This window comes from Chryseobacterium sp. GVT01B, from assembly GCF_019970045.1.
Lineage (GTDB): Bacteria > Bacteroidota > Bacteroidia > Flavobacteriales > Weeksellaceae > Chryseobacterium.
The window spans coordinates 1-115,343 of record NZ_JAHXYI010000003.1 but is presented as its reverse complement, the minus strand read 5'-3'; the positions used below and the strand labels follow the sequence as shown (position 1 = coordinate 115,343).

The window sequence follows — 115,343 nt, the reverse complement described above, 5'->3', positions numbered from 1 at the left end:
GAAGTGATTATTATAGATATGAACATCTCCGAAACTATGAACATAATCTCCCACTTCCAGATCACAAACCTGTGCTACCATCATCAACAGCAATGCATAGCTTGCAATATTGAAGGGTACTCCAAGGAAAACATCAGCACTTCTCTGGTAAAGCTGCAGGGAAAGTTTACCATCTGCTACATAAAACTGAAACAGGGCATGACAAGGTGCCAAAGCCATATTGGGGATTTCTGCAACATTCCACGCGGAGACAATCAGTCTTCTGGAATCCGGGTTCTTTTTAATCTGGTCAATTACTTCTGTAATCTGATCCACAACTTTTCCGTCTGCACCGCTCCAGCTTCTCCACTGCGCTCCGTAAACCGGCCCCAAATCTCCATTTTCATTAGCCCATTCATCCCAGATGCTTACTCCGTTATCTTTAAGGTATTTAATATTGGTATCTCCTTTCAGAAACCAAAGAAGCTCGTAGATAATTGATTTCAAATGCACTTTTTTTGTCGTTACCAAAGGAAATCCTTTAGACAGATCATATCTAAGCTGATATCCGAAAACACTTCTTGTTCCAGTGCCTGTTCTGTCGGTTTTATCAGTTCCGTTGTCTAAAATATGCTGTAAAAGGTCCAGGTAGTTTTGCATTTTGAATGAGATTTTAAGTTCCAAATTTAGTAAAAACCATCAAAAAAAGCACTCCTTTTCATGAATGCTTTTTATAGGTCTGATGTCTATTTTCTATTAAACAACTGTATATCTGTCATCTAACCTATATTAATTTTACCATATATTTTCAATGGTCTGATGAATGGTGTTTACGGTGAATGACTCTCCTGCTTTTTTACCATACATCACTTTTACCAAGGGAGATTCTGCAGAAACCGTCATGATTTTCTGCTTCTCTGAAACAATTTCGCCCATGGAAACAGCAATATAAAACAATCCTTTATTGGTTTTCACCAAAGCTCCGTTCTGAACTTTTTCTGAAGGGTCTGAAGTTATTTTCTGTAAAACAGCCTGCTGATTCAACACTTCGTTAAGCTGTCTCTGCAGGTTATTAATTTCCTGCTGAAGCATTTCTCTTCCGGTTTCGTATTTGTCACCCATTGAACTTTTCGTATCGTTATTGGAAGCCCGTGTTTCAGCGATAAGGTTTTCAAAGTAGTGGATTTTATCGGATGCTTTTGATTTAATTATATTGATTATTTCCTGTTTGTTCATTGTAATGATGGATTTTATTGTTGGGCAGATAAAACCACCCCGTCAAAATCATAGATTTTGACACCCCTCCAGCGGAGGGGAATTGGGTACTGCTTGGTCGCTATTGATTAAGAGATAAAATATAAGCCGAAGATTTAAATATTATTTTTCAAATACGGCATAATCCGAAACGTTGAAGTTAAAATCTTTTCCATGACTGAAATCTCTTTTGGTTTTATCAAAAACATTTCTGAATGTTCCGGATACATGTTCGTCTTCAATTGAAAAGTTAACAGCTTCTTTTGACATATTCAAAACAACCAATACTTCGTCGTTTCCATTTTTTCTTACATAAGCCAGAATCTTATCATTGGCTGTAGTGTTGAGAAGATAAGTCGTTACGTTAGAATCTCCTCCTCTCAAGGCCGGATTAGAAGCTTTTAGATCTAATAATGTTTTATAGAAATCAGCAGTCTGGTAAGTATTCGTCCATTTGATAACATCCTTTTCGAAAAACTCAAGTCTTTTCATATTCGGAAGTTCCTGCCCTGAGTAAAGTAGTGGAACACCATTCCATGTTGCAGAGAATACTGCCATAGGTTTTGTGATGACTCCATATTTTTCATATTCGGTTCCGTTCCATGAATTTTCATCGTGGTTTGTGGTGAACCATGCTCTCATTGAAGCATCTCCGATATTGGAATATTGTCTCAGAAGATCTTTTAATTCCTGAAGAGGTTCATTCTTTTTATAGTAATCGGCAGATTTGTGCATCCATTTCCAGGAATAGCTGGCATCGAAAACTTTACCGTATTCAGGGCTTTCCAGCTCATCAAATTCTCCCAGCCAGAAAAGAGGTTTTATTTTTTCCACTTCGGGGCGCGCCTGTTCCCAGAAATCTACTTCTACCCATGAAGCGAGATCACATCTGAAACCATCAATACCAGTTTCCTGCACCCAGAATTTCATGGCATCTATCATAGCCTGACGCATTTCCTGGTTTTTATAATCCAGCTCAATAATATCATCCATTCCGGAAGCAATATGGAATTTTCCATCCGGATCTTTCAGATAAAATTCGGGATGAGCTTTCGTCCATACATGATCCCATCCTGTATGATTGGCTACCCAATCTATAATTACTTTAAATCCCAGTCTATGTGCCTCATTCACCATATCTTTAAAATCCTGCAGCGTCCCGAATTCAGGATTGATAGAAGTATAATCTGAAGCGGCGTAAGGACTTCCCAGACTTCCTTTTTTATTCTGCTGGGCAATGGGTGTAATGGGCATAAACCAAAGGGTTTTTATTCCCATAGATTTCAGGCGGGGCATTTCTTTTGCAAATGCTTTGAAAGTTCCTTCCTGAGTATATTGTCTTATGTTTACTTCGTAGATATTCGTATTATGTTTCCAATCTTTTGGCAGTTCTGTCATTTTCCTGGTATTTTTTCGAGTGGTACAGGAAACAATTCCCAGACCAATTACAGCTAACAAAATTAATTTTTTCATTAAACTATTTTTAACAAAAGTAAGGATTGTTTTTTGGGAAAAGGCAAAATTTACGGACAGATGAACAGACTTTTTGATGGTATCAGTTGGATTTTCATAAAACTCAAACATTATGGGTAAAAACAGCATTCCGTCTTTTAATATAAGTCTTCTTTTACGGTATGAGAATATTTTTTCAAGGTTATAAACTCATCCGAATCTATTGATAACCCTTCTTTTGTGGTCCTCAACCGGAAATCTGGCATCCCAAACCCGTAAGCCGAACCCTAAGACCTTAAAATATACTTTCAAAACCTCAAATGAGGCTGTTTTTAAATAAATCTCTTAGCACTTTTGCAAAAAAAGCCCCGGATTAAAATCCAGGGCCAGTATATTGTGTTGACTATCTTTCGTCATCATTGTCATCTTCATCATCAAAGACATCGTCATTGTAGTCTTCTTCTTCCTCGTCATCGAAGCTGTCGTCTTCATCTGAAAAATTTCCTCCTGAACCAAAGTCTTCATCGAAACCAAATTCATCATCTGCCAAAGGCATTGCTGATTTCTTTTTAGATCCTCCGGCACTTCCGTTTTTGCTAGGGGCCTTTAACGGAACGTTTCCGAATCTGTATACTGTGATAGGATAATTAACCCCTTTCGTTTCTTCAATTACTTCTACAAGTTCACAGAAGAACTCCCAAAGGTCAAGAAGTCCATATTGGAACTGTGCTTTGTCGCCTACACTTTCAAAAGCTTCATCAATGTAAACATCTGACATAATCTCACCATCACCATCATCACTCATATCTTCCAATGGGACACTTTTTACGATTGTTCCGTCATTTTCTAACAGATTAAAAGTAGAAAGCTCATCTCCCTGCAGACTGAATGCACTTTTAATTCCTAAGTGTAAGTTCCATAATGTTTGTTTTCCCTTAACTTCTACATCACGGAAAATATCTTCTTTCGCATCTAATATTACGCGGATTTTGTAAACCATATCAGTTTCTTAAATTACTTTTTTGCCTTTATAATTATGATAAATCTCTGGTGCAAATATATAATAAATGACATGTGACAAAAAAATATTTCAGGATTTTTTAAATTATTTTTTTTCCTTACATTTTGCCGGAATTATTTACTTTTTTCCAGCATAAAACTAAACTTCGTCCCTTCAAGGTATACGCTTTCTACAGTAATATTTTCGTTATGTGCCTCAAGTATATGTTTTACAATGGCTAATCCCAGTCCGGAACCTCCTTCTCTTCTGCTTCTGCTGGTTTCCACACGGTAAAATCTTTCAAATATCCTTGGAAGAATCTCAGACTTGATTCCCATTCCGTTATCTATTACTTCAATCAGCACCTTATTTTTGAGGACACTAGTCTTTACAATCACTTTGGCTTCCTGTCTGTTGGCATAATGGATCGCATTGGAAATAAGATTAATAAAAACCTGAGAAATTTTCTGTTTATCAGCTTCCACAAAAATCTGTGGATGAAGGGTCTGGATCTGTAATGTAGTATTTCGTTTTTCAGCTTCAAGATCAAGCAGATCGAAAATCTCTTTAATGAGAAGGTTGACATCAAATTTTGAAACGGTAAGATTAATTTCGCCTGCTTCCAGTCTGTTGATCATATCCAGATCTTTTACAATGGCAATCAATCTTTCTACAGATATGTCTATTCTTTCCAGATACTTATCTCTTATAGTAAGATTATCTACGCCGCCGTCTCTTAAGGTTTCTACATATCCCTGAATAGAAAACAAAGGCGTTTTCAGTTCGTGAGACACATTACCGATGTATTCTTTACGGTAGCTTTCCATCTCTTTCATCATATCAATTTCTGATACCTGCTGCTGATTGAGATCTGAAAACCTTTCCCCTAATTCTTTGATGGTAATATTTTCATCCTGATTCTGAACAATTTCCTGAGGTAAAAATCCGGATAGACCTTTTACCTGTTTTCTGCTGTAGTAATTGAAAAGAAGTTCCAATACCACACAATTGATCATAAAGATCAGGATAATACAGATGAAAAGACCCGTTTTAAACAAAGGGGTCTTATAATAGATATCTTTCAGTGAATCAAAGACGACCACCAAAAGAAGCATCACCAGTGTCAGCAGACAAGAGGCAACGAGAGTAAGTCTGTAAAATTTCAATTTTACAACGTTTTAATGATTGAACGTAAAGTTAAGATTCTAAAATAATTAAACGATCAGTTTGTAGCCAATCCCTTTTAATGTCTGAATCGTATTGATTCCTAATTTTTCTCTCAACCTTCTGATATGTACATCGATCGTTCTTTCACCAACAATCACATCATTCCCCCAAACCTTTTCAAGAATTTCTTCTCTTTTGAAAACCTTTTCAGTATTGGAAGCCAAAAGGTAAAGCAAGTCAAACTCTTTTTTAGGAAGAAGAAATTGCTGTCCGCTTTTGGAAACTCTGAAATTATCTTTGTCGATAACAAGGTCTCCGATTTCGATTAGTTTTGCATTGTCAGAAACCTGCGAGGTCAGCTGTAATAATGCGTTTACCTTAGAGATAAGGATTTTTGGTTTGATCAGTTTTACGATGTAGTCATTGGCACCCGCCTGAAAACCTGCTAGCTGAGAAAATTCTTCGCTTCTTGCAGAAAGAAACACAATAAGTGTTTTTTGAAGTTCTTTCACTTTACGAAGTTCCTGACAGGTTTCTATACCATCTTTTTCAGGCATCATGACATCTAATAAGATAAGGTCCGGAACAATCTCCTTTGCTTTTTCTATACCTTCATTACCATTAGTAGCCGTATAGATATCATACCCTTCCTTTTCCAAATTGTAAGACAGAATCTCTAAAATGTCCAGTTCATCGTCTATTAAAAGAATTTTTTTGCTCATCTTCTAGTTTAAGAATTCCCACAAAATTAATTATTTCCATTGATTTCATCTATCTGCCAAATGTTAACTAATTATTAAAAAAATACATTTTAACATCAAATTACAAAATCAATAAAAAAATTAAATAATAAATACACATAAATCAAATATACGAAACAAAAATTAAAATTAAAACAAAAAATACAATTATATAAATTAAACATCAATAACTATAAATTTCATTCATGTGTTAATACAAACTTCACAATTAATTAAGATTCTCCTAAAGTTTTCTTAAAAACTTAGCCTTTATTTTGCCCTTGAAAAAGAAGTAAAAGAAGTAAAATGAAAAAACAACTCCACAAGAGCATCATGCTACTTGCCTTGTTTTCTGCTGGCTATGCTTTTGCACAAAGTCAGATTTTGGAAGGTAGGGTATTGGACGAGAAAGATAACACTCCTATAGAAGGAGTAAAGGTAAAAGTAAATGGACAGGAGGCAACGACTGACATTTCCGGATACTACTCTATCAACCTGTCCCCCGGCACCAATTACATTGTAACGGTAAGCTCCAATGGGTATAACAGAAAAGAGATCAGTGAGGTTATTATCAAAAATGAAGGTAATACTCATCTTGATATCGTAATGGACAAGCCCTCTACCAAGGAAAAAGAAATTGAGGGAGTTGTCATAAAATCAAACGCAAGAAAAGAAACCATAGCCTCTACCATCGGACTACAGAAAAATGCCGGTGTAGTTTCTCAGGTTATCGGAGTTGAAGCTATTAAAAGAAGTCCGGACAGAAACACTGGGGAAGTTCTGAAAAGAGTTTCCGGGGTGAGTTTATCTGAAGGAAAATATATTGTAGTAAGAGGTTTATCAGACCGTTATAACCAGGCGATGTTGAATGGTATTCAGTTATCCAGTACGGAGCCTGACAGAAAGACGTTCTCTTTTGACCTTTTCCCGGCTAACGTTATCGAAACCCTTGTTATCAACAAAACTTTCATTCCGGAATATACAGGTGAATGGGGAGGAGCATTGATTCAGGTAAATACAAAGGATATTCCTAATAAAAACTTCTTCAACGTACAGGTAGGTGTAGGAGGAAATACTGCTACTATGGGGCAGGAATTCCATATGCAGAAAGGTGGAAAATGGGACTTTTTAGGAATTGATGACGGTTACAGAAAGCTGCCAACCAATATGCCTGCAAAAAATGCATTCAGTATTTTGGATGAAGGTCAGAAAACCAATATTGGTAAAGGGTTTACAAAGAATTTAGGATACAACAGTATCGGTTATCCTGAAAACTTAAGTTTACAGCTTGACGGAGGTTTCAACACGAAATTATTCGGAAAAGATTTAGGGGTAATTGCTGTTTTAAACTACAGTAACAACAAAAGAAGAACTGAGTCTACCAACCGTTTCTTTACCATCAACGATCAACTTGCTGATACCAACTTCGATTATTTTACAGAAAAATACAGCAATGATATTATCTTAGGGGGAATGTTGAACCTTTCTTTAAAGCTCAACAGCAACAACAAAATCTCCTTAAAGAATATCATCACCAATAATACGGTGAACCATATGTCCTTCAGAACAGGAAAGGATTTTGAATTTGACCCGATTAACGGGACAAACATTATGGCAAGGGAAATAGGTTTTAAAGAAACTACTTTCTACAACTCTACCCTTACCGGTACTCATAAAATAGATGCTCTGGGTGGATTTACCGTAAACTGGTACGGAAGCTTCGGGATCCTGGATCAATATATTCCTTTGCTACAGCGTTTGCAGTATAACCAATACACAAACATAGAAGGAAGCCCTTATTTAGCATTAATTTCTAATGGTCTTTCGCAAAAGTCAGGAAGTGTATTCTATTCTACGCTAAACGATTATTTATATAACGCAGGAGGTGATATCTCTAAAACATTTACATTATTTGGACAAAAACAAACGATCAAAGGAGGTTATTTGTTCCAGGTAAAAGACAGAATCTACAACTCAAGACCTTTCTCTGTAAGACTTGAGAAATTCAACCAGGGATTACTTTCTCAGCCTTTCGAAACGATCTTCAATCCTGAAAACTTCGGAGGTAACGGTGGATTTACATTTGACGAGATTGCAGGAAACCAGTACAGATATATTGCCAATACAATCCTTAACGCTGGGTATTTACAGTTTGACAACAACTTTACACCATGGTTAAGAGCAGTTTGGGGATTAAGAGTTGAAAACTTTGATCAATTGGTAGGAAGCACGAAAAAAAGTGATGACCGTTTTGTTAACACCCGTGTTACAGATTTCTTACCTGCAGTGAACTTAACATTCAAGGTGAATCCTAAAATGAACATCCGTGTTGCAGGTTCACAAACTGTTGTTAGACCTGAATTTAGAGAGGTTTCTCCTTTAGCATATTATGATTTTGATCTTGGAGCTACTGTAATTGGTAACAAATCAATTGAAAGAACTAAAATCACGAGTGCCGATGTTCGTTGGGAATATTATCCAAGAAACGGAGAGATCTTCTCTGTGGCAGCTTTCTATAAAAACTTCAAAAAGCCAATCGAATTATACTTCAACCAATCTGGGGTAGGAACGAGTAATACCTTCAACTACCTTAACGTAGATAAAGCTGATGCTTATGGGGTGGAATTTGAAGTAAGAAAAAAACTTGATTTTGTAAGTGCTCTTAAAAACTTTACACTGGGTGGAAACGTAGCTTTAATTAAAAACAAAGTAACAGACGAAGCTACTAAGATTGACAGACCAATGCAGGGTCAGTCTCCATATACAGTAAACGTAAGTCTTCAGTATGATACTGAAAAATCAGGATGGTCTTCTACAGTATTATTCAATATGATCGGAAGAAGAATCCTTTATGTAGGAAACGATCAGGTACCACCAATCTGGGAAGCGCCAAGACCTCTTTTGGATTTCCAGCTTGCTAAAAAAATCTGGAGCAACAAAGGAGAAATCAAGCTGAATGTTTCAGATATTCTGAACCGTCGTGCTAAATTCTACCATGACCTGAACGACAACGGTAAGTATGACAGCAAAGATGCTCTTGCTATTGAAAGACTTTCGGGAACCAATATCAGTTTAACACTGGGATACAATTTTTAATTCACTCAACAAATAATCTAATAAATAATTTAATTCTTTATAACATGAAAAAGTTCGTTTTATATTCTTTAATGCTTGGCGCTATAGTATCAACTACCGCTTGTAGAAATATAGAAGAAGATGGACCTACCATTATTCAAAATGGAGGCAACGGAAACGGAGAAACTGAAAACCTTATTCTTTCAGGAAAGATCACTTCCAGCATGACGCTTAAAGCTAACAAAATTTATAAGCTAAGAGGACTAGTATATGTAACTAACGGAGCTACTTTAACTATCGAGCCAGGTACAAAGATCGTAGGTGAAGCTGATAAAAACGGAGCTTTGATCATTACAAAAGGAAGTAAAATCATGGCAGAAGGAACTGCTGCCAACCCTATTATCTTCACTTCTGAAAAACCAAGTCCTAAAAGAGGAGACTGGGCAGGTGTAGTAATTTTAGGAAATGCTCCTACTAATGCTTCTTTCGGTGGAGCAAACGGAGTTGGAGAGATTGAAGGAGGAATCAACAACTCTGAAGGTCTTGGACTTTATGGTGGAAACAATGCTGCTGATAACAGTGGTGTATTAAAATATGTAAGAATAGAATATGCAGGATATGCATTCTTACCGGATAAAGAGATCAACGGACTTACGTTCGGTGGTGTAGGTAGCGGAACTACAGTAGATTACGTAGAGGTTGCTTATGCTAATGATGATAGTTTTGAATGGTTCGGAGGAACGGTAAACTGTTCTCACCTTATTTCTTACAAAGGTCTTGATGATGATTTCGATACGGATAACGGTTTCTCAGGAAAGGTACAGTTTGGTATCGCGGTAAGAGATTCTCAGATAGCAGACGTTTCAGGTTCTAACGCATTTGAATCTGATAATGATGCCAACGGTTCTACTTTGACGCCTCAGACATCAGCTACATTCTCTAACATGACGATTATCGGGCCAATCAACTCTGTGGCTCCAGGATCAATCAACGCATTATTCCAGAATGCATTACAGATTAGAAGAAACTCTTCTATCTCTGTATTCAACTCTGTATTTACAGGATTCCCTGTTGGTTTATTCATCGATGCTACAAAAGGTGCTCCAACGGATAACAATATCGTAGGTAACAAATTATTCTTTGAAAACAACGTTTTAGCAGGAATGCAAACTCCTTTAAAATTCGGACCATCTACTTCTACTCCGACAACGTATACATTGAACGATCTTACGACTTGGTTTAATGCTAAAGGAAACACAATCCTTGCTTCTACTGCTGATGTAAAACTTGCCGGTGCATGGGCTCCTGCAGGAACTACACCAAACTTCACTCCTACTGCAGGTTCTCCATTATTAACTGGAGGTGCATTTACTAACCCTAAATTAGCTACTTGGTTTACACAGGTAACTTACAAAGGTGCGGTAAAAGATGCTACAGATACCTGGTATGCTGGATGGACAAACTTCAACTTATAACATTATATAAGTACTTAGATTTAATTTCAAATAGAAGGCCTTCGGAATATTTCCGAGGGCTTTTTTTATTGTTATGTTCAGATAGTATGACTGTCTGTCTAAATCAATATTAAGAGGTGTTCATATTGTATAAACAGAAAAAGCAATATGAACAGTTATTTTTTAAATTGATTATGGGGTTTATTGGTAGGTTTAGGCTAAAGCCGGACGAATGTATTCACATATTAATAAACGGACTAAAGCCCGTTCCTATTGATAAAGCAAAGAAGATATTCTACGACAGATAACAATAATTTGAACAGTTTTTTTCTTATTTACCACGGGTTTATTCTTAGGTTTTGGCTAAAGCCGAACGAATGTATTTATATATTAATAAACGGGCTAAAGCCCGTTCCTATTGATAAAGAAGAACCCCGAAACCCGGATCCCGAAACTCATAACTCATAACTCATAACTCATAACTCATAACTCATAACTCACAATTCATAATTAAAAAAACGCCACCAGGAAAACTCCCGATGGCATTCACAAAAAACAAGTGTATAAAAAATATATATACTTCAATTAATTTCTCCAGAATAAATTCCCATCATTCATCAGGGCTTTTATTTCAGACATTCTGGAAACTGCTTCTGCGGAACATGAAGCGTCTGTAAGAACAATGGCAGCTTCATCACCAGCTTTAGGCCATTGCTGTTTTCCTTTTTCATCCAGGGGAAGAATACTTTGAGTCGCAAACTGCAAAGCTCTTGACAAGGCATATTCTGTAGCATAACCATATAACTCGGCAATCAGATTGGCTTTCTGCAGCATACTTCCTGATCCGAAAGTACTCCAATAGTCCTGTACATTATCATTTCCTATCAACACATTCACCCCATATTTTTTCAAAGTTGGAATAGGCATTACCGTTCCTTTAAAAGGTACAGAAGAAGCAATTCCTACTTTTCCGGCAGCCAGTCTTTCTGAAATCTGTTCTACTTCTTTTGGAGAGAGATGAGCTAATGCAAATGCGTGACTTACAAATGTTTTTCCTTGAAGTGCTGGATTTTCGATCGCTTTATCAATCAGATAATTGATTGTTTTCATTCCGGATTCTCCTGTTTCATGCAGGTGAATATCAATTCCTTTATTATGATCTAAAGCCAGCTGAACAGTAAAATCCATCACTTTTTCAATGCTTCCGTCAATACTTAATGGATCCAATCCACCGATAAATCCTACGCTTTTAAGCTGTGCTGCTTCTTTCATCAATGGAGCTGTTTCTGTATAGTAAACTCCATGTTGCGGGAAAGCAACCAATTCTGCTTTAAAAGAGTCTTTTTTATTTTCAAGAGCCTGCTCAAGATGTTCCAGAGATTTCAGTCCCGAGGTAGGATCAATATTGAAATGCGTTCTTACGAAATGAGTTCCATAATGCTGCTGCAGGCTGATCAGCTGTTCTGCCCTGCTTACGGAAGTTTTCAACAGTTCAGGAATGATTTCCTGCTCATACGCAATCATATCTTTCACTGTTCTTCTTTTTGGAGAAAGAGCCTGCCATGGAAGACCATATAATGTTTTATCCAGATGAATGTGCATATCTCTGAATGCAGGAAGCATCAGATATCCTTTAGCATCAATCGCTTTGGAAGCAGGATCATTAGCTTTTACTGCTTTTATTTTTCCGTCTTCAATTTCAATACTGAAAAGGTCAGTTGTTGTTCCGGTTACCTCTTCATTTTCGTATTCAAAACCTGTTTCCAGGCGGACATTTTTAAGGGAATATTTTCCTTTTGCAGTTAATTGATAGGGAAATTGCATGATTTAAAATTTTAACAATACAAAATTAAGCCGGCTTAAGGGGAAAACCGGTGTATCAATTATGTCTTGTTTTGTACAGATTATTCTTTGAATTGGGAAGGTGTCATTCCCGTCTGTGATTTAAAGAATTTGGAAAAACTTGCATGATCGTAGAAACCAAGATCATAAACAATATCTTTTACTGACATTTCAGAAACTTTTAAAAGCCTTTTAGCTTCCAATAAAATACGGTTCTGAATAAGAGATGAAGCCGAAGCATTGAGATTTTTCTTGCACACAATATTCAGATAGTTGGCAGAAATATTGAGTTTATCTGCATAAAAAGAAACCGATCTTTCTGTTTTGAAATGTTCATCAATAAGATGGAGAAACTTTGAGATAATTGGGTTCGAGTTATAGACTTCAAAATCTTTAAAAGCTCCTTCCACAGATTTGCTTACCAGCAGACCAATCAATTCACTTCTTTTTTGAATGAGTTCCCAGAATATCTTTTCGGCATTCAGCTCTTTCTGGATTTCCTGGAATTCATAAAGAAATGTGGCAAAAACTTCCGGGGAAAGATTGATAACCGGATGATTCTGATAATAAGAGGCAGAGAACCTTAATGACGGCAGAAAACTTTCAAACCAGTCTCTGCTTATCATCAACTGATAACCTATAGTTTCTTTTTCAATCACCCATTGATGCACCTGATCCGGAAAAACAAGATGAATCTGATAGTCTTTTACCTGATATTCTGTAAAATCTATGGTATGTGAGCCAACTCCGTGCTCAAAAAGATTGATGATAAAAAAATCATGCTTATGGGGATCATCAATGGAGCGTGCCCCGTAAAGTTCATTAAACAGCAGATTACAGCCGTTCAGCTGATTCTCACTAAATTCCTGAATTCCTAAAATTGGAAAATGATCCGTATGATAGCCCACTCTACCTGATTTTCTCCTAAAATTACTAAAATTTGTGAGAAAAAACTAAAATAACCACAAACGGGACAAAACCTTTACCTACACCACTTCTACTTCAGTTTCTCTCTGCATTCAGTGGCTGTTTCTGAAAAATTTCAATAAATTTCCAGGCTTTACTGTAAAACGTTTATACCCTTTGTGGTTAAAAAAACACAACTAAATTATATATATAAATTTGTAAACAATTATATCGCTGGGTCTAAAAGACAACATTTCCATCATACACCAATGATTCCACTTCTGAAATTCTTGATACGGCTTCTGCTGAACAGCTTGCATTGATGAGTACAAAGTCTGCCTTATCTCCGGATTTCGGCCATTGCTGAGTTCCTTTATCATCCAGCGGAAGAATATTTCCTGTTGCCAGTTTTAAGCTTCTTGATAATAAAAATTCTGTTGAATATCCGTACAATTGAGCCATTAAATTGGCTTTCTGAAGTACACTTCCTGTCCCAAAAGTATTCCAGTGATCTATGATGCTGTCATTTCCTGTAAGAACGGTTACATTGTGTTTGTACAGCGTTGGTATTGGCATGATCAGCCTTCCGAAAGGGATTGTAGAGACAATTCCGATTTGGGCTTCTGCTAATTTTTCGGCGATTTCTTCCTGTTTTACGGCTTCCAGTTTAGCCAGAATAAAACAGTGGCTTAAGTATGTTTTTCCTTTCAGAGAAGGGTTTTCATTTACTTTTTTAATAAGATATTCAACGGTCTTTAATCCTGAATCTCCGGTTTCATGCAGGTGAATATCTATTCCTTTTTTATTGTCCAAAGCCAGCTGAACAGTGAAATCTACCACTTTTTCAATATCTCCGTCTATGTTAAACGGGTCTACTCCTCCGATGAAATCAATATCCATCTTCGCTGCTTCTTTCAGATAAGGTACGGAATCTGTATAGAAAACGCCATGCTGCGGGAATGCTACCAGCTCGGCTCCGAAACTTTTCTTTTTATTTTCTAAAGCTTTCTGCAGATTTTTTAATGACTGAAGTTTTGAAGTGGGTTCAATATTCACATGACTTCTTGCATACGAAGTTCCTTTTGACTGTAACAGTTCGATCAGTTTCTCCGCCTTGAAGGTTGAATTCTTCAGCATATCAGGAAGCATTTTCTGCTCCAACTCTATCATTCCTTTAATTCCTCCGGTTCTTTTTCTAACGGCTTGCCATTGATCTCCATAAAAAGTTTTATCCAGGTGAATGTGCATATCCTTGAATGCAGGAAGCATCAATAATCCTTTTGCATCTACCGCTTTAGCATTAGGCTGATTCGGAGCAATCTTTGTAATTTTTCCGTTTTCAACCTCCACATAGAACAGATCTGTCTTGGTAGAAGCCACTTCACCATCATGATATTCAAACCCTGTTTCCAGACGAACATTTTTAAGACTCATTTTTCCTTTTGTCAAGCTATTATTTTCATCCATAAAAGGTGATGCAGTCATGATATTAGGTATTAAAGTTAATCCCGCTACAGCCAAAGCTGAATTTCGGATAAAATCTTTGCGGGACATATTATTGTCTGAGGTCTTCATTTCCAATCTATTTATGACAAAATTAAAAAGAAGTGTTCTGATCAAAGTGTATGGTTTATTACAAAATCTGTATGATTTATGCTTTGTGTTGATAAGGTATTAAATTCCCAACTTTTCTTTACTACAATAAGAAAGATATCAACCACAATTATCATTCCGTTGGAATCTAATTATGTTGCTGATTCTGTTGAGACTCCTACGGAGTGACAAACTTTGCGGATATTTTTAGACGTAAAAAACACTTACGATTTATACAAAATGTTTACAGTATCCTTGTCCATTCCGTAGGAATCTAATTATGCTGCTTACTCTGTTGAGACTCCTACGGAGTGACAAACTTTGCGGATAACTTTGATTGCGTAGAGTTTTTTATTGATCTGCAGACTTTCCAATTCAAATCATTCTGCATAAAAAAACCGGATCTAAAAATCCGGTCTCATTATTATTTATTGGAATATTCAAATTTTCTTACTGCTTCCAGTGTCATATCAATTTCTTTATCCTTGATGGCATCACTGATGAAGTACGTTTCGTATCCACTTGGTGGTAAATACACCCCATTCTGCAGCATCTGGTGGAAGAAGTTATTAAACAATGAATGGTTAGCTTCCTGAGCCTCATCAAAGTTTGAAACCCTGTTGATATGGAAGAAAACAGACATCATAGAACCTTTTCTGTTGATTTTATGAGCAATTCCTTTTTCGTTTAAAATTTTTCCGATTTCAAAATCCAATGTTTCTGTTGTTTTATGCAATCTGTTGAAAAATTCAGGATCATTTTTAATAAGCTGAAGAGTTTTTAATCCGGCTCTCATTGCTAAAGGATTTCCACTTAATGTTCCTGCCTGATATACTCCTCCTTTTGGAGCCAGGTGATCCATAATTTCATTTCTTCCTGCAAAAGCTCCTACCGGAAGCCCCCCACCAATTACTTTTCCGTAAGTTACTAAGTCTGCCTTTACATTGAAAAGCTCCTGAGCACCACCAAAAGCCAATCTGAAACCGGTCATTACCTCATCGAAAATTAATAATGCTCCGTTTTCATCACAGATCTTTCTCAGGTTTTGTAAGAAGTTGTTTTCCGGCAGTACACATCCCATATTTCCTGCAACCGGCTCTATAATCACCGCTGCAATTTCGCCCTGATTGTGACGGAAAAGATCTTCTACCTGTTCAAAATCGTTATAGCGTGCTAATAATGTATCTTTCGCAGTACCAGCTGTTACTCCCGGAGAATTTGGATTTCCGAATGTAGCAGCACCACTTCCGGCTTTAATAAGGAATGAATCTGAATGTCCATGATAGCAACCTTCAAATTTTACGATCTTATCTCTTCCTGTGTATCCTCTGGCTAGTCTTACTGCACTCATACATGCTTCTGTTCCTGAAGAAACCATTCTGATCTGGTCAATATTCGGGACGTTATCAATAATGAATTTTGCAATTTCCGTTTCCAGTTCTGTAGGAGCTCCGAAAGAGAATCCTTTCTCTGCCTGGATCTTCAGCTCTTCCAGTACTTCAGGATGTGTATGTCCTAAAATGGCCGGGCCCCATGAATTGATATAATCGATGTAAATATTGTCATCTGCATCGGTAAGGTAAGCACCTTTTGCGGATTTCATAAAAACAGGAACACCTCCTACGGATTTGAATGCTCTCACCGGAGAGTTTACTCCTCCCGGAATGTATTTGTAGGCTTCATCAAACAAAGCCGAACTTCTCTGATACTTCATATATACTTAGTTGTTGTTGACAGTTGCTGGTTGGCATGTAACTGTCAACGGTAAACTCTCAACAAAAAAATTAAATTAGTTTCGTGGTTTTTTGTCTATTAAATAAATCAGCTGTCCTGCAGAGGGCTGTTGTCCTTCATCCATTCTGTTTTTAGCGTAAAGTTTATTTAATTTGATTCCGAATTTCTGAGCAATATCATGCATATCTTCTCCGGATTCGGCTTTATAAGTAGCTGTATTTCCTGTAGAATTTTTTGATTCAAGGAAAACAATATCATTTTTCTTTAAGGTTTCACCTTCCAGTTCATTCCACTTTATCAGTCTGCTTTCGCTGACTTTGAATTTATTGGCAATGAATTTCACATCAGTATCTTCAGGAATTACGATATATTTCAGACCGTCATTCGGGTGGCTTTTGATAAGAATGGAATTAAGAATTTCAGCTTTCGTTTTAATTCTTTCCACTCTTTTTTGCTGTTGTGCGTAAGAAGTCTGTTTGTAAGGAACTTCTACAGTAACCGGGTCTTTAGCTTTTTTAAATCCTTTTGAAGGCTCCAGTTGTGCCATGAAAGTTCTGTCATCTTTCAGATCCGGATACATTTTAAGTACGGCATACAGTACCTCATTTGAACTGGTATTGTCAAATTCATAGAGCCTGTACTTTTCAATTTTGGTAATAAGAATTGAAGCATAACGTGGGTTGGTAGCATAGCCTGCTTTTTTTAAACCTGTAGCCCATGCTCTGTAATCCCTCATGTCCAGCTTGAAAAGGTTTGCGTAATATTTTCTTGTGGATAAAAATATAGAATGGTCTTCATAAGACTGTCTTGGATCATCATACACACGGAAGCATTCGTTAGGTGCATCATCGGTATGTTTCATCGTTCTACCGGTCCAGTCTTCTTTACATTTTATACCGAAGTGGTTTTTACCTTCCTGTGCTAATCTGCTTTGCCCTCCTCCGGTTTCTAACAACCCTTGTGCAAGCGTAATAGAAGCCGGAATCTTATATTTTTCCATTTCTTCTACGGCATATTTAGCAAACTTCTGAATATACTGATCTTCGGTTGCCCAGGTCTGGGCAGAAAATTTTGATAAAACTAAAAGGCTTATGGATAGGAAAAGTCTTTTCATCTTATATTTTTTATTGTTTTAAAATGAAAGATGGAACACTAAGTGTTTCATGTTTTTCAATTTTACTTATATAATTAAATTTCTATTCTGTTTTTCTAAAAGCAGATTAGCGCCCTCAATTCCCTGTAATCCACCAGTATGAAAGCATAAAATGCTGCTGTTTTCAGGAAAATAATCATCTTCAATCAGTTCAAAAACTTTCTCCATCATTTTTCCTGTATATATCGGTTCTAAAGGAATACCATATTTTTCTTTGAAATCATTGATAAAACGAATGTTTTCATCATTTATTTTACCGTAACCTCCAAAACATGAATCTATTAGATTAAAATTATGTCTTAAAGTTAATTCAAAAATTTTATTTTCCAGTGAAGTATCATTAACCACGTTAAATCCTATAACTTTCTGATTGTCTTCACTAAATTTTGAAATTCCTGCAATGGTTCCTCCGGTTCCAACTGCGGTGCAAAGATAGTCAAAATCTTTTGTTTGTTCATTGAGCATCATTTTCACCCCTTCCACAGCCTCTTCATTGGTCCCTCCTTCAGGTACTATTAAAGCCTCGGGAAACTCCTGATGAAGGAATTCTGTCAGTTTTTCTTTATGACGGTATTCTTCACGAGTGACAAATTTCAGGTTCATGCCATTTCTTTTGGCGAAAAGTAAAGTAGGATTATCCCTCCACTTATGCTGCAGTTCTTCTCCTCTGATGATTCCCAATGTTGGAATACCAGCCAGATTTCCTACTGCTGAGACCGCAGCGATATGGTTGGAAAAGGCTCCGCCAAAAGTAATAATATAGGATTTCTCCGGATTTTTTTCCAGATAGTGGTTCACATTGTAAAACAGTTTCCAGTATTTATTGCCTGAAATCTGTGGATGAATCTGATCTTCCCTTTTAATGAAAAGTTTTACATTTTTATGAATGGGAATTTCCTGAATGGAAACAGGTTCTGTGGGAAGTTGTAATAGCATTTCAGTTTTTAGCAGCTCAAGGTTTATTCTTTACAAAAATAGGAAAAGATTTAGTGTTGTGAGGGTTTTCTTTGCTCCCAAAGATAACGCAGATTTTCACAGATGTCTTTTTTTGATTTTATATATGAACTGTTTAATTGTAAGTTTTGGCTAAAGCCGAATGAATTTGGAGTTATTTGATAAACGGACTAAAGCCCGTTCCTATTGAATATTAAATGTTGAATATAGAGAATATTGAAGTTAGAATCTAAAAATATAAAATTCCAAAACCAAGCTTCCAAAACCCGAATCCCGAATCCCGAAACTCATCATTCATCATTTCAAAGGTATTTCCTGAAGTTCCAGAATTTTCTTTTTTGCAGATAGTTCAGGTTATTTTCATTCGCGTATGCTTCTCTTTCAAAGGAGATTCTTCTATAAGCCAGATAACCGTTTTTCAGTTTGAAGACCCAGTAATAATATTCAATAACATAAAAAATATAGAAGAAAATGATAAGCATTTCCAGCTGTTGGCGTAAATGGATTTTTTCGTGATTGATCAATACATTATTTTCCTTATCTTCGGGTTTCCTAATGAAGATAAAGGGAAAGAGAGCAATGCCATTAATTTTTAATTTTTTTAAAGGCTTTTGGCATACAATTATCATAGTAACAAATATAAAAAGTTTTTTGACTAGCATTTAACTTATGGCCCATTATGACATCAAAGAAGGTGAAGACTTCTACTATAATGAACAGGGGTACAAGGTTTTTACAGAAAAATTTCATCTGAAAAGAGGTTATTGCTGTAAAAGCGGCTGCAGGCACTGTCCTTACGGGTACGATAAAAAGACTGATACATTCATTAAAAATGATAAAAAAAATAAATAAAATGAAAAAATATATTTTTATTTTGTTGGCATCTGCTACTTTAGGATTAACTTCTTGTAGCCCTTTTCAGGTACGTTCAGATTATGCTGAAACCGCCAATTTCAATTCTTTCAAAACGTATAAAATAAGAATTGATGATCTAAAATTGAATGATATTGATAAAGACAGAGTCCTGAATGAACTGTCGAGACAGCTTCAAAGCAAAGGGCTTCAATCCGGAGAAAATCCTGATTTGATTATCAATGTAAAAGCTAACCATAAAAAGGTTACGGATATCAATTCTTCTTCACCTTACGGAATGTGGGGATGGGGCGGACCATTCGGATGGGGAGTTGGAATGAGCAGAACATGGACCTCAAATTATAATGAAGGTGCACTGATTGTAGACCTTATTGATGCAAAAACCAACAAATTGGTTTGGCAGGGTATCGGAAGCGGAATTTCTGTAGATTCTCCAAAAGCGAAACAGAGACAGATTCCGGAAATCATGGCTGAGATTATGAAAAATTATCCGCCACAAAGAAAATAAATTTAAGTCATCCATTATATAAGCCAGTATTTTTGTACTGGCTTTTTTTATGGGTAATTATTCCGCTTTTCCATAGATAACACAGATTTTTACAAAAAACATTTTAATTTTTAAGTTTGGCTAAAGCCAAAAGGAAACGTTTTATTTTAAACCGGGCTAAAGCCCGTCCCTATTGAATATTGAAATTCATTACCCGGATCCAAACCTACAACCTCCGAAACACGAATCCCGAACCTCAAAGCTCGAATCCCGAAACCAAAACCTAGTCATTCACAACTTCTTACATGCAGTACATTTAAAATTAACGCTTACTTAATTTTTTATTCACAAAAATGTGTTATTCTTGCTTAAACTTAATATTATATGAAAAAAGTTATTTTATTTTCTCTATTTGCGGGACTTGCCTACGCTCAGGCACCTGCAGGATACTACAATTCTGCCAACGGGTTGAGTGGCGCAGCATTGAAAACGGAATTAAGCAGTATTATCACCAACGGACATATGGACAAAGGTTATAGTGGACTGTGGACTGCTTACAAAACCACTGATATTGATAAGGATTATGAAAATGATGGTTCTATCCTTGATATCTATTCTGAAAAGCCTTTAGGTGCAGATCCTTATAAGTACACTCCGGGAACCAACCAGTGTGGAACTTATTCTACGGAAGGAAATTGTTACAACAGAGAACACATTGTTCCTCAAAGTCTTTTCAATCAAGCTTCTCCGATGGTTGCTGATATTCATTTTATCAGAGCTACAGATGGAAAAGTAAACGGAATGAGAAGTAATTATCCTTTCGGAAAGGTAGGAAGTGCTTCGTTTACTTCACAGAATGGATCAAAGCTTGGAACGTCAGCTTCTTCAGGATATTCGGGGACGGTTTTCGAGCCGATTGATGAGTTTAAAGGTGATGTGGCGCGTATGATTTTCTATTTTGTAACCCGTTACCAGAGTAAACTTTCTACTTTCTCATCAGGAAACATGTTAGGAAGTTCTACATTCCCGGGATTGCAGACATGGGAACTGAATGTTCTTCTGGCATGGCATAATCAGGATCCGGTTTCTCAGGCTGAGATCAAAAGAAATAATGCTTCTTATACTTTCCAGGGGAACAGAAATCCATTTATTGATAACCCGAATTATGTAAATCTTATCTGGGGTTCTCAGCAGCCTTCAGGTGATACTCAGGCTCCGACCACAGCAACAGGGCTTAATGTTTCAGGAAAGACTTCCAACAGTATTTCTCTTGCGTGGAATGCCTCTACGGATAATGTAGGAGTAACAGCTTACAATGTTTACATGGACGGAAATCTGGCCACTACAGTAAGTTCAACTTCAACGACTATTTCAGGACTTGCTCCTTCTACTACGTACAGCTTCTATGTTGTAGCGAAGGATGCGGCAGGAAATTCGTCATCAAACAGTTCTGTAGTTTCCGGTACTACCAATTCAGGAGGCACCACTCCAGCGACTAATTGTGCTAATGAAACTTTTGAAACCATTCCTGCGGCCAACTCTACTTACACAACGAGAACATGGAGCAATGGAGGAATCTCATGGACAGCAACGGATGCAAGAACTGATCAGACTATTAACAATAAAGCTATTACGGTAAGAAACGGTTCTTTAACTTCCGGTACTTCTGCAAACGGTATTGGTTCTTTAACTGTAACTACACAGCTTAAATTCTCAGGAACGAATGATACTTTTGATGTAAAAGTAAACGGAACAAGTGTAGGAACTATTCCTTACAGTACTTCATCTACAACGACTACCATCAGCAATATCAATATTTCCGGAAATGTAGTGGTAAGCCTGGTTAACAATTCTTCAAGTAACAGGGTTGCTATTGATGATCTTGCCTGGACATGTTATCCGGGAACATCTGCAAGAATGGCACAAGCTACAGCTTTGGAAACTTCAGCAAAGAGTTTTAAAATTTCTCCTAACCCAATTACTAATCAGGAGATTTTTGTAAAAGGAGATCTTCAGAAAGTTAAAAAAGCTGAAATTTATAATCTTCAGGGGAAAGTTCTTCAGACGATTGATCAGCCTTTCAGAGATGGAAATTCTATCAAAACAAGAAATCTTGGTCAGGGAATTTACATTTTGAAACTGGATCAGACCACGATGCAGTTTTTGGTAAAATAATTCAGATATCAACTTCATATAAAATGCCGGTCTCAAAAAGACCGGCATTTCTTATTTTTAAAGCTTGACAGATTTTGTAATTGAATGGATTTTTTAACGCAAAAATTTTATCTTACTGATTTACACATTTTTTTAGAGAGTAAAGAAGGATAAACAAGCTGATTAATAAAGCAAATGTTATAGAGATATTTTATCCAGATCCGGGTATCCAGATCCTTTTAAAAGGTCTTTCCATTCTTTATTTTTGAAAACGAAAAGATTACAGCGGTATTCGTCAGGTCTGTTGTCTATTTTGGTTTCGCAGTAGTAATAGAGCATATCTTTGTTTCTCCATATAGCCACTTCCTGCCTTAGTTTATTTTGAGTCTGGATGATCTCATTATCTTTAACTTCTGATTCAAAACCTTCATGTATGGTATCAAAACTAGGTTTTTGAAGTGTTTTGTTTAAGTTATCCAGAAGGGCTGTTTTTTCCTGTTCTGTATAAATATCAAGCTGATACATTCCCAATTCGTCTTCTTTTTCATTGGCAAGAGGACCAATTTCCTGATCTACTTTTCCAAAATGTAAAATTACTTTATTGGTATTTTTATTATTCTTTCCCTCCAGATCTATTCCATTGAAGTGTAATAGTTCTTTTGATGAAAAAGCAAGTTTTTCATTTCCGATAAGGGTCACTTCACTGGTACGTACTGCTTCTTTGGCTGTTGCTCCGGCAGATTTTAAAATTTCATTAATGTTTTGCCCGGTTTTAAGTTGAGCAAGATTAAATGGTTCCGTCTGAGTACTTCCCTTCATTTCAAGCACCAATTCAGTATCTTTATTTTTCTGCTGGTTGCATGATATAAGCCCCAGGCAGATTACTGGTATTAATACATATTTCAATTTTTTCATAATGTTAGTGTTAGTACCTGATTATAAGAATACAACAGAAAAAAAGCGATTCAAGTATTTGAAACCTGATTTTTATTTATCATATTCCTGTTTTTCTATTTCCTTTTTCTTCTTTGGGTACACATTTTACTTCATATACTTATACCACGGAGAGACCGGAGGTGTTGGATATTTCAATCCAAATACGGCATTATTACGATACGCATCTTTCGTAACGGAAATGTATTTATTTCTTATTTTTCCATCATCTTCAATAGAGATACTCAATATGGAATAATTTTTTCCGTCATCCCAGAAGAAAGAAGTTGGATAAGTAAAGGCATTTTTTTGATTTTGATCCCATGAAACTTTTTCAGGAGAAAGTTTTTTAAGCTTTTCAAAAATTGACTTTACAAGTTTGGCATCTACGATTGCTTTATCGGTGATAGAAGCTGTAGGATTTCCATGCTTTTTCACTATTTTTTCTACAAATTCCAGAGAATATTTTTCAGCAGCATTGGTATCTACAGCTCCTACTTTCCCTTTGTATACTGTAATTCTTGTACCCATCATATTGTCTAAGGGTATATTTCCGTAGGTTACTCCTTTGTTTTCATCAGCATAATATTGAATGATATCTGCTTTTGCGGCATCTTTCATAAATAAATCTTTGTTTTCAAAGTCATACTTCTTTGCATCATCGCCTAATGTAACTGATGAAAGATCAAATGATTTATTTCCACAACAGATATTGATCAATACTACAAAAATTAATATCAGAACTCTTGTTATTTTCATCCTATCAGGTATTTTTTTCTAAAATTACTGATTCTGTCTGTCTTTAATTATTTTCGACCAATCGGTAAACATTTTAGTAATAGTATTGGCGTTGATTAAACTGAAAATGAACATTCCAGTAAAGACCGTAAGCCAGCAATATGCTAGTTTCACTCCATTTTTGTCTGTAATAAAGAAAAGTACAAATATGGTAATAGCACCCAATATAAATGTAAAAAGCAATGTATACATCAATACATGAATGATGTACATATTGAATTTAAGCTTTCTGAATATCCAGCCTATCAATGCAACCGGAATAAATAGCAGCAGGGGCAGAAACATAGCTCCAAATAAGGTAACTTCGGGGAAGTCTGCCATTTTGCTTTCCAATCCGAAAAAAGTATTAAAACTGAACTCCATTATATTGTTTTTCAGAATCTGTTATTTCCAGTAATGTTTTGTCTTTATATGCAAGTATTTTTGCCAATATAACATTTGGAAATTCATGAATTCCTATGTTATAAAGGTTAACACTGTCATTAAAAAATTCTCTTCTGTCTGCTATTTTGTTTTCCAACTCGGAAACTCTCTTCTGAAGCTCCAGAAAATTAGTATTAGATTTCAGTTCGGGGTAGTTTTCTGAAACGGCAAAGAATGAAGACAAGGCCTTTGAAGTTTCATTGGCCAGGGATGTTCTTTGGTCTGCATCTGTAGTGTTATTATAAAAAGTTCTGAGCTCCGTAAGACGTGTAAGCAGCTTTTCTTCATAGCTCATAAAGTGCTTGGCTACCGTTACCAGATTGGGAATTTCATCTGCACGTTGTTTCAGCACCACATCAATATTCCCGTATGCTTTGTCAACGTTAAATTTAAGCATGACCAATTTGTTGTACAGATTGATCAAAAAACTGATAATAACTACCCCCAGCAGGATAAGTAATATGATTGCGACAGTCTGATTCATTATTGTATGAGTATATAAATAATTATTAACAGGATAACGGAGCAGGTAAACATAAATGATCTCAGCAACGGCTGATATTTGTTCCAGACACTGATTCCTGATGATGAAGTAATCCCCAGAATTTTATAATAATCATCTTTTCTTATGAAGGGCACCCCGTTCTTAGAATCGGCATATCCTACCAACAACATCTTCTGACCATCTTTTAAAAGGGTTTCTTTGTATCTTTTACCACCGTGGCTGCTTATATTGGTTTCTTCCAATAAAACCAGTTCTATCCCTTCCGGCTCTATTTCAATTGTTCCTGTATTATCTGTAACCTGAAAGATATTGCACTGCGTTTCTCTATGAATGGTTCTGTACGTTTCTTTACCATCCGAATCTCTGTCAATATTTTCAATGGTATAGTAATATCCGATACAAACTTCGTTCTTTACCGGGGAGAATAAAGGATTTTTCATCACCAATGTCCCTTCAATCTCTGCCAGACCTTTTGCAACTGAATGAATTTTTGAGGTGGGAAGCGATGACTGCAGACGTAAAAACCGTTTTGCACCATTAGGTTTCATTAAAGTGATAAAGATGAGAATAAAAACCGCCAAGGGAATTAGAATGATTGCCTTTTCCGCATAGCTGTCATAGTTATTGGCAATTTCATATGCATATTCATGCAAGGGCATTTTTTCTTTGAAGATGATCCATAATATAAAATAAATAAAAAATGATGCTATTATTCCCAGAATAATATATCCTGTATATGATCTTCCTTTATTACCTCCCATATGCTTCGTCTGAACACTTTACTTTTCAAAAATCCGATAAATACTTTGTAAAGTATCGTATTTAATATATTATTCCGGTATTATTTTTTCTTTTCTAAATAACTTCAAATTCTTCTTTCCCCGTGGGAATATGAAACATCAGCTCCAGCATCAGCTCTTCACCGGTTTCTTCTTTATAAAGGAAAAATGCAGGTTCTCCGTTTAATTTTTTATAGGTTGCCAGCTTTCCGTTACCATAGATTTTTAAAACCCTGTCTTCCGGCAACGGCATCATTTTAAAGCCATTATTGAAATCTTCCAGTAAACTGTTTAATCTTGCTCTTGAATCTTCATCGCTTAAATACATGGATACAGCCATATTTTTTTCGCGATTACTGATCATTTCAAAGTAAGATTCATATTGTTTTGAGCTGATAAGACCGCTTATTTTTCTGTATGCCAGATCCAGTCTGGTACCAAGGTAAGAATTATCTTTTGAAATGGACAGTAGATCACGGCTCTGTTCCCATGTCATCATCTCATAAGGAATTTCAGCCTGAAAGGATGATTTATGAGTTAATGAAGGTAATTTTTTTGCAGTTTCCTTTTCTGAAAACTGAAAATTACCACAGTCTTTTTCATGAACAAACTTATCGTTAAGCACATCAAATAACTTGATGGTATATTGAAATGCTGTTCTTGAATCTATATACTGTTCTCCTGCAACCGGCAGCAGTCTAATTTCAAGTTTTTGTTCACCGGAGCTGCTTATTCCAAAGTTAACGGGAATATTGGGAGACATTTGCCCCTCAGCTTCCATCGCAATAACGGGAATGTCATTAACCAACACTTCAAATTTGCAATAAACAGCGGTAAAATCTATAGTATAGTAAGGTTCTTTAGCCATTATTGTTGTTATTTGTTGTAAAACATATCCAGACTGCGGTAAGAAACCCATTCTTTATATTTCGGGCTGGTTTTATCTAAGGCAAAGATCTTCAATGTATTCTCATTGGGCTTCTTAGAAAGATTAACGGTGTGGATGGTGAAGAAAGTTGTTTTTGCTTCTTTATCTTCCCAAACCTGTATTGTTTCTTCTATGTGATCTGTTTTGAATTCTCCGTTTTCATCAAGGAAAATAGGTCTTTCTTTTGTATTTACTTTTTTATCTGAAAAGTCGGCTTTATGGCCTGCTTTTTTTTCAATTGCACTCAGAATGGCATCTGTATTGGGATTGTTCTGTAATACCATTTCGTAGCACCACACTTTTTTATCATTTTTTGAATAAAAAACGGATACATCATCTGTAGAAGACTGTAAGGTGTTATTAAATAACGACAGGTTCAGATTTTTATCTTTTGGAAATTGAAATTCAACATAATCCACTGAGGTATTAAAATCCCCTGAAGCGTTGTCATTAACAGTTAATCCAATTCCTTTGAGCAAGTCTTCTCCATTGGTTCCGAATTTAAGATCTTTAAAATCCATTTTTCCCTGGGTTTGATTTACTGGTTTACTGGTTATGGTTGTCTTCTCTGCCTGTGAAACTGATTTTTCTTTTCCTTTTTCCTGACAGTTCATTAAAACAAAACTTAACGCGATCTGGCATATAACAATCTTTTTCATGCAATTTTTTATTTAATTTTCTTCTTTATCGTACAGACTATAGGGATAATTTTCTACCTTTTTATTGTTTTTTATTCTGAATTTCAAGTATTCGGAATACTTTGTAGTCTGCTTAGCATTTATGATCAGTGTTGTAAAGTTAGTATTTAAACATAACAAATCTGATTCTTTTGTTTTTTCTCCTTGTATTTCGGCATCTCCGTTATTGAGAATAAAAATCTTTCCGGATTTTTCCCAGATGATATTCCGCTCTACTTCATTTCCTTTATCAAAAGCTGGCTTTCCTAATTTTTCAAGAAGTAATTTTTCCAGTTTTTCACTTTCTTTCCGGGTATATAAATGGATTTTATATCCGTTAATTTCTTTTGAATCTCCTAAAAGTTCAAGATAATTTTTCCCGGCATACGTTGCTGTATTACTTTTTATTTCATTGGCAAAGTACTGTCCATAAAGGCTAAAGGAATTCATATCTTTTACCTGGTAGGCGTTAAGATTTTCATCCAAAATAGATTTTTTCTCTGTATAGTCAATATTATTTAAAACCTTTTCTTTTTTTACAGGAAAAAGAACGTCAGACAAATCCTCCTTTGCCGTACTGCATGATATAAGCAATGACATTATTAAAAGTAGAAACATATTTTTATTTTTTCTTTTTTTCCCAAAGTAACATTTTGTTGTCATAACCTGCTAGTTCTGCTAAATATTTCATAATATCGAATCCGTCAAAAAATGTACGGGTTCTGTTATAGTTCACCGGAGTCCAGTCTGAGCTTACTTTTTTGTAGGTAAACCCTGCTTTTACCATAATCACGACTGTTCCCACACATGGATCTATGCTTAAACTCGGAATATAATAAATTCCTGCAGTGGAATCATATTTTAATTTATGACCTGACGTAATTCCCATTGTGGCTCCTGCAGTTAATTTCCCTTCAACATGTCCTTCCAGTTCCGGTTTTTTTGCTGTACCAATGACCACAAACATTCCTTTTAATTCAAGTCCTGATTTTAATTCAACAGTGATGTTTGAGCTCAGATCAAAATTCACTTCTGCGCCATCTTTGACAGTACTGAAAGAGCCGTCAATAACACCATCTACTTTTCCTTTTACTTCAAGATCAATGTACATTTTAAAGTTGATAACTACCTTTTCTGTTTCATATCCCTTACTTGCCCATTCTCTGACCATATTGAAAATTTCCAGAGCAAGTGCATTCCCTGTTCCTGCTGTAGCTACTGCCACTCCTGCTTGAACAATTAAAGCCAAAAGGTCAAAAACAATAGCCAGCTCAACCAAAGGCTTAGCTTCAATGAAGAGCATCAGCTTGGTTCCTATGTCTGAATGTGCCTCATTGACATCAGCTTCCCATTCTGCTCCGAAATACAGTGCGGGTGCATTTAATCTTATATCAAATGGCAATTTTCTTCCTACTCCTTTGGATACTACTCCTTTTGTCTGTGAGGTAATCCCCTGAGACATTTTTTTCACGGAAGAAATAATAGAGAACAGTTTACTGATCTTATCTTTATATTTCAGGGTAAGCTCCGGTTTGCAGTAATAGCTTCCATCTTTTTGTTTATCATAAGAAGCCTTAAGTTCTACCCCGAATTCTACATCTGTATATTTTCCTTTTTCTTCATTGGCAAGGCTTAATGCTTTACTTCGAAGTTCTTTATGCTTTTCGGGAGTCATTTTCTGCCATTTTATACTTAAGCTGTTGCTCAGGTTGATAAAGAAGGCAAATCTCCATTTTATATCCGGATAAGCTTTTATTAATACGGTAGTCCGCTTCTCATTGCTGTAATATCTGCAGGTGTGCACATGCATGTGAAACTGATTCGGACTGGAAGATGCAGGCCAAATATACTGCATAAGCGTCATTGATTGGGCATCAAACCCAACTCCACCACCAAAATTATATCTGCTCAGCGGTGCATAGACTTCGTAAGGGAATGTGGGGGTCTGAAAGCTTTTCTTGGTATCTCCTTTATCTATTGACTGCCCTACATCTACTATATAAATTTCTTTTTTATGTTTGTTTTTGGTATCTCTGAAACAGCTGTTGGTGTCAAAGCCTGTAACATCAATAATAAGCTCTTTTTTTGTAGCTGAAGTAGGTGCGACTACAGCATAGTGAATGGTCTGTGCATCATGGGCATTGAACACAAATGAAATATCTACTCTACGGTTGTTTTCGTAGTCTTTTTCATTTTTGTATTTGATATTATCTCTTCCCATTTTATCATCTGTAGGATCTACTTCTCCTTTTCCTACAGAAATAATTCTTCTGGGATCTAATCCACCGTCTGCAAAGAATTTTTTGACAACATCTGCTCTTCTTTGAGAAAGTCCTCTGTTATAATTTTCTTTTCCTATAACACAGGCATAGCCACTGAGATTCATTGTGGAATCTTTGTGCTCAAGAAGGAATTTGAGTACATTATTCAGGATTGCAACGCCATCTTTATCAATGACCGTAGAATCAAATTTATAGAAGATGGTTCTCTGAATATGTTCCTGTAATGCTGCAGATTTTATCTGTTTTATACCATCTCCGTTTTTAAAGACTGTAGCTATTGTATTGTTGGCTTTTCCGTCTTTTGTTTCATTTTCAGTGATTTTGATGACTTCAAACTTGCATGGCTCAAGCCTTACAGAGCTTACATCCGGCTTATATACTTTGGTAGGCGTCTGGTTTTGGGCTCCGTTGGTATTGGTGGTAACTATTTTATTTTTTACATTCAGATAGATAGCATGAAGATCATCACCAATTTTATCTTTGATGTATTGTTTTGATGCTGTATCTTTTACTTTAACATAAAATTCTTCTACATTCTGAATGTTGTCTACATAGGCCATCCATGCAAATGTATTTTCTATTTTCAGATTGACTTCACCATCTATTACCTGTACATTATTGTAGGTATGCACCAGTTTATCTTTTTTGGCATACTGCTGGTTCCAAAGCTCAATACTGACTGTATTTCCATTCAGACCTTCTGTCATCAGGTTCAGGTGAACAATATGTCCATAAGATATAAACTCGGTCTTTTTATTGTTTTTTATGCTTTTGCTGTTCTTTTGGGTAGACCATTTGCTGCTGACAATTTTAGGATCGCACCAGCCTTTTACATATATTCCTGTATTGCCTTTAGGATCTCTTACTCCTGAAAGACTGGCTTCAATATAAAACTGATAACTTCCACAGAACTGTTTTCCTATTAAAAACTTATATCCGGTAGCAGAAGTTATCTGATTGATAATAATTTTTTTGCTGCTGTTCTGCCTCATCCAGGTGAGAGGTTTCTTTTTGTCTGCATCTGTAGTACCCGGCAGCCATTCGTCAATACCAAACTGCACCCATTGGTCAGGTTTTATTGTTACCCTTTGCCCTAATACAGACATTTTTGGATAATACAGTCCGCTTACAACTTTTATTTTTTTTACGCCTTTTGCCATTGTTTTATCATTTAGATTGCACCATCCTGACCTCCTCCTGAAGGCTGTTCGTTATACATTTCTTCAGAATCCACCAACGGATTAATCTGCTGCTGGACGTCTTTATCTGCATTTTTAAAATTCTGCTGGCTGGCTTCTGCTCTCTGCCCGTGGTCTATAATCTCAATGCATGGAGTTCCGGCAATGGCACAAACGGCTTTGCTGTCTTCTACAATGATATATCCGCCATTGCTGAGCTGTACTTTATCATAAAACTTCTGCCATTCTGTAACCATGATCTTGCAAGGTGGCGGCGGAACTCCCATTTTGGTACAGTTTCCGAATGTATTTTTTTCAAATGTGGCTGCTCCTATTTCTTTCGTGGTAACGATCAGTTTTTTGGAAGCGCTTTTATCATTGGCATATTCTTTTTGGTGTGTAAGTACTTTCAGTTTGTCCGGAACCTGTCCGAACTGGCATTTGCACATGGCGCCCTGTACTACAATATGTTTTTCTGCCATATTAATTTTATCTTTAGTGAAATGGTAATTTAGTTTTTATCAATTCCTGAAACTGATACTGAAATCTTTTTCTCTTCCTGCAGCATGATACTACATTCCAGGTAAAGAGATTCCGGAAGTGAAGTTTCTCCTTTCATATAGCTTATGAGTCTGAAAGTTCCTTCTTCATTCATCACAGGTTCGTCTTCTATAATCAATGAAAAAGGTGATCTTCTTATAAAATCATCTATGTCTCTTTCTTCATATAATTTGCCTGATCCTTCTACAGTAATCAGACCTGTTTCTCCTTTTAGCGGATCTGTTTGCAGCGTAAACTTATATCTGGGTTCAATTGCATTGTCTACTACAGGAAACGTTGCTGTCATCTCCGTTTTGTATTCTTTTCCGAAACTCTGATATATTCCAAAGAATAAAGTACGGATGAAGTAATCATTTTTAAGGTAAAGATCAATTGCTTCAGGCTGGCTGATCACTTTTTCAATCTTTCCGCAGTATTCATCTACGGTTTGGCCTTCAAATTCTTTATACAATTCTTCTTTTACGGCCGCCCATCTTTTGATAAATACCTCAGCATTTTCCACTGCTTCAAACTTTCCCTGTTCATCTGTGCTGATCTGTAATGGGTATAAAATCTTAGAGGTTCTGTACGCCAGGAGATCTGCAATTTCATTGACTTCTTCTTCATTGAGATAAAGGTTCGATGTTCTGTCTATCTCAAAAAAATGATGTCTTTTCTCAGTTTTCAACCAGCGAACTGATGTTTCATATTTTAATTCGCTCTTATTTTCTCCTTTTTCAATGGTAATGACTACACTGTATCTTCGCATTGAATTTTCCGGCTGAAAAACAAGGCTGTTTCCTCTTCCGAATTTTACCAGAATGTTTTTATCTGCAACCGCCGTTCTGGGAATAAAAAGTTCTTTCTGCCCGTTAAGATTGATCAGGATCATGTCCTTAACAGCGCAGTGGTTATTATGGAAGAGTTTTAATGCATCTTGATCCAACCCGTACAGCGAGGCTATACTTTTTAAAGTTTCATCTTTCTGAACGGTATGTATATTATATTTCTGCATAAAAATGTTCCTGCTTCAAATTCTTTCTTTGTACGATATTTTTATTAAAGTTTAGTGGATAACTCTTGTTCTGTTCGGTCTCGGATCCATCCCGATCTTTTCCCTTCTTGCTGACCAGTGAAGGTATTTATGGCGAAGTTTTCTTAAATCAGCTTGTTCCTTTACTTCTTTCTGATAAGCATCCTGACGGTCTTCCGGGACTTCATTTCCTCCATAGGCATCTCTCAGTTCTTTATAATGTCTGAAAGAATAAGGTTTGCCATCTCCCATTACGTAAGTTCTGAGACGGTCTTTTATTCCTATTAAAAACTGATCATTCAAAATAGAATATTTATCGTCCGTCATTTTTTTTAAGGTGATAGGAAGATTTTTCTCAATGCCATATTCCGCCATAAAATGTAAAGGAATATAGCTGAAAGTCTTCACAAGATCACGTGTTCCTCTTAATGACAAATAGAATCCGGGAGTAATGGTAAGCTCACCTTTTTCGTACCATCCTTCATTTTCAAGCTCTGTTTTTAATGCTTCTAATTTGCTGCTGGTAGTCCATGACGTTTCCACTTCTTCCCAGGTTTCCCTTCCATTTTCATAGGCTCCACCTACGTCGCAGTGCACACCCGGGAATGTTTTTTCAGTTCCGATATGTACTCTTGTGAGGTCAAAGTTTTCTCTATGCTCGTTTTCTGCAATGAAATGAACTACAGTCTGGGCTTTTCCGATATCATTCAGACTTAATTCCTCTACGTCGTTACTGAAATTAGGCATTGGTGACAAATATTTTGAATAGGAAGAAACGGTATCGTAAATCCCCAGAAACCTTACTTTTAAAACATCTACCTTTAATCCTGCTTCTTCGAGCTTAAGGCCAAGGTGCCCCCATTTCGGAAGTTCTTCCGAATCTACACTTTTACCGTCATCATCTGAATAAGTGGTCACTGAAACAGCTTCGTTGGCAACGGTACGGGAAGAAGCTTTATATTTTGCTTTTCCAATTTCATATACAAAATTCCGTGCGGCAGCAGCTCCACGGCTGAATCCGAATACATCGAAAGTAAGAACAGCAATTTTATCAGCTTTTTTTTCTGCTTTAATGGTTTTCACTTTTTTTACGATTTCTTCACAGCCTTTTCTCACTTTCGATCTGATACCGGTTTCTCCTGTTCCAAAAGCGTATCCCAATGTAGCATCTCCTTCTTTGTCTTCTGTACCAATACCTTCTATATAAATGCCGAAGTTTTTATCATAATTATCCCACATACGGGCCACATTACTCCAATCATTGTTGTAGCTTGTGTTGTCTGAAGATTTACCACCATGTTTTTTATGGGCCTCTGTACCTTTTTTTCTTTCGTCGGTATTGGTCTTATTATTCAAGGTTCCGTCAAAAAAAATCCCAATGGTAATATCCAGTACTTCCTCTTTGGATACAGACGGTGTATAACTTCCAAATTGATTGTTGTGCATAGTTCTTGTTTTTAAATTGACTGAGTGAATACTATGATTCTATCTTTCGGGATACCCTGATTTTTGCTTTGGTAACAGCTAGTTTTTCTTTTTCAGATTCTAAGGATATTAAAACTTTGGTATTGTCTTCATTGACTTTAATGGTAAGATCAATGTTTTTATCTTTACCTAGTTTCTGAAATAGATCAAATATTTCTTTATCATCAAAAGCGTCTATCCATACTGCATACCTGTTATTATTTTTATCTTTCCAGTAAAAACCGCAGAAGCTTGGAACAGCACGGTTTTTATAGATATTGTCTTTCAAACTCTGATCAAAAAGATTTTCCTGTTCTCCGTTATAATTGGTAAAACCGAAATCTATCCATGTTGCTCCTTCAGGAAGAACTACTGAAGGTTTCCAGTTGTATTTTTCTCTATATACATTATAAATATCTGCTGCAGGATATCCTTCTTTTTCAATTTTTTCGCGCACTTCCGGCTTGAATGTCTTATAAGATGGATCTTTCAGCATTCTGTCTGCAAAACCTTCATTCAGCATGTACTGAGCATTATCGTATGCTTTTTCTTTGGTAATAACCGTATCATGAGCCTGAAAAGCTCCTATTTCTTTTTGATTCCCGGCTCCTTTCATCCAAAGGACTACTCTGCCCTGCGGAGCCAATCCTACGACAAATGAGCTGTAGGTAGATTTCTTTTTCGTGTCCTGATCTACAAATCCTTCGTCAAAAAGGTTTTTGATCTTTTCTTTATCCAGATTCCATTTTCCGGTATAGAATTTTTTCTCTACCAAAGAATACCATGTGAATTCCAACTGATGAGGTGCGTCCATTCTTTCGGTGGTCACGTTCATCGTTCCTCCTTCTTTTCCCCATCCTGTATTCTGTGTTCCCCAGATTGCATCAAAAGCGTAAGTAAAACCATCAGCAACGATAGCTCCTTCATATACTTCCATCGGATATTCCTGTGGGGCAGAAACGGTTCCCAGCCAATTGTATTTTTCTTCCATTTTTTTATTCTGACAATTCGTTAATGAGAAACAGCATACTATAAAAAGAATCAGTATGTTATATTTACTTATGACCATGGGACATAATCTTCTTGTTACTCGCTAAAACCAGATTATCTCTGTGTGCTTCCACATTGATTTTCTTTGCTATTTTTTCAACCTTTTTTCCTACGCTCAGATGGTAAGAATCTTTAACTGTGATGCGCAGATTGGTTGCTATTTTTATGATGGCCATATCAGAAAAGTTTTGATTTTTCAGCACTGTTGAATTCTACTATCTTTCCGCTCTGCATGGTCATATTTTCCAGTTCGCTGAACATAGAAATTTCACCTGCTATTTCGTTGGATGTTTCAGATTGTCTCTTGAATTCTTTTTCAATCATTTCTGTTCTGGTGTCGGAAGTTTCCGTAATATCTCCTGAAGCCGTAAGTTTCATATCTTTTCCTGCAATGGAAACAATATTGTCATTTGCGGTGCTGGTAATGCTAGCTCCTGCTCCTATTGAAATTTCTTTTCCGGCTGTGATATTGATATTGTCACCTGCATTTAAAGTAAAGTTTTTAGGTGCTTTCATGCTGATATTGCCCTGTCCGTCCATGAAATAAGTATTTCCGCTCGGATCAAGAATCGTTACGCTACCTTCTTCATCATTCATTAGAATTCTGATCCCGCTTCTGGTTTGAATAGACTTAAGGTGATTGTTTACACCTCCTCCTAACGCAATACCTCCATGGAACATTCCTCCCATTACGAAAGGTCTGTCCGGATGGCTGTGAACAAAGTTGACCATCACCTGATCTCCTACTTCCGGAATGGCTACATACCCACGGTTTTGGGTAATCTGGTCTGTTCCTCCTGCATCAGGGCTCATCATACGGATAAAGTGAGTGGTGTCATTGGTCTGCCAGTCAAATCTTACCTGTATTCTTCCCTGTCCTTCGGGATCTGTATTGGAAATTACCGTTGCGGTTTGCGGCTCAGCCTTTGGAATGGTGTATTCGGGCTTTGGAAGGAATCCTGTATCTGCCGCTATTCCTATGAAGCTTCCGTTATAATGACCTATGGTGTCAATCTCATGTTCTGCTTCCGTAATCATGATTCTGGTAAAATAAGAGGTTTCATTGGAATCCTGTTTACGCATCTGCACATCCGCTACACAACCTGGATGCAGGAAAGGAACTGTTGTATTTCCTGAAACGGAAAAAACGTTGACAGCTTCGCTTCCGGAGGCACTTTTCTGAGAATATTCAACGTCAAGGTGTGTGGTAGCTTTGATGGGAGCCATCTGTAAAGCCGGCGTTTTATAAATAGATTCGTTATGACTGTATGCTGTTTTTGCCAGATCACCCACATGTTTGATCGGTGTTGAACCGGAAGTCAGTCTTTCATTTTTATTGCTGTTGTATCCGTAGAATTGCGGCTTGGTGTGTACAGCTTTTAATTCCACTTTTATATCATTCGCGCTGCTTCCGTAAGTAAGGGTTATGGGCTTGTTCTGAGCAGGTAGTTTTCCGAAGTGTAAGACTTCACCGTCATAATAGAACTGTTCACCATAAGCTTCAGCCATTCTTGCCAGATAGTTGTAATGGGTTTCATCATACTGGCTGCTGTAGATAATCTGAGAGAAATTATTGGCATCTACCCTGATATCAAAACGGCTTTTGTCAATTCCCTGCTTGATCACTTCTTCTGCAATAATTCCTACATTTACAGACTGAGCACCTCCAAAACTCTGGATATGTGGTGCTCCATCAAGGAGAATGGTAGGACTGTATCCGGTAAGGACAATATTTCCCAGGCTCATTTGTTCCTGGCTGAATCCTACTCCTGTAATCACTCCTACAAAGGTTCTTTCCGGACTGTTGTCTATATCTTTATAAGAAATAACAGCGGTAAGCCTTTTTCCAAGAAACTTATTGGCTTCTTCCAATGAATGGGTCTGTCTGTCTCCCAGGGTATCGTGTGCCAGTGTCAGCGTAAATTCGTGGTGTCGCTTGGTGCTTTGTTTAAGCTTAAAATGCTTATAATATTTGATAATTTTCCCTTCTATGACAAGAGAAAGCTTCACCAAGCGGTTGATACCTGTATGATGGTTTTCGGAAATACCATCTGCATTCTGCGTCGGACGAAAAGACGTCGCTTGTGATTTTCCAGGTGTATTTGACATATTTTTAAGTGATTTGATTAGTTTTCTAAACGATTATTCAACGGGCCGGGAATTTAAAAATAAAAACAAAAGCGCCTGCTGAATATAGTCTAAGGTAAAAAAAGACCGTCTTATTAAGGACAGTCTTTTATTTTTTGCTCATGAAAGACTTAGCTCATTGGCCAAAGTCCGTCATAAGATGAGTTTCCATACGTAATGCTTTCAGCGCTTACTACAAAGCTGATGAGCATATTGTTGCTGTCTACCGCATCAAAGTCTACTTCATGCTGGATAACATATCCGTTTTCCCACTTTAAAGAGATCAGTGTTCCTTCTTCGTGAGATTTATTAAAGTTTATTTCTCCGTTGGTAGGTTTATATTTGCTGTTCAGTAAACTTTCTAAAACATCAGATTTTTCTGTTGCTTCAATAGTTACTTTAATTAGTGCGTTTGACGGATCAGATGCTACACGTCCTGAAATGTCCGTAGATCTTGATACGCTGTAGTTAAGCTTTAATAACTTCTGACCTTCTCCTCCATTGAATTTTAAGATTCCTCTTGAATTTCCTGCCATATTCTTAAATTTTAATCATTAACAACTGTTCCCAGATATAGGATTTATATAACAAAGATAGACTTCATGTTCTAATTTAAAAAGTTTTTGGATAACAGTTTGATAAATTGTAGTAGTTCTACGACATTTTAAAAATTCTATACGACAAAATAATATAAGAATTTTAATCTAATAAATTTCATTTTTTATTGAAATTTTTCTACACAACCCTATGTAAATCAGGACGCAAAAGAAATCCATCCACACATCCAACTCACTATCAAACGTTGCTCCTCTCTTCTTAATTAATAATGTTTATATATGTACCCAATGATCATAATAATAAGATTAATTACAACCATAATCATTAAAATATTGCTGTATTTTCTTTTTTTATCTATAAAGCTCAAACCAAGAGTAAGAAGGAACAGCAATAAAGTATACACAGCAGGATACATCTGAAAAGCTTCATAAAACTTCCCTTCAAATACCAGTACAATTGCTCTCTGGGCACCACATCCCAGGCATTCTATGCCAAGGAATTTTTTACTGGGGCAGGTAAGCATGAAATCATCGATATCCATTTCTGAGTTTTTATAAGTTTTCCATTACCTAAGAAGAGATTTTGGCTCTGGTATACTGATGGGGGAAAAAGCAGTCTTCTTTCATTTCAAAAGATCCCTGAACGGCAATATATGGATTTCTGAGAATTTCTCTTGCTACAAAAACAAGGTCGGCATCGCCTTTCTGAAGGATTTCTTCAGCCTGCTCCACATTGGTTATTAATCCTACAGCTCCTGTCTTTACACCGGCTTCATTTCTCACCTGTGATGAAAAAGGAACCTGGTAACCATCGAAAACCGAAATTTTTGCCCCATGGATATTTCCTCCGCTTGATACATCAACAAGGTCTACTGCGTGTTCTTTTAAAATTTTTGCTAATTCTACACTGCTTTGAATATCCCAGCCGTTCTCAGCATACTCCGTTCCGGAAATTCTTACAAAAAGGGCCGTATTTTCACTCAATTCTTCATTAACAGCATCTACAATTTCAACCAGAAACCTGATTCTGTTCTCAAAGCTCCCACCATATTCGTCTGTTCTGATATTGGAAAGTGGTGACAGAAACTGATGAATCAGATATCCATGTGCCCCATGAATTTCAATAATATCAAAACCAGCCTCCACTGCTCTCCTGGCCGCTTTTCTAAAGTCCTGAACCAGCTCTTTTACTTCATCAGTACTTAAAACATGCGGAATTCTTTCTGTCGGGTGATAAGGAATAGGACTTGGAGCAACGGTTTCCCAGCCTTCTTCAATGGAAATCTGCAGGTTATTCCATGTTGAGCCTTTTCTTCCGGCATGAGCCAGCTGGATTCCTATTTTACTTTCTGAATTTTTATGAACAAATTCTACAATTCTTTGTAATTTCTCTGCCTGTTCATCATTCCAGATTCCCATGCAGTGATTGGTGATTCTTCCTTTGGGTACTACTCCTGTAGCTTCCACAATCAACAGACCTGTACCGCCCTGTGATCTGCTTCCGTAGTGTACAAAATGGAAGTCGTTAGCTTCTCCGTTTTCACATGAATACATACACATGGGTGACATTACCCATCTGTTTTTCAACTCTACATTCCTGAATTTTATTGGTGTATATAACATTGTATTCTTTAAAAAATTGAACTTTTTACCAGGAGAATAAAATATTGCCCACTTCATTAAAAAGAACTAATTTTACCCCCCTTTTTTAGTTGACAATATATGAAAAAAGACCTACAGATCAGTTACGAATATTTTAAAAATAGCAGTGAACTGAGCGATATAGAAAATAAATTATTTGAAAGAGCCAAAGAAGCTCGTGAAAATGCTTACGCACCTTACTCCCAGTTTCTGGTGGGATGTTCCGTATTATTGGAAAACGGAGAAATCTACTCCGGGAACAATCAGGAAAACGCAGCGTATCCATCCGGACTCTGTGCAGAAAGAACAACTCTTTTTTGGGTGGCCGCCAACTTTCCGAATGTGAAAATAAAAAAGATCTTCGTGGTAGGAGGTCCTAAAGAATTTCATGAAAAGAATCCACCGATTCCTCCTTGCGGAGCATGCCGTCAGAGTCTGATAGAATATGAGACCAAACAGCATGAAGATATAGATCTTTATTTCTCAAGCATGAATGAAGAGGTTGTAAAAGTACGTGCGGTGAAGGATCTGCTTCCTTTTTATTTTGATTCTTCATTCTTGTAATGGTAGCAGAATAGTAAATTTGCAAAAATGCGAGATTTCTACCCATGTCAAGGTTTAAAACCTTGACATGGGTAATGAAGGGTAATCAGCATAAAAAAAGCTGTTTCATATGCGGAAACAGCTTTTTTTATTATTCTTCAGATTCTACATCCTCATCGTCTTCGTCTTCGTATTGCTCGAGATAGTAGCTAAAACTAAATTCTTCAACTTCTTCTTCCGCATCTTCCAAAGTAGTCAGCAGATCTTCAAAAATCTCCAGCTGATCTACCGTCATGTTTACGAATTCCAGGTGGAGCGGCATTTCCATATCTCCGGTGATGGTATCAAAAAGTGCATCAAGATTATCGCCAAAATGTTCAGGAAGCTTAACTTTTTCCTTTAACTGAGCGTAAAAATCTTCATAGTCACCTATGTCTGTAAAATCTATATATACTGTCTTCATATTGAATTAAATTTCCAATTTTTATTGATTAAAAAAGTTTTGCATTTTTTGCAGAAATCAGTTTCTTCATTAGTAGGATTCTTACCTTCTGCATCTCTCATAAAGCACATTTTTTCCGGGCAATGTGGCAACCCCTGTGTATGACCTAATTCATGAATGGCTATTTTGTAAAACTGCTCATCCCGATTTTCTTTATTCAGTCTGAAGTTTGAAGCTACAAAAGCCTTCCCAGGTCTATAGCCTAATCCCATGATTCCAAAGTCTTTGATCTTTCCTCTGGTAGCGCTGATGTCTTTTGAAGTCAGACCAATTGTAACAAACCCTTCTTTTGTTTCCTTATTTAAAAACTTAATGATTGAATCGGCTCTATACCGGTTTCTTTCTTTATAATAAGTATTTTCAGGAAAGTCTATCGCATTCAGGACTTTTACGTTCGGGTACACGTTTTTTATTCCTTCGGTTACTTTTGCTACAGTTTCCGTTTTAATATCTTTAAATGGCTGTATGAGTATTGTAACGACTGGCTTTTCTATTTTTTCTTTTACAATATTCTTCTCCGAACATGAAAGTGTCAGAAGTAAGCCTGTTGTAAAGTAAAAAAAGCTAATATTCTTCAAAATTAATCCTTATCTCTGATTTAAATACAAATTATATACTGTCATTGCGAGAAGCAAAAGCGACTTATTATTCATAATATTATACACAAAACCTGCTTTCACCTGTGGTTATTTTTTAGAGATTGCTTCGTCACTGTGTTCCTCGCAATGACCATTTATTATTTACACCTATTGTTTTTCAAAGCTCTTATAATGATTTTTGGTAAGATATACTTCCCCATTTTGAGTATAAATGATACGGTCAGCATTTCTTCCGCCACAATGATAATTCACATCTGCTTCAAAATATTTTTCTCCATCAGGCAAACGTCCTTCCCTGTTTCCGAATTTATCTCCGCCAATCGCTTTTCCGGGAAGTACATCGCACAGGTTTCCTTTGGAAGGATTCCATCCCTGTTTTCTTGCTTCATTTTTGGTGATATAATAATCCGGGAGCCTATGATTCTGTTTTACATAGCTTATCACCGTTTTCTCTTCTGTAAGCTGATCTATAGAAACCTGAGCAGAGGAATTCCCATTATTGGATGCACCATCCGGGGAGGTACTGCCATAGTTCACAGTTTCCTTTTTTACAGAACCTGTCTGATCTTTTTTATCTTCAATAAAATTTCTGTAAACATACATTACAGCCATTCCGAAAAGGAGTCCCAGACAAATAAAAAACAGGGATCTTATTTTACCGTTCATAACTAGTATTTAATGTAATTATATTTTATGCTCTCCATTCTTCAGGAATATCACAAACAGGAATAGGATCCATTTTGTGTTTTGCAGCTTTATGCATTCTGTCGAAGATCTGGAAAACTTCTTTATCTCTTCCTTCGTAATCATCAGCCGTTTTTGTTCCGTATTCTTTCTGAATTTTTTCCAGTTCAGGATATGTTGCACCGATTTGTTGCTCATCTGTTCTGTCCACATCCCAAAGTCCATCAGTAGGAATTGCTTCTTGAATACTTTTGATCAGATTCAATCCTTTGGCAAGTTTATATACTTCGGTTTTATACAGATCAGCAATGGGAGAAACGTCTACTCCACCATCTCCATATTTTGTATAAAATCCTATTCCGAAATCTTCTACTTTATTACCGGTTCCGCACACTAAAAGTCCGTTCAGCTGTCCGTAATAATACAGGGTAAGCATTCTCAGGCGGGCTCTTGTATTGGCAAAAGCCAGTTTTTCGTTAGGGTACAGATCATCTTTTACATCAAAAGTTTTGTAAAGCTCCTCAAAAGCTGGGGTCAGATCCACAGACATTGTTTCCACATTAGGGAATCTGGACTTAAGGTCATTCATATGATCCTGTGCACGACCTACCTGATCCGCTTTCTGGCGAATTGGCATTTCGATCAGTAATGTTTTCAGGCCTGTCATTGCGGCTAATGTAGAAACAACCCCTGAATCTACACCTCCTGAAACTCCAATTACATATCCGTTCACTTTTGCTTTTGCAGCATAATCTTTTAACCAGTTTACAATATGATCTATCACTTTTTGTGTCTGCATCGTTTATATTTTTTAGTCTATTCCAAATTCCTGAGGGTATTTCACCACTCCTTTTTTATTTTTTAATCCATCTTTTACCAATTCTACAGCCATTCCGTTTTCTTCCGGAATATCGAATGGAAAAGAAATCCCAAAATTACTTGTTTTTTTGTAACCAAACTTCGGATAATATTTTTCATGTCCTATAAGAATCACCGACTGGTATCCTAATTCTTTGGCGATACGGTGTCCTTCGGCAATCAGTTTTCCTCCAAGTCCCTGATTCTGAAATTCAGGCTTCACAGAAACCGGAGCTAAAGCAAGGGATTCAAAGGATTCTGTACCATTAATAATTTTTAATTTTGTAAACAGGATATGACCTGCAATTCTTCCATCTTCATTTTCAGCAACCAGAGATAATTCCGGAATAAAAGCTTCAGATCGTCTTAGTTTTTCAACCAGGAACTGTTCCTTATGATCACTATGTACCATCTCTCTGAACGCTTCTTCTGTAAGTTCAAAAACCTGTTTATAATCTTTTTCTTCTTCCTTTCGTATCGTTATCATTTCTGTTCAATATATTGTTCACGTTTCAGTTCGTACCAAAAGCAAATGCCGTCAGGTTCCTCAAACTCACTGGTTTTTTCAAATCCTAATTTTCTTAAAATATGATTGGAAACCTCATGCTCGGAATGAGCATAGGCGTAAATAACCTCAGCATTCAGGTCATTAAAACCATAGTCAAGAGAAGCTATTCCAGCTTCCACAGCATATCCTTTTCCCCATGATTCCGGTAGAAAGCGATATCCCAGTTCTAAAACATTCTGGTAACCATTTGTTTCATGGGTCAGTAATTTCAATCCGCTCCATCCTATCAGCTGTCCGCTTTCTTTTTCCACCACTCCAAGTCTTCCTACTCCATTTTCCTCATACTGTTTCTGAATCATGCTGATGACATTTCTGGATTCATTGATATCCGTCAATACCGGTACTCCAATATATTTCATCACTTCAGGATTGGAATCCAAAAGAAAGAGACGTTCAACATCCGTATCTTCAAGCTTTCTTAAAATCAGTCGTTTTGTTTCTATTTTCATAATCACTAGTTTTTACTCTCCCGCTCCAAAAATGGTGACATCTGTTTTTATTCCTTTTTTAATATCCGTTTCTTTTATTTTATTTCCCATTACATTCAGGGTTTGTAAAGCCGGATTCCCGGAAATATCAATTTTCTGAAGCTTATTATGTTCTACATTCAGTTTTCTCAACGCTTTACACTGCGTAAGGTCAATTGTTATTAATTGATTTAAAGATAATGTTAATTGATCAATTTTCGGAATTCCATTCAATGAAATACCTTCCAACAGATTATTGTCCAGATATAAAGCGCTTAGATTTTTCAGATTTTCTGCTTTAAATGAAGATGTTTTACATCCTGTACAGGAAAACAATTCCAATAGATCCAGATTGTTTAGTACAATATTGGAAATCACATTATCGTCCAGGATAATCATTTTCACATTTTTAAAAAAGTGCAGATCTTCTGTTGAAGTTATCCCTTTCTGAACAAGGAATAAATTTGTAATCACCCCAGCTTCCGAAGGTTCAAGTATTCCGTTTTTATTCAGATCAAAATTTTCAAGTACTGCTTTTTCAAAGTTTTTATCTTTAAACTCAAGCTTTTGTCCATAGAAAAAAGAAAGTCCCAAAATAAGGCAAAGGGTTGTAATTATTTTAATTTTCATCATGAATTGTGTATTTAATCCTTATTTTTGTAAACTTAAATTCCATGTAAAAATAATGAAGATTTTCAGATATATTGCGCTTTCTTCTCTTTTAGCTGCCGGATTAGTTTCCTGCAAAAAAGAAACGGAAAATCAATGGAAGGTAGAAGTCAAAGAAACTGCCGAAAAAGTTGATGTAACAGATATTTCCAAAGAATTTTATAATCCGAATGTTCCTCTGGAACAGTTTAAAACTCAGTTTCCATGGTTTCAGGGAAGTGTTTCGGATGCAGATTTTGAAAAAAGAAGAATGGATGCTGAGGAAATCAAAATCTACAAGGAAGCCATTGGAAAAATAAATCAGGCTACATTACAAACGGAGCTGAAGAGTTTATTTTCGCATATCAAATATTATTTCCCGCAGTTCAAAAGCCCCAAAGTATATTTATTTTCATCTGCATTACAGATGATCCAGGATCCTATATTTTATGATCAGAAAGGAAATCTTCTGTTTATAGATATTACCGGTTTTATGGGAGATGGAAATCCTAATTATAAAGGACTAGAGCTGTATTTTCAAAAATCAATGAATCCGCAGAATATCGTTCCTAAGGTATCACAGCTTTTTGCTGAAAATATTGTAACAGAATCTCCTGACCATCAGAAGTTCATTGATCAGATCATTCTGAACGGAAAAGTAATGATTCTTCAGGATGCTTTTCTTCCTGATGTTCCTGATTATCTGAAAATGAATTATACCAAAAAACAGTATGAATGGGCCACAGCCAATGAAGCCAACATCTGGAATTATTTTGTAGAAAGCAATCTTATTTTCGGTGATGATCCAAGATTGGGAGAACGTTTCATATCGCCCGGACCATTCTCTAAATTTTATACGGAGATTGACAATGAATCTTCACCACAAATCGGAATTTTTACAGGATGGCAGATCTGTAAGGCATACCTTAAGGAAAAACCTGAGACAAAACTTACAGCTTTCCTGAAAATGGATGCAACGGCCATTTTTAATGAATCCGGTTATAAACCGAAACTTAAACAATAGAAAATTTAGAATTTAGAAAAATAGAAAAAATGAGAAAGACTCAGATTACGATAGATGTAGAGCTTGATGAAAATCATGTGCCTGAAAATATTACATGGAATGCTCAGGACGGAGGTATTGACAAACAAGATACTAAAGCAACTATGATTTCTGTATGGGATGATAAGACAAGAGAGGCATTAAGAATTGATCTTTGGACTAAAGAAATGCCTGTAGACCAAATGAAGATGTTTATCCACCAGATTTTAATATCTTTAGGAAGTACTTATCAGAGAGCGACAGGTGAAGAGGATGTAGCACAATGGATGGAGGAAATTGCAGAAGAGTTTGCTGTAAAATCTGCCATTAAATAAAAAAATACATTTGCAATAAACTGGAGGTAGTAAGCGGTAAGCTTTTTGTATTCAGCTAGAGCAAATTTTAATAAAAATAATGGGCTTAAGTAATATACTCTATTGCTTAATGCTCAAGTCTAAAGCAAAAAATTATGAATTTTAATACAAAAGTAATTCACGGAGGGCAGCACCACGAGTCTGCAACAGGTTCTGTAAACGTTCCTGTATTTTTGACCTCTACGTTTGCACAAAAAAGCCCCGGAGTACATTCCGGATATGAATATTCAAGAGCTGCCAACCCTACAAGACAGGCATTGGAAGATTCTTTGGCAAGTATTGAAAATGGAGCGAGAGGTTTAGCTTTCGGTTCTGGTCTTGCTGCCATCGACTGTGTTTTGAAATTATTAAACCCGGGTGATGAAGTAATTGCTGTAGATGATCTTTATGGAGGTACTTACAGAATGTTTACAAGACTTTTCGAGAAATATCAACTGAAATTTACGTTCGTTAATTTCGATGATGTTTCTAAAATTGCTGATGTTATCACCGATAAAACTAAGTTGATCTGGGTAGAAACTCCAACCAACCCATTGATGAAATTAGTAGATATCAAAGCGGTTGTAGAGATTGCGAAAGGAAAAGATATTTTGGTAGCGGTAGACAATACTTTTGCAACACCTTATATCCAGAGACCTATTGATTTGGGAGCCGACATTGTGATGCATTCTGCCACTAAATATTTAGGAGGACATTCTGATGTGATTGCAGGAGCGCTTATTGCTAAAGATGCTGAACTGGGAGAAAAACTTCATTTTATTCAGTTTGCAAGCGGTGGTATTTTAGGACCTCATGATTCTTACCTTGTATTGAGAGGGATCAAAACACTGGCATTAAGAATGCAGAGACATTCTGACAATGGACTTGCAGTAGCACAATATCTTGAAAATCATCCTGCTGTAGATAAAGTAATTTATCCGGGATTAGAATCTCACCCTCAGTATGAATTGGCAAAATCTCAGATGAAGGAAGCTGGAGGAATGGTTTCATTTACTTTTAAATCCGGAAAGAAAGAAGATGCTATTAAATTCTTAGAGAAAGTAAGAGTATTCACACTTGCAGAATCTTTAGGAGGAGTAGAATCTTTGGCTAACCACCCTGCTTTGATGACTCACGCTTCAATCCCGGCAGAAAAACGTGCCGAATTGGGAATCACTGATGACCTTGTTCGTTTAAGCGTAGGAATTGAAGATGCAGAAGATCTTATTGCAGATCTTGAGAAAGCTTTTTCTTAACATACATAAACTAAAATGAGAAGGGTTAATCAATCCTTCTCATTTTATTATAACCACCACCTAATACTATGAAAAACACAAGAAAAGCAGAAATTTCCGACCTGCTTCAACTGGCTGAACTATTTGACCAGTACAGAATATTTTATCATAAGACCTCAGACATTTCTGCAGCGACAAGTTTTCTTCAGGAAAGACTTGAAAATAAGGATTCTGAAATTTTTGTTGCGGAAGAAAATGGTAAACTAACAGGTTTCGTACAATTATACCCAATATTTTCATCTACAAGAATGCAGCGTTACTGGTTACTAAACGATCTGTACGTGAATGAAAACCATAGAGGAAAAGGTTATTCTAAAGAGTTAATCGAAGAATCCAAAGAACACTGCCGTTCATCGAAAGCGTGTGGTATCCTTTTAGAAACAGGAAAAAGCAATGATATCGGGAATCAGCTCTATCCGGCCTGCGGATTTGAATTGTATGACTCTGTGAACTTCTACGAATGGAGCAATTCATGAGTAATGAGCAATAGGTAATGAGTAGTTTTGTAAAAAACAAAAACACCCCTACTCTTTATCTCAACCATGCGAATCTCGAATCTCGCAACTCGTACCCCGCACCTCAAAATCAATTTATAAAAACAAAAAAACAATATGACTGATTTTCAAAAATACATTCAAAGATATTTAGATCAGATTCCATCAGGAAACTGGATCAACGAACTGCAAATATCAGCTGATAAAACCATAGGAATCTATTCTAATCTTACCGAAGAACAGTCTAATTTTGCCTATGCTGAAGGAAAATGGACATTAAAAGAACTTCTACTCCATTTATCTGATACGGAAAGAGTTTTCCAGTATAGAATATTAGCTTTCGCAAGAGGAGAGAAAAACAATCTTCCAGGATTTGATGAAAATGAATATGCCAATCAGTCTTTCGCCAGTGAAAGAACCCTTGAATCTCTTTTGGATGAATACAAACTGGTAAGAAAATCTTCTCAGATTTTATTAGAAACTCTTCAACCTTCTGCTTTACAAAATACAGGTACAGCCAATGGCCATGAAATTACTGTAGAAACCATCGGAAAACTGATTGTAGGACACAACTACCATCACCTGAATATTATTGAGGAGAGATATTTATCGAAGTTGGGATGGATGTAGGAAAACGTACAGCACTAATCAGTATGCTGATCTTTACACTCTCCCTTTGTTTTACAGCTTTTACAATTGAAGACATGGGAGAGATTAAAAATTATAAATCATTTGAAGTATTCCTTATAGGTCCCATTAGTTTTTTGGGTGGTGGAATATTTGAGTTTTTGGTATGGACTGCCAATATCTGGTTTTTCATTTCAGTAATATGTTGTTATAAAAAGTATTCTCTACTATCACTTATATTCGGTCTAATAGCCATAGTACCTGCTGTCTCATTTTTTTACTGGAAGGAAATCTTAACCGCTGAAAATGGAAGGATGGGAAAAATATACAGTTTAGAAACAGGTTATTTTTTATGGGTAGTTTCTATTATTTTTTTAGTAGTTGGCTCATTTTATTTATCTGTAAAATCTAAATTTAATACCAGTCAAACATTATCTTAAATATCCAATGAGATCTCTAAAAAATTTAAAAATCACTGAAAGTATTCAATCTAAAAATTTAGTTTTTGAAGAAAGTTCATATGATAAGTTTGATACTATTTCGATCTATTTTGGTTTTTTAGTATTGGCAAGTGCCTCGATACTTTGCCTTAGAGAAATAAAGCCTTCCCTCAACAATAGTTTAGAATATTTTATCCTTACATGTTCCCTCATATTTAGTGTATATGTTCTATACTGCAAATTCACAGAAAAGCATTTAAAAGAAATTACATTTGATATTCATAAACAAGAAGCAAAAAAAAGAATTATTGAATACGGAAGAAAAAACAATTACAGAATCACCAAAGTTACTGATAATCTGATTTTTCTTAATGAGACTGCCGATTTCTATAGCTTGGGAAAACATTATGAGCAAACCACAGTTGTTTTCTTTAAAGACAATACCATACTTTATACACTTATTAAAGAAGGATCACGATCAAATTTTCCTGTTTTAATTTCACAACATCTTACCAAAAGGGATTTCAAAAAAATACTACATCCGGAATATATCGAACCAATTAAGCGAACCACTTATTTCAATTCATTTTTTCACGGATTATAATCTTTATGTCTTATGGTAATAATCAAACCAATAAACCACATTTCCCTCCTAATTTTTTGCCCAAAATCCTTATATTTTCTACCTTTATCCCTTCTTTGAACTCATATACAATTATGGAACATATTATCGAAATATTAAAATCCGGCGGAACAATTCTTTACCCTACAGATACCATTTGGGGAATTGGTTGTGATGCCACCAATATAGAAGCTGTCAATAAAATTTTTGACATTAAAAAGCGCGAAAAAAATAAATCTATGATTATCCTTGTGGAGTCTGAAAAAAGACTTCAGGATCTGGTGGATGTTCCGGAAATGGCCTGGGAAATTATTGATCTCAGTGAAAAGCCGGTAACTATTGTTTATGAAAATCCAAGAGGTTTACCCAAAGAACTTCTTGCGGAGGATGGAAGTATTGGAATTCGATTGGTAAAAAATGATTTCTGCAAAAAACTGATTACAAAACTGAACAAACCTTTGGTATCTACTTCTGCCAATTTCAGTGGTGAGAAAAGTCCATTGAAATTCTCTGATATTTCTGAGGAAATGATCAGTCTTGTAGATTATGCAGTGGAAGAAGACAGAGAAAAAGTTTCAAAATATTCTGGTTCTTCGGTGATCAAAATATGGAATGACAACAGAATAAAGGTTCTTAGGGAATAGAAATTCTTAAGCTTTCTGTTTATTTTTTTAGAGTCTTGTCAGTTCATATCGGCAGGATTTCTTTTTTTTAATTCTATCTTTGCAAACTCAACTCATAAATTATTTGCTATGAATCATCAGGAATTTGCTCAAATGTGGATTAATGCATGGAATTCTCATGATTTAGAGGCTATTCTCACCCATTATTCGGATGATATTGAGATTACAACTCCCATGATTGTTATGGCTACAGGTGGTAAAGAAAGTTCTTTAAAAGGAAAAGAAGCCGTCCGTGAATATTGGCGAAAAGCTCTGGATAAGTTTCCGGATCTTCATTTTGATCTTATTCATTCCACCGCAGGAGTAGATTCCGCAGCATTATTTTATAAGTCGATCATGGATAAACATGCTGTTGAAGTCATGTTTTTTAATGAAGACGGAAAAATTAGTAGAATGTACGCTCATTACGATTAATGAGTAACATTGGTAGAAATTGACACTATTATTAACGATGATAATTAATCTTAATCAAAATAAGAATTTAAAACTTTTTAAAATAATTTCTGAAGCAGCAGAAAGGAATAACCAGTCCGTATATATTGTGGGCGGTTATGTTCGTGACCTTCTGATGAAAAGAAAAGCTTCCACAGATATAGACTTTGTGACCGAACAAAGTGGTATTGAGCTTGCCCAGAGTGTAGCTCAGGATATAGATCCTAAATTAAAAGTTTCTGTTTTTAAAACATATGGAACGGCAATGATCAAGTATAAAGAACTTGATCTGGAATTTGTGGGAGCAAGAAAAGAAAGCTACACCGAAAACAGCAGAAAACCTGAAGTGGAAGGCGGAAGCCTGGAAGATGACCAGAAAAGAAGAGATTTCACCATCAATGCGATGGCCATCTCTTTAAATAAAGATAATTTCGGGGAACTGATTGATCCTTTCAATGGGGTTGATGATCTTGAAAAAGGTATTTTAAGAACTCCTTTAGAGCCTGCTCAGACTTATTCTGATGATCCGTTGAGGATGATGAGAGCCGTGCGTTTTGCTTCAACTTTAAATTTTAAAATTGAAGAGAATTCTCTGCAGGCTATCCAGCAGGAAGCAGAAAGGATAAAAATTGTTTCGATGGAAAGAATCATGGTAGAATTCAACAAAATCATGCTTTCTGAAAAACCATCTATCGGACTGAGGCTGATGGAACAAACCGGTCTTATGAAACTGATCATTCCTGAATTGATCGAACTGAAGGGAGTGGAAGAAGTGGAAGGACAAACACACAAAGATAACTTTTACCATACTTTGGAAGTAGTGGATAATATTTCTGAGAACACCGATAATCTTTGGCTCCGTTGGTCTGCTTTGCTTCATGATATTGGTAAGGCCCCTACGAAAAAATTTGTAGAAGGAACAGGATGGACCTTTCACGGACATGAATTTTTAGGTTCAAAAATGACCAAAACACTTTTCCAGCGATTGAAGTTACCTTTAGGAAGTGATATGAAATATGTTCAGAAGATGGTAAAGCTTTCATCCCGACCTATCGCTCTGATTACTGATGATGCTTCAGACTCTGCATTGAGAAGACTTTTATTTGATGCCGGAGAAAATCTGGAAGATCTTTTCACCCTTTGCAAAGCTGATATTACGACTAAGAATTCTAAGAAACAGGAAAAATTCAAAAGAAACTTTGAATATGTAGCCGTGAAGATCAAAGAAGTGGAGGAAAAAGACCAGGTAAGAAACTTCCAGCCGCCTATTACCGGCGAAGAAATCATGGAAATGTTTAATCTTAAGCCAGGCCGCGAAATTGGTATCTTGAAAGAGAAAGTTAAAGAAGCTATTCTTGAAGGAGAAATTCCCAATGAAAAAGAAGAAGCCACAAAATTTGTGATTGTTGAGGCAGAAAAACTGGGATTGACACTATAATTCAATCGAATCGATAAATAATAAAAAAGCCCGGCGAGATGTTCCATCCCGCCGGCTTTTTTATGTTTACTATGAAAACAAAGCCGGCCGGTTTCTTTCGAAACCGGCCGGAAAAAAACACAAATGATGAAAAAATAAAAAATTATTTTTTATACTGTAAGGTATTATGGATTCAGGAAAGTACCGTTCGCACCAAGACCTCCTGTTTTAAGAGAACTCATTTTGTTACCCGTAGTTGCTGAATATATTACCATTTCGCTTTCTGCTGTAAATTGTTTAACATCTGATGCAAAGATTCTTCCATCAATAACGTTAAATCCATAAAGTGTAAAGTAAGGACCACCATCTGCAGCTGTTAGCAATGGAGCTGTAGGAACGGTTGGTGTAGCTAAGCTTGTTGTATACACTTTGTTAGCAGAACTGAAGTAAATTTTATCGTTATCAATCTGAAGATTTGTAGCGTTTGGAATTCCTGTCAGTGTAACTAACGGAGTCGCAGTCCCGGTGCTTGAAATCTTATAGATATAAGAATCAGCAGCTGTTGAAGAAACTGTGTAAACGTTAGATTTGTATGAAATAGTACTGTTAATTTTACCATTCGGAACAGTAATTTCAGTCTTACTGTCATTAGAAGTATTGATATAAGTAATCATATTTCCGAATCCTGATGTAGCATTCTGTACAAAAACATTTCCACCTGCTTCTACTGTTTTATCAGCTCCGCCTGTCATAGTGATTTTGCTTACAAATGAATTGTCAGAAACTTTATATTTTGTTACACTTGTTGCATTCGTAGAGAAGTTCAGGTTAGCAACGTAGATAAAGCCATTAGCAAAAGTAATCCCTCTTGGGTTATCAATCTGATCCGTAATTACGGCTAGTTTTTTAAATGTATAACGGTCTACTACAACAATTTTGTTCGAGTTATTTATCACAAGATAAGCCTTATTTCCGTTAAGACCAATCGTCTGAAGAACGTCACCCAGAATTTCTTTATTGTTATTATAACCATATACATCATCCTGCTTCAGGCTCAGATCTCTTGTCAGGAATGTTACTTTAGCTCCCTGACTGTTGAAGTTACCTTCATTAGATATAAAATATCCGTTCTGGTAAGTGATCGGAGAAACTTCAAATTCTGCGGAATCGCTTGTACATGAAGACATGTTAAATAATAACACTACTGCAAATAGTACAGTTAAAAGTTTAGTTATTTTCATAATTTATTCAATTTTAATTTATTAAAAATTTATTGCTGCGTATACACTATAATTTCTTTTCGGTAAAGGATAAAAAGAAACCGTTTTATAATAGGTATTTGTTACATTATTCACTTTAAATCCTAAGGTATATTTTTTCGCTAAAGTTGCTGAAACACCCATATTCAAAAGAAAATAAGGATCTATGGCTTCTGATCTTTTTTCATCACTTGTGGTATAGGTAACACCATTCAGTAATCCCTGTGCAAAAAACTTAAAGAAACTGTATTCATAATCTATATTGGCACTTCCTCTATGCATAGGCACATAAGGTCTCTGAAGCTGCGTTTCTTTATCAATGGATCTTGCATAATAATATCCTGCATTCGCTCTGAATTTATGATTACCCAATTGTTTACTAAATGACAGCTGAGATTCTAATCCGTAAGATTCAACTTTATTGACATTGAATGCCTGCCAGTATCCTTTAGCCGTTGGAAGCCATGCAATAAGATCTGTAATGTTCATATAGTACGGAGACAAGGTAAGTCTGAAATCCCCTACTTTGAACTCATTGGTCATATCTACCTGAGTAGAGGTTTCCGGTCTCAGATCTTTATTTCCTCCCGGTTCATAATAAATATCATTAAATGACGGATATCTGAAGTTTTTTGACACGTTAACGCTTACATCATACCATTTTGCAGCACTCCATTTTCCGGAGAATGAATACATAAACGGTGACTTCACATCCTCTACAAAATCTTTCTTGAATCCACCTTCAAAACGCAGGTTTTTAGTTGCAAAATACCTCAACAATCCGGAAACGGAACCAACATTTCTGCTGACATTGGATATTCCGCTCGCATATCCTTCTCCTTTGTTGATCTGAAATTCTCCGATAATATTAAAATTCCACTTAGAATTCAGGAAGTAATTGAAATCATTTTTAAAGATGTAATTTTTCCCTGTTCCGCCACTGGATTTAGGCAGATTTAAAGAACCGAAATACTGAAAATTCTCTTCTGTGTAAGCTGCTCTAAGGGAGTTGCTAAACTTTGCTTTGTTCCAGTCCCAGGAAAGAAGGCTTCTTATACTTTGAGTTTTATATTTTGTTTTTGTTCCCGTTTCTTCATACACTGGATAATGTTGTGAAGAATCAAAGAACTGGCTCTGCCACGAAATTTTATGATCATCCGTCAATTTATAGGATGCTCCTACATTAAAGGTTGTATTGTAATAATTCCCATTTCTGTTGATGTAATTCAGATCACTTACCTCATAATTATTTTCGCTTACAGAATAATTTCCTAAAGCTTTAAAACTGAACTTATCATTGCTGTAAGAACCTTTTACAAAATTATTATAGGTATTAAAAGAAGCAACTTCAGAAAATAAAGAACCATGGAAGCCTTTATTAAAATCAAGCGTATTATTAAGGTGAATACTTCCCCCGATAGCACCACTTCCGTACACCACACTTCCTCCGCCGGCTTTTATACCGATCTGGTCATACCCGAACAAAGCAATATTATTGATATCTCCCTGCCCTAAGAAACTTGAGTTGATATTGATCCCATTCCATACAAATGCGGTCTGCTGGGCAGTAGTTCCTCTGAAAGATGGTGAAGAAACAGCTCCACGGCCATTTTCTTTGATAAATACCTGTGACTGAAATCTCAGAAGTTCTGAAAGATTACTGGAGTTTTTCTCGGCCTCTTCTGCCGAAATTATTTTTACGGGATGAAAAAGTTTCACCCTATTCATCTGGTTGTCGAAGACATAAATAGTGTCAATGGTTTTCTCTTGTCCAAAAAGAAAACAGCCATAAGATGAAAAAAGCAGTACTAAAGATCTTTTTATATCCATACTTTTTTACTTTTCCTCCGAAAGCAATATGTTTTTTTATTATAATTCCGGCAGGTCTCCTGACTTTCGCATTCTGCTCCTTCCCGTTTTAGACAGTGGCTGTTTGCAGAAACTTTTATTGCGATTTACAGTTGCGGGGACAGTCCGGGAGTTACACCCGATTCCCTTTTCATTCCAAAATACTGGAAACCAAAATTTTTGCAAAGATAGTTTTTTATATGTATTTGCCAAAAAGTGAGATGAGAGTGTATCAGATTGAAAATTTGAAGCAATAACTCACAAAAAAAGCTGCTTCCGGTTGAAAGCAGCCCTGTATCATGGAATAATCGTATACAATTATTTACCAATAACTTCCGTAATTGGGTTTCCTACATTTCCACTTGGAAACTGAATTTTCAATAGAGAAGATACCGTAGGTGCAATATCCGTCATGTGATAAGCTTTGTTACTTTCTCCCTGTTTAACTCCCCAACCCATAAAGATCAATGGAATATGTGAATCATAAGAATTCCAAACACTGTGGGTAGTTCCTGTTTTTGAATATGGAGGAAGCATAGAATCATGAGAAATCAACTGGATATCTCCACTTCTCTGTCTGTTGATCCCGTTGATAATTCTTTGTTTGATGGGTTCCGGAATACTTGCCTCCTGAACCTTATCTACAGAAACAGCATATAAAACCGTAGGATCTTTCTCAATTTCTTTTACGGCAAAGTTTCTTACATCATCCAGTTCAAGCTTGCTGTCTGCCAATACTTTTCTGTCAAAATAAATCTGATAGTTATCAATCGCATTGATCAGTTTATCAGCTCCGAATTTATCTTTCAGTTTTTGGTTCAGATTTTTTTCTGCATCTTCACCAAAGAAACCTGTAGGGATTTTATGCTCTTTAAGGAATCCTACAGAATGTGCTCCACCGTGGTCTGCAGAAAGGAAAACCGTATACTCACCTTTTCCTACTTTAGCATCCAGATAATTGAAGAATTCTGCTAAATCCTGATCTAATCTGATATAAACATCTTCTACCTCAATAGAATTCGGTCCGAACTTATGACCTGCATAATCAGTAGATGCAAGGTTGATCGCTAAGAAGTCTGTGATATTGTCTCCACCCAGTTTTTCACCTTCTACAGAAGCTTCTGCCAACTTCAATGTCAACGTATTTCCGAAAGGTGTATAACGGATATTATCTTTTTTAGTCTGATAATCCTTTGCTAAGTTGCTATAAGGGAAAGTAGGCGTTTTTGCACTTCCCAGCAGTCCTTCCCAAGAAGAATTGTCCGGTGCGCTTTCCGTATATTGATTGATTGGAAGTAAGGTGTTCCAACCGTTGGCTACTAATTTTTCAGGAAGATTCTGAGAATTGAATGATTTCACCCATTGAGGAAGATCATTCATATACCAAGTACTGGTAATGAAATTCCCTGTGCTGTCATCAAACCAGAACGCTCCGTTTGGAGTGTGTCCTGCAGGAAGAATAGAAGCACGGTCTTTCAAAGAAACTCCGACTACTTTTCCCTGGAAGTTGGTTGCTAATCTCAATTCGTCAGTCACTGTAGTAGACCAAAGATTTTTTGGAGAATGGCTTCCGGTTTTTACATTGGTTGTTCCCACGGGCTGAACGCTTTCATCCGCAGTACAGTATACTCCTTTTCCTGTTTCCTTATCCGTCCAGTCATTTCCAGCAATTCCGTGGATAGCCGGTACTGAACCTGTGTAGATACACGTATGTCCCAAAGCTGTAATGGTAGGAACATAAGGAATGTGTACATTATTTAAAGAATATCCTGTATTCAAAAGTCTTTTGAAACCGTCATTTCCATATTTACCATAAAAACGGTATAAATAGTCCCAACGCATCTGATCTACTACCAGACCTACAACTAATTTGGGTCTTTCCAGTTGGGTATTTTTGTTCTTCTGTGCATTGATTGTAACTACGGACAAAAAAGTAGCTGCCGCAATTGAAATGTTCCTAAGCATCCAAGTAAATTTTTATTGACAACAAATTTAAGGGTTTTGAAAGTTTTGGAGTGTGAAATTTTATTTAATTTTGATTATTGTACAATTCATCAATCAATCTTCCATGATTTTAGGCGTATACTGGTATTTCAAATTTCCAAATGATTTATATGACTTTAAGTTCTTCAAATTTTATCCGGGATATGGCGGACATGCTGATAATCCTGCAGAACTGGCAGCAAGGGTCAAGGTAGCAAATACTGATGATTTTATCGGAAAGCTGGCAACATTGAAAGAGCGTTTCAAAAAAACTTATCTGCACTTGAATATCAATGAAAACCAGCTGATCATCAATATCGGAGATTATCAGCTCTTTGATTTTCATTTTCAAATGGCAAAAGAAATAGAAGAACTGTTGATTCGTGAACATGCTGAATTGATAGATTCCAGTATTCCTTTTACCATCCAATCCAGCAAAAGTTATGCTCCGGAAAGAGAAGAATTCAAAAATATAGAACACCGTTTCATTCAGATGGTTGGTTCTGACTTCAGGAAAAACAATGCAGAAAATTACGCTGCCAGAATTGATTGTAATCTGCCTCTGCAATACAAACAAAGTCTTATTGATGATTTAGCGCGGATAGGTAAAGAAGAAAATCTCAATGTATTTTACTATAATGATTTCGATTTTAAAGATCATTGTAATCTGATGCTCTTTTTCACCAATGGCAGACAGAAAAAGGAATCTGTTCAAAAGGTTGATATCAATTCTTTTGGAAGTAAAGTGCGGCAGCTTACTCAGAAATATCCTTTTCATTTCGGACACTTCGGAAGCTTTAAAGAATATCCTTTACGGGGTCCTCATGTAGAACTCATGGTGGATGAGGAATATATTTTAAATAAAAAATAAACCATTTTAATTCAATACTATGATCAAATTCAAATATGTCATTCTGTACGTGGAAGATGTAGAACAGTCTATGAACTTTTATAAAAATACCTTCGGTTCTGGAATAAAATTCATCACTCCTGAAAAAGATTATGGAGAACTGCTGACCGGAGAAACCACTCTGTCATTTGCTGCTGTAAACCTTGCAGGTTCTAATATTAAAAAAGGTTTCTTAACTTCAAAAACGGAAGACAAACCTTTTGGAATGGAACTGGGATTTGTTACTGATGATGTAGAAAATTTGGTGGAAAAAGCAATAAAAAATGGTGCTGAACTGTATGAAGATATTGCTGTAAAACCTTGGGGACAAAAAACAGCTTACATCAAAGATCCCAATAATTACCTGGTAGAAATCTGTACTGAAATTCAATAAGTTTAAAACATTTGATGTGGAAATAAGAAAATTACAAAAACTAACCGCCGATCCAAGTATAAACTGGGGACATAACGGCTATACAACGGACAGAATTTATTCGGTTTCCTCTATTGAGTTTGGAGGTTCTTTCGAGTTTAACTTAAAAGAAAAGTCTTTACCTTATACTAAAAACTGGGAGACTACTTCTGAAGAATTTGAAGAACTGAATAGCCTTATAGAACAGGAAAATTCTTTTGGAGCATTTATTGGTGAAGATCTTGCAGGCTGGATCATCTGTGAGCACAGAACATGGAACAACAGTCTGTACATAGAAAATATACTGATTGACGAAAAGCACAGACGGCAGGGAATCGGAATTATGTTGATTAAAAGTGTCATTAAGGAAGCCCGCAGACTAAACTGCAGAGTCATTGAACTGGAAACACAGAATACCAACTATCCGGCTATTCAGTTTTACAGAAGAATGGGATTCAATATTACCGGGCTGAACACAAGACTATACAATAATCCGGACGAGATTGCTCTTTTTATGACTTTAGATGTGGAATAAACCTGATCAAAAGATATTATTATAAAATATTTAATCTCTGTTATTTAAAACACTTGTCGGTGTGCTAATTTTTCTATATATTAGTAATCAACAAATTAAAGATTATTACTATGAAAAATTTAAAAAAACTAAAGAGAAGCCAGCTTGTGCTGATAAGTGGTGGTGACACTCCTTATGCTTTATGTGATATGGATGGTAATTGTCCTCCAACAGTAGGTTCATACTATTGCAACGATGGTACTTGTTACAGAGTTTCCGGTGGTGGCGGTGGCAACCCTGGCTGTAATGAACCGATGCGTCTTTGCCAGGAATGGGAAACCGGATGCGGTTGTGTTTATATGTAATATATTTTGTTAGATAAAATCTTGTGGAGGGCGGTTTTTACCGCTCTTTTTTGGTTTAAAAAATGCATATTTGCAATAAGCTAATATCAAAAACTCATGATGCGACAAACTTGTTTTATAGCTGTACTAATTGTTTTTTCATTTACCCATGCACAAAAGAAGACATTCAAATGTGTAGAAGTTCATGATGCCATCAAGCTGATTGATGAAGAAAAATATGACGAAGGGATTGCTATCCTAAAAGAATGTGAAAAAAAAGACCCTAAAGATTATACATATCCCTATGAAATTGCTCTGGCCAATATCCGAAAAGAAGATTATAACAGTGGTATATCACAATTGGAAAAGATTAAAGGTTATTCAAATATAGATGACTATTATTATGCTCTTCTCGGAAATGCCTATGATTACACAGATAATCCTGAACAGGCTATAAAGACTTATGACGAGGGATTAAAAAAGTTTCCGTCTTCCGGAAAACTTTATTTGGAGAAAGGAGTTGTCTTTGAACTTCAAAAAAAAATAAGCCAAGCCGTTGAAAATTACGAAAAAGGAATAAAAGCAGAACCATCATATCCATCCAACTACTACAGAATAGCCAAATTATTTTTAAATTCTAATAATCCACTGTATGGTCTCGTTTATGGTGAAATATTCTTAAATCTGGAACGCACTACTGCTCGAAGCCAAGAAATGAGTCAACTTTTATATGACGGGTATAAAAAAGCGGTGAAATTCACAGATAAAAATACTACAGTTAATCTTTGTCAAGCCTTTATCATTATTGAAAAAGACAGTAAGCCTAATGATCCTCTTCCTTTCTGCATCCTTTACAGCGGATATTTTGCGCTCGCTTCTGTTGACAAAAAAGAAATTAATCTAGAAACGCTGTCAGACATCAGAAGAAAGGCAATGAAAGAATATTTTAAACACAAGAGCAATCCATCAAATGTTTTATTAAACTATCAAAAAATAATGGAGGGCAAAAACGTTTTTAATGCCTATAATTATTATCTGTTCCAGATAGGAGATAAAGAGGCGTTTGAAAACTGGTTCACCAATAATAAAACAGAATATGAGAAATTTGTAGACTGGTACACTAATGATACAAATAGTCTAAAAATCAATAAAAAAAATCTGTATATCTCTGATCCTTTACCCAAATAATATGATGTTTTAACTTTGAATTTTATAAATTGTACTTGTATAGATTCTTATTTCAGGAAACTTATTTCTACAAATAATCTATGAGAATTTCACTTTTTTCGTAAAAAACAGGATTACTCAATATCATGCAAAATCTTTTGAAATACATCAGGTCTCTTACTCCTTTTTCTGATGAAAGCTGGAATATGCTTCAACATGCCCTTTCGGAAAGACATTACAAGAAAAATGAACTGATGTTAAAGGAAGGTGAAATCTGCCATTCACTATTTTATATTGATAAAGGGTTTTGTAAAAGCTATTACGAAATAGAAGGAGTTATAAAAAACACCGGATTTTTCTTTGAAAACGAAATAGTAACCAATATCAGCAGTTTTGGAAGCGGACAGCAATCTGAATTTAATATCAACGCCTGTGAAGAAATTAATGCTATTATTTTTGATAAGATAAAGTTATTTGAAGCTGCCGGAAAGGCTCCTGAAATTGAAACGTTGGGACGCCATTGTATCCGTCAGTTTGCCTCCAGGCAGGAGGAATTTTCAAATCTATTCAAACTCTATACTGCACAGGAAAGACTGGAATATATTGAAGCAAAATATCCTGAAATGCTGCAACGTATATCCCTTACCCAGCTGTCTTCATTTCTGGGAGTAGCTAGAGAAACATTAAGCAGAATCCGGAAACGAAGGATGATCCGTTGAAATTACCATTCAAAATCTAATCACACAAAAAATAATAGTATATGAAAACGTTGATCTGGAAAGGGATACTTTATCAATCCCTTGAATATTTTAATGTACAGTCTGATGATAAAGGTTATACTGTAGAATCAAGAATCATAGGTTGTTATAAAGATAAAATCTATACGGTGGACTACAGAATGTTCATTGATAAAAACTGGACCATTCAGAATTTCCTGATCGAATCTGAAGTCAATAAGGTTAAAACAACATTAGAAGGAAAAAGGCTTCAGGATCAATGGACAATCAATAATGTTGTAAATCCGGAATTCAATCATTTCAAATTTATTGATATTTCTTTGACTCCATTTACGAATACACTGCCCATAAATAATTTAAACCTTGCAGAGAACAGCTCTCAAAAAATAGATGTTATTTACATTGATGTACTCAACCAGCATATCAGACCTGTACAACAGCAATATACAAGGACAACATCCCATCAATATCTGTATGAAAATATTGAAAATGATTTTAAAGCCAAAGTTTCAGTGGATGAAAGTGGATTGATCATCAGCTATCCAGAATTATTTGAGAAAATTACCGAACTCTGAAAAAATAAAATACTCAACATGACCATTAATGAGATCAAAGAGGCAGCCCTTGCTTTCAAGGCAAACAATACTCAAGAGCTATCAGATAAAATGCGGGAACTCAAAGACAATAACCTTTCTTTTATAGGATGTATTGTATTTGTACAGTATAATCAAAGGCTCTCTCTTTTAGAAGCGAGAAAGAAAACCCTTGAACTTGATACATGGACTGTAGATGAAAAAGCAGAATACATTGCCTCTTACAACCTGATGATGAGTGAGTTTCAGGATAACGAAGATGAGGATTAATTTCCTATAATAGAAAAGTACCATCAACACCGAAGGAAAACTGGCAGCCGCAATGACCAGTACCAACCATAATCTTAATAAGTGACAAAGCAAAAGGAAGATAATTGGGTATTTTAGTAATAAATAACCCTTTACAATTGTTATAATAATATGAAAACAATTGCTCTCCTACTCTTTTTTTTCACTTCCCTGACTGTTGTTTCAGCTCAGAATAATTCCTCTGAAGGCTTTTATGAAACATCAGATCACGTAAAGATCAAATATAAAGTCTCCGGAAAAGGAGAAGCCTGTATTTATATTCCCGGAGGGCCAGGTCAGGGATATCCATCCTTTGAACTGATGGGAGGAAATAATCTTGAAAAAAATATGCAGATGGTCTATATGGATCAGCGGGGTTCTGGTGAATCCGGCACATCGGAAAATTATCATCTTGATAAAATGATTCAGGATATCGAAGAACTGAGACAGTATCTTAAATTGAAAAAAATCTTCTTACTGGCTCATTCTTTTGGTGGAATCATTGCAGTCAGTTATGCAAAAAAATATCCCCAGCATACCAAAGGTCTCATTCTTGCCAACGTTACCCTTCATTTCCTGAATGATGAATCTGTCAAAGAACAGATTGAATATGGAAACAGTCTTTTACACACGCAAAACAGAGCGGTTCCTAAAGACAGCCTTTCTTCAGAACTTTCAAAAATAAGCAGTGCACTAAGACAAAAAAGAATCGGATATAAATTCCTGACCGAAGATATCGAAACTATAAAAGGAATGGATAAAGTAGATTCTCTTCATCCCCGAATCATCGACTTTGGAATGGCAGTCATCTCAAAACCCAAAGACTTCTCGGAATACTATGCCGATTATGCACCTATTACAAAAGATATTAGTATTCCCGTACTTGTAATTACCGGAAAAAAGGATAAAGCAGTCGGAACTCAGCATTATAAAACCTTTCAGTTTCCCAATCAGAAAGTAGTTTCCATTGATGGCGGACATCTTTTGTATTATGAGAAAAATAAAGAGTTTGTGAACGCTGTCAACAACTTTGTAAAAACAACGAAGTGATATTGTATTCTCAATTTTATAATTAAAAGTTTCGGCGCGGCCAAAGGCCGCGCCGAAACTTTTCCATCATTCACAAAATCTTCTTTAAACAAAACAGGCTGTTTCAAATTGAAACAGCCTGTTTTTATCTATTTTAATTCCTGCTTAAAAGCAGGCAATGATTAAAATTTAAGATCTCCATTCACCTCTCTTACCGCGTTAGCAGCTTCAGCGAATTTCAATTGCTCTTCAGCAGTCAATGTTACGTTTACAATTGATTCTACTCCGTTTGCTCCAATGATAGCAGGAACTCCTAAACAGATATCATTTTGACCGTACTCACCTTCAAGCATTAAAGAACAAGGGATCATTTTCTTCTGATCACATGCAATCGCCTGAACCATTACAGAAACTGCTGCACCTGGAGCATACCAAGCTGAAGTTCCTAATAATTTTGTAAGAGTAGCTCCTCCTACTTTAGTTTCTTCGATTACATATTTTTGTTGGTCTTCACTTAAGAATTCAGTTACAGGAACCCCATTTCTTGTCGCTTTGCTCAATAATGGAAGCATACCTGTATCACTGTGAGCAGCGATTACCATTCCGTCAACGTCAGAAATTGGAGCTTCTAATGCTTCAGCCAATCTGTATTTGAATCTTGCAGAGTCTAATGCACCACCCATTCCGATGATTTTGTGCTTAGGAAGACCTGAAGTTTTGTGTACAAGGTAAGCCATAGTATCCATTGGGTTAGAAACCACAATAATGATTACTTCTGGAGAATGTTTTACTAAGTTTTCAGTAACTTCTTTCACTATACCAGCGTTGATACCGATCAATTCTTCTCTTGTCATTCCAGGTTTTCTTGGGATCCCTGAAGTGATTACTGCTACATGAGAACCTGCAGTTTTGCTGTAATCTCCTGTTGTACCCGTAATTTTTGTATCAAATCCGTTAAGAGATGCTGTCTGCATCAAATCCATTGCTTTACCTTCAGCAAACCCTTCTTTAATGTCTACCAAAACTACTTCTGAACAGAAGTTCTTCATTGCGATGTATTCCGCACAGCTTGCTCCTACAGCGCCTGCACCTACTACAGTTACTTTCATATTGTTACTTTTTAAAATTATTTTTTGTTAGTTAAGTTTAAATTTGAAACTCCCCAAATTTAACAATTCCTGAAAAAATGCGCAATTTTTCAGGAATTTAATTAGAATTAAAATAAATTAGTTGACGTTCAGTAAAAACGTGTATAGCTTTTTCGCCCCAGAAAGCACTTCATGGTAATTTTCTTCAGCGACTTCCGTATCCAGAACCTCCTTGAAATTTTTCCACATAGGCCCTGTATTTTCCTGATAACATCCGAAAAAGTTGAAAGTAACCTCATCAAAACCTTCCGTTTTAGAAAGCTGTTTCGCGATAACATTTCCTCCAAGCGTAGAACCTTCAATCACATACATCGCTCCAAGCGCTTCATGTTCATTGTTAAATTCAAGATTGTGGGAAGCGGATTGATTTTCCAAGGAAAGACTTTTCAGGTCCTTTTCAATAAGGGAAAGTTTTTTTCTTCCTTCAAGCTGAAGTTTTTCTGCATACTTATCAGAAAGGCTGCTGAAGATTTTGTCTTCACTGTGAAGAAGCATCAGATAATTGGTATGAATGATTTTTTTATAATCCTCCAAAGTGAAAGTTTTATTAAAAATCTTTTCAGAATTAAAAAGTTTCTCTGCTGCATCGTGATACTCTGCCGTATTCTGTTTAAGATATTCTGATACCATAATAACGTTTTAAAAGTTTCTCAAATATAAGGCTTTTTGAACGTTAAAATAAAGGAAGTTCCCTCACTGCTGCTTTCATAATCCACACTTCCTCCTATCCTTTTCATAATACGGTGTACAATAGACAGCCCTACTCCGTTTCCTTTAAATTTCTTGGCATTATCCATTCTGTTGAAGATTTTAAACATCTTATGCTTTTCCTCTTCAGGAATACCAATACCATTGTCCGAAACCCTGTAAATAATAGTCTGTCCATCTTCCGTTCCTTCAATTTCCACTTTCGGAAGATCTTTATGGGAAGAATATTTCACAGCATTATTGATAATATTCAGGAAAACCTGATGAAGCATTGTTTTATCAGCCAGTACATCCGGGCATTCCTTAATGATAATTTCACTGTTCGGACTACCATAGGTCATCTTGGCATTTTGAGATATTTTCTCAATGGTATTAGCCGTTTTCAGGCTTTCAAGCTGTATTTCACTATGTTTGGCACGACTGAGCTGCAGTACATCATGCATCATTTCAGCCATATTATCTATTTCCTCAATAATTGTATTGATCTTGGTTTTGCTTTTCACGGAATCATCAGCAAGATTTCCCAAAAGCATTTGTGCATTCAGTTTCATTACCGTAAGAGGCGTTCCCAGGTCATGCGAAATGGTATAAGAAAAACTGTCAAGTTCATCATTTACTTTTTTCAGTTCATCATTAAGCCTTTTGATCGCATTATAATTTTTGTGAGAGGTTTCTAAAATCAAATCCCTTACGGCCTGTACTGCACTTACATTTCTGGAGTTCCATCTTTTAGAATTCCCTTTGATATTTTCTGTAAAAATACGGAAGGAAGTTCTAGGCGATATCATCTGTTTTTCCTCTCCGTTCTGAGAAAAGACCTCTATTTTTTTCTCCGGATTCCCGGCCCAGTTGATGTGTTCATCAAACTCTTTACGGAACCAGATCAACATTTCATTTTTATCCCTTTCAATAAAATAAATAACGATTCCTGCAGCATTTTCAGACAGATCCAACTGATCACCATGTTCTTTAAGAAAGTTACGGCTCACATAGATTCTTTCATTGGTATTCTCCAGTGCCCATTGAACAATTCGGCTTATACTTTCCGGATTGGGAGTTTTACCGTCTGTTATAATATTCTCATCTGAAACAATAGCAAGCCCGTCTGCTTCAGGCAAATTTCTGATTTCCGTCTTACATTCAATAAGAGAATCGAATAGGTTGTTATGTTTTAGAAACTCCGTTTTAAGCTGAGAAACCTTTTCATTCAGCTCCAAACGGTAGTTCAGTTCGCTTTTGGATTTAAAAGAGGAATAAGCATTAGCAGCCAGAGCTGTGAAAATTCCTGCCTGCACCCTGTCCTCAAGATCAATATGTTTAGGTTCTACATTCTGGCAGGTTACCAATCCCCAAAGATGATCATCAATAATAATCGAAACACTGAAGCTTGAAGCAGCTCCTGAATTTTTAAGATATTGCCCGTGAACAGGCGACATTGCTCTGGATGCAGAGAAAGTAAGGTCAATATTTTCAGGACTTCTGCTTAAAATAGGAACTGTATCCGCATATACATTACTGAAAATTCTTTTCCTTTTTTTCAGATAAAGGTCGCGTGCCTGCTTGGGAATATCAGATTCTGGATAATGAAGCCCGAGAAAACTTTCCATATTCTCATTTTTCTTTTCAGCGATAACTTTTCCTGAACCATCCATCATGAATTTGTATACCATCATACGGTCGTAGTTCACAACCTTCGACAGGGTTTCCAGAAGATGATTCCAGAGCTCCTTTTCATTATCGATGATATAAAAATTATCATACTTATTCGAAATCCGTTTATTGGGATTAACGATAACCTCTTCAAACTCCATGAAAATATAGAGTTCACTTCTGAAAACAGAAAAATGGAACTCAGTATCTCCAATAAAAATCTTATCGAAATAAGTTTCATTCTTCCTTCTGGTAAACTTTTCCAGCGAAATATAGATTTCTGAATCAATAATGCTTTGAAAACTTTCAGGAAAGTCAGTAAGCTTTCTTCCGAATAGTTCCTGAGAACCCCCGATCTTAAATATATCCGAAATATTCCTGCTAAAAAAAGTAATGGCACGGGACTCTGCATCAATGCCAATCAAATAACCAAAACTTTGTATAGAACCCGGAATATGGATAGGCTCTTCATGGCATTCTATAAAATTCATATATCTTTTCAGTCTAACTATCAAATATAGCCTTTTTTCGAACAGCTTTCTATTTTGTGGTACCTTATTTTAAACTTCAGGCTATCAGGCATTCATGGGAAAAATCAAGTAAAGAAAAGGTCGAAAAACACATTAAAACATTCTCCATTTTCATCCTCTTTTAGTGTCATATCTTTAAAATATACAAAAAAATAAACAATAATCCAATTATCAAGCTTTAACCATGATTCATAACATAAATTACACATTATTAACCTTAATAATTATTTTATTTAAACAAATTTATCTAAATTTATATCACCAAATAATGAATATGACAAAAATTCATTGAATTATTCACAATAAATTCAATATAAAATTTAAATTCAAATAATACTATTATGAAAAAGTTCCCATTAATTTTATTTTCTCTGGTCCTCTCTATAGGATTATGGAATCCATCAGAAGCATGTACAAGAGTAGTTTACAAAGGTCCTCAGAATACCGTTATTACAGCCCGTTCTATGGACTGGCGTGATGAAATTCCGGCCAACCTGTGGGTTTTCCCAAAAGGAATAGACCGCAACGGACTTGTAGGCTCTAAATCTGTAAAATGGTCTTCCAAATACGGAAGCCTTATCAGCTCTTCATGGGATATTGCATCAGCAGACGGAATGAACGAAAAAGGACTGGTTGCCAACCTTCTTTGGCTAGGAGAATCCCAGTATCCAAAGTTTGATGGAAAAGGAAGTAAAAAGGGACTTGCCATATCATTATGGGCACAATATTATCTCGATAATTTCGCCACCGTAAAAGAATCCGTAGAGTTTTCACGAAAAGAGCCATTCGTTATTGTAAGTGATTATATTCCGGGAACAGAAAGATTTACGACAATTCATCTTTCCATTTCCGATGCCTCAGGAGACAATGCTGTATTTGAGTATATTGACGGTAAACTGGTTATTCATCATGATCCATCTTATACGGTAATGACCAACTCTCCTGTTTTTGAAGAACAGTTAGCTCTTAACAATTACTGGAAAGGAATTCCGGGAACGGTAATGCTTCCGGGGACCAACCGTGCTGCAGACCGCTTTGTAAGAGCTTCTTACTATGTGAATGCAATACCGCAGACTGCTGATACCCGTACAGCTATAGCGAGTGTTTTCAGTGTCATCAGAAACTGTTCAGTGCCTTACGGAATCACTTCAGCAACGGAACCTAATATTTCATCCACAAGATGGCGCTCTGTTTCTGATCAGAAAAATCTGGTATATTATTTTGAAACGGTTTTCACACCGAATACTTTTTGGGTAGATCTTAAAGATTTCGACCTAAGCGCTAAGGGAAAAGTGATGAAACTGGATTTGAGTAATAATAACACTTACAACGGTAAATCCAATGCAAATTTTAAAGAATCTGCACCGTTCGCATTCTTAGGATTAAAATAGATATTTCACCACAAACCACTTATGCTTAAGTAAAAAATCTGCCCCTACAGATAAAAAAACTAAGTATCAACGAACTATGATTGAATATTTGACTATTTCTCTCTCCTGGATGGGTGTCAAATCAGAGATTTGAAGAGGTGGTTAAAAACACTTTTCTTTCATTCAAGCGCATATAAAGATACTTGTGGTAAAGTAAAGTTTACAATATAAAAAAACAAAAATAGATATGGCCTTTTTTTCGATTAAAAAGAAAAGCCTGATCCTGTGCATGCTGGCCTGCGGGTTATCAGCTTATGCACAAAATCAGGACTCTCTGAAGACCACCTCTCCTCCACAGGAAGAAGACAATGTAAAATATCCGCAGCTGCAGATCAAAGGCCTTTTTCAGGCACGTTATCTGGTTGGAATGTCCAAGGATGTTGATGTCAACGGACTTCACCATACGGATGGTTCCGGAACCGATAATAATTTCATGCTTAAATACATGAGAGTTCAGGTTCGGGCACAGATCAGTAAACGCACAGAAGTTGTTGTCTTGGCCAATCTTGCAGATTTTAAAAATGATCCCAAAAGCAGAGTTCTTGAAAATGCTTATCTGAAGTATACTTTCAATCCTAAATTAGCCATTACAGTAGGACAATTCAGACCTTGGTTCGGTATTGAAGAAACTTACCCTATTGATATTATTAAATCTTTAGACTGGTCTAATCAGTATACAGAATTCGGAAAACTGGGCTGGACGAGTTTTCAGATCGGGATGTCTGCCACAGGACAGCTTCAGCTGGGAGAAATCCCCTTCCAATATGCTGTTTCGGTAGTCAACGGAAATGGGAAAAACCAGATCAACGATAATGATAATGGAAAGCAGTATTCTACCCGTCTTGTTTTCGGATTATCAAAAAAATATCACTTCAATGTAGGTCTGAATGGAGGTACCGGAGAAGTTTTCAGCAAAAAAGTATATGCTTTGGGGATAGATCTGAGCTCACTGATTCAATTTGATCCAAAATGGAGTCTTGATATGCAGCTGGAAGCTAAACAGGCAACCAACCATGTTCTGTACAATTCTATTGCACCTGAATTACGCCCTGAAAACCCAGACCAATATCTGATCCGCGGAGCTTATTTCCTTCCGAATTTAAGATATGAAATCAACCATAAAAATCTCAGTGCCTTTGAACTATCATGTCGATATGAATATCTTGACACGAATTTCCGAATGGCGTCCAATCCACGACAAACGATCACTCCAATGTTCGGACTGGAATTCCTGAAAAATTATGGTGCAAGGATTCAGCTTGGGGTTCAGTTCGACCGCTATAAATTTCAGGTGGAAAACACCTCACAATACAACAATAATCTATTCATTGTCCAGGTTCAGAGTAGATTTTAACCCATTAAATAGTTAGTATCATGAAAGAAATAAATATCAGAAACGTAGCGATAACATTTGTTGTTGCGTTGATCATATGGTTCATTCCTGCTCCGGAAGGTGTTGCCGAGAATGCCTGGCATTTGTTTGCCATCTTTGCAGCAACCATTTTAGGAATCATCCTTAAAGCCGCTCCCATGGGTACCATGTGTATGATGGCCATTGGTTTTACAGCCCTTACGCAGGTAGTTGCTCCGGGAGATGCAGGAAAATCTATTACAAAAGCGCTTTCTGGGTTTGGAGACAAAGTAATCTGGCTGATCGGGATTTCATTCTTTATCGCCAGAGGATTTATCAAAACAGGACTCGGAAACCGTATTGCCTTTCTATTCATCAGAGTTTTTGGTAAAAGCTCATTAGGATTGGCTTACGGATTAGGACTTGCCGATGTTTGTCTTGCTCCTGCTATTCCAAGTAATACAGCAAGAGGTGGTGGGATTATCTATCCTATCATGAAATCTATGGCGATAAGCTTTGATTCCGTTCCTGAAAAACCGGAAACTCATAGAAAACTAGGGTCATTCTTAACCTTGAACAGCTACTACATGAACCTCATCGCTTCTTCAATGTTCCTTACCGGGACAGCCAGTAACCCGATGTGTCAGAAATTTGCAGCCAACCTTGGTATTGATATTACCTGGATGTCATGGGCTGCAGCGGGTTTCATTCCCGGTGCAGTAGCATTCTTTGTCGTTCCTTTGGTATTATACAAATTATATCCGCCTGAATTGAAAAAAACAGGAGATGCTCCGAAAATGGCCGCTCAGAAATTAAAAGAAATGGGACCTATTTCCAGAAACGAATGGTTGATGCTCTTGGCATTCTTTATTCTGTTAGCCCTTTGGATATTTGGCGGAGCGCTTTCTATTGACGCTACAACTACTGCTTTCATTGGATTAACCTTATTGTTGTTAACCTCAGTATTAACCTGGGAAGATGTAAAAGGAGAAAAAGGAGCATGGGATACTATCGTTTGGTTCGCCGTATTGGTAATGATGGCAAGTTCTTTAAATGAATTAGGCTTCATTGGCTGGTTCAGTAATCTTATCAAAGTACAAATTGGAGGTTTGAGCTGGCAGGTTGCCTTCCCGGTGATTATTGTTGTCTATTTCTTCAGTCACTATATTTTTGCCAGTGCTACTGCTCACGTAGCGGCCATGTATGCAGCATTACTAGGCGTAGGTGTTTCTTTGGGAATTCCTCCTATGCTGTTGGCGATGATGCTGGGTTTCATGGGTTCTATTTATGGCGTACTTACCCATTACGGGCACGGTCCGGCTCCGGTATTCTTCGGAAGCGGATATGTAGACCTGAAAGCATGGTGGCTCAGAGGTCTTGAGATAGGAATCGTTCTATTAATTATCTATATGGTTGTAGGAGGATTGTGGATGAAAGTCTTAGGATATTATTAATTTTTTAAATCAAAAATATGTTATCAACATTGTCAAGAAAAATGCTGATGTGCCTTACAGGACTCTTTCTGGGATTCTTCCTGTTGATTCATTTCCTTGGAAATCTTCAGCTTTTTCTGCCACAAGAACAGGCGCACCTGCAATTTAATGCCTATTCGCATTTTTTATCCGGAAATATTATTATCAAAATAGTTTCTTACGTTTTGTATGCCAGTATCATTTTGCATGCTGTAGACGGTCTGATTATTACTTTAAAAAATAGAAATTCAGGTGGCGGTTATCAGTCGGACAGACGTGGAAGAGCCAGTACATGGGCTTCCCGAAATATGGGAATCCTCGGAACATTAATACTGATCTTTCTGGTAATCCATTTCCAGAACTTCTGGTATATCTACAAATTCGGAAATCCGCCTTTGGATGAGAACGGAAATAAAGACCTGTACATTTTAGTAGTGAATGTCTTTAAAGAATGGTGGTATGTTATCATTTATGTTTTATCAATGATTGCCTTATGCTATCACCTTATCCATGGAATATACAGTGCTGTAAGAACTCTGGGACTCTATCATCCTAAGTTTGTGCAATGGTTCAAAACGATAGGAATCGCCTATTCAATCATCATTTGTGTAGGTTTTGCATTGATGCCGGTGTATGTATTCTTTACTTATCATTAAACAGAACGGTCATGATTTTAGATTCAAAAATACCACAAGGCCCATTAGAATATAAATGGGAAAACTATAAAAAGAAAGCAAGACTCGTTAATCCTGCCAACCGTAAAAAACTGGATGTGATTGTTGTAGGAACCGGACTTGCGGGAAGTTCTATTGCAGCTTCTTTGGGAGAAATGGGATATAATGTCAAATCATTCTGTTTCCAGGACAGCCCGAGAAGAGCGCACTCTGTGGCAGCCCAGGGAGGTGTAAATGCTGCAAAAAATTATAAAAACGATGGTGACAGTGTATACAGAATGTTTGTAGACACTTTGAAAGGAGGAGATTTCAGAGCCCGTGAAGCTAACGTTTACCGTATGGCAGAATGTTCTTTAAACCTCATCGACCAGGCTGTAGCGCAAGGTGTCCCATTTGGACGTGAATATGGGGGATACCTGAACAACCGTTCATTCGGAGGGGTTCAAGTGAGCCGTACATTCTATGCCAGAGGGCAAACGGGACAACAGCTTCTTCTTGGAGCTTATCAGGCATTAATGAGACAGGTTGGAAAAGGTTCTGTACAATTGTTTTCAAGACATGAAATGCTTGATCTGGTCACCGTTGGCGGCAAAGCAAGAGGAATTATTGTAAGGAATTTAGACACAGGAGACATTGAAAGACATGCAGCCCATGCTGTAGTATTGGCAACGGGAGGTTACGGAAAAATCTATTATCTGTCTACCCTGGCTATGGGATGTAATGGTTCTGCAATCTGGAGGGCTCATAAAAAAGGAGCTTTAATGGCTTCTCCAAGCTGGATTCAGGTACACCCTACTTCTCTTCCTCAATCCGGAGATTATCAGTCTAAACTGACATTAATGTCTGAATCACTACGTAATGACGGACGAATCTGGGTTCCGTTAAAAGAAGATGAAAACAGACCTCCGAATGATATTCCGGAAAATGAAAGAGATTATTACCTTGAAAGAAGATATCCGGCTTTCGGGAATCTTGCTCCGAGAGATATTTCTTCCCGTGCAGCAAAGGAAAGAATTGATGCCGGTTTCGGAATCGGGCCTTTGAAAAATGCGGTGTATCTTGATTTTTCAAAAGCAATTCAGGAACAGGGAAAGGATAAGATCAAAGAGAAATATGGAAATTTATTTGATATGTATCTTAAAATAACGGGATACGATGCCTATAAAGAACCCATGATGATCTCTCCATCTGCCCATTTTTCAATGGGTGGTCTTTGGGTAGATTATGAGTTAATGACTACCGTTCCGGGATTGTTTGCTTTAGGTGAAGCTAATTTTGCTGACCATGGAGCGAACAGATTGGGAGCTAACTCTCTTCTTCAAGCCTCTGTAGACGGTTATTTCATTGCACCTTATACCATTGCCAATTATCTGGCAGATGAAATTCACACCGGGAAAATTTCTCCTGATACGCCGGAATTTGAACAGGCTGAAAAAGCTGTTAAAGACCAGATTACTGATTTTATCAATATCAAAGGAACCAAAACCGTTGATTATTTCCACAAAACACTGGGAAAACTCCTGTACGATTATTGTGGGCTGGCCAGAAATGAAGAAGGTCTGAAATATGCCATTCAGGAAATCAGAAAACTGAAGGAGGAATTTTACAAAGATGTAAGAGTTTCCGGTCAGGGAGATCAAATGAATACCGAACTGGAAAAAGCGGGCCGTGTAGCCGATTATTTTGAAATAGGAGAATTAATGTGCTACGATGCCTTAACCCGTAATGAATCCTGTGGTGCACATTTCCGGGAAGAATTCCAGACTCCGGACGGAGAAGCAATGAGAAATGATGCTGAATATCAGTTTATTTCGGCATGGGCATGGGCTGATGAAAATGGAGAACCGGAGCTGATAAAAGAGCCATTAACCTTCGAAGAAATTCAGCCAACGGTAAGAAGTTACAAATAAAAAGCAAAAAATTATGGATTTACATCTTAAGATATGGAGACAGAAAGACAGAAAAAGTGAAGGGAAACTGGTAGGCTACGACCTGAAAGGATTAAATTCTCATATGTCTTTCTTAGAAATGCTGGATACTTTGAACGAGAAACTGATCATTGAAGGTGACGAGCCTGTAGAATTTGATCACGACTGCCGTGAGGGGATTTGCGGACAATGCGGAATGATGATTAATGGTATTGCCCATGGTCCTCTGAAAAATACAACCACCTGCCAGCTTCATTTACGGTCTTTTAAAGATGGGGAAACCATTCTGATAGAACCTTTCCGTGCTGAGGCTTTTCCGGTGAAGAAAGATTTAAAAGTAGACCGTTCTGCTTTTGACAGAATTATATCTTCAGGAGGTTTTGTTTCTGTAAATACAGGTCAGGCACCAGATGCTATGGCTATTCCGGTCACCCATCACACGGCTGAAGAAGCTTTTGATTCTGCAGCGTGTATCGGATGCGGAGCTTGTGTTGCTACATGTAAAAACGGCAGCGCTGCATTATTTACCTCAGCAAAAATCACTCATATGGTCCTTCTACCTCAAGGGAAAGAAGAACGAAGCAAAAGAGTACTGGACATGGTGGCTCAGATGGATACAGAATTATTCGGGCACTGCTCCAATACGGAAGCCTGTGAAGTGGAATGCCCGCAAGGAATTTCCGTACTCAATATCGCCAGAATGAATTTTGAGTACAGCAGAGCTCTATTTTTCAGGAAAAAAGCATAGATCAATAAAGAAGAACGCTAAAAATGATAATGTTTGAAAGGGTAAATCTGCCATGCAGGTTTGCTCTTTCTTTTTTTAATTTACTTCTATTCGTTCATCATGGCCACTACCCTTGCCGGAGCTGCGGAACCGCCTACAATCTTTAACGGAAATACACAGATTTTAAATCCGGATGGAGGTAATGCACTGAGATTGGTAAGCTGTTCAATGTGTAAGTATTCTTTTTCGATGCCTACACGATGACCTTCCCAGAAGAATTCGGGATCATTGAGTTCCTTGGCCTTCTGAGCCATATATTTTAGTGGAAGATCCCAACCCCATTGGTCAATTCCCATTACTTTCACACCTTGATCAATCAGCCATTCTGTAGCTTCTTTGCTCATTCCCGTTCCTTTTTCTACAAAATCTGAGGTTCCCATCATCTTGTCACGATCTGTTCTGATCAAAACAATATTTCCTTCCTCTATAGTAATTCTGTTTTTATCCAGATCTTTTTTCAGATCATCTACAGTGATAGCAACAAAGTCTTCTTTATGAGTGCAATCAATCACAATTCCATCTCCATAACACCAATCCAAAGGAATCTGATCAATTGTTTTTGCAGGTTTTCCTTCTACAACAGGACCATAATGCCATGGAGCATCAATATGAGTGGTAGCATGAAGTCCCATATTTTTGATCGTGTCATCTGCCCAGCCCGTCCAGTTTTTAGGAAAAAGCCTCGCTGGAAGTCTTAGTGCCAACCGAATCAGCCAATGTGATTTCCGGTGTGCTTTATGTTTGATTTTCACCCTCATAAACCAAGGGTCACCAGCATTATATTGGATGGGTTTTGTCAGATCGACAATTGTTGTTTTCATATGATTCAGCTAAGGAAACAAAGATAGCAAATAAGGCAAAAAAGATGAATAGATATTAGCAAATGAAAAAAGATTAGTAATGACTAATCTTTTTCTAATTCTAGTGGATTTTCGTATTTTTTGTTTTCTTCCCTTTCTTTTTGTCTTTGTCTTATGATTTCCTGACCTTGTATAATAGTTGTTCCATAACTTGCAAGTACAGCAGTAGCATTGGCATCAGCATTTCTTAGTGCTTGTTTTAATTTTTGTTGTGTTGTTTCAATTGCTTCATTATATCGGCTTTTCCTAATGGTAATTAATTTCCCTTTTAATTTAGATGCAGATAAAGATTTTACCAATTCAAAATCAAAATCTCCCTTATCATCTGTTATTTTTATAATTAAACCGGGTAATCCGCTAAATTTATAAGGACCATAAGGCAAAGGAATTTCAGGAGAATACCAGGCAATCCAATTTCTTCCTTTAAAGGTAACTTCTGCTTTTTTACAATTAATTGTGTTGATCACTTTAGACTCATTAATAAGTTTCCAGTTCTTTATTACAAGTTCTTTGTAAGTTAGTAGAGACATTCCAACTAATCTAAAATATTGTATATTTTCATTTGATTGAATTATCGTAAAAGATAAATTTGTTTTGGGAATCACTACTCCTTTTTTCCAGCCAAGAGTTATACTTCCATCAGCATTCTTTGTCGATGTTCCTGAAGTCGCCATTACTGAATCCCCTTTCAGCGATGTAGCACTCGCAAAAAATGCACGATTATCACCTATTTGTAATGAAAATAATTCTTCATGTTTATTATCAGTTCGTGTATCGAATTTAGCTTTTAACAGATAAGTAAATTCACCACGCAAAGTATCCTGTTTATATGATTGTGCATATAATAAAACACCATAAAATAAAATGAATAATTGTAGTAATTTTTTATGGTAATGCATAAGGGATGTTTTTCATTATAAAGTTACACTTATAGTGTTAATTTCACTATAAGTGCATCAATTTACATTAATCAGGCTAGGTTTTTACTCGGTCCATAGTGAGTAGCTGGCTTACAATAATTTGTTTCAAGAGCTGCAGCCCAAGCATTTGCTTGCTCTGCTGTCCAATCTTGAGTCGTTGTAGCTTGTACCCCACAAGAAGTTTCAGTATACCAAACTTGGCCACCACTTACCATTTTAAGGTCTTCGCGAGTCATTTTTTTCATTTTTTTCATAAAATATGTTTTTTAATCAGGTCTCAAATATATACAACTAACTCATATCTATAAGATATTTTTTATTATGTTAACTCGTTGATTTTCTGATAAAAACATGTTTTTTACTTAAAAATTTTTCGTATAAAATTGAATTGGTTTTATCATATTACTTAAAATAAAAAAGCATTAATTAAAAAATGCTTTTTGTTATTTTTATTTATGTTAAATTAATTCGATACATTATTATCCTTCTCCGCTTTTACGTCCTTCATTTTGCCCTAAAACCCTTTAGGGATCATAATCTTCTTCGGATCATTCTCATCATACATAATTTCAATGGTTCCGTATTTAGGGACAGAAGAGAGATTCAAAAGGCTGACAATTTTCTTGTAGACCGCAATATGTTCAGTTCCTCTGAAGTCTTTAAAACTAACCTGAAACATAATTTGTGGCTGGTCATTTACAAGAAGTCCTGTCTGGCTTACACTGATAATATTGGCTTCAGCATTTCTTCCTAAGAAAAGGATTTGTTCTTCTTTTTTATTTTTAAAAAGCTTGCTGATCAGCAACTGAAAAACCAATATATAAATAAGGGTCATTACGCCACTGAAAATAATCGGGTGCATGAAGGTCAGGAATCTCCAGCCAAAATCAAAAGATTCCCGCACATAGAAATAATAGTAAAGTCCGGCTATGTAAGCAATCATCAATACCGCAAATACAATTCTTAAAACGATTCCAGAGGTATTGAAACTCACTTTCTGATCACTTAAAATAAAGTAAGGTTCCTGTGAAACTTTGGGATTAAGCAGTACTTTAACCTTATTTCCGACCTCAAATCTTTTTTCATGGGGTTTAGAATCGTGAAACATCATTTCATGCTCAATCAAGGTATCTCTGAGATTAGGAAATGAAAGAACAATCTGAATGATATTCATATTGGTTTTCGGAATATACTTCAGGAGTTTATAGTTGATGATTTTCGCTTCTCTGGGAATTCCGTTACGTAGTATGGATTGAATCGTATTCTTCTCTTTAAAGGTTTTTATAAAAAGGATATTGATAAAGAAGGCAATAACATATAGCCATATAAGCAAAGAAAAACCGAGATACCCATAGCTCACAGCTAATGAATTTCTCGGTTCTGTTGCAAGTTCCTCACTCATCATATAAATGAAAATCGGAAAAGGAACGCAGAAAAAAAAGAGAAAAATCCCCCAGAAAATGATCATAAATTTCATAGCTGCTATTTTGTAATCAGCAATAAAGTTATGATATTATTATGGAATGGGAGACATCTTTTTTACACCTCTTTTTCAAAATAAAGTCTGTAATATTTTCCTTTATCATCTTCACCCGTTTCGATTTTCTGTCGGTCTCCGTGGATGTAAATGTGGAAATTTTTATCAAGTTTGATAATACTTTTAAAGTGTCTCTGAGTCTTTTTTACCGCAGCTTCACTGATCGGGAATTCTTCAGCAATATTCACCTGCATATCCTGTTCGTAATCTGTTTTAAAGTTCACGAAACTTTCAATCACATGTTCGTCTCCCAATACCTCATTAGCAAATTCATCAAGTTTAAACTCTTCTTTTTCTTTAAAGAAATTAATTGATTTATTAAGGAAATCTGCCTGATCTGCTTTGGAAACTTCAAATTCCTGAGGAAGCTGTTTTGTGATATAATCTTTATACACCATCAAAGCTTCCTGTGTGTGAAAATATTCATCATCACGCTGTTTCACTTTAAGGAAATCTTCAAACCAGTAGTACATATCCCCATTTTTGTTGTTATCAACTACAGAAAGTACATATCCGGTTTCCTTATTGTTGTTGTAGATCAAAGCAGCTTTATCAATTTTAGACAGCCCGATTCCCTGATCTTTTTCAATGTCAAATGTTTCTTCTGAAGGAGTGATTTTCAGGAAAGATTCTCTCTTTTCTGTTTTGAAGATCCCGATTTTGTCCACTTTATCAGGACGATCACTTTCATCTTCAAAAAGTACGATAAAAAGTTCTCCACTCTGAACTCTTGGGTTTTCAGCTGCTTCAAAAAGGTGTTTTGCAATGTTTTCAGATTCCCAGATGAACTTGGCTTTGTCATCAAAAATTTCTGATACCGCACTGTAAACCGGATTATTCACCAGATAAGTGTCACTGTAAAAATGAAAAGTTTCTTCTGATTTAAAAGATCCTAAAAAGTAATCTTCAAGCATTTCTGCCATTCCTTCTTCCAGTTTCAATTCCTCCTGAGAAAGTGTCAGGGAATCTCCATTGATCTTATTTCCTACTCTGTGTACTATTATTTTTGAAAACATTTTTCTGAATATTTGGACTGCAAAGATATTCATTCTTATTCTTTCTGCGAAACTTAAAAAATGTCATAAGATGATATAGATTTTATTGAAGTAGGTTTATACCACCCCGTCAAAAATTCTTTGAATTTTCGCCACCCCTCCAAGAGAGGGGAATTTTCAGCCATTCCGTTGTAATTGTGCTGGCAAGAAAATTTTTGCCTTTCATTTTTCCAAATTGATAAACTCCTTATCATTTTGACATGCTTTTTTGTTTCAAAAATCAAGCTTAAAAATCACAAAATATTATTTATCAACACTTTAAATGAAATTTATTTTCAACGGAATACCATTGGCATCATGATTTGAAAACATAGAAAAATGGACTTAAAGACATTAAACAGACTCGACAAGCTGAGAAGATTAAAAAGCAGAGGACCTGAAACGCCAAAGTGGCTGAAGCCCTATCATCTGCTCTTTTTTGCTTTTTTAACCATTTTCATCTTTGGAGCCATTATCAAAATGCTGGAACAGAATCACCATTAAAATATAATATTATGAATTATCTACAAGCCGTAAAGGAAATCACAGATGTGGTTCCTGATTTTGAACAAGAAGTGAAAGAAATTAAAATTCAAAATTCATACAGCATCATCCGGACCTTCACGGAGCGTATAAAAAACATGATCCGTCAGAATGACAGAAATTTGTTGTTCAGAAGTTTACAGAAAATGGACAAAATTTACACTGACGGAGATAACGTATTAAAAAATGCTATTGAGACTACTTTTATCTATTCTCTGGACAATTGTACCGCTTTCTGCAGTGAAGAATACAGAAAAGTGATTTTTAGTCACATTTCTACCAACCTTCAGAAGGTATATTCAAGACAAATTTACAGTCACGGTATATAAAGGTTTTATTACATTTTTTATCCGTTTCATTACAAAGTGTTTAAATTAAACAAAATTAAAAATAACTCACAATCAATAGATTATGAAAAATAAAATAAGAAGAATTTCAGACTGGAAAACCTGGAAAACTACGACTAACAGACACAATACAGAGATATTGCTCACTCACATCGCTGTCATAGTAAGTGTATTTATTTTTGCGGCCTGCCTTTAAATTTTGGTATACATTTCGCTGCAATACAAAGTGTTTGAAAAATCTTAATTATGATGAAAGTACAAATGCAAACTATTAATCAAAAAATAGCTGTTGAATACTTAAAATTTTTCTATCCACCACTTCGCAATGAAATCACACAGTTGTCTGTTCAGGACAATTTCGCTGGAATCATGCAGGCTACCGTGAATTATCTGAAGAAGCTTTTACAGGAATCTAAAATCAGTATTATTGCCCATCATCTTAAACTGATGGACTCGATCTATAAAAATGGGGATTCTTATGTAAGAACCATGATTGAAAACCTGTTTGTAAGATCTTTTGAAAGTTTCAAGAAACACGCAAAGATTCAACACTGGAAACTCCTTTATCAATATATGCCTGTAAGCTTTCAGATCATTTATAATGAACAGCAGAAGCAGGATATGATATATTTTGGAAAATAATAGGTAAAACAAAGAGCAAAAAGGCAAATAAATGAATTCGTCTTTTTGCTTTTTCTTTCTGTTACTGACAAATCACACCTTCATCTATTTCACCCCATACGTGTAAAACCCCTATTTTTGCAAAAATAATAACAATGAAGTACCCTTTTTATGCAGCAATGATATGCCTCTCGCTGATCTCATGTGGAAATAATGACAACACCATTGATGATCCGAAGCCGATTGATAAAGAAATGTATCAGTTTGAATTCAAAAGCTATGCGGTAAAAGGAACCACTCTTTATACCGGATCATTCGGAAGTAAATCTAATCCTGATGAAACCTACCTAAGCCAATACTGGAACCTCTACCAGGAACCTTCCTGGAAAAAAATAAACCTTGATCTTAAAAACAAGACGATCAGATTGATTTCAGAAACCTCATCTACAGATTTTACTTATAGTTTTACAATCGTAAATGATTCTGTACTGATCAAAGAGAATAACAATAAGCCAGCTTACATTGGTGATTTCAAGAAAGGTAACTCTTCGTTTACTTTAAAAAGAACTTACAGATACATTAAAAAAGTACCCAGAAACGATCATGATGCACTATTGATTACTAAAAGTGCACATTTTGGGACAACCCAATACGAAAATATTTTTGGAAATATTTTCACAACTCCTTCTGAAATGATAAAATCAGGGGATCAGGTTTTATGGACTAATATTGAATATTCTTACCAAGAATTATAGTCACTGGTAATGATTCAAAATACATCCCCGGAGCTTATATTTCCGGGGACTTGTTTTTTATGATAAATAGAAGAGTTTTTATTTCTTTACAAATACCTTCTCTATTGTCTGCGATTCTTCATTATTCAGTTTTGAGGCCTTCCCTAACTTGGCAATAAAAGCAGTTACTTCTTCCGTTGTGGCCGGTGATCCCAGGTTTTCTCCTTTAGCATCAAAAGAATCTGCCAGTACTTCTCCTTTTGGATTTAGAATCAGCCAGAAAGGAAGTCCGGCATTTTCACCTTTATATTTATTCATCAATTCCTGTCCGCCAGGGTTTTCAAGACTTTTCTTTTCGCCCCTTTCCTGAACATCCACATAAGCAGTGACAAATCTTTTATCAAAAATAGGTTTGGCTTCAGGAAGATCCATATTTTTTTCCATCATTTTGCACCATTTGCACCATGAAGCATGGAATATCAGTAAAACATTTTTCTTCCCTGCTTTAGCTTCTTTAAAGGCTGTATTTAAAACTACATCTGCTTTTTCCTGTGCTGTACCTAACTGAAATAAAAACAGGGTAACAACGATAATAATTTTAGAGTATTTCATTCTGAATTTTTTGTTTTAATCTACACGAATTTAGGGATTTTTCTTTGACAATATAACTTTGGAATTCATCAATTTAGTTAAACATTTTGTAATTTAGTCAATGATAAATTTGTTTTCTGATATAGTATACAAATGGAATTTTCTCATCTTAAATAGGTTTAAAAATGATTGAAATAAAAAAATATTCTAATCAGTCAGGACATCCTGAGCCAAGACGCGTCATCAGATACACGCTATTTTGGTGTCATCATGGAAGTGCTGAAATTTTGATTGACGAAAATATTTTTATCCTGAAACCCAATCAGGTCGTAACGATTACTTCAGGGCAGTTTCATCAGTTAAAAACAGTTCAAGGAGAACTTACTGCATTGGAATTTACTCTGGACTTCTTTTCTAAAAGTGACAGTGATATTGAACTTATTTTTCACAACGGGCTTTTTTGTCATTTCGGAATGAATGAGATAATCACGATTCATAATCCTTCATTTTTCTCAGGAACATTGAACACCATTGAAAAAGAAATTCTGGAACAGCCTTACCAATATCTGATTTCTACACATTCTTTGGTAGAATTGCTGTTGGTAGAAATCAACCGCAGTAAAATTGCCAACGGTGATGAAATCTGGAAACCGGATGCTTTATTCTTAAAATTCCTTGAAAGTGTCAGAAAGAATTTCAAAAACAATTATCAGGTCTCTCATTTTGCTGATCTCCTTGGAACTACTGAAGCCAAACTGAATGAAGTTTCAAAACTCCACACAAGCAAAACTGCTCAGAATGTTATCTACAGCCTTATTATTTCTGAAGCGAAAAGACTTTTACTGTATGAAAAACTATCGGTAAAGGAAATTGCTTATCAGCTGGGCTTCAATGATCCTTTCTACTTTTCAAATTTCTTTAAAAAGCATACTTCACGTTCTCCTAAAGATTATCAAAAGGCAGTAAAGGAAATCTAAAAGAAGCCAGGCAACAAAAAATATACAGCCTTATCATCACTTCCCGCTTCCAACTCCTCTCTTCCCTCCTCTTCCTGCATTAAATATTATATGCTTTTCCCGGAATTGTCTATTCTTTAGACAACGGTTTTCCCTGAACTTTGTACTGTAATTAAGACCTAAAAATTATAAGTATGAAAACGCAACAGGACACCGCCGTTTTTTTATTGAGGATAGCTCTGGCATTCGGATTTTTATCAGCCGTAGCAAGCAGGCTGAATCTTTGGGGAGCGCAATCTTCAGGCTGGAAAAAGTTTGTGGAATATACCGCTGAAACGAATTCATTTTTACCACAGTCATGGGCTTCCATAATAGCCTTATTGTCTACAGCTGCTGAATTATCAATCGGTATTCTGCTTCTTGTAGGTTATCTGGTAAAAGGAACTGCACGGTGCGCCTCTATTCTTACTTTATTTTTTGCGGTTGCGATGAGTATTTCTTTTGGCATTAAAGAGCCTTTAGATTATTCTGTTTTCGTATTCTGCGCCGGAGCATTTCTCCTGAGTACTTTCTCCCGTTATCAATGGAGTTTAGACCAATTTTTACAACAATAACAATTAAATTTATATATCATGAACACCAACATCCACGATTACATCGTAAAAACAGAACAAAAAGAATGGCAGCCTTTAATTGAAAAAGGGATTCATTATGAAGGTATCTTTGTAAAATCTTTAAAATTCGATCCGGAGAAAAACCGTTCTACCAGCATTCTTTTAAAATTTGAACCGGGAGCCAGCTATCCTTATCACAATCATCCTGCCGGAGAGGAACTTTTTATTATGGAAGGTGATGCTACTATTGCAGGAGCCCAACTTGAAAAAGGAGATTATCTGTATACTCCACCCAATTTTAAACATTCAGTAAAGTCTGAACAAGGTTGCACGATTCTTTTTGTAATTCCTGAAGAAGTGGAGATTCTTTAATTCCAAAACAAAACCACAGTAAACTTACTGTGGTTTTTATGATTAAAAAAGGATTGGAATTATTTCAAAACTGTTTTGTCCGCTGACATTGGTCTGAAAACAATTAATGTTTTTTTCTTTCTCACAATATCTACCAAAGTCTGGACTGAAAATGTGAGAATAATATACAGTACAACAAGCACCATTACATAACCAATACTATGCTGTCTGTACCCAAAAATACCTTTTCCCCACGAGATCAGTATCCATTGGATCATATACATTGAAGTCAGGTTTCTGCTGCAATATTTTAAAACTTTAATTGCCTTATTTTCCTTGCTGTTTACCGTGAGAGTATAGATAATCCACAGGAAGATCAGCGTCCAGCCTGCAAAATAAACAACTCCTCCGGGTCCCATATGATAGAAACCGTTGTAATTGTATTCGCCATACAGAAAAACCAATGGCGCACCAACTGCAACGAAAACCAATCCCACATACAGCATATTTCTGAATAATTGTTTGCTGTTGTAGTTCAGCTCCTGGAACCATTTTCCGAAAAACATTCCGATGATGATAAAAGCCATCCATGGAAAAACAGGAAAATACACGTAAGCCGGATAGTCAGTATTAAAAAGAAGATCCAGAATATAATTGATCACAGGATAGTCCAGGTTAATTCCACTAACTTCTCTGGATATCAATGCAACGAACAGACCTATCACCAGAATGATGTATTTATTTTTAACATATTCTCTGATAAACCCGACAAACAGCAAAGACATTCCTGCCAGCTGTAAAATATCACCCAGCTGTACCAGATATACATATTGCTGCTCTATAGGAGCATGCCATCCATATTTCTGAATAAAATTATCCGGAGCAAAATTAAAAATCACAGGGATCATAAACTTCATAAAATTCATAAACAAGCCTGCAAAGACCAGTAAAACACCACGTTTCAAAGCACTCTTAAGACTTTGATGGCTGGAAGTCATAAAGGTAATTCCCATGCAGATCAGGAAAATGGAAGTTCCTCTTCCGAGAAAAACAATAAAACTGCCAATTGCTGTTTCATATTGTGATTTTACATTGGCATACACCAACAAGGTATGTATGATAATCATTCCGATGACACTTATACCTTTTATTAAATCCAGCGTGAGGATTCTTTTGTTTTGTTGTTCCATAGTTTTTTTAGTGAAATTGTGGATTAGATGGATAAAATTGTATTCATTAATTATTTCTTTAAACAATATTTTTATTTATTCTAAATAAAATCAAATATACAAATTAAAATCACATCTCATAATTCATAAATAAATTTTCATAAATTATTAATAACTAAATATTTATTATGGAATTAAAGAGCTTTTTAAGCAAACTTTCTACCCCAAATACAACACACAAAACCAGATATTAAATTGACAAAACAAGTATTACTATCAACGAAATATCCGGTTATGAAAATTGTTTTATGATTGAATACAGCGATTACTATCTTTTTGAAATAAAAAACTCTTCCAGAACTGGAAGAGTTTTATTATAATGATTATGACTTAGGTAATTCCGGTGGACGCATTTTGTATTTGTAACTATTTAGGGTTTTTAAAAATGCTACAATGTCAAAAACTTCGTCATCTGTTAAATTCAGTTTTTCAATCATTCCTGATTTGTGGGGAAACTTTGGATCATTGATCTGATCTCCTTTTGGAGTTTCCCTTCCCATTCCGGCGTTGTACATCATAACAATGTTTGCCAGTTCAGGGAAAAGTCCGTTATGCATGTAAGGTTTATTCTCAGAAACTTCTCTCAGCGTAGGTGTTTTGAACTTTCCTACATCTTCGTTCTTTTTGGTAACGATATATCTTCCCAGATCTTCATATTTCTTTCCGTAATATGTCAGTCCCAAATTGTGGAATTTCTGGTCAGAAAAATAAGGGGTGTTGTGGCAATTGATACAGTTAGCTTTAGTTCGGAATAAATGAAGTCCGTTGATTTCAGAATCCGTTAAAGCATCTTTTTTTCCGGTAACGAATTTGTCAAACTTTGATGACGGACTTATCAGAGAGCGCTCAAATGTAGCAACAGCTTTTGCAATTTTCTCTTCGGTCACTTCCCCATTCCCGAAAGCTTTTACAAAGAAAGTTTTATAACCTTTAATCTTCCTGATATTCTTTGTCGCCATTGACATATGCAGATTCATTTCTACCGGATTTTCGATAGGGGCTTTCACCTGTTCCTCCAAAGTCGCTGAGCGGCCGTCCCAGAAAAATGTTTTAGCATATCCGATATTCACCAAAGTAGGTGCATTTCTGGTTCCCGTCTGCCTGTCGTGCCCAAAGGAAACTCTGCTTCCGTCTGACCAGCCAATTTCAGGATTATGGCAGTTGGCGCAGGAAATTTGTCCGCTTTTAGAAAGTCTCGGATCAAAGAACAACATTTTTCCCAGTTCCATTTTATCTTCGGAATAGGGATTATCTTCAGGAAATTTCATTTTAGACAAGGGTCCTATATCCTGAAAACCTTCTTTCGCTTCATCAAATAAATGAGCAGCCGGCCATTTGTTCTGATCTCCGCTGCTGTATAAGGTACGAAGCTCTTCTACGGTATATCCCGTAGAGTCATTTGAAGTATAACTTAATAAACATACTATTCCGGCAATGGCCAGAAAAGCGAGATATCTGTCTTTCATTTATTTTTTAATAATAAACATTCAATCCTACCAGGGCAACATGATTAGCTCTGCCATTGTAGTCCACTTGATTTATATATGTACTGTTCATCAGCCAGGTTTGAGAAAAACTTCCAAACAGCTCATACCTGATTTTATTTTGGTCAAAAATATAACTTGCGTTAAAGTTAAGACCTATTTTAGGGGTTGCATCATAAGCAAAGTCCGGCTGAGCGATCTTGGTTGCAAAGATATTCTCTTTTGTGCTTTGGTAAGGCTGATAATTGAATTCTTTTTCCAATGGAATATACAGGTTTTGTGAAAGACCGACAGCTAATTTATGGGAAGGTTTTAAAGCAAATTCTTTTTCCGCTCCCAGACAGTAATTGAAAAAGGAAAGTTTCCTGTCCATTACCACAGAAGCATCTTTCACGTGATTCTTTCCATAGGCTGCATCAAAAAGAATTTTAAATGCCTCATTTTTATGATTAAACCAAACCACACTATTCTGCCAGAAAAGATTCTTCTGCTCGAGACGGTAGGATCTGTACTCCAAAGGATAGTTGTAATTGGTATCCAGCTGATCCTGATAGGTCATCATGGAAGCCCATTTTTTACCATTATAATTTCCTAAAAAATTCAGGTAGAAACTGTGAAGATCCGTTTTGAGCCCGGAATATTTTGTATAGTCTTTATGCCAGTTAAAGCTGCCGTCCTGATATTCAAAAACTCTGTAAAAACGTTCAATCAGATTTTTATAATCGTATCCGGCAGAAAAATGGGTATTCTCATTATTAAAAGCATATTCACCACCCCAGATATAACCTCCTAATTTATATTCGGAAGTTTTATACTCGGTATTCCCGATATACTGATTACCATATCCTTCATTATAACGGATATAAATGCTGTCATTTGCAGGTACATTTCCTTTCATATTGACAAACATGATGTCATTTCCCTTGTAATGATGTACATAGCTCAGTTTTCCGAAAATGGCATGCTGCTTCCATTTCAGACCCAATTTTGCAAAAGCTTTATATTTGTAATCATCTACTTTCGGTCTTGGATCTGCATTCTGACGGTAAGATTTGGAATAACTTCCTTCTCCTCCCAACTGCAGGATTACAGGTTTTAAAGGATTATAGGCAAACTGTCCATTGATAAAATAGTTTTGTTTCTGCCATCTTGCCGAACGTGGAACCCAATAATATGAAGGATTGTAAATAAAAGAAGAATTGGTAGCTCTTTCATCACTCAGAATATAGGGAACGTCTTCTTCGGTAGTTTTGTCTGCTTTAAGTCTTCCAGATAAGGCAATTTTGTTATTCAGTTTATAAACTCCTTCAGACTGAAACGTAAAATTGCCTGTTTCTCCTGCAGTCTGCACTCTTTTAAAATTTTGTTTTACAAAAGAATACTGAAAAGTTGTCCGAGAAAAATCCAAAGGCTGGAAAAATGAAATATAGGGATCATTTATTCTAATATCTTTTTCTACAGAACTGATGTTAATACTATCTAAATGACTATTCTGAGCATGGAAAAACTGACTGCCTAATGCAGCTAATCCCAACATACCATATTGAAAAACTTTAATTGTCTTATTTTTATTATTGCGCATATCCTCTAGGGTTTGCTTTAATCGTTACAAAATCATTGGCAGAATTATTTGTATCCTGCAATACCACGCGTCCACTTATAATTTCCTTCGTTTTACGGATGACAGAAAATCCGCTAAAAGTCCCTTCAGCCTGCCCCTGTGAGTTGACAATAAAAGTTCTTGAAGCATCTATATCTGCAGGGAAATCTTTAGGTACTTTCTGCTCTTTATCCGTAATATCTATTCCGTCTATGATATAGTTTTTAGGAATTTGCAAAAACAGGGTTCCGGTAGGCGCTTTAGGAGCTGCTACTTTTTGCCAGCTTGCCACTTCTGCATCTGTTGCTCTCAGAATTCCCAATCCCAGCATAGAATTCACATTCAGGATTAAGTCATTAGAGGCAATACTCCAATAAGCAACCTGCATATCCGGCACCATAATATTCTGAATATCCCATGCAAAAGGCTTCTTACCAATACTTATATTATAATCTCCCATATACGTTTCGAAGTCAGCATGGCTCAGGTCAACAGTTCTGTCAGGTTCCTGTATCGCTATTCCTGTACCGTTAATATCATCGAAAGGCATTTTATGATTAATGGCTGTTTGAGCTACAATAATACTTTTCCCTGGTAAAATAGGATATTGACTACCGCTTCCAGGTATTTTGATAAGTATATTAGAGTATACATAATCTGTATTGGCTGATGCACCTCCTCCGGCAGTTTTACTCCAGTCATACTGTCCGTTGGATAAAGTATAGGTCGTCACGTTACTGTTCACATTTCCTTCCAGAAATACCAGATATAAGCCGTCAGCATAAATAGTCTGATCTGAATTGTTGTGGATCTCAATAAACTGATCTCTGAAATTGGCACCTAATTTATTATCAGAACCTGCATAATAATATTGTTTAATCACAAGATCACCAAGGTTTCCACTGGTAATTCTGACCAATTTCGAAGAAGTATTGGCATTGATGGTTACTTTTTCATCAAAACCTCCGAAGTGAACAATTTCATAACTTGTTTCCTCCCCTAGCTGCTGTTCATATTCACTCTGCTTTAGTTGAAGCTCAGCCTGAACACTGTAGCTTCCCGGCAGAACGGCATCTAATTTCAGTTCTCCGTTGGCATCTGTTTTTCCAACAATCTGATCTTCTGTTGCTGTATTTTTCAGAATAACGGTTACATTCGCTACTCCTTTATCTGCCACAGAAGGATATTTGGAAGCATCGTATTTAATATTTATAGTAAACGGAACAGGCTTAATCTCGTTATTTCCTCCAAAGTCATCATCTCTGTTGCATCCAACAAGAATAAGAACGGGAACTATTAACAATAGTATTAATCGTTTCATTATTTTTATTTTTAGTATTATTAAAATCTGTATGAAATATTTCCTCCGAACGAAGTAGAAGTAAAGTTGCCATAAACACTTCCTCTTTCATCATATGCTTTTAAATTGAAAACATTACTTACATATATTGACAATCTGAAACCACTTAAGAAATCTTTTGTAACTCTTAAATGAACATTATGAAGTGTTTTGTTATATAACCCTGAAAGTTTTTCTTCAGAAGGTTTCAGGAACAATCCCTGGTATTTTGGATTGGTACGTTCATTTTCAGGAATCATCTGCATTTCTCCATCATGTTTTATATATCCTATCGGATAAATGTCATTCATTCCTGTCAGGGATTTGTCTGAAAGAAAATGATCCGTTCTCAGGCCAATAATTAACCCTGATGAAGCCAGGTGATAATCAAAACTGAAACTCGCTCTGGCCATGGATCTTTTATTTTTAATATCATTATAAATCCCGTATTGGAAATCCTTATCCATGATCTCCGGCGCACTGATTTTGTAAAGCCCGTCGTCTTTCTGCCCAGAAGTTTCTACATAACTGGCATTGAAACCAATCACAAGATTAAGAGCTTCTATTTTTTTGAAGCTAGCCATCAGTTCCAACCCTTTATCTGAAGACTGGTATCCGTTAATAATTCTGTTCTGGAGGTAATTAAATTTTTCAGTTCCTACCACTTCAAAAGTAGGCACGTTTGTTCCGGATATATTGACATCCACTTTGGCTTTATCCATAATCTTATGAACACTCAATGTGGTAAAACCATCAACCAGCTTATTGTAATATGCCGTAAGGTTAACTATTGCGAAAGGAAATCTGTAATCAACTCCTATTTCCGTTTTCCAGCTTTTTGAAGGTTTAAGGCTTGCATTATCTCCTGGAGTCACTACTGTTTGCATAATCGCCGCTGAGTAATATCCAGGCAAACGATAATCCCCTAACAAAAAGTCAAAATATCTCGGTGATGTATAGAGCTGATTGAGTGAAGGTGCTTTAGATGTTAATCCAAACCCTCCTCTCACAGAAAATTTTCCCATCTGATAAGATGTGTTTACCCTTGGCGAATAGGTAGAATATGAATTCTGAAGATCATAACGAAGACCCAGATTTGTTTTAAAAATGTGTTTATTAGCAAAGACTTTGGTAATATTATCCTGAATATACAGTGCATACTGTTTACTGGAAAATACATTATCCCTGTAATTAAAATCTCTCATCCCATTGGACCCTTGCCCGGCTGCATTTATCGTAGTAAACTGACCTGCAGTTCCGTATCTTCCTTTTCCAAAGTTATCTCCATAGCGGAAGTTAGCACCCATACTATAGTTATGAGCCCATTTCGAAGAAGTTAATTTTATTCCGTTAATACTAAAATTGGTGTAAATATTAAGAGGTTTACCATCCGAAAATGCCTGATTCTCATAACTTGGTGGTGTATAAGGTGCATAATAAACACCATCTGTTGTAGAGTTTCCATACGGGCGGGCTCCCTGGTTCAGCCAATATCTGCGTTCTGTAAGCTGAGTTGCATAGCTTATCCCCATATCGACATTGATTGATTTAAAGAATGTTTTTTTACCATTCTGTGCAAAAAAATAGCTGATATTATTTCCTAATGAAAAGCTCTTATTTTCGACATTGATAATCATTCCGTCAACATCATCCGGGTCTCTTTTTCCCTTGCTGCTATTGGTAGAAAATGAAGCAGAAAGCTTATTTCTAAATCCATTTTTATTACTTGACCAAAGAAGATTGACATTTGTTCTGTCATACCCTACAAGACTGGTTCGGGGATCTGAAAGCGAATTCATATAATCAACGGAAGCATTCAGGGCATTGTTCTGATTAATTTTAAAACCTTTGGTAAGGCCAACCTGATAAGTTCCTTCTCTCAGAGAGGCATCCAATCGTAATGGTGATGCTTTCGCCGTTGTGGTAACTTTGATTAATCCGGAAGTTAAATCTCCATATTTGGCATCTGGAACTCCTTGTATAACTTCAATACTTTCTATATTTTCTGTAGGAACTTCTCTTAAATCGACCCCATAGTTAGGCTGTCCAGGCATTAAATTTCCTCCTTTGGTAGAAGTATTAAAGCTTATTCCAAAAGGACCGCTGTTGGCAGAATCATAGCTCTGCATATTTTCGTTATTAGACAAGGCAATATCATTGACCATCAACTGTACTCCAAATGCCCTGTTTCCAAAATCATCACCTCCCGGAACAGTTCCGGAGCCTGTGATTGAAGGTCCACTGGCGGTTCTGAATACAATATTTTTAAATTGAGTATTGTCAAATTGCTGTACATATTGACCGGGTAATTGCTGCAATACGTCACCAATTGAAAATGACTGGAGGTTTTGAAGTGCTTCCTGTTGAATAACGATCTCAGAAAATTGTTTTTTTCTTGCTGTAAGCTGTACACCTTCGATTCGGATTTCTGATCTTTCACGAGATGAACTTTTAGGTGATAGAATCTGCAGATTCAGTTCCTCCCCTTCTTTTATTATAATGGTTTCTTCTTTATTACTGTCATTCAGAAAAGTGATCTGACATTTTCCTTTAAGAATCATAGAATTGCCATTTTTATGCAATTGTTTACATTCTTTCAAACCACCACTGACAAGTTCTCCGGTTTTGCGTTGTCCATTGTGAAAAATTTCTACTTTTTGGGCAGACAGGAATCCGCCTGCTGTTAGAAAAACAGCACCTGCTAATAACGATAATTTCACCCTTAAAATATTTAGATTGCAAAATTAATTATAATTATTCTAAATAAAAAGTAAGTTTTGAAAATGTTTAAGTTATTTTAACTTAAAATAAAAAAATATATACATTTAATTCCTCATATAAGGAATACAATAACAATACAACTTTAATATACTGCATTTATAGTATATTAAAGTTGTTCTCTTTTATCATTATATATTTAGCTATGGCTTTTGAAAAACAGATTGAAAATTAAATGCATAGGAAGATGAACCTTTTTCCTGCAAATATTCCAAACGTTTTAATGCCTCCTCAATACTTGGATATTCATTATCTTTAATCCACCATAAAGCATAATAGGCCTTTCCATATTTTTGAAACCATTCTTTTCTTCTTCTTACAAAATCAACGTGAAATGTCTTATAGGTATAATATTCCAACGATTCTATATCTTTCCATACAGAGATATTGATAATAATTTTTTCATCATTAAGCGGATTAAAACTTGTAGCATTATTTTCATCGTCTTTCAGTCTCCAGATAAATCCATCGCTTTCCTCTGCCAATCGGTTTACTGAGTCCAAATGACTGACAAACTCATTCATTACCGGATCTTCTATGTTAGCTCCTATCATTCGGGCAACATTAATTTGTGCTAGCTGGTACATTTTTTTATTTCTTTTATTCTGATTAATATTGTGTAAAAATAGATCCTGTACTATTAGCATAAAATAACTATCAATTTAGATACTATAAAAAAGATGGAAAAAGAATGTAAGACCTTATACATCAATGTTGATCAAAAATCATATCCCTGTGCAGTAAGTTTTGTTATGGATTTCATTGGAGGAAGATGGAAAGCGGTTATTCTCTGTCACTTAAAAAATGGTGATAAAAGGTTTGGTGAACTAAAAAAAGAACTTTCTTTTATTACTGAAACAACCTTAAGTATTCAGCTGAGACAATTGGAAAGAGATCAATTAATAACACGAACAGTATTTGGAACAAAGCCTCCCGTAAAAGTTGTATATAGTTTGTCAGATTTAGGATTATCATTTATTCCTTTGTTAAATCATATTAATGATTGGGGCAAAACCATTTTAGAAAGTAAAAAAAAACTTTAAAAGTTGATGTATAAAATCTGAATATCAGTCTAAATAAAAACCCCGCAGTAAATAAATTACTGCGGGGTTGATTTATAATTAAATGTTAGTGTTTACATTTATTATTTTACTTCTTCGAAGTCTGCATCCTGTACATCTTCAGCTCCGGCGTTTCCACCTGCATTCTGAGCTCCTGCACCTGCATCAGCACCTGGCTGTTGACCCGCTGCATATAACTCTTCAGAAGCTGCCATCCATGCTGCATCTAACGCTTCAGTTTTAGCTTTTACGTCATCAACATTTTTAGCTTCGAAAGCTGTTTTTAATTCTGCATGAGCTGCCTCGATAGCTGCTTTTTTGTCAGCAGAAAGCTTTTCACCGAATTCTTTCAATTGCTTTTCAGTCTGGAAAATCAATCCGTCAGCTTTGTTGAAGATTTCAACTTCTTCTTTTCTCTTAGCATCCGCTGCAGAGTTTTCCTGAGCTTCTTTCTTCATTCTTTCGATTTCTTCGTCAGAAAGACCTGAAGAAGCCTGAATTTTGATAGACTGCTCTTTACCAGTTCCTTTATCTTTAGCAGATACACTTAGGATACCATTCGCATCAATATCGAAAGTTACCTCAATCTGAGGAACTCCTCTTGGTGCTGGTGGAATATCCTGAAGATCGAATCTACCGATTTCCTTGTTATCGTTGAACATTGATCTTTCTCCCTGTCCTACTCTGATGCTTACAGCCGGCTGGTTGTCAGAAGCTGTAGAGAATACTTCAGATTTTTTAGTTGGGATCGTAGTGTTCGCCTCAATTAATTTAGTGAATACAGAACCCATTGTTTCAATACCTAAAGAAAGTGGAGTAACGTCAAGTAGTAATACGTCTTTTACATCACCTGTCAATACACCTCCCTGAATTGCTGCACCAATAGCTACAACCTCATCCGGGTTCACTCCTTTAGATGGTTTTTTACCGAAGAATTTTTCTACTTCTTCCTGGATGATCGGGATTCTTGTAGAACCACCTACCAAGATTACTTCGTCAATATCAGAAGTTGATAAACCAGCATCTTTTAATGCTTTAGCAACAGGCTCCATAGATCTTCTTACAAGATCAGCAGATAATTGCTCGAATTTAGCTTTTGTTAAAGTCTTTACTAAGTGTTTAGGACCTGTAGCAGTAGCCGTGATATATGGTAAGTTGATTTCTGTCTGTGGAGAAGAAGATAATTCAATTTTAGCTTTTTCAGCAGCTTCTTTCAATCTTTGTAATGCAATCGCATCAGATTTCAATTCAACACCTTCTTCAGCTTTGAACTCATCAGCCATCCAGTTGATGATCACATCATCAAAGTCATCACCTCCTAAGTGAGTGTCACCGTTTGTAGATAATACTTCAAATACACCATCTCCTAAATCAAGGATAGAGATATCGAAAGTACCACCACCAAGGTCATATACTGCAATTTTCTGATCTTTATGGTTCTTATCAAGACCGTAAGCTAACGCTGCAGCTGTAGGTTCGTTGATAATTCTTTCTACTTTAAGACCAGCGATTTCACCAGCTTCTTTAGTAGCTTGTCTCTGTGCATCATTGAAGTATGCAGGAACAGTGATTACTGCTCTTGTTACTTCCTGTCCAAGATAATCTTCAGCAGTTTTCTTCATTTTCTGAAGAGTCATTGCAGAAATTTCCTGTGGAGTATATTCTCTATCGTCGATTTTTACTTTTACGGTATCGTTTGGTCCAGCAACTACTTTATAAGGTACTCTTGTGATTTCAGAAGCATCATCTTTAAAGTGAGTTCCGATAAATCTTTTGATAGAGTAAACAGTTTTTGTTGGATTCGTTACAGCTTGTCTTTTTGCAGGATCACCTACTTTTCTTTCTCCGTCTTCTGTAAAAGCTACAATAGAAGGAGTAGTTCTCTTACCTTCTGCGTTAGGAATAACAACAGGGTCTTTACCCTCCATTACAGCAACACAAGAGTTGGTTGTTCCTAAGTCAATTCCAATTATTTTACTCATAATATTTTATATTTTTTCTATTTTTAATTTAATTTACACTCTCAATTTCTCAATATCTGTACCATTCGAAGAATTATGACAAAATGACACAATAAAAATAAAAACCCCGATAAAATCGAGGCTTTGTATCATTTAATATGGAAATATTTTCATTATTTTTTGATAAACTTCATAGATTTTACGAAGTCTTTGCCATTATAAGTTCTTACATAATAAACACCACTGGCAAAATCTTTCACATCAATTTTGTCTGTTTCATTTTTAATAAATGCTTTTTTCACAAGCCTTCCTTCAGCGTTGAAAATCTCTACTTCATTAATAGGTGCTAAAGGAGAAGCAATTGAAATATACTGTGTAGTAGGATTAGGGAAAAGATTGATAGAGTTTACTTTTTCCACATCATTTACAGATAAGAATGCACATGCATTGGAATTCAGAAGGCTCGCTCTTGGCCCCGCCATTGTATTGGTCTTGATTGTTTTTTGATCATTCGTAAAAAATGCCATTTCTGTATCTGTCACATAATCCATAAAATTCATGAACATGGCTCCATTTGCAGTAGTGTTACACATAAAGCTATTATCCGGAAAAACATTACCACCAAAATGGGCATCATTAATAGCAGGTGTATCTGCACAGCCATCATCATTATCCGGCGTATTACAAACACTGCCATCTTCTCCCCATGGGTGAAGCAATCCAAAATAATGTCCTATCTCATGTGTAGCAGTTCGTCCTCCATTATAAGGCGCCACAGCTGCTCCTGTAGTTCCGAAATATTTATAGCCAATAGCAAGTCCGTCCTCCGGGAAACCGGCAGCATCAGGTAGATAAGCCCATCCAAGATAAGGATTAGGCATATTTCCTACCCAGATATTTAAATATTTAGTTGGATCCCAGGCTGTAAGTCCAGATGCCAGATAATATTGATTGGCAAAATCAAAATTTGAAGCAACGGATTTTCTTTCTATACCTGTAGTAGCAGCGCCTGTAGGCGTTTTTGTTGCCATACAAAATGTAAGTTCCATATCTGCAGCATAAGGCTTGAATGCATCAGGAACGACAGAACTGAAATCAGGATTTAATTTTCTGAAGTCATTATTCAAAATAGCAATCTGCGATGCAATCTGAGCATCAGAAATATTCTGAGCAGCGCTACCATAAAGAACATGCACTACAACCGGAATTGTAATCACAGTCTGACCGTTTTTAGCCATTGTACTGGCAGCGGCATTTTTACTGGTTAAATAATTTCGTAAATCTTCTTTTTTTGCCAGAGCCTGAGGGTTTCTTGCATAAAATTCCTTCATTTTCAAATCAGTGGCACATTCTCTCTGACCAAATGCATTAGCCATCAGAAAGCCGGCTGTCAATAGTAAAACTTTTTTCATCTAAATAATATAAATAGTCCGCAAATATAACCATTCTCACAACAAGATTATGGAATAAATGAGTAATTTACAGTAAAATCATTATAACTCTAATTTTACTTAAACCAACTGATTACCAACAGACTTGTTATCAGCAAAACAATTTAATTCACTATCCTTTAAAAATTAATCAAAGTTTAACCTAAGAAATAGAGGAAGAATCTTTACGAATGATTATTTTTGATAAAATATACACATTTAGAATGTCAATACACTTTAATCCACGAGATATTACATGGCTTGCCTTTAATGAAAGAGTTTTGCAGGAGGCCATGGATGAAAAAGTTCCCTTACATTTAAGAATACGTTTTCTCGGAATTTTCTCCAACAATTTAGATGAATTTTTCAGAGTACGTGTTGCCGGATTAAAGCGTGCCATGGATTTTAAGGAAAAAGTGATTGCTGAATCTTTCTACCAGCCGCCCTCCAAAATCCTTCAGAGAATCAATGAAGTGGTGATGAGACAGCAGTTAAATTTCGATAAAACCTGGAAAAAGATCCAGACTGAAATGGCTGATCATAAAGTTTTCATTAAAAATGCCAAAAACCTGACAGCAGGACAAAAAGAATTTGTCAGACAATACTTCGATGAAGTGGTAGAATCCAATGTGATCCCGATTCTTCTTCATGAAAATACTCCTATGCCTTATCTGAGAGACAAAAGTCTTTATCTGGGAGTGGCCATGAGAAAAAAAGATTGGCAATATTCCAGTAATTATGCCATTATTGAAATTCCTTCCCGTTTTGTGGGAAGATTCGTATTGCTGCCGACGGAAGATCCGGAAGAAAAAAATGTAATGTTACTGGAAGACGTGATTACCTTTAACCTTCCACACATTTTCTCTTATTTCGGATATGATGAATTTTCTGCCAATGCTTTTAAAGTAACAAAAGATGCCGAACTTGACCTGGATAATGATATCAGAACCAACTTCGCAGAAAAAATAGAAAAAGGACTCAAAAACAGAAGAAAAGGAAAGCCTACCCGTTTCGTTTTTGATAAAGATATGGATAAAGCACTACTAGAGCTCCTTATCAGAAAACTGAATTTAACGAAAAAAGACAGTATTATTCCGGGAGGAAAAATTCATAATTTCAAGCATTTCATGGACTTTCCAGATGTTTTTGAAACGTATGAAAGACCTGTGGAAAGAAGCTCGTTTACGCATCAGGCATTTGAACATGGTGAAAGAGTAACGGATGTTATTTTAAAAGAAGATGTGCTTCTTACCTTCCCTTATCACAAATACAACCCAGTGATTGATCTTCTTCGTGAAGCAGCAATGGATCCGGATGTAAAATCTATACAGATCACCGCTTACCGTATGGCAAGCAGCTCAAAAATCATCAACGCGCTCATCTATGCTGCCAGAAATGGTAAAGAAGTGACTGTAATGCTGGAGCTTCAGGCAAGGTTTGATGAAGAATCCAATCTGAAATGGAAAGATATGCTGGAACCGGAAGGAATTACTGTTCTTGTGGGAATTCCCAACAAAAAAGTACATGCTAAACTGTGTGTTATCAAAAAGAGAGCCCATAATAAAACCATCCAATATGGATTTGTAAGTACCGGAAATTTCAATGAAAAAACGGCAAGAATATATGGTGATCATCTGCTCCTTACAGCCGACCGCGGTATCATGGCAGATATCAATAAAGTCTTCAATGTGCTGAAAAAACCGAAGGATGATTTTATTCCGATTTTGAAAACTTGTAAAAATTTATTAGTTTGCCCTCAATTTATGCGTGAAAAGATTGTTCACCATATTGATAAAGAAATCGAAGAAGCCAAAGCAGGCCGAAAAGCAGAGATCATCATCAAGGTAAATTCTATGAGCGACAGACTGTTGATAGAAAAACTATATGATGCAGCCAAAGCTGGTGTGGTAATCAGGCTTATCGTAAGAGGAATCTATTGTGCTGTAAACCAGAAAGAGTTTAAAGAAAAAATAAAAGCTATAAGTATTGTAGATGAATACCTGGAGCACGCCAGAGTAATGTATTTCTACAATAAAGGAACAGAAGACATGTACATTTCTTCCGCTGACTGGATGACCAGAAACCTGGATTACAGGATTGAAGCTGCGGCTAAAATCACTGACAAGATCCTTAAGAAAGAATTAAAAGATATTCTTGACATTCAGCTTAGGGATAATGTAAAAGCCAGAATTCTTGATAAAAAACTCAGCAACGAGTATATAAGAAATGATAAAAAAGAATGCCGTTCACAAATAGAAACCTATAAATATTTAAAAGCTAAAACAAGCAAAAAATGAAGATAGCAGCGATAGACATAGGGAGTAATGCAGCCCGCCTTCTTATCAATGAGGTTAAGATTAATAACAGAAAACCTGAATTCATCAAACTCAACCTTCTCAGAATTCCTCTGAGACTGGGAATGGATGTTTTTACCATCGGAAAAATAGGTCCCGAAAGAGAAAAAATGGTTATTGATTCCATGAAAATCTTCAGTGACCTGATGAAAATATACAAAGTAGATCATTACAGAGCCTGTGCTACCAGTGCGATGCGTGATGCTGCCAATGGTAATGAAATTATTGACATCGTAAAGGAAACATCAGGAATCAACATCGAAATTATTTCCGGTGATGAAGAAGCCACACTGGTCTATGAAAATCATGTTGCAGAAGGTCTTGACAAAGAATTCGCTTACTTATACATCGACGTTGGTGGAGGTTCTACAGAACTTACTTTCTACGAAAACGGGAAAATGGTTTACGAAAAATCGTTCAATATCGGAACAATCCGTCTTCTCAACAACCTGGTTACGATGGATAACTGGAAAGAGATGAAGGACGAAATCAAGAAAAATATCGTCAGTAAAAAACCAATTGTAGCCATTGGATCAGGAGGAAATATCAATAAAGTATTCTCCATGAGCAAAACCAAAGACGGAAAACCAATGTCTTTGTCCCACCTGAAAAAGGTATATAAAGAATTCAATGAGCTTTCTGTACAAGAAAGAATGACCAATTACAACCTTAGAGAAGACCGTGCCGATGTATTGGTACATGCCCTGAGCATTTTCAATAATGTAATGTCCTGGTCTGATATCAACAGGATCTTTGTTCCTAAAATATCTGTAGCAGATGGATTAATCCATAATATTTACAGTCAGTTACAGCACAAAAAGTAACAGCAAATAACGATATTGTAAAGCCAGCCATTGAGCTGGCTTTTTATTTTGGCATCCATTTCCCGCAATGTCATTGAGAGGAGCGAAGCAACGAAGCAATCTCTATATTCTCTTTCTGTTATTAAGTTTTGGCTAAAGCCAATAGATGAATCTTTTAATATCAGGTGGGTTAAAACCCACCCCTATTGAATTTTAATGACAACATCTTTTATCTTTTATCTTTTATCTTTTATCTTTTATCTTTTATCTTTTAATAAAATTTTTCTGAATTTTTAAAGTAAAACCTCATCTCCATCCGTCACACTATTATCAATAGCAAAACAATGAACCCAATCAAAATAATTATTACAGGGGCTACAGGGATGGTAGGCGAAGGCGTTTTAATGGAATGTCTTGAGAATCCTCATGTTTCTGAAATTCTCAGCATAAGCAGAAAATCTTCCGGAAAATCACACCCCAAACTGAAAGAATATCTTGTTCCGGACTTTTTATCCATAGACATTCATGATGAAAAACTGAAAGGTTATGATGCCTGTTTTTTCTGTGCAGGAATCAGCAGCATAGGAATGAATGAAGAAGATTACACCAAAATCACTTACGATACAACCCTGCATTTTGCAAAAGCTGTTTTGAACCAAAATCCGGACATGGTTTTCAACTATGTTTCAGGGGCAAGCACTGACAGCACAGAGAGTGGAAAAATGATGTGGGCAAGGGTAAAAGGCAGAACCGAAAATGATTTGAAAAAGATGAATTTCAAAGGTGCTTACAATTTCCGTCCCGGATTTATGAAACCAGTTGAGGGTCAATTGAATGTAAAATGGTTTTTTAAACCTTTTATTTGGATTTTTCCTATTTTTTTCCAATCAAAATCATTAACTTTACAGGAAGTGGGTAGAGCAATGATCAATGTGACACAAAAAGGGTACCCAACATCTACTTTAGAAATTAGAGATATTAAAAATTTAGCGATATGAGAGACATGTTAAGAAGAATTGTTCTGGTTATTTTTGTACTCTTGCTTGTGACTGCTGTTTCAGGATATTTTTATATGCAGAAACATCCATTGGAAGGGAATAAATCAGGAACAATTTTAAATTTTTCCGGGAAATCAGGGAAATAATTTCATCCTACAAATCTCTCACTTGAACATTATTCTATCTTTTATCGGAAACAAACCTATTTTTTAAACATTTCTTAAAATTCCATTAAAATAGTTGCGAAACATAAAGTTCATTTTTGCATTTAACTAATTAAAGTAAAAATGATCAACAACTACCTATTAAAAGGGTCTGTGATTGCCGCATTCTTTTTTCAGAGCGGGCTTTTCGGGCAGACACTGATTCATTACTGGAACTTTAACAATAATACATCTGCTGCCACCATCACTACACCATCTTCTACCATGGTGAATGGTTCTCTTACTCAAATAGCAGGCGGTACAAGTATAATAGATTTTGCTGGTGGTACCGGACAGAATTTTAGTGATGAAAACTTAAATGCAAGAAATGGGGATGCATCCGGAACTCATTTAAGGTTCAATAATCCAATTGGAGGAGGATTACAGTTTAATCTGCCAACCACAGGATACAACAATGTCATTGTTAAGTTTACCACCAGAAGATCAGGACAGGGAGCCGGAACTCAGACATGGTCTTATTCAACAGACGGAACTAATTTTGTGCAGCTTCAGACTGTAACTCCACAGGATGCCAACCCTCAGCTCGTTACTCTTGATTTTTCTGCCTTACAGGGAGCTAATAACAATCCCAATTTTAAATTAAAGGTTGAATTCTCAGCAACAGGAGGCGGAACCGGTGGCAACAACCGTTTCGATAATTTTACGGTAGATGCGACTCCTGCCGGAGGTGCGGACACCACTCCACCAACAGTTACTTATCTTCCTGCTCATAATACCAATAACGCTTCTACAACTGTAAATCCTACATTGACTTTTAATGAAAATGTGAGATTAACAGATAATTCTGCGATCAATAATTCTAACGCTCAAAATCTTATAGAGCTTCGTCTTGGAAATGCTGCAGGAACACCAATTCCTTTTACGACGACTTTCAGTAACAATACTATCACCGTGATCCCTACTTCAGGATTGGTACCGGGACAAACTTATTATGTTGCACTTAAACCCAATACAGTAGAAGATTTCAGTGATAATGGGGTTACTGCCGTTACATCCAGCACTTTCACAACAGCAGGAACAACAATTTCTCTGGAAAAAAACTTCATTAAGGTCAATGAAAATGCAGGAAACCTTGCATTCAAAATCAATGTCACGAATCCTTCCACATCTACCGTAAATCTTGTTGTAAAACAGGCGCCATTCAGTACAGCTGATGCCAATGATTTTACTTTAGCCAACCAGACTATAAACATCACTCCATCTACAACGAGTTATACCGTTAATATTCCGATTATTGATGACACAGTGGCAGAACAACAGGCGGAATATTTTGTGGTAAGCCTAGAAAATCCTACCGGAGCTACTATTTCAGGGGACAATTCTGCAACGGTTTATATTGTTGATAATGATAAACCGGCGCCGGTTCCTTCTCATCAGATCCAACTGAATTATCTTGGAAGTTTTGATCCTTCAGGAAATAATAACAGTTCTACGGAAATTGTAGTTCATGATGTATCAACACAACGTTTATTCACAATAAGTTCCATTACAGATGTTTTTGACATTATTGATTTCAGTAATCCAGCCATTCCATCAGTCGTAAAAACAGTCAATATGGCTCCTTATGGCGGAATCACAAGTATTGCCGTAAAAAATGGAATCATCGCAGCCGCTTCTCCGAATACTGATCCTCAACAAAACGGTTCTGTAGTATTTTTTGACATTAACGGAAACTTCCTGAAGCAGCTTACTGTAGGAGCTTTACCGGATATGATCACCTTCTCCCCTGACGGAACAAAAGTTGTTACAGCGAATGAAGGAGAACCTAATGATGCTTATACTGTAGATCCTGAAGGGACAATCAGCATCATTGACATTTCTGGCGGTATCGGAAATCTTATGCAAAGTAATGTAACCACTCTCAATTTCAACAGTTTTGATTCTCAACTTGCTGCATTAACCGCTACAGGTTTAAGAAAGGTAAGAACCAATAATACTCTTTCCCAGGATCTGGAGCCTGAATATGTTACCATCAGTTCTGACAGTCAGAAAGCATGGGTAACGCTTCAGGAAAATAATGCTGTCGCTGAAATTAATCTGGCAACCAAAACCATCACTGGAATCTGGGGATTAGGTAAAAAAGATATGAGCCTGCCAGGTAATGGTTTTGATGCTTCGGACAATAATGGAGAGGTTTTAATTGCCAATTGGCCTGTAAAAGCTTATTATGTTCCGGATGCTGTACAGAATTATAAGGTAGGAAATACCCATTATATTGTAACCGCCAACGAAGGAGATGAAAAAGACCTTTCAGGATACAGTGAAAGAACTACTGTGGGGGCAAACAGCTATATTTTAGATCCTGTGCTTTTCCCTAATTCAAGTATTTTAAAGGCTTCGTATAATCTGGGAAGATTCAGGGTTTCATCTGCTACTGGAAATACAGACGGAGATGCAGAGTTTGAAGAAATGGCAGCTTTAGGAGCGCGTTCATTCTCTATTTTCAATGCGGATACCAAACAGATCGTGTACGACAGTGGAGATCAGTTTGAAAGATATATTGCAGCCTATCAGCCTTTAATTTTCAATACAGATAATGAATCCAATGCTGTTAAAAACAGAAGCCGTGCAAAAGGTCCAGAACCGGAAGGTGTGGCATTAGGAAATATCAATGGACAGACCTATGCTTTTATCACATTAGAAAGAACAGGAGGAGTTATGGTGTATAATATCACAGACCCTAACAACCCTACTTTCACCGATTATAAACATTCCCGCTCTACTTCAGCTTACGGAGGTGACAATGGCCCTGAAGGAATTATCTATATTGCTCCTGAAAATACAACAACCAACAAAGGGTATGTAATTATTGCCAACGAGATCAGTGGAACCTTATCTATGTATGAAGTAGCAATGCCACCTACTTTGGGAACTGGTGAAACTAAAGCGGAACCGGCAACCTTTAATATCTTCCCAAATCCTGTCAACAAAGGAAATACCCTTTATTTTAACAGAAAACAGGATTACGAATTATATGATATGTCCGGAAAATTAATTGGAAAAGAAAAGAATGCCTTAACCATAAGCACATCCAACCTTTCTACAGGTGTTTATCTTGTAAAAACTTCAGAAGGACAGATCAAAAGAGTTATTGTAAAGTAAACATAAATTACAGTATACATTCTATTTAGTTAGAGCTTCGGACTTTTCCGGAGCTTTTTTGTTATTGAGAAGTTTTGAAGTCAAGTCAATATAAAACTCATTATTTAAGATGATTTAACTTTTGAAATGCCTGAAAAAATCATTTTATTTCTATATTTACTCTCAACAAAACCAAATTCATAATGAAAAATATTAAGACAGCAGGAATTCTGGCTCTCCTGTTAATGGGAACAGGTACTGCCTTTTCACAATCCAGAAAAACAGAATCTACAAAAGGGGTAGAGAAAACAGATAATGATAAAACCATACAGGTAGAAGGTGTAGGTCATAAACTCAATTATACACTCAACGGAGGAGTTGCTGAGGTGGAAGGCGGTGATAACACGGTAATGATCAAAGGAAGTGCAAAAAAGATCGCTGTTTCCGGAACCGGCAATAAAGTATACATTGATAAAGTAGACAAAGTAACTATAGAAGGCGGTGGCAATGTAGTCTACTACAGGACTGCCGGAACAAAATCAGGAAAACCCGATGTTTCTCTTACCGGAGTGGGAAATAAAGTTGTAAAACAATAAGGACAATTCTCACAGATTTCAAAGTCTGTAAAGAGCATATTCAAACAAAAAAGACAGACCTCAATGCGGTCTGTCTTTTTAAAAATATCTCAGATAAATTTTACTCTACGTTGATTACCTTTTCGATTTCTGGCGCATGTTGTTTGATGGTATTTTCAACTCCTAGTTTCAGGGTTGAGAAATTCAACGAACATCCGGAACAGTTACCCAAAAGTTTCACAAACACCTGATTATCTTTCACATCAATAAGCTCAATATCACCACCGTCTTTATTCAAAAACGGTCTGATGCTTTCCAGAGCTTCCATTACTCTTGTTACTGTATCTTCGTGCGTTATGTTTGTTTCCATATTTTTCAGTTCAATTTGGTACTTTCAAATGTATTGAAAGTTATTATTATTTTGCTTTTGGTGAGCATCCTGCCATTGTAGAAATCTTCACAGCTTCAGTAGGAGGAAGACTTTTGTTTCTTTCCACTAAGCTTTCTACCATTTTTCTGGCTGTTTCTGTGTAGATATCTGCAATTTTAGATCCTTCCTGAAGCGCAGCTGGTCTTCCTACATCTCCTGCTTCTCTGATACTTTGGATCAATGGAATTTCTCCTAATACAGGAATTCCAAGATCTTCAGCTAAATATTGTGCTCCCTGGTTTCCAAAGATATAATATTTATTTTCAGGAAGCTCTTCCGGTGTAAAATACGCCATATTTTCTATCAATCCAAGAACAGGAATATTGATACTTTCCATCTGGAACATGGCAATACCTTTTCTTACGTCTGCCAGTGCAACATGCTGAGGTGTACTTACAATCACCGCACCTGTTACCGGTACTTCCTGGATAATTGACAAGTGAATGTCACCTGTTCCCGGAGGAAGATCTATAAGTAAGAAATCCAATTCTCCCCATGCAGCATCTCTGATCATCTGGTTTAATGCTTTTGAAGCCATTGGCCCTCTCCACACTACCGCCTGATTAGCTCCAGAGAAATATCCTATTGAAAGCATTTTTACTCCATAGTTCTCGATAGGTTTCATAAGATTCTTACCATTCACTTCTACAGAAATTGGCTTTTGCCCCTCAGTGTCAAACATGGTAGGAACTGAAGGACCATAGATATCAGCATCTAATAATCCTACTTTAAAGCCCATTTTAGCTAAAGTTACTGCCATATTTGCAGAAACTGTAGATTTCCCTACCCCTCCTTTACCGGAAGCAATAGCGATAATATTTTGAATTCCCGGAATTTGTTTTCCTTTGATCTGACTTTGCTGAATTTCACTAGGCTCCGGAGAAACGATTTTAAGTTTTAAATGAACGTTTTCTCCAAACTCACTGGCAAAAGCCTGTTTCATAGCAGCCTCCAGTTTTTTCTTTTCGTGCATTGCAGGCGAATGAGCAGTCATGTCAATATAAACATCATCACCCATAATCTGAAGATTATTCACCAAATCGTCTACTTCTATTTCTTTAAGGAAATCCTGAACCTTTTCTTTCGTCAACATATAAATATAAATTGTTTACAAATTTACGCATTTTTCACCTATTTAGAATAAGTAAACACAATCATAGATAAATTCTTTTGTAAACACAGACCTTCAACCCTTTATATATCGGCAATTATTACCTGAAATAGGTTACTAATGGAATATTTTTGTTCCAGAATTCACTGGATTTTAACAGCCAGGAGGTAGAGAAGAAAAACAATGATGTGGTTTCAAAAATAAGGGTAGAATAAGTTAGAAATTTATTCGCTGAAGCCGAATCATCTCCTAAAAGAGCAATGAGCCCAATACAGGCAAGACTGATGAGTATTCCCCAGCCGCAGAATTTATAATACAGGTTTCTACGGTTTTTCTTAAGCGCTTCTTCTGCAGAAACAGGTTCACCATCCTGTTCTTTATCACTTTTCTGAAAAAAATAGAGACAAAAAACAGCAAAAGACACGAAAAGCAGTCCTGCACTGATATAGTGTACCCAGCTGAACCATTCCTGGTAATTCACTTTATCTATAGTAATGTAAATATTTCCTCCATATCCAGTAAATTTTGTCGGAAATACAGCGACCAACACCGCCATTACTCCGGCAAAATTTGAAAGCATATTTTCGTATTTATCTTTTCCCCTGTAGGTAGCGAATAATCCACCCAGAATACATAATGTTCCTACGAAAATTATATGTCCGAAACTGTAGTAATAATGACTGATACTTACTTTGAGCGGATGCTCATCATTCAGGAAATAGGTGGTCATAAAAAGAAGGAATGAAAGAAGAAATCCAAGTAATCCGATAAACATTCTTAGCTGGTAATAGGAGATCAGTACTCCGTTATTATCATCCTGAGCAGGTTTTTTAAAGTTAGTTTCCATGAGGTTCGTTTTTATAGTTGTTGAGAAACTGAGTTATAATGAAATCGTTATTTTATCAATAATTTTCACATTTTTGTCCGGATCCAGCTTGAAATTGTCTTTGATAAATTTCTTCGGATCTTCGGTAAGCATCTCTTTTTGTAATTGAGAAGCATGTTTCTTTTTTAATAAATTCATCCATTGGTATGTTTTTTTTATAGCAACTACATAGATCACAATTTCTTTATCTGTTATTTTAAACTTCAGAAAGTTTTTATTTCCTGTATTTATTTTCCCGGATGAAATTTCGGTGACATATAATTTAAAAAAATGATATCCGAAAAGAATATACCATCCAAAAAGTATGGATTGCAAAAGAGCAGAAATAATCAGCTGAGAAATAAAATAATCACACCCGGCAGGAATTTTAAAGAAGCTTTTTATTTCATTAATATGAATAAAAGACAAATGGCTGTCCTGTAAAAAAGTAAATCCATACGTCGGAAGTTTCATGAATACAAACCATTGAACAGCAAACGATAATAAAAATAAAAATCCCCGCAGAATTTTGCTCGTCCATTTTTCCTTCTCGGAACATTCTGTATTGGTGACTTTGGTGATGGTAAAATGAAAGATCACAGGAATTAACAATAAAATCAGCCCTTTCAAAATAGAATCCGAGTAGCAATGGGTATACGTAACGATTAATGAAAGTAAAAACAGTAATACGGTAAATTCATAATTGATGATAAAGAAAATAAGATTCCAGAATGTTTTTTTACCGGATTTTTCTTTAGACGGATATCTGCCATCCAGTTGATAGGTGAGTTCTGTAGTCGTTGTGTTTTGCAGGATCGGAAGAGTGATTGTATCTTTTAAAAAATCGGTAATATGCCCGAAAGCACCGCCACCGCCTGAAGTAATATAATGTTTGATCTCTTTATCATAGCCTTTCTCATTTTTATCCAATTTATAATGTGAATAATGATGAATATCTCCTGTAAGCACTACGTCAAAAATAATTTCTGACTTTATATTGCTTGCCTCCAGTTTTCTGACAGCTTCTTTCATTGTTCGGATAATATATTCCAGACTATCCATACGTTGTCTTCTCTTGTGTCTGTCTTTTATCTGATAATTGTACCAATAAGGTTCTGCAATGAGCAAAATAACATGGTTGGTATCATTTCCTTTTGATATTTTTTCGACATATTCAGTAAAAAAAGTCATTTGAGGAATATCAATATCTCCCAGCAACTGATTGTCAATACCCATTAAGTGAACATTCTCCCTTAGTGAATAAGCAAAATAACTTCGGTTCTGTACCGTTCTGTAATCACTGATTTTGCTTCTCTGGCACATCAGCCTGAAAAAAGCACTTAAACCATCGTACCAGTCATGATTTCCCGGTGTAGCAATGAGTATTGGACCTGCCTCTTTTGTATCAGGAGCAACAAGTCTTAAAGGTCCTTTGAAGCGGTCTCTGTAATTGGTTTCAGAGCCTACGGGATACACCAGATCACCTCCTACAACCAAAACAGATCCCCTTTTCAGTTTGATTTCAACCTCATCTTCAACCTCTCTGTTGAATTCATTTTTAAAAGAATAGATATAACTTTCTCTTGTCAGATGATAAAAAACAGAGGTAGTAGCATCAAAGCCATCGCCCGTGTCTGCAATGAAATCAAACCAGAATTCATCTTCCGATTCGTCACAGTTACTTTCTAACAGCTCTCTGCCGGTATCTTTCCCCAAAGCAGTCTGCATTTCTCTTTTATCAATGATAGAAAGGATATCTGCAGAAAGAGAAACCATTCTGAAACTATTCATCAGCCCGGTAAAATCAAACCATTTGACAGGTTTTTGAGGAATAAAGTAATAGGGATATTTCTCATCAATATCTTTAAATATTTTCACTTTTTTAGCAGAGTAGAAACTGTCTTTAAAGTAAAATATCAGAAACGTAACTCCAGCGAGCAGCAGAAGATAATAAAATAGTGTTTCCATCATATTTATATATTGAATTTGTACTGGTTTTCTTAAGGTTCTTATGTTAAGCTATTTTTTAACATACCAAACCGGAAATTATTAGTTTACGATCAAATGTATGAAATTTGAAATTCGATTCATATAACACTTTTGTGGTATTTTATCCGTTAACAAAAATATTTATGATTAGGTATTAAATAAAATAATTAGATTTATTAACACCATTATCATTGTAAAATAATTAATATGAAAACCAATACCTACCCTTCCAAATATGCACTACCGAAAGGAATTTTTACCGTTGGAAAAACAAAATTCAAATGGTACGATCTGGCTGATGATCCGGCAGAAATCTCCCCACAGGATATTCATAATGCCCGGTTATGTGTTGAATATGCTGAAGAAAACTTCCAAAATATTGATGATCTTGGATTTATCATTATGCATCGCTGCGGAGAAAATTATCTTCTCCTGGTATGTACATGGCGAAGTGAAAATGAATTATGGGAAAGTGTTTATTATGACGGTTCCGGCAACTTTGAAATATGGGACAGAAACAAAACCCACCTCCCTACTTACTGTGTCTGGGAAATGGGTATTGTCTATCATGAATCCCAGTCCTGGAAAAAATATCTGGGTTCCGGGCGGGAAGAAAATGATAAGGAGAAATATCTTAATGATGTTTTTGAAGGAGAAGTGTAAGTATTTGCATTCTGGCGAATGAAGAATCTCATAAAAGGAAGAGATTCTTCATTCCGCTTCGCTTCATTCAGAATTACACGAAGCATAAAGAATGACTTAAATCCAGATTATCAGTTCGCTCTGTTTTTTTCATCAAACCTTACATTGCGGTCCGCACCTTTTACTTTTTTATTTCCGAAAGTATATGTTGCAGATACCGTGAGCCTTCTGGCATCGTAATAATTATTGTACGAATGAGTTCCGGTGGTATAATAAATTTCACCCATACTTTTCCCTTGCTTCAAAATATCAGAAACAAACACATTCAGCTGAAGACTTTTTTCCATAAGGTTTAGTTTCAGTCCAGATGTAAAATTCCCGGCAAACTTCATATATGAATTTCCGGAGTTGGAAGGCAGGCGGAACCAGTAGTTCAGAATCAGCTGTATGGTTTTGCCTGAATTGAGTGATATATTATTCTGAAAATCGAAATCATAGCTGTTCCCTTTTCTGGCAAGGGCATCCGTTGCAAAAACATCCGTGTTCATATAAGAATAATTAGCAGAGTAATTCGCTTCCCATCTTTTGAAAAAAGTATCTGAGTAATTAAGCGAAATACCCATACTATTCTGATTGTAGTAATTTTCAAAAGTACTTACCCTGTTTTCACCTTTCAGATTAGCGAGCTGACCAAATGCATCTACTGATCTCTGAAAATAAGCAGACGCTGATAGTTTTCCTTTATAAACATAAGAAAGTTCAAAATTATGATTGATCGACGGTTTAAGGAAAGGATTTCCGGTAAAATAAGAATTGATATTGATGTACCAGCGGTAGGGATTGATGGCACGGAATCCCGGTCTGTTAATCCTTTTGGAATAATTCAGGTTGAATGTATGATTCTCATTGCTTTTATAGCTGACATAGGCTGTAGGAAAAAATTTTCCGTAAGAATTTTCATTCTGCTGACCTGAAGTTAAAGAATTCCCATTGACTACAGAATATTCATAACGTAAGCCTGCCTTTGCCGACCATTTTTCGTTGAAAGTCTTTTCAAAACTGATATAAGCGGCGTAGTTTTTTTCATTGTACTCAAATTCATTGCTCTTCAGAGGATCTGTGATATATTGTCCGTTCTTTAAATTCTGATAAAAAATATTGGAGTTATTATCAAAATTTGTGAACTTCACTCCTGTTTCTGTCTTTGCAAACTGATAAGGTAATGTAAGATCTGCCTGCCCTGAATAAATTTTATAATCTACCATAGATGGCGACTTTACAACAAACCGGTCTCCCGAGCTTTCTGTAGTGGTAAAATCAATGGTCGTTTCCGGTGTATTGGAAAAATAATTTCCTGTAATACTCAGTTTATTGTCCTGTTTCCCGAATTTCAGATCATAATAAGCGCTGGCCGTGTTTTGCCTTCCTGTAGCTCTGTGCTCTGCATCAGTCAGGAGTGTATTGGTATAAATCCCATTCTGAAAATAGTTTGAAGTATTCCTGATATCCATATTAGAATGCCCGAATCCTAAATCATAAATAAATCCGATATTGGACTTTTTACTCAGCTGATAATCCAGACTTAAATTTGCTCCAAGCCCATCTCCAAAATCTCTTCTGTTATCATTACTTTTAAGGCCGTCTACTCCTTCTATCCAGTAATTTTCATAAGAATGTTTTTCATTTTTATTCTGTCTTAATTTCAATGAAGTACGCAGTTTTTCATTCTGATAATTCAAGGTTACACTGTTTGAATTTCCGGTATAAGTTTGTTGCTGAAGGCTGGAGGTAAAACTTCCGTTCCATCCCAGATTCTGATTTTTCTTTAAAACAATATTAATAAGACCGCTGTTTCCCTGTGCTTCATATTTGGCGGGAGGTGAAGTAATGACTTCAATTTTTTCTATATTCTCAGATCGCAGACTTTTAAGATAAGTAACCAATTCAGCATCTGACAAATTCAGAATCCTGTCATTAATCATTACTGCTACCCCACTTTTCCCGACAATTGAAACTCCGGTATTATCATCTACTTTTACCAATGGTGTTGTTGCAAGAGCATCTGCCCCATCCATTCCCTGTGAAGCCACAGAATTGGAAACATTGAAAACCAATCTGTCTGCTTTTCTCTCAATCAGTTTTTTTCTGGCAGTAAGTGTAACGCCTTCGATCTGCTTCTCTTTCTTTTTTTCAATAAAAAAATCATGTTTTACCTCACCATTTATTGCCAGTTCCTTGCTGGATATTTCTATACCATCCTGAATAAGTTTAATATGATACGTTCCGTTTTCTGAAAGTTTCAGTGAGTAATTTCCTTTTTCGTCCGAAATAGCAGTCTGCTTCTTCTGATTTTTTTCTGCAACCACCTCAACGTAGGGAACAGCATTTCCGGTTTGGGTAATCTTCCCTGTTACCGTCTGGGCAAATGCAGCTGCCGGCAACAGCACAATTACAGCAAGTAATGTCTTCTTCATGAATTATAGTCGTTTTCTATAAGACAAGCTACTCCTTCGTTTTATTACCTCTGTTTTGCTGTTTTTCAATATCTTCGCCTTTATAAAATCAAAACATGAAAAAAGGGCTTATAGCATTTTCTTTATTTATTACTCAGATCATTTCTGCACAGAATTACTCCCAATATGTGAATCCTTTTATAGGAACCGGAGGCCATGGCCATACTTTTCCAGGTGCTATTGTTCCATTCGGAATGGTGCAGCTTTCTCCCGATACAAGAATAGACGGAAGCTGGGATGGCTGCAGCGGATACCATTATTCGGATTCTGTGATCTATGGTTTTTCTCATACGCATTTAAATGGTACAGGAGTTTCAGATTACGGAGACATTATGCTGATGCCCACGATGGGAAATCCAGGCCTGAACAGCAAAGAGTATTCCTCAAAATTTTCGCATAAAAATGAAAAGGCTACTGCCGGATATTATACTGTTAAATTAGATAAACATAATATTGGAGTGCGTCTGACAACGACAAAAAGAGTCGGTTACCATGAATACACCTTCAACAATGCAGGTGATGCCAATATCATTTTGGACCTCAACCACAGAGATAAACTTCTGGAAGGTGAAGTAAAAGTTATTGATGATAAAACCATTGAAGTTTTCAGAAGAAGTGAAGCCTGGGCTACCAACCAGTATATCTACGCCAGAATTGAATTTTCAAAGCCTATGAAAATCTCTAAAAAAGAGGTTAACGGAAAACAGGAAACTAATCTTTTTACCGGGACAAAACTTGCACTGGCATTTTCAGCTAATGTTAAAAAAGGAGAAAAGATCAATGTAAAAGTCTCTATTTCTCCTACAGGATATGAAGGAGCAGGAAAAAATATGCTGGCAGAAGGACAATCTAAAGATTTTGATGCTGTAAGAAAACAGGCAGAAGCCAACTGGGATAAAGAACTTTCAAAAATTGAAGTAAAGTCTGATGATAAAAATAAATTAGCAGTTTTTTACACCGCTCTTTATCATGTTTTCACACAACCGAACATCAATATGGATGTTGATGGAAAATACAGAGGCAGGGATAACAACCTCTACACGGCAAATGGCTTTGATTATTACACCGTCTTTTCACTTTGGGATACTTTCAGGGGAGCTCATCCGCTGATGACTTTAATTGACCGAAAAAGAACTGCAGATTTCATCAATACCTTCATCAAACAATACGAGCAGGGTGGAAAACTTCCGGTATGGGAGCTGGCTTCCAATGAAACGGAATGTATGATTGGCTACCACTCAGTTTCTGTGATTGCAGATGCTATGGCCAAGGGAATTCAGGGGTTTGATTATGAAAAGGCTTTTCAGGCTGCGAAAGGTTCGGCAATGCAGGACATTTTCGGATTGAATGCTTATAAACAGAATAATTATATCAGTATTGATGATGAGCATGAAAGTGTTTCCAAAACGGTAGAATATGCTTATGATGATTGGTGCATTGCCCAAATGGCAAAAATTTTAGGTAAGAAAGAAGATTATCAGTATTTCATGAAGCGCTCTCAGAACTGGAAAAACCTTTACAATCCTAAAACCGGGTTTATGCAGCCAAGAAAGAATGGAAACTGGTATGAACCATTTGATCCAAGAGAAGTGAACAACAATTATACAGAAGGAAATTCGTGGCATTATTCTTATTCCGTACAGCAGGATATTCCGGGACTAATTGCTGCGCATGGCGGGAAAGAAAAATTTGAACAGTTCATTGATGCCATCTTCACCGCTCCTGATAAAACAACGGGAAGAGAACAGGTAGACATCACAGGATTGATGGGACAATATGCTCAGGGAAATGAGCCAAGCCACCACATTGCTTATCTGTACAATTTTGTAGACAAACCTGAAAAAACGGATGCCAAAATAAAATATATCCTTGATAATTTTTATAAAAACACACCTGACGGACTGATCGGAAATGAAGACTGCGGCCAGATGAGTGCATGGTATATTCTAAGTTCCATGGGAATTTATTCAGTGACTCCAGGATTACCGGAATGGGAAACAACAACACCTTATTTTGATGAAATCAAGCTTCATCTGGAAGATGGTACGACAAAAACCATTACTAAAAACACCGGCAGAGCGGAACTTAAAAAACTTGGTTTTGAAAATGTGAAACCTGTTAAAGATTTTAAATATGAGGAACAAACTGCTTCACCCGTGATCGCTGCCGATAGAATCTTTGATTTTTCTACCAAAGTTGAAATCACTCCTTTACATCCCAATGACAAGGTATATTATATGACCATGGATGAAAGCGACAGCAATAAAAGAAAGACTTTTTCTACTTATAAAGGGCCATTCTCAATCACAAAAACTACTCAGGTAATGGCTTATGCCGAAAGAAGCAGAGAAAAAAGCTCTGTCACTACAGCCCAATTCAACAGAAGACCCAATTACTGGGATATTAATATTCTGTCAAAAGTGACTCCGCAGTACAGCGCCACAGGAAATCTTGCTCTTATTGACGGAATCAGAGGTGATGTCAACTGGAGAAAAGGTGAATGGCATGGCTATCAGGGACAGAATTTTGAAGCAATCATTGATTTCAAATCTCCTCAGCAAATCAAATCATTATCTTCCACCTATCTTCAGGACAGCAGAGCGTGGATTCTGATGCCTAAAAAAGTAGAATATTACGCTTCCATGAACGGGAAAGATTTTATTCTTCTGAAAACTGTTGACAATGACATTGATCCCAAGGATGAAAAGGTACAGATCAAAGATTTTTCTACTGAAATTCTTCCTACCGAAGCCCGATACATCAAAGTAAAAGCTTACTACTTTGGAAAACTTCCTGAATGGCATCAGGGAGCAGGAGGAGATGCTTATATTTTCCTTGATGAGATTTCTATAAAGTAAAGAAGATGGGAGAAGGGAGATGGAAGTTTCTATTTGACTCATTACTTCCTAAAGTCCGTTTGTAAGAAAGTTTAGTTTTCAAGTTTTAATTAAATAGACTGATATTAATCTATAGACTTTCAAAACTTCCTTCTTCCAGCACCAGGCTTCCCAACATAAAACGCCCTTCGAAAATTCGAAGGGCGTTTTTTTATCCATTCATTCTTTCCGACCATTGCAGGACTTCCGGAAGTTCCTTATCAGAAAATTCAATGTGGATTACTCTCCTTTTCTTTCCGTTAGTTGTCCGGTTTGAACCGTGAAGCGTTAAAGGTTTCATCATCATAATTCCCCCTTTTTCAACGTTGCAGATTTCTTCTGTTTCAATTGTCCAGTCGATGGCTTCCGGTCTGTAAATTCCTTTTGCGTGAGATTTTGGAACTACTTTCAGCGCTCCGTTATTTTCATCGGTATCATCCAGATGGATTCTGATGGTATAGATATTTTCCAGAATATCCAGTGGTGGCTGTACTGCAAACTGATTCTTTTTAGTTGTCCATGGACCAAAATCAGGCAAATCTAATTTTTTATCAACAGAAATAGTCAGATCCTGATGATAAGCTACATACCAATTGGAAGTTTCAGGCTTATCAAAATAAATACTTTTTACCACAAAATATTTTTCTCCGAAGATTTCCCTAACCACTTTCTGAATGTTTTCATTGAAAATAAGTTCTTTGATTTCCGGGACCTCTTTTAAAAACTGCCTAATCGCAAACAGATCTTCAGATTTTCTGAAATTCTCTTTTGAAGTGTCTATATTTTGAAGAACATCGTTTATTTCTTCAAGTTCTTTCTGTGAAAAAACATTATTGATAACAGCAAAGCCATATTCAAGAATATGGCTTTTATGATTTTCTAAGTTATGTAAACTCATATTTAAATTTTGTCTAGTGGCTCTGTCAATTGTCCTTCCCACTTAGAAACTGCTGAAGTCGCCAATGTATTTCCCAGCACATTGGTCATACTTCTTCCCATATCACAGAAATGGTCAATTGGTAAGATCAAAGCAATTCCTTCCGGCGGAATACCAAACATGGAACACGTTGCTACAATAATTACCAAAGAAGCTCTCGGAACACCGGCAATTCCTTTTGAAGTAAGCATTAATACCAATAGCATGG

113 protein-coding genes and 1 riboswitch (1 of these 114 running past the window's edge) are annotated in these 115,343 nt (G+C 36.3%); of the genes, 48 read left to right on the top strand and 65 right to left on the bottom strand.

Going from position 1 to position 115,343, the window contains the following annotated elements:
- The 6 genes from LC457_RS07285 to LC457_RS07260 all read right to left on the bottom strand — a co-directional run.
- Positions 1-639 carry the 5' portion of a thymidylate synthase gene (locus LC457_RS07285; protein WP_223599251.1) on the bottom strand. 156 nt of this gene lie to the left of the window's left edge, so only the first 639 of its 795 coding nucleotides appear in the window; the start codon lies at positions 637-639; its stop codon lies beyond the left edge, outside the window.
- Between the two features lie 135 nt (positions 640-774).
- A complete protein-coding gene (locus LC457_RS07280; RefSeq protein ID WP_223599250.1) occupies positions 775-1,215 on the bottom strand; it encodes a hypothetical protein in 441 nt (146 codons plus the stop codon).
- 141 nt (positions 1,216-1,356) lie between these two features.
- Positions 1,357-2,706 (bottom strand): alpha-amylase family glycosyl hydrolase, encoded by a 1,350-nt coding sequence (locus tag LC457_RS07275; RefSeq protein ID WP_223599249.1) that lies wholly within the window; start codon positions 2,704-2,706, stop codon positions 1,357-1,359.
- A gap of 382 nt (positions 2,707-3,088) precedes the next feature.
- Entirely contained in the window at positions 3,089-3,685 is a 597-nt protein-coding gene (locus LC457_RS07270) for a plasmid pRiA4b ORF-3 family protein (RefSeq protein WP_223599248.1), read from the bottom strand.
- Between the two features lie 134 nt (positions 3,686-3,819).
- Entirely contained in the window at positions 3,820-4,851 is a 1,032-nt protein-coding gene (locus tag LC457_RS07265) for a cell wall metabolism sensor histidine kinase WalK (RefSeq protein ID WP_223599247.1), read from the bottom strand.
- Positions 4,852-4,899: 48 nt separating this feature from the next.
- Positions 4,900-5,574 (bottom strand): response regulator, encoded by a 675-nt coding sequence (locus tag LC457_RS07260; protein WP_002977493.1) that lies wholly within the window; start codon positions 5,572-5,574, stop codon positions 4,900-4,902.
- A gap of 324 nt (positions 5,575-5,898) precedes the next feature.
- Between LC457_RS07260 and LC457_RS07255 the strand changes: the two genes are divergently transcribed.
- Entirely contained in the window at positions 5,899-8,688 is a 2,790-nt protein-coding gene (locus LC457_RS07255) for a TonB-dependent receptor (RefSeq protein WP_223599246.1), read from the top strand.
- Positions 8,689-8,732: 44 nt separating this feature from the next.
- On the top strand, positions 8,733-10,142 hold the full coding sequence (locus LC457_RS07250; protein WP_223599245.1) for a hypothetical protein: 1,410 nt from the start codon (positions 8,733-8,735) through the stop codon (positions 10,140-10,142).
- 564 nt (positions 10,143-10,706) lie between these two features.
- Here LC457_RS07250 and LC457_RS07245 read toward each other — a convergent pair.
- From LC457_RS07245 to LC457_RS07215, 7 genes are all read right to left on the bottom strand, one after another.
- Positions 10,707-11,945: an amidohydrolase gene (locus tag LC457_RS07245; RefSeq protein ID WP_223599244.1), complete on the bottom strand. Its 1,239-nt coding sequence runs from the start codon at positions 11,943-11,945 to the stop codon at positions 10,707-10,709.
- 80 nt (positions 11,946-12,025) lie between these two features.
- Positions 12,026-12,871 carry an AraC family transcriptional regulator gene (locus tag LC457_RS07240; protein WP_223599243.1) on the bottom strand — a complete coding sequence of 282 codons (846 nt, stop codon included), beginning with the start codon at positions 12,869-12,871 and terminating at the stop codon, positions 12,026-12,028.
- Between the two features lie 238 nt (positions 12,872-13,109).
- Positions 13,110-14,444 (bottom strand): amidohydrolase, encoded by a 1,335-nt coding sequence (locus LC457_RS07235; protein ID WP_223599242.1) that lies wholly within the window; start codon positions 14,442-14,444, stop codon positions 13,110-13,112.
- A 442-nt stretch (positions 14,445-14,886) separates the two neighbouring features.
- On the bottom strand, positions 14,887-16,176 hold the full coding sequence (gene hemL, locus LC457_RS07230; protein ID WP_223599241.1) for a glutamate-1-semialdehyde 2,1-aminomutase: 1,290 nt from the start codon (positions 16,174-16,176) through the stop codon (positions 14,887-14,889).
- A 75-nt stretch (positions 16,177-16,251) separates the two neighbouring features.
- Positions 16,252-17,310 (bottom strand): glucosaminidase domain-containing protein, encoded by a 1,059-nt coding sequence (locus tag LC457_RS07225; protein ID WP_223599240.1) that lies wholly within the window; start codon positions 17,308-17,310, stop codon positions 16,252-16,254.
- Positions 17,311-17,376: 66 nt separating this feature from the next.
- Positions 17,377-18,285, bottom strand: a complete 909-nt coding sequence (locus LC457_RS07220) for a 1-aminocyclopropane-1-carboxylate deaminase/D-cysteine desulfhydrase (RefSeq protein ID WP_223599239.1) — start codon at positions 18,283-18,285, stop codon at positions 17,377-17,379.
- A 320-nt stretch (positions 18,286-18,605) separates the two neighbouring features.
- Positions 18,606-18,932 carry a hypothetical protein gene (locus tag LC457_RS07215; protein WP_223599238.1) on the bottom strand — a complete coding sequence of 109 codons (327 nt, stop codon included), beginning with the start codon at positions 18,930-18,932 and terminating at the stop codon, positions 18,606-18,608.
- Positions 18,933-18,972: 40 nt separating this feature from the next.
- On the opposite strand from LC457_RS07215, the gene LC457_RS07210 reads away from it, so the two are divergent.
- From LC457_RS07210 to LC457_RS07200, 3 genes are all read left to right on the top strand, one after another.
- Positions 18,973-19,155 (top strand): DUF5522 domain-containing protein, encoded by a 183-nt coding sequence (locus LC457_RS07210; RefSeq protein ID WP_007842321.1) that lies wholly within the window; start codon positions 18,973-18,975, stop codon positions 19,153-19,155.
- 1 nt (position 19,156) lies between these two features.
- Complete coding sequence (locus tag LC457_RS07205) at positions 19,157-19,684, top strand: DUF4136 domain-containing protein (protein WP_047420971.1); 528 nt, start codon at positions 19,157-19,159, stop codon at positions 19,682-19,684.
- A 363-nt stretch (positions 19,685-20,047) separates the two neighbouring features.
- Positions 20,048-21,838, top strand: coding sequence for an endonuclease (locus LC457_RS07200; RefSeq protein ID WP_223599237.1), 1,791 nt, complete (start codon positions 20,048-20,050; stop codon positions 21,836-21,838).
- 177 nt (positions 21,839-22,015) lie between these two features.
- Here LC457_RS07200 and LC457_RS07195 read toward each other — a convergent pair whose 3' ends face one another.
- From LC457_RS07195 to namA, 18 genes are all read right to left on the bottom strand, one after another.
- Positions 22,016-22,732 carry a hypothetical protein gene (locus tag LC457_RS07195; RefSeq protein ID WP_223599236.1) on the bottom strand — a complete coding sequence of 239 codons (717 nt, stop codon included), beginning with the start codon at positions 22,730-22,732 and terminating at the stop codon, positions 22,016-22,018.
- A gap of 126 nt (positions 22,733-22,858) precedes the next feature.
- Positions 22,859-23,509 carry a hypothetical protein gene (locus tag LC457_RS07190; protein WP_223599235.1) on the bottom strand — a complete coding sequence of 217 codons (651 nt, stop codon included), beginning with the start codon at positions 23,507-23,509 and terminating at the stop codon, positions 22,859-22,861.
- Positions 23,510-23,533: 24 nt separating this feature from the next.
- Complete coding sequence (locus LC457_RS07185) at positions 23,534-23,911, bottom strand: hypothetical protein (protein WP_223599234.1); 378 nt, start codon at positions 23,909-23,911, stop codon at positions 23,534-23,536.
- Entirely contained in the window at positions 23,895-24,455 is a 561-nt protein-coding gene (locus tag LC457_RS07180) for a LemA family protein (protein ID WP_223599233.1), read from the bottom strand. Before LC457_RS07180 ends, LC457_RS07185 begins: the two co-directional genes overlap by 17 nt.
- Positions 24,455-25,237 carry an E3 ubiquitin ligase family protein gene (locus tag LC457_RS07175; protein WP_223599232.1) on the bottom strand — a complete coding sequence of 261 codons (783 nt, stop codon included), beginning with the start codon at positions 25,235-25,237 and terminating at the stop codon, positions 24,455-24,457. The genes LC457_RS07180 and LC457_RS07175 overlap by 1 nt, the downstream gene beginning before the upstream one ends.
- A gap of 94 nt (positions 25,238-25,331) precedes the next feature.
- Entirely contained in the window at positions 25,332-26,123 is a 792-nt protein-coding gene (locus LC457_RS07170; protein WP_223599231.1) for a hypothetical protein, read from the bottom strand.
- Positions 26,124-26,131: 8 nt separating this feature from the next.
- Positions 26,132-26,842 (bottom strand): hypothetical protein, encoded by a 711-nt coding sequence (locus LC457_RS07165; protein ID WP_223599230.1) that lies wholly within the window; start codon positions 26,840-26,842, stop codon positions 26,132-26,134.
- Between the two features lie 12 nt (positions 26,843-26,854).
- Complete coding sequence (locus LC457_RS07160; protein WP_223599229.1) at positions 26,855-27,478, bottom strand: hypothetical protein; 624 nt, start codon at positions 27,476-27,478, stop codon at positions 26,855-26,857.
- Between the two features lie 4 nt (positions 27,479-27,482).
- Entirely contained in the window at positions 27,483-30,302 is a 2,820-nt protein-coding gene (locus tag LC457_RS07155) for an OmpA family protein (RefSeq protein ID WP_223599228.1), read from the bottom strand.
- 11 nt (positions 30,303-30,313) lie between these two features.
- A complete protein-coding gene (locus LC457_RS07150) occupies positions 30,314-30,802 on the bottom strand; it encodes a DUF4280 domain-containing protein (protein ID WP_047387258.1) in 489 nt (162 codons plus the stop codon).
- 29 nt (positions 30,803-30,831) lie between these two features.
- A complete protein-coding gene (locus LC457_RS07145; RefSeq protein ID WP_223599227.1) occupies positions 30,832-31,875 on the bottom strand; it encodes a LysM peptidoglycan-binding domain-containing protein in 1,044 nt (347 codons plus the stop codon).
- A 51-nt stretch (positions 31,876-31,926) separates the two neighbouring features.
- On the bottom strand, positions 31,927-33,339 hold the full coding sequence (locus tag LC457_RS07140; RefSeq protein WP_223599226.1) for a DUF2235 domain-containing protein: 1,413 nt from the start codon (positions 33,337-33,339) through the stop codon (positions 31,927-31,929).
- Between the two features lie 31 nt (positions 33,340-33,370).
- Positions 33,371-34,348, bottom strand: coding sequence for a DUF2931 family protein (locus LC457_RS07135; protein WP_223599225.1), 978 nt, complete (start codon positions 34,346-34,348; stop codon positions 33,371-33,373).
- 64 nt (positions 34,349-34,412) lie between these two features.
- Complete coding sequence (locus LC457_RS07130) at positions 34,413-34,583, bottom strand: hypothetical protein (RefSeq protein ID WP_223599224.1); 171 nt, start codon at positions 34,581-34,583, stop codon at positions 34,413-34,415.
- Position 34,584: 1 nt separating this feature from the next.
- A complete protein-coding gene (locus LC457_RS07125) occupies positions 34,585-36,516 on the bottom strand; it encodes a type VI secretion system Vgr family protein (RefSeq protein ID WP_223599223.1) in 1,932 nt (643 codons plus the stop codon).
- A gap of 149 nt (positions 36,517-36,665) precedes the next feature.
- Complete coding sequence (gene tssD / locus LC457_RS07120) at positions 36,666-37,070, bottom strand: type VI secretion system tube protein TssD (RefSeq protein WP_047378640.1); 405 nt, start codon at positions 37,068-37,070, stop codon at positions 36,666-36,668.
- A 284-nt stretch (positions 37,071-37,354) separates the two neighbouring features.
- Positions 37,355-37,633 (bottom strand): DUF2752 domain-containing protein, encoded by a 279-nt coding sequence (locus LC457_RS07115; RefSeq protein WP_223599222.1) that lies wholly within the window; start codon positions 37,631-37,633, stop codon positions 37,355-37,357.
- Between the two features lie 28 nt (positions 37,634-37,661).
- Positions 37,662-38,714 carry an NADPH dehydrogenase NamA gene (namA, locus tag LC457_RS07110; protein WP_223599221.1) on the bottom strand — a complete coding sequence of 351 codons (1,053 nt, stop codon included), beginning with the start codon at positions 38,712-38,714 and terminating at the stop codon, positions 37,662-37,664.
- Between the two features lie 99 nt (positions 38,715-38,813).
- Between namA and LC457_RS07105 the strand changes: the two genes are divergently transcribed.
- Positions 38,814-39,296, top strand: coding sequence for a cytidine deaminase (locus LC457_RS07105; protein ID WP_223599220.1), 483 nt, complete (start codon positions 38,814-38,816; stop codon positions 39,294-39,296).
- Positions 39,297-39,426: 130 nt separating this feature from the next.
- Here LC457_RS07105 and LC457_RS07100 read toward each other — a convergent pair whose 3' ends face one another.
- From LC457_RS07100 to LC457_RS07070, 7 genes are all read right to left on the bottom strand, one after another.
- The gene (locus tag LC457_RS07100; protein ID WP_223599219.1) at positions 39,427-39,738 is read right to left on the bottom strand and encodes a barstar family protein; all 312 of its coding nucleotides are present in this window, start codon (positions 39,736-39,738) and stop codon (positions 39,427-39,429) included.
- Positions 39,735-40,355 (bottom strand): archaemetzincin, encoded by a 621-nt coding sequence (locus LC457_RS07095; protein WP_223599218.1) that lies wholly within the window; start codon positions 40,353-40,355, stop codon positions 39,735-39,737. The genes LC457_RS07100 and LC457_RS07095 overlap by 4 nt, the downstream gene beginning before the upstream one ends.
- Positions 40,356-40,523: 168 nt before the next feature.
- Positions 40,524-41,042, bottom strand: coding sequence for a ribonuclease domain-containing protein (locus LC457_RS07090; protein WP_223599217.1), 519 nt, complete (start codon positions 41,040-41,042; stop codon positions 40,524-40,526).
- Between the two features lie 25 nt (positions 41,043-41,067).
- Positions 41,068-41,859, bottom strand: a complete 792-nt coding sequence (gene nadE / locus LC457_RS07085) for an NAD(+) synthase (RefSeq protein ID WP_047420950.1) — start codon at positions 41,857-41,859, stop codon at positions 41,068-41,070.
- Between the two features lie 12 nt (positions 41,860-41,871).
- Complete coding sequence (locus tag LC457_RS07080; RefSeq protein WP_223599216.1) at positions 41,872-42,405, bottom strand: GNAT family N-acetyltransferase; 534 nt, start codon at positions 42,403-42,405, stop codon at positions 41,872-41,874.
- Positions 42,402-42,935 (bottom strand): GNAT family N-acetyltransferase, encoded by a 534-nt coding sequence (locus tag LC457_RS07075; protein ID WP_223599215.1) that lies wholly within the window; start codon positions 42,933-42,935, stop codon positions 42,402-42,404. The genes LC457_RS07080 and LC457_RS07075 overlap by 4 nt, the downstream gene beginning before the upstream one ends.
- Positions 42,936-42,947: 12 nt before the next feature.
- Positions 42,948-43,586 (bottom strand): leucine-rich repeat domain-containing protein, encoded by a 639-nt coding sequence (locus LC457_RS07070; RefSeq protein WP_223599214.1) that lies wholly within the window; start codon positions 43,584-43,586, stop codon positions 42,948-42,950.
- A gap of 52 nt (positions 43,587-43,638) precedes the next feature.
- Between LC457_RS07070 and LC457_RS07065 the strand changes: the two genes are divergently transcribed.
- From LC457_RS07065 to LC457_RS07020, 10 genes are all read left to right on the top strand, one after another.
- The gene (locus tag LC457_RS07065; RefSeq protein WP_223599213.1) at positions 43,639-44,625 is read left to right on the top strand and encodes a gliding motility protein GldB; all 987 of its coding nucleotides are present in this window, start codon (positions 43,639-43,641) and stop codon (positions 44,623-44,625) included.
- Positions 44,626-44,654: 29 nt separating this feature from the next.
- Positions 44,655-44,978 carry a gliding motility protein GldC gene (gldC, locus tag LC457_RS07060; RefSeq protein WP_034695059.1) on the top strand — a complete coding sequence of 108 codons (324 nt, stop codon included), beginning with the start codon at positions 44,655-44,657 and terminating at the stop codon, positions 44,976-44,978.
- A gap of 134 nt (positions 44,979-45,112) precedes the next feature.
- The gene (locus LC457_RS07055; RefSeq protein ID WP_142017673.1) at positions 45,113-46,252 is read left to right on the top strand and encodes a cystathionine gamma-synthase; all 1,140 of its coding nucleotides are present in this window, start codon (positions 45,113-45,115) and stop codon (positions 46,250-46,252) included.
- Positions 46,253-46,320: 68 nt separating this feature from the next.
- A complete protein-coding gene (locus tag LC457_RS07050) occupies positions 46,321-46,767 on the top strand; it encodes a GNAT family N-acetyltransferase (protein ID WP_223599212.1) in 447 nt (148 codons plus the stop codon).
- 135 nt (positions 46,768-46,902) lie between these two features.
- Complete coding sequence (locus LC457_RS07045) at positions 46,903-47,415, top strand: DinB family protein (RefSeq protein ID WP_223599211.1); 513 nt, start codon at positions 46,903-46,905, stop codon at positions 47,413-47,415.
- Positions 47,406-47,852, top strand: a complete 447-nt coding sequence (locus tag LC457_RS07040; RefSeq protein WP_223599210.1) for a hypothetical protein — start codon at positions 47,406-47,408, stop codon at positions 47,850-47,852. The genes LC457_RS07045 and LC457_RS07040 overlap by 10 nt, the downstream gene beginning before the upstream one ends.
- Positions 47,853-47,859: 7 nt before the next feature.
- On the top strand, positions 47,860-48,456 hold the full coding sequence (locus LC457_RS07035; RefSeq protein ID WP_223599209.1) for a hypothetical protein: 597 nt from the start codon (positions 47,860-47,862) through the stop codon (positions 48,454-48,456).
- Between the two features lie 113 nt (positions 48,457-48,569).
- The gene (locus tag LC457_RS07030; protein ID WP_047387197.1) at positions 48,570-49,118 is read left to right on the top strand and encodes an L-threonylcarbamoyladenylate synthase; all 549 of its coding nucleotides are present in this window, start codon (positions 48,570-48,572) and stop codon (positions 49,116-49,118) included.
- Between the two features lie 108 nt (positions 49,119-49,226).
- On the top strand, positions 49,227-49,571 hold the full coding sequence (locus LC457_RS07025; RefSeq protein ID WP_223599208.1) for a nuclear transport factor 2 family protein: 345 nt from the start codon (positions 49,227-49,229) through the stop codon (positions 49,569-49,571).
- Positions 49,572-49,608: 37 nt separating this feature from the next.
- On the top strand, positions 49,609-51,027 hold the full coding sequence (locus LC457_RS07020; RefSeq protein ID WP_223599207.1) for a CCA tRNA nucleotidyltransferase: 1,419 nt from the start codon (positions 49,609-49,611) through the stop codon (positions 51,025-51,027).
- Between the two features lie 164 nt (positions 51,028-51,191).
- On the opposite strand, the gene LC457_RS07015 is transcribed toward LC457_RS07020, so the two are convergent.
- From LC457_RS07015 to pafA, 3 genes are all read right to left on the bottom strand, one after another.
- On the bottom strand, positions 51,192-52,247 hold the full coding sequence (locus LC457_RS07015) for a YncE family protein (protein WP_223599206.1): 1,056 nt from the start codon (positions 52,245-52,247) through the stop codon (positions 51,192-51,194).
- A gap of 21 nt (positions 52,248-52,268) precedes the next feature.
- Positions 52,269-54,095 carry a TonB-dependent siderophore receptor gene (locus LC457_RS07010; protein ID WP_223599205.1) on the bottom strand — a complete coding sequence of 609 codons (1,827 nt, stop codon included), beginning with the start codon at positions 54,093-54,095 and terminating at the stop codon, positions 52,269-52,271.
- 31 nt (positions 54,096-54,126) lie between these two features.
- Positions 54,127-54,304: riboswitch (cobalamin riboswitch) on the bottom strand.
- Between the two features lie 127 nt (positions 54,305-54,431).
- Positions 54,432-56,078, bottom strand: coding sequence for an alkaline phosphatase PafA (gene pafA, locus LC457_RS07005; protein ID WP_223599204.1), 1,647 nt, complete (start codon positions 56,076-56,078; stop codon positions 54,432-54,434).
- A 103-nt stretch (positions 56,079-56,181) separates the two neighbouring features.
- Here pafA and LC457_RS07000 point away from each other — a divergent pair, with 103 nt between their 5' ends.
- From LC457_RS07000 to LC457_RS06960, 9 genes are all read left to right on the top strand, one after another.
- Positions 56,182-56,967, top strand: coding sequence for a hypothetical protein (locus tag LC457_RS07000; RefSeq protein WP_223599203.1), 786 nt, complete (start codon positions 56,182-56,184; stop codon positions 56,965-56,967).
- Between the two features lie 19 nt (positions 56,968-56,986).
- Positions 56,987-57,379 (top strand): VOC family protein, encoded by a 393-nt coding sequence (locus LC457_RS06995; RefSeq protein ID WP_223599202.1) that lies wholly within the window; start codon positions 56,987-56,989, stop codon positions 57,377-57,379.
- Positions 57,380-57,395: 16 nt separating this feature from the next.
- Positions 57,396-57,932 carry an N-acetyltransferase gene (locus tag LC457_RS06990; RefSeq protein WP_223599201.1) on the top strand — a complete coding sequence of 179 codons (537 nt, stop codon included), beginning with the start codon at positions 57,396-57,398 and terminating at the stop codon, positions 57,930-57,932.
- Positions 57,933-58,042: 110 nt separating this feature from the next.
- A complete protein-coding gene (locus LC457_RS06985) occupies positions 58,043-58,276 on the top strand; it encodes a hypothetical protein (protein ID WP_223599200.1) in 234 nt (77 codons plus the stop codon).
- Positions 58,277-58,372: 96 nt separating this feature from the next.
- Positions 58,373-59,443 (top strand): lipopolysaccharide assembly protein LapB, encoded by a 1,071-nt coding sequence (locus LC457_RS06980; RefSeq protein WP_223599199.1) that lies wholly within the window; start codon positions 58,373-58,375, stop codon positions 59,441-59,443.
- A 125-nt stretch (positions 59,444-59,568) separates the two neighbouring features.
- Complete coding sequence (locus tag LC457_RS06975) at positions 59,569-60,141, top strand: Crp/Fnr family transcriptional regulator (protein WP_223599198.1); 573 nt, start codon at positions 59,569-59,571, stop codon at positions 60,139-60,141.
- A gap of 41 nt (positions 60,142-60,182) precedes the next feature.
- The gene (locus LC457_RS06970) at positions 60,183-60,734 is read left to right on the top strand and encodes a putative glycolipid-binding domain-containing protein (protein WP_223599197.1); all 552 of its coding nucleotides are present in this window, start codon (positions 60,183-60,185) and stop codon (positions 60,732-60,734) included.
- Between the two features lie 18 nt (positions 60,735-60,752).
- Complete coding sequence (locus LC457_RS06965; RefSeq protein ID WP_223599196.1) at positions 60,753-61,022, top strand: hypothetical protein; 270 nt, start codon at positions 60,753-60,755, stop codon at positions 61,020-61,022.
- 150 nt (positions 61,023-61,172) lie between these two features.
- Positions 61,173-62,090: an alpha/beta fold hydrolase gene (locus tag LC457_RS06960; protein ID WP_223599195.1), complete on the top strand. Its 918-nt coding sequence runs from the start codon at positions 61,173-61,175 to the stop codon at positions 62,088-62,090.
- Between the two features lie 161 nt (positions 62,091-62,251).
- Here LC457_RS06960 and LC457_RS06955 read toward each other — a convergent pair whose 3' ends face one another.
- The 3 genes from LC457_RS06955 to LC457_RS06945 all read right to left on the bottom strand — a co-directional run bounded on the left by LC457_RS06955 (position 62,252) and on the right by LC457_RS06945 (position 66,066).
- On the bottom strand, positions 62,252-63,178 hold the full coding sequence (locus LC457_RS06955) for a malate dehydrogenase (RefSeq protein ID WP_045500033.1): 927 nt from the start codon (positions 63,176-63,178) through the stop codon (positions 62,252-62,254).
- A gap of 117 nt (positions 63,179-63,295) precedes the next feature.
- Complete coding sequence (locus LC457_RS06950; RefSeq protein ID WP_223599194.1) at positions 63,296-63,847, bottom strand: biliverdin-producing heme oxygenase; 552 nt, start codon at positions 63,845-63,847, stop codon at positions 63,296-63,298.
- A 20-nt stretch (positions 63,848-63,867) separates the two neighbouring features.
- Positions 63,868-66,066, bottom strand: coding sequence for an ATP-binding protein (locus LC457_RS06945; protein ID WP_223599193.1), 2,199 nt, complete (start codon positions 66,064-66,066; stop codon positions 63,868-63,870).
- Positions 66,067-66,446: 380 nt separating this feature from the next.
- On the opposite strand from LC457_RS06945, the gene LC457_RS06940 reads away from it, so the two are divergent.
- From LC457_RS06940 to LC457_RS06915, 6 genes are all read left to right on the top strand, one after another.
- Complete coding sequence (locus LC457_RS06940) at positions 66,447-67,496, top strand: linear amide C-N hydrolase (protein WP_223599192.1); 1,050 nt, start codon at positions 66,447-66,449, stop codon at positions 67,494-67,496.
- 226 nt (positions 67,497-67,722) lie between these two features.
- Positions 67,723-68,889 carry a porin gene (locus LC457_RS06935; RefSeq protein ID WP_223599191.1) on the top strand — a complete coding sequence of 389 codons (1,167 nt, stop codon included), beginning with the start codon at positions 67,723-67,725 and terminating at the stop codon, positions 68,887-68,889.
- Positions 68,890-68,909: 20 nt separating this feature from the next.
- Positions 68,910-70,340 (top strand): anion permease, encoded by a 1,431-nt coding sequence (locus tag LC457_RS06930; RefSeq protein ID WP_213280353.1) that lies wholly within the window; start codon positions 68,910-68,912, stop codon positions 70,338-70,340.
- Between the two features lie 17 nt (positions 70,341-70,357).
- The gene (locus LC457_RS06925) at positions 70,358-71,014 is read left to right on the top strand and encodes a succinate dehydrogenase cytochrome b subunit (protein WP_223599190.1); all 657 of its coding nucleotides are present in this window, start codon (positions 70,358-70,360) and stop codon (positions 71,012-71,014) included.
- Between the two features lie 11 nt (positions 71,015-71,025).
- On the top strand, positions 71,026-72,942 hold the full coding sequence (locus LC457_RS06920; protein ID WP_223599189.1) for a fumarate reductase/succinate dehydrogenase flavoprotein subunit: 1,917 nt from the start codon (positions 71,026-71,028) through the stop codon (positions 72,940-72,942).
- A 13-nt stretch (positions 72,943-72,955) separates the two neighbouring features.
- Complete coding sequence (locus LC457_RS06915; RefSeq protein WP_223599188.1) at positions 72,956-73,708, top strand: succinate dehydrogenase/fumarate reductase iron-sulfur subunit; 753 nt, start codon at positions 72,956-72,958, stop codon at positions 73,706-73,708.
- An 86-nt stretch (positions 73,709-73,794) separates the two neighbouring features.
- Here LC457_RS06915 and LC457_RS06910 read toward each other — a convergent pair whose 3' ends face one another.
- The 5 genes from LC457_RS06910 to LC457_RS06890 all read right to left on the bottom strand — a co-directional run bounded on the left by LC457_RS06910 (position 73,795) and on the right by LC457_RS06890 (position 78,080).
- Positions 73,795-74,568 (bottom strand): cyclase family protein, encoded by a 774-nt coding sequence (locus tag LC457_RS06910; RefSeq protein ID WP_223599187.1) that lies wholly within the window; start codon positions 74,566-74,568, stop codon positions 73,795-73,797.
- Positions 74,569-74,651: 83 nt separating this feature from the next.
- Positions 74,652-75,506 (bottom strand): GLPGLI family protein, encoded by an 855-nt coding sequence (locus LC457_RS06905; RefSeq protein WP_223599186.1) that lies wholly within the window; start codon positions 75,504-75,506, stop codon positions 74,652-74,654.
- A gap of 71 nt (positions 75,507-75,577) precedes the next feature.
- Positions 75,578-75,781 carry a hypothetical protein gene (locus LC457_RS06900; protein WP_213280359.1) on the bottom strand — a complete coding sequence of 68 codons (204 nt, stop codon included), beginning with the start codon at positions 75,779-75,781 and terminating at the stop codon, positions 75,578-75,580.
- Between the two features lie 260 nt (positions 75,782-76,041).
- Positions 76,042-77,004, bottom strand: a complete 963-nt coding sequence (locus LC457_RS06895) for a hypothetical protein (protein WP_223599185.1) — start codon at positions 77,002-77,004, stop codon at positions 76,042-76,044.
- A 62-nt stretch (positions 77,005-77,066) separates the two neighbouring features.
- Positions 77,067-78,080 carry a nucleoid-associated protein gene (locus LC457_RS06890; RefSeq protein WP_047420915.1) on the bottom strand — a complete coding sequence of 338 codons (1,014 nt, stop codon included), beginning with the start codon at positions 78,078-78,080 and terminating at the stop codon, positions 77,067-77,069.
- A 357-nt stretch (positions 78,081-78,437) separates the two neighbouring features.
- On the opposite strand from LC457_RS06890, the gene LC457_RS06885 reads away from it, so the two are divergent.
- The 5 genes from LC457_RS06885 (at position 78,438) to LC457_RS06870 (ending at position 80,364) form a co-directional block, all read left to right on the top strand.
- Positions 78,438-78,602 (top strand): hypothetical protein, encoded by a 165-nt coding sequence (locus LC457_RS06885; protein WP_223599184.1) that lies wholly within the window; start codon positions 78,438-78,440, stop codon positions 78,600-78,602.
- A gap of 11 nt (positions 78,603-78,613) precedes the next feature.
- Entirely contained in the window at positions 78,614-78,970 is a 357-nt protein-coding gene (locus LC457_RS06880) for a hypothetical protein (RefSeq protein ID WP_223599183.1), read from the top strand.
- An 82-nt stretch (positions 78,971-79,052) separates the two neighbouring features.
- Complete coding sequence (locus LC457_RS23355; protein WP_262712104.1) at positions 79,053-79,184, top strand: hypothetical protein; 132 nt, start codon at positions 79,053-79,055, stop codon at positions 79,182-79,184.
- 50 nt (positions 79,185-79,234) lie between these two features.
- Positions 79,235-79,630, top strand: a complete 396-nt coding sequence (locus tag LC457_RS06875; RefSeq protein WP_047420913.1) for a hypothetical protein — start codon at positions 79,235-79,237, stop codon at positions 79,628-79,630.
- 134 nt (positions 79,631-79,764) lie between these two features.
- On the top strand, positions 79,765-80,364 hold the full coding sequence (locus LC457_RS06870) for a hypothetical protein (protein WP_223599182.1): 600 nt from the start codon (positions 79,765-79,767) through the stop codon (positions 80,362-80,364).
- Between the two features lie 78 nt (positions 80,365-80,442).
- Here the strand turns inward: LC457_RS06870 and LC457_RS06865 are convergent, their stop codons facing one another.
- Complete coding sequence (locus tag LC457_RS06865) at positions 80,443-80,955, bottom strand: thioredoxin family protein (protein WP_223599181.1); 513 nt, start codon at positions 80,953-80,955, stop codon at positions 80,443-80,445.
- Between the two features lie 164 nt (positions 80,956-81,119).
- Here LC457_RS06865 and LC457_RS06860 point away from each other — a divergent pair, with 164 nt between their 5' ends.
- The 3 genes from LC457_RS06860 (at position 81,120) to LC457_RS06850 (ending at position 82,876) form a co-directional block, all read left to right on the top strand.
- Positions 81,120-81,911 (top strand): AraC family transcriptional regulator, encoded by a 792-nt coding sequence (locus LC457_RS06860; RefSeq protein ID WP_223599180.1) that lies wholly within the window; start codon positions 81,120-81,122, stop codon positions 81,909-81,911.
- A 173-nt stretch (positions 81,912-82,084) separates the two neighbouring features.
- Positions 82,085-82,504, top strand: a complete 420-nt coding sequence (locus LC457_RS06855; protein ID WP_223599179.1) for a DoxX family membrane protein — start codon at positions 82,085-82,087, stop codon at positions 82,502-82,504.
- Between the two features lie 18 nt (positions 82,505-82,522).
- The gene (locus LC457_RS06850; RefSeq protein WP_142717602.1) at positions 82,523-82,876 is read left to right on the top strand and encodes a cupin domain-containing protein; all 354 of its coding nucleotides are present in this window, start codon (positions 82,523-82,525) and stop codon (positions 82,874-82,876) included.
- A gap of 59 nt (positions 82,877-82,935) precedes the next feature.
- Here LC457_RS06850 and LC457_RS06845 read toward each other — a convergent pair whose 3' ends face one another.
- The 6 genes from LC457_RS06845 to LC457_RS06820 all read right to left on the bottom strand — a co-directional run bounded on the left by LC457_RS06845 (position 82,936) and on the right by LC457_RS06820 (position 91,872).
- The gene (locus LC457_RS06845) at positions 82,936-84,045 is read right to left on the bottom strand and encodes a heparan-alpha-glucosaminide N-acetyltransferase domain-containing protein (protein WP_223599178.1); all 1,110 of its coding nucleotides are present in this window, start codon (positions 84,043-84,045) and stop codon (positions 82,936-82,938) included.
- 362 nt (positions 84,046-84,407) lie between these two features.
- The gene (locus LC457_RS06840; RefSeq protein WP_223599177.1) at positions 84,408-85,550 is read right to left on the bottom strand and encodes a cytochrome-c peroxidase; all 1,143 of its coding nucleotides are present in this window, start codon (positions 85,548-85,550) and stop codon (positions 84,408-84,410) included.
- A gap of 7 nt (positions 85,551-85,557) precedes the next feature.
- Entirely contained in the window at positions 85,558-87,150 is a 1,593-nt protein-coding gene (locus LC457_RS06835) for a DUF6850 family outer membrane beta-barrel protein (protein WP_223599176.1), read from the bottom strand.
- Complete coding sequence (locus LC457_RS06830) at positions 87,140-88,489, bottom strand: DUF4876 domain-containing protein (RefSeq protein ID WP_223599175.1); 1,350 nt, start codon at positions 88,487-88,489, stop codon at positions 87,140-87,142. Before LC457_RS06830 ends, LC457_RS06835 begins: the two co-directional genes overlap by 11 nt.
- Before the next feature lie 20 nt (positions 88,490-88,509).
- Positions 88,510-91,227: a TonB-dependent siderophore receptor gene (locus tag LC457_RS06825; protein WP_223599174.1), complete on the bottom strand. Its 2,718-nt coding sequence runs from the start codon at positions 91,225-91,227 to the stop codon at positions 88,510-88,512.
- A 201-nt stretch (positions 91,228-91,428) separates the two neighbouring features.
- Complete coding sequence (locus tag LC457_RS06820) at positions 91,429-91,872, bottom strand: DUF3291 domain-containing protein (protein ID WP_223599173.1); 444 nt, start codon at positions 91,870-91,872, stop codon at positions 91,429-91,431.
- Positions 91,873-91,965: 93 nt separating this feature from the next.
- Between LC457_RS06820 and LC457_RS06815 the strand changes: the two genes are divergently transcribed.
- The gene (locus tag LC457_RS06815) at positions 91,966-92,328 is read left to right on the top strand and encodes a helix-turn-helix domain-containing protein (RefSeq protein ID WP_223599172.1); all 363 of its coding nucleotides are present in this window, start codon (positions 91,966-91,968) and stop codon (positions 92,326-92,328) included.
- A 101-nt stretch (positions 92,329-92,429) separates the two neighbouring features.
- On the opposite strand, the gene dnaK is transcribed toward LC457_RS06815, so the two are convergent.
- Positions 92,430-94,328, bottom strand: coding sequence for a molecular chaperone DnaK (gene dnaK, locus LC457_RS06810; RefSeq protein ID WP_047378697.1), 1,899 nt, complete (start codon positions 94,326-94,328; stop codon positions 92,430-92,432).
- Positions 94,329-94,480: 152 nt separating this feature from the next.
- Positions 94,481-95,719, bottom strand: a complete 1,239-nt coding sequence (locus LC457_RS06805) for a T9SS type A sorting domain-containing protein (RefSeq protein ID WP_223599171.1) — start codon at positions 95,717-95,719, stop codon at positions 94,481-94,483.
- Positions 95,720-95,961: 242 nt separating this feature from the next.
- Between LC457_RS06805 and ppk1 the strand changes: the two genes are divergently transcribed.
- From ppk1 to LC457_RS06775, 6 genes are all read left to right on the top strand, one after another.
- A complete protein-coding gene (gene ppk1 / locus LC457_RS06800) occupies positions 95,962-98,034 on the top strand; it encodes a polyphosphate kinase 1 (protein ID WP_223599170.1) in 2,073 nt (690 codons plus the stop codon).
- The gene (locus tag LC457_RS06795; RefSeq protein WP_223599169.1) at positions 98,031-98,915 is read left to right on the top strand and encodes an exopolyphosphatase; all 885 of its coding nucleotides are present in this window, start codon (positions 98,031-98,033) and stop codon (positions 98,913-98,915) included. Before ppk1 ends, LC457_RS06795 begins: the two co-directional genes overlap by 4 nt.
- A 323-nt stretch (positions 98,916-99,238) precedes the next feature.
- Positions 99,239-99,892 carry an NAD-dependent epimerase/dehydratase family protein gene (locus LC457_RS06790; protein WP_223599168.1) on the top strand — a complete coding sequence of 218 codons (654 nt, stop codon included), beginning with the start codon at positions 99,239-99,241 and terminating at the stop codon, positions 99,890-99,892.
- On the top strand, positions 99,889-100,038 hold the full coding sequence (locus tag LC457_RS06785; RefSeq protein ID WP_167510664.1) for a hypothetical protein: 150 nt from the start codon (positions 99,889-99,891) through the stop codon (positions 100,036-100,038). Before LC457_RS06790 ends, LC457_RS06785 begins: the two co-directional genes overlap by 4 nt.
- Before the next feature lie 141 nt (positions 100,039-100,179).
- Positions 100,180-103,218 carry a choice-of-anchor I family protein gene (locus LC457_RS06780; protein ID WP_223599167.1) on the top strand — a complete coding sequence of 1,013 codons (3,039 nt, stop codon included), beginning with the start codon at positions 100,180-100,182 and terminating at the stop codon, positions 103,216-103,218.
- A gap of 182 nt (positions 103,219-103,400) precedes the next feature.
- Positions 103,401-103,793 carry a DUF3060 domain-containing protein gene (locus LC457_RS06775; RefSeq protein WP_223599166.1) on the top strand — a complete coding sequence of 131 codons (393 nt, stop codon included), beginning with the start codon at positions 103,401-103,403 and terminating at the stop codon, positions 103,791-103,793.
- Positions 103,794-103,893: 100 nt separating this feature from the next.
- Here the strand turns inward: LC457_RS06775 and LC457_RS06770 are convergent, their stop codons facing one another.
- The 4 genes from LC457_RS06770 to LC457_RS06755 form a co-directional block, all read right to left on the bottom strand.
- Positions 103,894-104,142 (bottom strand): NifU family protein, encoded by a 249-nt coding sequence (locus LC457_RS06770; RefSeq protein ID WP_002977212.1) that lies wholly within the window; start codon positions 104,140-104,142, stop codon positions 103,894-103,896.
- A 46-nt stretch (positions 104,143-104,188) separates the two neighbouring features.
- Positions 104,189-105,295, bottom strand: coding sequence for an Mrp/NBP35 family ATP-binding protein (locus LC457_RS06765; RefSeq protein WP_047378704.1), 1,107 nt, complete (start codon positions 105,293-105,295; stop codon positions 104,189-104,191).
- A gap of 118 nt (positions 105,296-105,413) precedes the next feature.
- Positions 105,414-106,160, bottom strand: a complete 747-nt coding sequence (locus tag LC457_RS06760; protein ID WP_223599165.1) for a hypothetical protein — start codon at positions 106,158-106,160, stop codon at positions 105,414-105,416.
- 33 nt (positions 106,161-106,193) lie between these two features.
- A complete protein-coding gene (locus LC457_RS06755) occupies positions 106,194-108,149 on the bottom strand; it encodes a metallophosphoesterase (RefSeq protein ID WP_223599164.1) in 1,956 nt (651 codons plus the stop codon).
- A 225-nt stretch (positions 108,150-108,374) separates the two neighbouring features.
- Between LC457_RS06755 and LC457_RS06750 the strand changes: the two genes are divergently transcribed.
- Positions 108,375-108,830 carry a hypothetical protein gene (locus LC457_RS06750; protein ID WP_223599163.1) on the top strand — a complete coding sequence of 152 codons (456 nt, stop codon included), beginning with the start codon at positions 108,375-108,377 and terminating at the stop codon, positions 108,828-108,830.
- A 110-nt stretch (positions 108,831-108,940) separates the two neighbouring features.
- On the opposite strand, the gene LC457_RS06745 is transcribed toward LC457_RS06750, so the two are convergent.
- Positions 108,941-111,283 carry an outer membrane beta-barrel family protein gene (locus LC457_RS06745; protein ID WP_223599162.1) on the bottom strand — a complete coding sequence of 781 codons (2,343 nt, stop codon included), beginning with the start codon at positions 111,281-111,283 and terminating at the stop codon, positions 108,941-108,943.
- 95 nt (positions 111,284-111,378) lie between these two features.
- On the opposite strand from LC457_RS06745, the gene LC457_RS06740 reads away from it, so the two are divergent.
- Complete coding sequence (locus LC457_RS06740; protein ID WP_223599161.1) at positions 111,379-114,180, top strand: GH92 family glycosyl hydrolase; 2,802 nt, start codon at positions 111,379-111,381, stop codon at positions 114,178-114,180.
- 190 nt (positions 114,181-114,370) lie between these two features.
- Here the strand turns inward: LC457_RS06740 and LC457_RS06735 are convergent, their stop codons facing one another.
- Together LC457_RS06735 and LC457_RS06730 are read right to left on the bottom strand one after the other, a co-directional pair.
- Complete coding sequence (locus LC457_RS06735; protein WP_223599160.1) at positions 114,371-115,096, bottom strand: phytanoyl-CoA dioxygenase family protein; 726 nt, start codon at positions 115,094-115,096, stop codon at positions 114,371-114,373.
- A 2-nt stretch (positions 115,097-115,098) separates the two neighbouring features.
- A partial coding sequence (locus tag LC457_RS06730) for a dicarboxylate/amino acid:cation symporter (RefSeq protein ID WP_223599159.1) occupies positions 115,099-115,343 on the bottom strand: 245 nt, incomplete at its 5' end.

Bases quoted from the DNA above. Each gene is read 5' to 3' on its own strand.
- LC457_RS06980 (WP_223599199.1), top strand. From the start codon at position 58,373: ATGATGCGACAAACTTGTTTTATAGCTGTACTAATTGTTTTTTCATTT.
- LC457_RS06790 (WP_223599168.1), top strand. From the start codon at position 99,239: ATGAACCCAATCAAAATAATTATTACAGGGGCTACAGGGATGGTAGGC.
- LC457_RS07210 (WP_007842321.1), top strand. From the start codon at position 18,973: ATGGCCCATTATGACATCAAAGAAGGTGAAGACTTCTACTATAATGAA.
- LC457_RS06950 (WP_223599194.1), bottom strand. From the start codon at position 63,847: ATGGTATCAGAATATCTTAAACAGAATACGGCAGAGTATCACGATGCA.
- LC457_RS07080 (WP_223599216.1), bottom strand. From the start codon at position 42,405: ATGATAACGATACGAAAGGAAGAAGAAAAAGATTATAAACAGGTTTTT.
- LC457_RS07100 (WP_223599219.1), bottom strand. From the start codon at position 39,738: ATGAAGACAGTATATATAGATTTTACAGACATAGGTGACTATGAAGAT.
- LC457_RS06760 (WP_223599165.1), bottom strand. From the start codon at position 106,160: ATGGAAACTAACTTTAAAAAACCTGCTCAGGATGATAATAACGGAGTA.
- LC457_RS07125 (WP_223599223.1), bottom strand. From the start codon at position 36,516: ATGTCAAATACACCTGGAAAATCACAAGCGACGTCTTTTCGTCCGACG.
- LC457_RS07145 (WP_223599227.1), bottom strand. From the start codon at position 31,875: ATGCAGAAATATAATATACATACCGTTCAGAAAGATGAAACTTTAAAA.
- LC457_RS06765 (WP_047378704.1), bottom strand. From the start codon at position 105,295: ATGTTGACGAAAGAAAAGGTTCAGGATTTCCTTAAAGAAATAGAAGTA.
- LC457_RS07070 (WP_223599214.1), bottom strand. From the start codon at position 43,586: ATGATGAAAATTAAAATAATTACAACCCTTTGCCTTATTTTGGGACTT.
- hemL (WP_223599241.1), bottom strand. From the start codon at position 16,176: ATGAAGTATCAGAGAAGTTCGGCTTTGTTTGATGAAGCCTACAAATAC.
- tssD (WP_047378640.1), bottom strand. From the start codon at position 37,070: ATGGCAGGAAATTCAAGAGGAATCTTAAAATTCAATGGAGGAGAAGGT.
- LC457_RS07215 (WP_223599238.1), bottom strand. From the start codon at position 18,932: ATGATAATTGTATGCCAAAAGCCTTTAAAAAAATTAAAAATTAATGGC.
- LC457_RS07130 (WP_223599224.1), bottom strand. From the start codon at position 34,583: ATGGCCATCATAAAAATAGCAACCAATCTGCGCATCACAGTTAAAGAT.
- LC457_RS07090 (WP_223599217.1), bottom strand. From the start codon at position 41,042: ATGAACGGTAAAATAAGATCCCTGTTTTTTATTTGTCTGGGACTCCTT.
- LC457_RS07000 (WP_223599203.1), top strand. From the start codon at position 56,182: ATGATTTTAGGCGTATACTGGTATTTCAAATTTCCAAATGATTTATAT.
- LC457_RS23355 (WP_262712104.1), top strand. From the start codon at position 79,053: ATGAAAAATAAAATAAGAAGAATTTCAGACTGGAAAACCTGGAAAACT.
- namA (WP_223599221.1), bottom strand. From the start codon at position 38,714: ATGTTATATACACCAATAAAATTCAGGAATGTAGAGTTGAAAAACAGA.
- LC457_RS06830 (WP_223599175.1), bottom strand. From the start codon at position 88,489: ATGAAACGATTAATACTATTGTTAATAGTTCCCGTTCTTATTCTTGTT.
- LC457_RS07155 (WP_223599228.1), bottom strand. From the start codon at position 30,302: ATGGCAAAAGGCGTAAAAAAAATAAAAGTTGTAAGCGGACTGTATTAT.
- LC457_RS06910 (WP_223599187.1), bottom strand. From the start codon at position 74,568: ATGAAAACAACAATTGTCGATCTGACAAAACCCATCCAATATAATGCT.
- LC457_RS06795 (WP_223599169.1), top strand. From the start codon at position 98,031: ATGAAGATAGCAGCGATAGACATAGGGAGTAATGCAGCCCGCCTTCTT.
- LC457_RS07075 (WP_223599215.1), bottom strand. From the start codon at position 42,935: ATGAAAATAGAAACAAAACGACTGATTTTAAGAAAGCTTGAAGATACG.
- LC457_RS07200 (WP_223599237.1), top strand. From the start codon at position 20,048: ATGAAAAAAGTTATTTTATTTTCTCTATTTGCGGGACTTGCCTACGCT.
- LC457_RS07220 (WP_223599239.1), bottom strand. From the start codon at position 18,285: ATGCTATTACAACTTCCCACAGAACCTGTTTCCATTCAGGAAATTCCC.
- gldC (WP_034695059.1), top strand. From the start codon at position 44,655: ATGAGAAAGACTCAGATTACGATAGATGTAGAGCTTGATGAAAATCAT.
- LC457_RS06740 (WP_223599161.1), top strand. From the start codon at position 111,379: ATGAAAAAAGGGCTTATAGCATTTTCTTTATTTATTACTCAGATCATT.
- LC457_RS06770 (WP_002977212.1), bottom strand. From the start codon at position 104,142: ATGGAAACAAACATAACGCACGAAGATACAGTAACAAGAGTAATGGAA.
- ppk1 (WP_223599170.1), top strand. From the start codon at position 95,962: ATGTCAATACACTTTAATCCACGAGATATTACATGGCTTGCCTTTAAT.
- LC457_RS07280 (WP_223599250.1), bottom strand. From the start codon at position 1,215: ATGAACAAACAGGAAATAATCAATATAATTAAATCAAAAGCATCCGAT.
- LC457_RS06925 (WP_223599190.1), top strand. From the start codon at position 70,358: ATGTTATCAACATTGTCAAGAAAAATGCTGATGTGCCTTACAGGACTC.
- LC457_RS07205 (WP_047420971.1), top strand. From the start codon at position 19,157: ATGAAAAAATATATTTTTATTTTGTTGGCATCTGCTACTTTAGGATTA.
- LC457_RS07165 (WP_223599230.1), bottom strand. From the start codon at position 26,842: ATGAAAAAGATTGTTATATGCCAGATCGCGTTAAGTTTTGTTTTAATG.
- LC457_RS06860 (WP_223599180.1), top strand. From the start codon at position 81,120: ATGATTGAAATAAAAAAATATTCTAATCAGTCAGGACATCCTGAGCCA.
- LC457_RS06845 (WP_223599178.1), bottom strand. From the start codon at position 84,045: ATGGAACAACAAAACAAAAGAATCCTCACGCTGGATTTAATAAAAGGT.
- LC457_RS07160 (WP_223599229.1), bottom strand. From the start codon at position 27,478: ATGTTTCTACTTTTAATAATGTCATTGCTTATATCATGCAGTACGGCA.
- LC457_RS06945 (WP_223599193.1), bottom strand. From the start codon at position 66,066: ATGAATTTTATAGAATGCCATGAAGAGCCTATCCATATTCCGGGTTCT.
- LC457_RS06835 (WP_223599176.1), bottom strand. From the start codon at position 87,150: ATGCGCAATAATAAAAATAAGACAATTAAAGTTTTTCAATATGGTATG.
- LC457_RS06820 (WP_223599173.1), bottom strand. From the start codon at position 91,872: ATGTACCAGCTAGCACAAATTAATGTTGCCCGAATGATAGGAGCTAAC.
- LC457_RS06775 (WP_223599166.1), top strand. From the start codon at position 103,401: ATGAAAAATATTAAGACAGCAGGAATTCTGGCTCTCCTGTTAATGGGA.
- LC457_RS07105 (WP_223599220.1), top strand. From the start codon at position 38,814: ATGAAAAAAGACCTACAGATCAGTTACGAATATTTTAAAAATAGCAGT.
- LC457_RS06865 (WP_223599181.1), bottom strand. From the start codon at position 80,955: ATGAAATACTCTAAAATTATTATCGTTGTTACCCTGTTTTTATTTCAG.
- LC457_RS06895 (WP_223599185.1), bottom strand. From the start codon at position 77,004: ATGAAATTTATGATCATTTTCTGGGGGATTTTTCTCTTTTTTTTCTGC.
- LC457_RS07020 (WP_223599207.1), top strand. From the start codon at position 49,609: ATGATAATTAATCTTAATCAAAATAAGAATTTAAAACTTTTTAAAATA.
- LC457_RS07250 (WP_223599245.1), top strand. From the start codon at position 8,733: ATGAAAAAGTTCGTTTTATATTCTTTAATGCTTGGCGCTATAGTATCA.
- LC457_RS06985 (WP_223599200.1), top strand. From the start codon at position 58,043: ATGAAAAATTTAAAAAAACTAAAGAGAAGCCAGCTTGTGCTGATAAGT.
- LC457_RS07015 (WP_223599206.1), bottom strand. From the start codon at position 52,247: ATGAAAATAACTAAACTTTTAACTGTACTATTTGCAGTAGTGTTATTA.
- LC457_RS07140 (WP_223599226.1), bottom strand. From the start codon at position 33,339: ATGCACAACAATCAATTTGGAAGTTATACACCGTCTGTATCCAAAGAG.
- LC457_RS07260 (WP_002977493.1), bottom strand. From the start codon at position 5,574: ATGAGCAAAAAAATTCTTTTAATAGACGATGAACTGGACATTTTAGAG.
- LC457_RS07045 (WP_223599211.1), top strand. From the start codon at position 46,903: ATGACTGATTTTCAAAAATACATTCAAAGATATTTAGATCAGATTCCA.
- LC457_RS07010 (WP_223599205.1), bottom strand. From the start codon at position 54,095: ATGGATATAAAAAGATCTTTAGTACTGCTTTTTTCATCTTATGGCTGT.
- LC457_RS06735 (WP_223599160.1), bottom strand. From the start codon at position 115,096: ATGAGTTTACATAACTTAGAAAATCATAAAAGCCATATTCTTGAATAT.
- LC457_RS07275 (WP_223599249.1), bottom strand. From the start codon at position 2,706: ATGAAAAAATTAATTTTGTTAGCTGTAATTGGTCTGGGAATTGTTTCC.
- LC457_RS07235 (WP_223599242.1), bottom strand. From the start codon at position 14,444: ATGAAGACCTCAGACAATAATATGTCCCGCAAAGATTTTATCCGAAAT.
- LC457_RS07255 (WP_223599246.1), top strand. From the start codon at position 5,899: ATGAAAAAACAACTCCACAAGAGCATCATGCTACTTGCCTTGTTTTCT.
- LC457_RS07170 (WP_223599231.1), bottom strand. From the start codon at position 26,123: ATGGCTAAAGAACCTTACTATACTATAGATTTTACCGCTGTTTATTGC.
- LC457_RS06855 (WP_223599179.1), top strand. From the start codon at position 82,085: ATGAAAACGCAACAGGACACCGCCGTTTTTTTATTGAGGATAGCTCTG.
- LC457_RS07180 (WP_223599233.1), bottom strand. From the start codon at position 24,455: ATGAATCAGACTGTCGCAATCATATTACTTATCCTGCTGGGGGTAGTT.
- LC457_RS06750 (WP_223599163.1), top strand. From the start codon at position 108,375: ATGAAAACCAATACCTACCCTTCCAAATATGCACTACCGAAAGGAATT.
- LC457_RS06915 (WP_223599188.1), top strand. From the start codon at position 72,956: ATGGATTTACATCTTAAGATATGGAGACAGAAAGACAGAAAAAGTGAA.
- LC457_RS07055 (WP_142017673.1), top strand. From the start codon at position 45,113: ATGAATTTTAATACAAAAGTAATTCACGGAGGGCAGCACCACGAGTCT.
- LC457_RS06840 (WP_223599177.1), bottom strand. From the start codon at position 85,550: ATGAAAGACAGATATCTCGCTTTTCTGGCCATTGCCGGAATAGTATGT.
- pafA (WP_223599204.1), bottom strand. From the start codon at position 56,078: ATGCTTAGGAACATTTCAATTGCGGCAGCTACTTTTTTGTCCGTAGTT.
- LC457_RS07115 (WP_223599222.1), bottom strand. From the start codon at position 37,633: ATGGATATCGATGATTTCATGCTTACCTGCCCCAGTAAAAAATTCCTT.
- LC457_RS06885 (WP_223599184.1), top strand. From the start codon at position 78,438: ATGGACTTAAAGACATTAAACAGACTCGACAAGCTGAGAAGATTAAAA.
- LC457_RS07040 (WP_223599210.1), top strand. From the start codon at position 47,406: ATGGATGTAGGAAAACGTACAGCACTAATCAGTATGCTGATCTTTACA.
- LC457_RS07270 (WP_223599248.1), bottom strand. From the start codon at position 3,685: ATGGTTTACAAAATCCGCGTAATATTAGATGCGAAAGAAGATATTTTC.
- LC457_RS07195 (WP_223599236.1), bottom strand. From the start codon at position 22,732: ATGAAAAAATTGAAATATGTATTAATACCAGTAATCTGCCTGGGGCTT.
- LC457_RS06930 (WP_213280353.1), top strand. From the start codon at position 68,910: ATGAAAGAAATAAATATCAGAAACGTAGCGATAACATTTGTTGTTGCG.
- LC457_RS06960 (WP_223599195.1), top strand. From the start codon at position 61,173: ATGAAAACAATTGCTCTCCTACTCTTTTTTTTCACTTCCCTGACTGTT.
- LC457_RS06900 (WP_213280359.1), bottom strand. From the start codon at position 75,781: ATGAAAAAAATGAAAAAAATGACTCGCGAAGACCTTAAAATGGTAAGT.
- LC457_RS07025 (WP_223599208.1), top strand. From the start codon at position 49,227: ATGAATCATCAGGAATTTGCTCAAATGTGGATTAATGCATGGAATTCT.
- LC457_RS06935 (WP_223599191.1), top strand. From the start codon at position 67,723: ATGGCCTTTTTTTCGATTAAAAAGAAAAGCCTGATCCTGTGCATGCTG.
- LC457_RS06755 (WP_223599164.1), bottom strand. From the start codon at position 108,149: ATGATGGAAACACTATTTTATTATCTTCTGCTGCTCGCTGGAGTTACG.
- LC457_RS06815 (WP_223599172.1), top strand. From the start codon at position 91,966: ATGGAAAAAGAATGTAAGACCTTATACATCAATGTTGATCAAAAATCA.
- LC457_RS06970 (WP_223599197.1), top strand. From the start codon at position 60,183: ATGAAAACGTTGATCTGGAAAGGGATACTTTATCAATCCCTTGAATAT.
- LC457_RS06890 (WP_047420915.1), bottom strand. From the start codon at position 78,080: ATGTTTTCAAAAATAATAGTACACAGAGTAGGAAATAAGATCAATGGA.
- LC457_RS07030 (WP_047387197.1), top strand. From the start codon at position 48,570: ATGGAACATATTATCGAAATATTAAAATCCGGCGGAACAATTCTTTAC.
- LC457_RS06965 (WP_223599196.1), top strand. From the start codon at position 60,753: ATGACCATTAATGAGATCAAAGAGGCAGCCCTTGCTTTCAAGGCAAAC.
- LC457_RS06785 (WP_167510664.1), top strand. From the start codon at position 99,889: ATGAGAGACATGTTAAGAAGAATTGTTCTGGTTATTTTTGTACTCTTG.
- LC457_RS06875 (WP_047420913.1), top strand. From the start codon at position 79,235: ATGATGAAAGTACAAATGCAAACTATTAATCAAAAAATAGCTGTTGAA.
- LC457_RS07150 (WP_047387258.1), bottom strand. From the start codon at position 30,802: ATGGCAGAAAAACATATTGTAGTACAGGGCGCCATGTGCAAATGCCAG.
- LC457_RS07245 (WP_223599244.1), bottom strand. From the start codon at position 11,945: ATGCAATTTCCCTATCAATTAACTGCAAAAGGAAAATATTCCCTTAAA.
- LC457_RS06995 (WP_223599202.1), top strand. From the start codon at position 56,987: ATGATCAAATTCAAATATGTCATTCTGTACGTGGAAGATGTAGAACAG.
- LC457_RS07135 (WP_223599225.1), bottom strand. From the start codon at position 34,348: ATGGAAGAAAAATACAATTGGCTGGGAACCGTTTCTGCCCCACAGGAA.
- LC457_RS07190 (WP_223599235.1), bottom strand. From the start codon at position 23,509: ATGAAAATAACAAGAGTTCTGATATTAATTTTTGTAGTATTGATCAAT.
- LC457_RS07185 (WP_223599234.1), bottom strand. From the start codon at position 23,911: ATGGAGTTCAGTTTTAATACTTTTTTCGGATTGGAAAGCAAAATGGCA.
- LC457_RS06870 (WP_223599182.1), top strand. From the start codon at position 79,765: ATGAAGTACCCTTTTTATGCAGCAATGATATGCCTCTCGCTGATCTCA.
- LC457_RS07035 (WP_223599209.1), top strand. From the start codon at position 47,860: ATGAGATCTCTAAAAAATTTAAAAATCACTGAAAGTATTCAATCTAAA.
- LC457_RS07225 (WP_223599240.1), bottom strand. From the start codon at position 17,310: ATGAAAAGACTTTTCCTATCCATAAGCCTTTTAGTTTTATCAAAATTT.
- LC457_RS06805 (WP_223599171.1), bottom strand. From the start codon at position 95,719: ATGAAAAAAGTTTTACTATTGACAGCCGGCTTTCTGATGGCTAATGCA.
- LC457_RS06880 (WP_223599183.1), top strand. From the start codon at position 78,614: ATGAATTATCTACAAGCCGTAAAGGAAATCACAGATGTGGTTCCTGAT.
- LC457_RS06780 (WP_223599167.1), top strand. From the start codon at position 100,180: ATGATCAACAACTACCTATTAAAAGGGTCTGTGATTGCCGCATTCTTT.
- LC457_RS07175 (WP_223599232.1), bottom strand. From the start codon at position 25,237: ATGGGAGGTAATAAAGGAAGATCATATACAGGATATATTATTCTGGGA.
- LC457_RS06850 (WP_142717602.1), top strand. From the start codon at position 82,523: ATGAACACCAACATCCACGATTACATCGTAAAAACAGAACAAAAAGAA.
- LC457_RS06940 (WP_223599192.1), top strand. From the start codon at position 66,447: ATGAAAAAGTTCCCATTAATTTTATTTTCTCTGGTCCTCTCTATAGGA.
- LC457_RS07050 (WP_223599212.1), top strand. From the start codon at position 46,321: ATGAAAAACACAAGAAAAGCAGAAATTTCCGACCTGCTTCAACTGGCT.
- LC457_RS06905 (WP_223599186.1), bottom strand. From the start codon at position 75,506: ATGCATTACCATAAAAAATTACTACAATTATTCATTTTATTTTATGGT.
- nadE (WP_047420950.1), bottom strand. From the start codon at position 41,859: ATGCAGACACAAAAAGTGATAGATCATATTGTAAACTGGTTAAAAGAT.
- LC457_RS07065 (WP_223599213.1), top strand. From the start codon at position 43,639: ATGAAGATTTTCAGATATATTGCGCTTTCTTCTCTTTTAGCTGCCGGA.
- LC457_RS06955 (WP_045500033.1), bottom strand. From the start codon at position 63,178: ATGAAAGTAACTGTAGTAGGTGCAGGCGCTGTAGGAGCAAGCTGTGCG.
- LC457_RS06745 (WP_223599162.1), bottom strand. From the start codon at position 111,283: ATGAAGAAGACATTACTTGCTGTAATTGTGCTGTTGCCGGCAGCTGCA.
- LC457_RS06920 (WP_223599189.1), top strand. From the start codon at position 71,026: ATGATTTTAGATTCAAAAATACCACAAGGCCCATTAGAATATAAATGG.
- dnaK (WP_047378697.1), bottom strand. From the start codon at position 94,328: ATGAGTAAAATAATTGGAATTGACTTAGGAACAACCAACTCTTGTGTT.
- LC457_RS06975 (WP_223599198.1), top strand. From the start codon at position 59,569: ATGCAAAATCTTTTGAAATACATCAGGTCTCTTACTCCTTTTTCTGAT.